Source organism: Dialister pneumosintes, from assembly GCF_001717505.1.
Classification (GTDB): Bacteria; Bacillota; Negativicutes; order Veillonellales; family Dialisteraceae; genus Allisonella; species Allisonella pneumosinta.
Genome location: NZ_CP017037.1, coordinates 115,343 through 220,000, shown reverse-complemented (window position 1 = coordinate 220,000; position 104,658 = coordinate 115,343). Strand labels below are relative to the sequence as shown.

Annotated in this window: 108 protein-coding genes, 6 tRNA genes and 3 rRNA genes (2 of these 117 only partly in view); 17 read left to right on the top strand and 100 right to left on the bottom strand. The window is 37.3% G+C overall.

What is annotated here, in order from left to right; translation table 11 throughout:
- Positions 1-614, bottom strand: partial view of an asparaginase gene (locus BCB69_RS01125; RefSeq protein WP_069176761.1) — the 5' portion only. It extends 376 nt beyond the left edge of the window; 614 of the gene's 990 nt are visible here — the first part of the coding sequence; the start codon lies at positions 612-614; its stop codon lies beyond the left edge, outside the window.
- A 145-nt stretch (positions 615-759) separates the two neighbouring features.
- Between BCB69_RS01125 and BCB69_RS01120 the strand changes: the two genes are divergently transcribed.
- Positions 760-1,815 (top strand): diacylglycerol/lipid kinase family protein, encoded by a 1,056-nt coding sequence (locus tag BCB69_RS01120; RefSeq protein ID WP_083989977.1) that lies wholly within the window; start codon positions 760-762, stop codon positions 1,813-1,815.
- A gap of 60 nt (positions 1,816-1,875) precedes the next feature.
- Here the strand turns inward: BCB69_RS01120 and BCB69_RS01115 are convergent, their stop codons facing one another.
- From BCB69_RS01115 to BCB69_RS01095, 5 genes are all read right to left on the bottom strand, one after another.
- Complete coding sequence (locus BCB69_RS01115; protein ID WP_022513947.1) at positions 1,876-3,819, bottom strand: TRAP transporter permease; 1,944 nt, start codon at positions 3,817-3,819, stop codon at positions 1,876-1,878.
- Positions 3,812-4,303 (bottom strand): DUF1850 domain-containing protein, encoded by a 492-nt coding sequence (locus BCB69_RS01110; RefSeq protein WP_022513946.1) that lies wholly within the window; start codon positions 4,301-4,303, stop codon positions 3,812-3,814. Before BCB69_RS01110 ends, BCB69_RS01115 begins: the two co-directional genes overlap by 8 nt.
- A 74-nt stretch (positions 4,304-4,377) precedes the next feature.
- A complete protein-coding gene (locus BCB69_RS01105; RefSeq protein WP_022513945.1) occupies positions 4,378-5,337 on the bottom strand; it encodes a TAXI family TRAP transporter solute-binding subunit in 960 nt (319 codons plus the stop codon).
- Positions 5,338-5,473: 136 nt separating this feature from the next.
- On the bottom strand, positions 5,474-5,995 hold the full coding sequence (dcd, locus tag BCB69_RS01100; RefSeq protein WP_022513944.1) for a dCTP deaminase: 522 nt from the start codon (positions 5,993-5,995) through the stop codon (positions 5,474-5,476).
- Entirely contained in the window at positions 5,992-6,882 is an 891-nt protein-coding gene (locus tag BCB69_RS01095) for a hypothetical protein (RefSeq protein WP_022513943.1), read from the bottom strand. Before BCB69_RS01095 ends, dcd begins: the two co-directional genes overlap by 4 nt.
- Before the next feature lie 286 nt (positions 6,883-7,168).
- Here BCB69_RS01095 and BCB69_RS01090 point away from each other — a divergent pair, with 286 nt between their 5' ends.
- On the top strand, positions 7,169-8,770 hold the full coding sequence (locus BCB69_RS01090) for a peptide chain release factor 3 (RefSeq protein ID WP_069176758.1): 1,602 nt from the start codon (positions 7,169-7,171) through the stop codon (positions 8,768-8,770).
- A gap of 34 nt (positions 8,771-8,804) precedes the next feature.
- Here the strand turns inward: BCB69_RS01090 and BCB69_RS01085 are convergent, their stop codons facing one another.
- The 14 genes from BCB69_RS01085 to BCB69_RS01020 all read right to left on the bottom strand — a co-directional run bounded on the left by BCB69_RS01085 (position 8,805) and on the right by BCB69_RS01020 (position 25,400).
- Positions 8,805-9,662 (bottom strand): YihY/virulence factor BrkB family protein, encoded by an 858-nt coding sequence (locus BCB69_RS01085; RefSeq protein WP_022513941.1) that lies wholly within the window; start codon positions 9,660-9,662, stop codon positions 8,805-8,807.
- Between the two features lie 66 nt (positions 9,663-9,728).
- A complete protein-coding gene (gene typA, locus BCB69_RS01080; RefSeq protein ID WP_022513940.1) occupies positions 9,729-11,543 on the bottom strand; it encodes a translational GTPase TypA in 1,815 nt (604 codons plus the stop codon).
- A gap of 204 nt (positions 11,544-11,747) precedes the next feature.
- The gene (locus tag BCB69_RS01075) at positions 11,748-14,801 is read right to left on the bottom strand and encodes an efflux RND transporter permease subunit (protein WP_069176757.1); all 3,054 of its coding nucleotides are present in this window, start codon (positions 14,799-14,801) and stop codon (positions 11,748-11,750) included.
- Positions 14,798-15,862 carry an efflux RND transporter periplasmic adaptor subunit gene (locus tag BCB69_RS01070; RefSeq protein ID WP_069176756.1) on the bottom strand — a complete coding sequence of 355 codons (1,065 nt, stop codon included), beginning with the start codon at positions 15,860-15,862 and terminating at the stop codon, positions 14,798-14,800. The genes BCB69_RS01075 and BCB69_RS01070 overlap by 4 nt, the downstream gene beginning before the upstream one ends.
- Positions 15,859-16,656, bottom strand: coding sequence for a TetR/AcrR family transcriptional regulator (locus tag BCB69_RS01065; protein WP_022513938.1), 798 nt, complete (start codon positions 16,654-16,656; stop codon positions 15,859-15,861). Before BCB69_RS01065 ends, BCB69_RS01070 begins: the two co-directional genes overlap by 4 nt.
- A 467-nt stretch (positions 16,657-17,123) precedes the next feature.
- A complete protein-coding gene (gene truA, locus BCB69_RS01060) occupies positions 17,124-17,921 on the bottom strand; it encodes a tRNA pseudouridine(38-40) synthase TruA (RefSeq protein WP_069176755.1) in 798 nt (265 codons plus the stop codon).
- A 12-nt stretch (positions 17,922-17,933) separates the two neighbouring features.
- Positions 17,934-18,734, bottom strand: a complete 801-nt coding sequence (locus BCB69_RS01055) for an energy-coupling factor transporter transmembrane component T family protein (protein ID WP_069176754.1) — start codon at positions 18,732-18,734, stop codon at positions 17,934-17,936.
- On the bottom strand, positions 18,724-19,593 hold the full coding sequence (locus BCB69_RS01050; RefSeq protein WP_022513935.1) for an energy-coupling factor transporter ATPase: 870 nt from the start codon (positions 19,591-19,593) through the stop codon (positions 18,724-18,726). The genes BCB69_RS01055 and BCB69_RS01050 overlap by 11 nt, the downstream gene beginning before the upstream one ends.
- Positions 19,569-20,468 (bottom strand): energy-coupling factor transporter ATPase, encoded by a 900-nt coding sequence (locus tag BCB69_RS01045; protein WP_022513934.1) that lies wholly within the window; start codon positions 20,466-20,468, stop codon positions 19,569-19,571. The genes BCB69_RS01050 and BCB69_RS01045 overlap by 25 nt, the downstream gene beginning before the upstream one ends.
- A gap of 108 nt (positions 20,469-20,576) precedes the next feature.
- A complete protein-coding gene (locus BCB69_RS01040) occupies positions 20,577-21,335 on the bottom strand; it encodes an HAD-IIB family hydrolase (RefSeq protein WP_022513933.1) in 759 nt (252 codons plus the stop codon).
- A gap of 112 nt (positions 21,336-21,447) precedes the next feature.
- Entirely contained in the window at positions 21,448-21,945 is a 498-nt protein-coding gene (locus tag BCB69_RS01035) for an acyl-CoA carboxylase biotin carboxyl carrier protein subunit (RefSeq protein WP_069176753.1), read from the bottom strand.
- Positions 21,946-21,988: 43 nt separating this feature from the next.
- Positions 21,989-22,429, bottom strand: coding sequence for a hypothetical protein (locus BCB69_RS01030; protein WP_159049958.1), 441 nt, complete (start codon positions 22,427-22,429; stop codon positions 21,989-21,991).
- Positions 22,430-22,461: 32 nt separating this feature from the next.
- Positions 22,462-23,997 (bottom strand): acyl-CoA carboxylase subunit beta, encoded by a 1,536-nt coding sequence (locus tag BCB69_RS01025; protein WP_069176751.1) that lies wholly within the window; start codon positions 23,995-23,997, stop codon positions 22,462-22,464.
- A 134-nt stretch (positions 23,998-24,131) separates the two neighbouring features.
- Complete coding sequence (locus tag BCB69_RS01020; RefSeq protein ID WP_069176750.1) at positions 24,132-25,400, bottom strand: O-antigen ligase family protein; 1,269 nt, start codon at positions 25,398-25,400, stop codon at positions 24,132-24,134.
- Between the two features lie 887 nt (positions 25,401-26,287).
- On the opposite strand from BCB69_RS01020, the gene BCB69_RS01015 reads away from it, so the two are divergent.
- Positions 26,288-27,115, top strand: a complete 828-nt coding sequence (locus tag BCB69_RS01015) for a MetQ/NlpA family ABC transporter substrate-binding protein (RefSeq protein WP_022513929.1) — start codon at positions 26,288-26,290, stop codon at positions 27,113-27,115.
- A gap of 75 nt (positions 27,116-27,190) precedes the next feature.
- Here BCB69_RS01015 and yihA read toward each other — a convergent pair whose 3' ends face one another.
- The 8 genes from yihA to BCB69_RS06390 all read right to left on the bottom strand — a co-directional run bounded on the left by yihA (position 27,191) and on the right by BCB69_RS06390 (position 35,535).
- Positions 27,191-27,832 (bottom strand): ribosome biogenesis GTP-binding protein YihA/YsxC, encoded by a 642-nt coding sequence (yihA, locus tag BCB69_RS01010; protein ID WP_069176749.1) that lies wholly within the window; start codon positions 27,830-27,832, stop codon positions 27,191-27,193.
- Positions 27,833-27,894: 62 nt separating this feature from the next.
- On the bottom strand, positions 27,895-30,222 hold the full coding sequence (gene lon / locus BCB69_RS01005) for an endopeptidase La (RefSeq protein ID WP_069176748.1): 2,328 nt from the start codon (positions 30,220-30,222) through the stop codon (positions 27,895-27,897).
- 126 nt (positions 30,223-30,348) lie between these two features.
- Positions 30,349-31,596, bottom strand: coding sequence for an ATP-dependent Clp protease ATP-binding subunit ClpX (clpX, locus tag BCB69_RS01000; protein WP_069176747.1), 1,248 nt, complete (start codon positions 31,594-31,596; stop codon positions 30,349-30,351).
- Between the two features lie 11 nt (positions 31,597-31,607).
- On the bottom strand, positions 31,608-32,210 hold the full coding sequence (gene clpP / locus BCB69_RS00995) for an ATP-dependent Clp endopeptidase proteolytic subunit ClpP (protein ID WP_022513925.1): 603 nt from the start codon (positions 32,208-32,210) through the stop codon (positions 31,608-31,610).
- Between the two features lie 122 nt (positions 32,211-32,332).
- Positions 32,333-33,661, bottom strand: coding sequence for a trigger factor (tig, locus tag BCB69_RS00990; RefSeq protein WP_069176746.1), 1,329 nt, complete (start codon positions 33,659-33,661; stop codon positions 32,333-32,335).
- Between the two features lie 152 nt (positions 33,662-33,813).
- Entirely contained in the window at positions 33,814-34,692 is an 879-nt protein-coding gene (locus tag BCB69_RS00985) for a YitT family protein (protein WP_022513923.1), read from the bottom strand.
- Positions 34,693-34,760: 68 nt separating this feature from the next.
- Positions 34,761-34,850, bottom strand: a tRNA-Ser gene (locus tag BCB69_RS00980).
- Positions 34,851-35,355: 505 nt separating this feature from the next.
- A complete protein-coding gene (locus tag BCB69_RS06390; RefSeq protein WP_147360755.1) occupies positions 35,356-35,535 on the bottom strand; it encodes a hypothetical protein in 180 nt (59 codons plus the stop codon).
- Positions 35,536-35,590: 55 nt separating this feature from the next.
- On the opposite strand from BCB69_RS06390, the gene BCB69_RS06385 reads away from it, so the two are divergent.
- The 3 genes from BCB69_RS06385 (at position 35,591) to BCB69_RS00965 (ending at position 38,536) form a co-directional block, all read left to right on the top strand.
- Positions 35,591-36,049 (top strand): hypothetical protein, encoded by a 459-nt coding sequence (locus BCB69_RS06385; RefSeq protein ID WP_147360757.1) that lies wholly within the window; start codon positions 35,591-35,593, stop codon positions 36,047-36,049.
- A gap of 25 nt (positions 36,050-36,074) precedes the next feature.
- The gene (locus BCB69_RS00970) at positions 36,075-37,049 is read left to right on the top strand and encodes an AEC family transporter (RefSeq protein ID WP_069176745.1); all 975 of its coding nucleotides are present in this window, start codon (positions 36,075-36,077) and stop codon (positions 37,047-37,049) included.
- A gap of 95 nt (positions 37,050-37,144) precedes the next feature.
- On the top strand, positions 37,145-38,536 hold the full coding sequence (locus tag BCB69_RS00965; protein WP_069176744.1) for an NCS2 family permease: 1,392 nt from the start codon (positions 37,145-37,147) through the stop codon (positions 38,534-38,536).
- A gap of 434 nt (positions 38,537-38,970) precedes the next feature.
- Here the strand turns inward: BCB69_RS00965 and rplQ are convergent, their stop codons facing one another.
- The 35 genes from rplQ to BCB69_RS00790 all read right to left on the bottom strand — a co-directional run bounded on the left by rplQ (position 38,971) and on the right by BCB69_RS00790 (position 58,445).
- Complete coding sequence (rplQ, locus tag BCB69_RS00960) at positions 38,971-39,309, bottom strand: 50S ribosomal protein L17 (protein WP_022513919.1); 339 nt, start codon at positions 39,307-39,309, stop codon at positions 38,971-38,973.
- Positions 39,310-39,329: 20 nt separating this feature from the next.
- Positions 39,330-40,325, bottom strand: coding sequence for a DNA-directed RNA polymerase subunit alpha (locus BCB69_RS00955; protein ID WP_022513918.1), 996 nt, complete (start codon positions 40,323-40,325; stop codon positions 39,330-39,332).
- Between the two features lie 52 nt (positions 40,326-40,377).
- A complete protein-coding gene (gene rpsK, locus BCB69_RS00950) occupies positions 40,378-40,755 on the bottom strand; it encodes a 30S ribosomal protein S11 (RefSeq protein WP_022513917.1) in 378 nt (125 codons plus the stop codon).
- Between the two features lie 18 nt (positions 40,756-40,773).
- Positions 40,774-41,151 carry a 30S ribosomal protein S13 gene (gene rpsM / locus BCB69_RS00945; RefSeq protein WP_069176743.1) on the bottom strand — a complete coding sequence of 126 codons (378 nt, stop codon included), beginning with the start codon at positions 41,149-41,151 and terminating at the stop codon, positions 40,774-40,776.
- Positions 41,152-41,172: 21 nt separating this feature from the next.
- A complete protein-coding gene (rpmJ, locus tag BCB69_RS00940) occupies positions 41,173-41,286 on the bottom strand; it encodes a 50S ribosomal protein L36 (RefSeq protein WP_008859825.1) in 114 nt (37 codons plus the stop codon).
- A 16-nt stretch (positions 41,287-41,302) separates the two neighbouring features.
- Positions 41,303-41,521, bottom strand: coding sequence for a translation initiation factor IF-1 (gene infA / locus BCB69_RS00935; protein WP_022513915.1), 219 nt, complete (start codon positions 41,519-41,521; stop codon positions 41,303-41,305).
- Positions 41,522-41,587: 66 nt separating this feature from the next.
- Positions 41,588-42,340: a type I methionyl aminopeptidase gene (map, locus tag BCB69_RS00930; protein ID WP_069176742.1), complete on the bottom strand. Its 753-nt coding sequence runs from the start codon at positions 42,338-42,340 to the stop codon at positions 41,588-41,590.
- Positions 42,337-42,990, bottom strand: coding sequence for an adenylate kinase (locus tag BCB69_RS00925; protein ID WP_069176741.1), 654 nt, complete (start codon positions 42,988-42,990; stop codon positions 42,337-42,339). The genes map and BCB69_RS00925 overlap by 4 nt, the downstream gene beginning before the upstream one ends.
- A 12-nt stretch (positions 42,991-43,002) precedes the next feature.
- Positions 43,003-44,265: a preprotein translocase subunit SecY gene (secY, locus tag BCB69_RS00920; RefSeq protein WP_022513912.1), complete on the bottom strand. Its 1,263-nt coding sequence runs from the start codon at positions 44,263-44,265 to the stop codon at positions 43,003-43,005.
- Between the two features lies 1 nt (position 44,266).
- Positions 44,267-44,707 (bottom strand): 50S ribosomal protein L15, encoded by a 441-nt coding sequence (gene rplO, locus BCB69_RS00915; protein ID WP_022513911.1) that lies wholly within the window; start codon positions 44,705-44,707, stop codon positions 44,267-44,269.
- A 19-nt stretch (positions 44,708-44,726) separates the two neighbouring features.
- Complete coding sequence (gene rpmD, locus BCB69_RS00910) at positions 44,727-44,906, bottom strand: 50S ribosomal protein L30 (RefSeq protein ID WP_022513910.1); 180 nt, start codon at positions 44,904-44,906, stop codon at positions 44,727-44,729.
- 13 nt (positions 44,907-44,919) lie between these two features.
- Entirely contained in the window at positions 44,920-45,420 is a 501-nt protein-coding gene (rpsE, locus tag BCB69_RS00905; RefSeq protein ID WP_022513909.1) for a 30S ribosomal protein S5, read from the bottom strand.
- An 18-nt stretch (positions 45,421-45,438) separates the two neighbouring features.
- The gene (gene rplR, locus BCB69_RS00900) at positions 45,439-45,804 is read right to left on the bottom strand and encodes a 50S ribosomal protein L18 (RefSeq protein WP_022513908.1); all 366 of its coding nucleotides are present in this window, start codon (positions 45,802-45,804) and stop codon (positions 45,439-45,441) included.
- A 19-nt stretch (positions 45,805-45,823) separates the two neighbouring features.
- Entirely contained in the window at positions 45,824-46,363 is a 540-nt protein-coding gene (rplF, locus tag BCB69_RS00895) for a 50S ribosomal protein L6 (RefSeq protein WP_022513907.1), read from the bottom strand.
- An 18-nt stretch (positions 46,364-46,381) separates the two neighbouring features.
- The gene (gene rpsH / locus BCB69_RS00890) at positions 46,382-46,780 is read right to left on the bottom strand and encodes a 30S ribosomal protein S8 (RefSeq protein ID WP_022513906.1); all 399 of its coding nucleotides are present in this window, start codon (positions 46,778-46,780) and stop codon (positions 46,382-46,384) included.
- Positions 46,781-46,804: 24 nt separating this feature from the next.
- A complete protein-coding gene (rpsN, locus tag BCB69_RS00885) occupies positions 46,805-47,074 on the bottom strand; it encodes a 30S ribosomal protein S14 (RefSeq protein WP_022513905.1) in 270 nt (89 codons plus the stop codon).
- Positions 47,075-47,085: 11 nt separating this feature from the next.
- The gene (gene rplE, locus BCB69_RS00880) at positions 47,086-47,625 is read right to left on the bottom strand and encodes a 50S ribosomal protein L5 (RefSeq protein ID WP_022513904.1); all 540 of its coding nucleotides are present in this window, start codon (positions 47,623-47,625) and stop codon (positions 47,086-47,088) included.
- 19 nt (positions 47,626-47,644) lie between these two features.
- Positions 47,645-47,977 (bottom strand): 50S ribosomal protein L24, encoded by a 333-nt coding sequence (gene rplX, locus BCB69_RS00875; RefSeq protein WP_022513903.1) that lies wholly within the window; start codon positions 47,975-47,977, stop codon positions 47,645-47,647.
- 16 nt (positions 47,978-47,993) lie between these two features.
- On the bottom strand, positions 47,994-48,362 hold the full coding sequence (gene rplN / locus BCB69_RS00870) for a 50S ribosomal protein L14 (RefSeq protein WP_022513902.1): 369 nt from the start codon (positions 48,360-48,362) through the stop codon (positions 47,994-47,996).
- Positions 48,363-48,387: 25 nt separating this feature from the next.
- Positions 48,388-48,648, bottom strand: coding sequence for a 30S ribosomal protein S17 (gene rpsQ / locus BCB69_RS00865; RefSeq protein ID WP_083989976.1), 261 nt, complete (start codon positions 48,646-48,648; stop codon positions 48,388-48,390).
- 26 nt (positions 48,649-48,674) lie between these two features.
- Positions 48,675-48,881: a 50S ribosomal protein L29 gene (gene rpmC / locus BCB69_RS00860; RefSeq protein WP_069176740.1), complete on the bottom strand. Its 207-nt coding sequence runs from the start codon at positions 48,879-48,881 to the stop codon at positions 48,675-48,677.
- A 1-nt stretch (position 48,882) separates the two neighbouring features.
- On the bottom strand, positions 48,883-49,308 hold the full coding sequence (gene rplP / locus BCB69_RS00855; protein WP_022513899.1) for a 50S ribosomal protein L16: 426 nt from the start codon (positions 49,306-49,308) through the stop codon (positions 48,883-48,885).
- Entirely contained in the window at positions 49,308-50,075 is a 768-nt protein-coding gene (rpsC, locus tag BCB69_RS00850; protein WP_022513898.1) for a 30S ribosomal protein S3, read from the bottom strand. Before rpsC ends, rplP begins: the two co-directional genes overlap by 1 nt.
- An 18-nt stretch (positions 50,076-50,093) precedes the next feature.
- On the bottom strand, positions 50,094-50,429 hold the full coding sequence (gene rplV / locus BCB69_RS00845; protein WP_022513897.1) for a 50S ribosomal protein L22: 336 nt from the start codon (positions 50,427-50,429) through the stop codon (positions 50,094-50,096).
- Between the two features lie 15 nt (positions 50,430-50,444).
- Positions 50,445-50,723, bottom strand: a complete 279-nt coding sequence (rpsS, locus tag BCB69_RS00840) for a 30S ribosomal protein S19 (protein WP_022513896.1) — start codon at positions 50,721-50,723, stop codon at positions 50,445-50,447.
- 16 nt (positions 50,724-50,739) lie between these two features.
- Positions 50,740-51,567, bottom strand: coding sequence for a 50S ribosomal protein L2 (rplB, locus tag BCB69_RS00835; protein WP_069176739.1), 828 nt, complete (start codon positions 51,565-51,567; stop codon positions 50,740-50,742).
- 12 nt (positions 51,568-51,579) lie between these two features.
- Positions 51,580-51,864 carry a 50S ribosomal protein L23 gene (gene rplW / locus BCB69_RS00830; RefSeq protein WP_022513894.1) on the bottom strand — a complete coding sequence of 95 codons (285 nt, stop codon included), beginning with the start codon at positions 51,862-51,864 and terminating at the stop codon, positions 51,580-51,582.
- Positions 51,864-52,490 (bottom strand): 50S ribosomal protein L4, encoded by a 627-nt coding sequence (gene rplD / locus BCB69_RS00825; protein WP_069176738.1) that lies wholly within the window; start codon positions 52,488-52,490, stop codon positions 51,864-51,866. The genes rplW and rplD overlap by 1 nt, the downstream gene beginning before the upstream one ends.
- Positions 52,491-52,530: 40 nt before the next feature.
- Positions 52,531-53,172: a 50S ribosomal protein L3 gene (rplC, locus tag BCB69_RS00820; protein WP_022513892.1), complete on the bottom strand. Its 642-nt coding sequence runs from the start codon at positions 53,170-53,172 to the stop codon at positions 52,531-52,533.
- A 12-nt stretch (positions 53,173-53,184) separates the two neighbouring features.
- Positions 53,185-53,496, bottom strand: a complete 312-nt coding sequence (gene rpsJ / locus BCB69_RS00815) for a 30S ribosomal protein S10 (RefSeq protein WP_022513891.1) — start codon at positions 53,494-53,496, stop codon at positions 53,185-53,187.
- A 377-nt stretch (positions 53,497-53,873) separates the two neighbouring features.
- Entirely contained in the window at positions 53,874-55,061 is a 1,188-nt protein-coding gene (tuf, locus tag BCB69_RS00810; RefSeq protein WP_022513038.1) for an elongation factor Tu, read from the bottom strand.
- Between the two features lie 31 nt (positions 55,062-55,092).
- Entirely contained in the window at positions 55,093-57,171 is a 2,079-nt protein-coding gene (gene fusA / locus BCB69_RS00805; protein ID WP_069176737.1) for an elongation factor G, read from the bottom strand.
- A gap of 20 nt (positions 57,172-57,191) precedes the next feature.
- A complete protein-coding gene (gene rpsG / locus BCB69_RS00800; RefSeq protein ID WP_022513881.1) occupies positions 57,192-57,662 on the bottom strand; it encodes a 30S ribosomal protein S7 in 471 nt (156 codons plus the stop codon).
- A gap of 48 nt (positions 57,663-57,710) precedes the next feature.
- Positions 57,711-58,085: a 30S ribosomal protein S12 gene (gene rpsL / locus BCB69_RS00795; RefSeq protein ID WP_022513880.1), complete on the bottom strand. Its 375-nt coding sequence runs from the start codon at positions 58,083-58,085 to the stop codon at positions 57,711-57,713.
- Positions 58,086-58,184: 99 nt separating this feature from the next.
- The gene (locus BCB69_RS00790; protein ID WP_236887193.1) at positions 58,185-58,445 is read right to left on the bottom strand and encodes a L7Ae/L30e/S12e/Gadd45 family ribosomal protein; all 261 of its coding nucleotides are present in this window, start codon (positions 58,443-58,445) and stop codon (positions 58,185-58,187) included.
- A 235-nt stretch (positions 58,446-58,680) separates the two neighbouring features.
- On the opposite strand from BCB69_RS00790, the gene BCB69_RS00785 reads away from it, so the two are divergent.
- Positions 58,681-59,166, top strand: coding sequence for a QueT transporter family protein (locus tag BCB69_RS00785; protein WP_069176735.1), 486 nt, complete (start codon positions 58,681-58,683; stop codon positions 59,164-59,166).
- Positions 59,167-59,294: 128 nt separating this feature from the next.
- The gene (locus tag BCB69_RS00780) at positions 59,295-59,726 is read left to right on the top strand and encodes a universal stress protein (RefSeq protein ID WP_022513878.1); all 432 of its coding nucleotides are present in this window, start codon (positions 59,295-59,297) and stop codon (positions 59,724-59,726) included.
- A gap of 36 nt (positions 59,727-59,762) precedes the next feature.
- On the opposite strand, the gene potE is transcribed toward BCB69_RS00780, so the two are convergent.
- Entirely contained in the window at positions 59,763-61,073 is a 1,311-nt protein-coding gene (gene potE / locus BCB69_RS00775) for a putrescine-ornithine antiporter (RefSeq protein WP_069176734.1), read from the bottom strand.
- A 151-nt stretch (positions 61,074-61,224) separates the two neighbouring features.
- Here potE and BCB69_RS00770 point away from each other — a divergent pair, with 151 nt between their 5' ends.
- Positions 61,225-61,530: a hypothetical protein gene (locus BCB69_RS00770; protein WP_069176733.1), complete on the top strand. Its 306-nt coding sequence runs from the start codon at positions 61,225-61,227 to the stop codon at positions 61,528-61,530.
- Positions 61,531-61,586: 56 nt separating this feature from the next.
- Here BCB69_RS00770 and gyrA read toward each other — a convergent pair whose 3' ends face one another.
- The gene (gyrA, locus tag BCB69_RS00765) at positions 61,587-64,028 is read right to left on the bottom strand and encodes a DNA gyrase subunit A (RefSeq protein ID WP_022513875.1); all 2,442 of its coding nucleotides are present in this window, start codon (positions 64,026-64,028) and stop codon (positions 61,587-61,589) included.
- 272 nt (positions 64,029-64,300) lie between these two features.
- On the opposite strand from gyrA, the gene BCB69_RS00760 reads away from it, so the two are divergent.
- Positions 64,301-64,798 carry a succinate dehydrogenase gene (locus tag BCB69_RS00760; protein ID WP_069176732.1) on the top strand — a complete coding sequence of 166 codons (498 nt, stop codon included), beginning with the start codon at positions 64,301-64,303 and terminating at the stop codon, positions 64,796-64,798.
- 70 nt (positions 64,799-64,868) lie between these two features.
- Here BCB69_RS00760 and BCB69_RS00755 read toward each other — a convergent pair whose 3' ends face one another.
- The 22 genes from BCB69_RS00755 to BCB69_RS00655 form a co-directional block, all read right to left on the bottom strand.
- Entirely contained in the window at positions 64,869-66,398 is a 1,530-nt protein-coding gene (locus BCB69_RS00755; RefSeq protein WP_069176731.1) for a bifunctional ADP-dependent NAD(P)H-hydrate dehydratase/NAD(P)H-hydrate epimerase, read from the bottom strand.
- Positions 66,385-66,771, bottom strand: coding sequence for a holo-ACP synthase (gene acpS / locus BCB69_RS00750; protein WP_069176730.1), 387 nt, complete (start codon positions 66,769-66,771; stop codon positions 66,385-66,387). The genes BCB69_RS00755 and acpS overlap by 14 nt, the downstream gene beginning before the upstream one ends.
- Before the next feature lie 124 nt (positions 66,772-66,895).
- Positions 66,896-67,162 carry a 30S ribosomal protein S20 gene (gene rpsT, locus BCB69_RS00745; protein WP_022513872.1) on the bottom strand — a complete coding sequence of 89 codons (267 nt, stop codon included), beginning with the start codon at positions 67,160-67,162 and terminating at the stop codon, positions 66,896-66,898.
- Between the two features lie 186 nt (positions 67,163-67,348).
- Entirely contained in the window at positions 67,349-67,720 is a 372-nt protein-coding gene (gene rplL, locus BCB69_RS00740; protein WP_022513871.1) for a 50S ribosomal protein L7/L12, read from the bottom strand.
- A 36-nt stretch (positions 67,721-67,756) separates the two neighbouring features.
- A complete protein-coding gene (gene rplJ / locus BCB69_RS00735) occupies positions 67,757-68,299 on the bottom strand; it encodes a 50S ribosomal protein L10 (RefSeq protein WP_022513870.1) in 543 nt (180 codons plus the stop codon).
- Between the two features lie 164 nt (positions 68,300-68,463).
- Positions 68,464-69,171 carry a 50S ribosomal protein L1 gene (gene rplA / locus BCB69_RS00730; protein WP_022513869.1) on the bottom strand — a complete coding sequence of 236 codons (708 nt, stop codon included), beginning with the start codon at positions 69,169-69,171 and terminating at the stop codon, positions 68,464-68,466.
- Positions 69,172-69,222: 51 nt separating this feature from the next.
- On the bottom strand, positions 69,223-69,648 hold the full coding sequence (rplK, locus tag BCB69_RS00725; RefSeq protein WP_069176729.1) for a 50S ribosomal protein L11: 426 nt from the start codon (positions 69,646-69,648) through the stop codon (positions 69,223-69,225).
- Between the two features lie 119 nt (positions 69,649-69,767).
- Entirely contained in the window at positions 69,768-70,298 is a 531-nt protein-coding gene (gene nusG / locus BCB69_RS00720) for a transcription termination/antitermination protein NusG (RefSeq protein ID WP_069177353.1), read from the bottom strand.
- A gap of 91 nt (positions 70,299-70,389) precedes the next feature.
- Positions 70,390-70,617 (bottom strand): preprotein translocase subunit SecE, encoded by a 228-nt coding sequence (gene secE, locus BCB69_RS00715; RefSeq protein WP_022513866.1) that lies wholly within the window; start codon positions 70,615-70,617, stop codon positions 70,390-70,392.
- A gap of 31 nt (positions 70,618-70,648) precedes the next feature.
- Positions 70,649-70,798 (bottom strand): 50S ribosomal protein L33, encoded by a 150-nt coding sequence (rpmG, locus tag BCB69_RS06265; protein ID WP_083989975.1) that lies wholly within the window; start codon positions 70,796-70,798, stop codon positions 70,649-70,651.
- A 294-nt stretch (positions 70,799-71,092) separates the two neighbouring features.
- Positions 71,093-72,280, bottom strand: coding sequence for an elongation factor Tu (gene tuf, locus BCB69_RS00710; protein WP_022513038.1), 1,188 nt, complete (start codon positions 72,278-72,280; stop codon positions 71,093-71,095).
- Positions 72,281-72,392: 112 nt separating this feature from the next.
- Positions 72,393-72,469 (bottom strand) — tRNA-Met (locus BCB69_RS00705).
- A 1-nt stretch (position 72,470) separates the two neighbouring features.
- Positions 72,471-72,546: transfer RNA gene (locus tag BCB69_RS00700), tRNA-Thr, on the bottom strand.
- 37 nt (positions 72,547-72,583) lie between these two features.
- A tRNA-Met gene (locus BCB69_RS00695) sits at positions 72,584-72,659 on the bottom strand.
- A 5-nt stretch (positions 72,660-72,664) separates the two neighbouring features.
- Positions 72,665-72,750, bottom strand: a tRNA-Tyr gene (locus BCB69_RS00690).
- A gap of 3 nt (positions 72,751-72,753) precedes the next feature.
- Positions 72,754-72,829: transfer RNA gene (locus BCB69_RS00685), tRNA-Thr, on the bottom strand.
- Between the two features lie 153 nt (positions 72,830-72,982).
- A complete protein-coding gene (locus BCB69_RS00680; protein ID WP_069176728.1) occupies positions 72,983-73,222 on the bottom strand; it encodes a DUF951 domain-containing protein in 240 nt (79 codons plus the stop codon).
- A 21-nt stretch (positions 73,223-73,243) separates the two neighbouring features.
- Positions 73,244-74,254, bottom strand: a complete 1,011-nt coding sequence (locus tag BCB69_RS00675; RefSeq protein WP_069176727.1) for a hypothetical protein — start codon at positions 74,252-74,254, stop codon at positions 73,244-73,246.
- Between the two features lie 62 nt (positions 74,255-74,316).
- Positions 74,317-75,249: a DNA-binding protein WhiA gene (gene whiA, locus BCB69_RS00670; RefSeq protein WP_069176726.1), complete on the bottom strand. Its 933-nt coding sequence runs from the start codon at positions 75,247-75,249 to the stop codon at positions 74,317-74,319.
- A gap of 2 nt (positions 75,250-75,251) precedes the next feature.
- Positions 75,252-76,586: a gluconeogenesis factor YvcK family protein gene (locus BCB69_RS00665; RefSeq protein ID WP_069176725.1), complete on the bottom strand. Its 1,335-nt coding sequence runs from the start codon at positions 76,584-76,586 to the stop codon at positions 75,252-75,254.
- 1 nt (position 76,587) lies between these two features.
- Positions 76,588-77,481: an RNase adapter RapZ gene (rapZ, locus tag BCB69_RS00660; RefSeq protein WP_022513886.1), complete on the bottom strand. Its 894-nt coding sequence runs from the start codon at positions 77,479-77,481 to the stop codon at positions 76,588-76,590.
- A gap of 21 nt (positions 77,482-77,502) precedes the next feature.
- Positions 77,503-78,315: a Cof-type HAD-IIB family hydrolase gene (locus BCB69_RS00655; RefSeq protein ID WP_236887192.1), complete on the bottom strand. Its 813-nt coding sequence runs from the start codon at positions 78,313-78,315 to the stop codon at positions 77,503-77,505.
- Between the two features lie 180 nt (positions 78,316-78,495).
- Here BCB69_RS00655 and BCB69_RS00650 point away from each other — a divergent pair, with 180 nt between their 5' ends.
- The 6 genes from BCB69_RS00650 (at position 78,496) to BCB69_RS00625 (ending at position 84,243) form a co-directional block, all read left to right on the top strand.
- Entirely contained in the window at positions 78,496-78,891 is a 396-nt protein-coding gene (locus BCB69_RS00650; protein WP_069176724.1) for a hypothetical protein, read from the top strand.
- The gene (locus BCB69_RS00645; RefSeq protein ID WP_069176723.1) at positions 78,891-80,177 is read left to right on the top strand and encodes a M18 family aminopeptidase; all 1,287 of its coding nucleotides are present in this window, start codon (positions 78,891-78,893) and stop codon (positions 80,175-80,177) included. Before BCB69_RS00650 ends, BCB69_RS00645 begins: the two co-directional genes overlap by 1 nt.
- Positions 80,178-80,377: 200 nt before the next feature.
- Positions 80,378-81,331, top strand: a complete 954-nt coding sequence (locus BCB69_RS00640) for a metal ABC transporter solute-binding protein, Zn/Mn family (protein ID WP_069176722.1) — start codon at positions 80,378-80,380, stop codon at positions 81,329-81,331.
- A 143-nt stretch (positions 81,332-81,474) separates the two neighbouring features.
- The gene (locus BCB69_RS00635) at positions 81,475-82,236 is read left to right on the top strand and encodes a metal ABC transporter ATP-binding protein (RefSeq protein ID WP_173644812.1); all 762 of its coding nucleotides are present in this window, start codon (positions 81,475-81,477) and stop codon (positions 82,234-82,236) included.
- Entirely contained in the window at positions 82,214-83,128 is a 915-nt protein-coding gene (locus BCB69_RS00630; protein ID WP_022513644.1) for a metal ABC transporter permease, read from the top strand. Before BCB69_RS00635 ends, BCB69_RS00630 begins: the two co-directional genes overlap by 23 nt.
- Positions 83,128-84,243, top strand: a complete 1,116-nt coding sequence (locus tag BCB69_RS00625; RefSeq protein ID WP_069176720.1) for a metal ABC transporter permease — start codon at positions 83,128-83,130, stop codon at positions 84,241-84,243. Before BCB69_RS00630 ends, BCB69_RS00625 begins: the two co-directional genes overlap by 1 nt.
- A 37-nt stretch (positions 84,244-84,280) precedes the next feature.
- On the opposite strand, the gene glmM is transcribed toward BCB69_RS00625, so the two are convergent.
- From glmM to BCB69_RS00605, 4 genes are all read right to left on the bottom strand, one after another.
- Positions 84,281-85,624, bottom strand: a complete 1,344-nt coding sequence (glmM, locus tag BCB69_RS00620) for a phosphoglucosamine mutase (protein WP_022513646.1) — start codon at positions 85,622-85,624, stop codon at positions 84,281-84,283.
- A 72-nt stretch (positions 85,625-85,696) separates the two neighbouring features.
- A complete protein-coding gene (locus BCB69_RS00615) occupies positions 85,697-86,623 on the bottom strand; it encodes a CdaR family protein (RefSeq protein ID WP_022513647.1) in 927 nt (308 codons plus the stop codon).
- Positions 86,620-87,444 (bottom strand): diadenylate cyclase CdaA, encoded by an 825-nt coding sequence (cdaA, locus tag BCB69_RS00610; protein WP_069176719.1) that lies wholly within the window; start codon positions 87,442-87,444, stop codon positions 86,620-86,622. Before cdaA ends, BCB69_RS00615 begins: the two co-directional genes overlap by 4 nt.
- 133 nt (positions 87,445-87,577) lie before the next feature.
- Positions 87,578-88,477: a LysR family transcriptional regulator gene (locus tag BCB69_RS00605; protein WP_022513649.1), complete on the bottom strand. Its 900-nt coding sequence runs from the start codon at positions 88,475-88,477 to the stop codon at positions 87,578-87,580.
- 288 nt (positions 88,478-88,765) lie between these two features.
- Between BCB69_RS00605 and nifJ the strand changes: the two genes are divergently transcribed.
- Entirely contained in the window at positions 88,766-92,308 is a 3,543-nt protein-coding gene (nifJ, locus tag BCB69_RS00600) for a pyruvate:ferredoxin (flavodoxin) oxidoreductase (protein ID WP_216821558.1), read from the top strand.
- A gap of 46 nt (positions 92,309-92,354) precedes the next feature.
- On the opposite strand, the gene BCB69_RS00595 is transcribed toward nifJ, so the two are convergent.
- The 9 genes from BCB69_RS00595 to BCB69_RS00555 all read right to left on the bottom strand — a co-directional run.
- Complete coding sequence (locus tag BCB69_RS00595; protein WP_022513070.1) at positions 92,355-93,878, bottom strand: alanine/glycine:cation symporter family protein; 1,524 nt, start codon at positions 93,876-93,878, stop codon at positions 92,355-92,357.
- Positions 93,879-93,958: 80 nt separating this feature from the next.
- Positions 93,959-95,209, bottom strand: coding sequence for a pyridoxal phosphate-dependent aminotransferase (locus BCB69_RS00590; RefSeq protein ID WP_022513069.1), 1,251 nt, complete (start codon positions 95,207-95,209; stop codon positions 93,959-93,961).
- A 252-nt stretch (positions 95,210-95,461) separates the two neighbouring features.
- A complete protein-coding gene (locus BCB69_RS00585; RefSeq protein ID WP_069176717.1) occupies positions 95,462-96,061 on the bottom strand; it encodes an HD domain-containing protein in 600 nt (199 codons plus the stop codon).
- Between the two features lie 137 nt (positions 96,062-96,198).
- Positions 96,199-96,315: ribosomal RNA gene (gene rrf / locus BCB69_RS00580) — 5S ribosomal RNA — on the bottom strand.
- A gap of 83 nt (positions 96,316-96,398) precedes the next feature.
- Positions 96,399-99,325, bottom strand: a 23S ribosomal RNA gene (locus BCB69_RS00575).
- 223 nt (positions 99,326-99,548) lie between these two features.
- Positions 99,549-101,119, bottom strand: a 16S ribosomal RNA gene (locus BCB69_RS00570).
- The 16S, 23S and 5S rRNA genes sit together here, the layout of an rRNA operon.
- Positions 101,120-101,432: 313 nt before the next feature.
- Positions 101,433-103,355 (bottom strand): sensor histidine kinase, encoded by a 1,923-nt coding sequence (locus tag BCB69_RS00565; protein ID WP_069176716.1) that lies wholly within the window; start codon positions 103,353-103,355, stop codon positions 101,433-101,435.
- An 11-nt stretch (positions 103,356-103,366) separates the two neighbouring features.
- Entirely contained in the window at positions 103,367-104,056 is a 690-nt protein-coding gene (locus BCB69_RS00560; protein WP_022513355.1) for a response regulator transcription factor, read from the bottom strand.
- Positions 104,057-104,225: 169 nt separating this feature from the next.
- A protein-coding gene (locus BCB69_RS00555; RefSeq protein WP_159049957.1) for a lipase family protein crosses the window boundary here: on the bottom strand, positions 104,226-104,658 show its final stretch. Its footprint extends 836 nt past the window's final position; only the last 433 of its 1,269 coding nucleotides appear in the window; its start codon lies off the right edge, out of view; it ends in the stop codon at positions 104,226-104,228.

Here is a 104,658-nt window from a genome sequence, read left to right as displayed (position 1 = left end):
GGAGATGCAACAATAAATTTGTTTTGTTTTACATTTCTTATATATACTTCTCCTTCAAAAATTTTACCAATAGAACCAAGAACATTTGAACAAAACGCATCCGATGCAGTTGTATGCGATTTAATAACTTCATCCGCTAAAAATATTTCATTATTCATCACTACTAAAACTCCCATATGTTGAGTTTTTTCACTGGCAGCAGCAACTACTGCAGCTAACAGATTAGCAGGCCCATCAGCACTTAACGCATCTGCTCCACGCATAGCCCCGGTAATACAAATGGGTTTATCAACATTTACAGCATGATTCAACAAGAAGGCAGTTTCTTCCATAGTATCTGTTCCATGTGTAATAACATACCCATGAATAGATGAATGATCTATTTCTTGTATGTATTGTGCAAGTCGCAACATCATAGAAGGCGTCATATATTCACTTGGAGTATTAGAAAATTCTTTTACCTGTATAGATGCTACATGTTCTAATTGCGGAATACCGGCTACCAGTGACTTCCCCGATATAGCCTGAGTTAATTCCCCTGTCACAGAGTCTCTTTGCATAGCAATAGTGCCCCCTGTTGTAATAATCAGAATATTCTTCTGTACGTTATTCATAAATTTCTATATCTCCTTTTGTATTTTTAATTATAGCATGAACCATTATTACTTATATTCTCATAATCACACATACCTCTTTATTTCTATTCTATTTCTCAGTTATAATATAAAGATAAATAAAAAATTGCATGAGGTGATTTACATGGAGCGTAATACGACCTGCACTATTATTGTTAACCCCACATCCGGAAAAGAACGAGCACCCAAATATATTCCTTTACTACACTCTATCCTTTCAAAAAAATATGAAGATATTATCATAAAATTAACAGAAGGTCCCGGAGAAGCGAAAAAATTTGCTAAACAAGCAGCGGAAAACAATCGGGATATTATATGCATGGGTGGTGACGGAACTATTAACGAGGTTATCAATGGCATGGTTCCTGTCAATAGCAATTCCGCTTTGGGATTTGTTCCTTTCGGAACTGTTAACGATTTAGCCAGAGCATTAGGTATTCCCCGCTCACCAAAAGGGGCTATTAAAATTTTTGAAAATGCAACAGTAACGTCTATCGATGTTGGCGGAATTAACGATCAGTATTTCATTAATATTGTAGCTGCCGGACTTTTGCCGGAAGCAATGAGTCAAGTAACCATTAAAGAAAAAACATTATTCGGCTCTATGGCTTATTTTATGAAAGCTTTTCAAGTATTTCCAAAACAAAAATCTTACCATTTTCGTATTGAAGAAAAGAATGGAACTGTTATCCAAACAACATCTCCACTCATTGCCGGTATGTTAACAGATTCTGCCGGTAGTTTTAGAAATCTCATCCCTGAAGAAGAACGTCGCTCAGGAATGATTAAGTTAGCCCTTTTTCGAAATTTTGAATGGTTTCGTGCCATTCGACAAGCACCTCTGCTTCTTACCGGTCAGCAGATGGGCGAAGATTTTTTAACAGTTATCGGAATAAAAAGTGCTAAAATTTCAATTGAAAATGCTCCTAATAAAGAGCTTTGGACGAATGTAGATGGAGAAAAGGGACCCCATTTCCCAATATATTTAGAGATTCTTCCTTCTAAACTTCCCGTATTAGTACCTGCACACAGAAAAACTTCCCCTATCCACATCCCTGATATGGTAAATAAGGTAAAAAGTCAATTAACACATTTGTGGGAAGAACTCCCTGAACCTTATCAGAATCCTATGGAAAATAGAAAATCAAAAGTATCAAAAAAAGAAATAACAAATCCCTAACTAAAGACTAATAAACTTTTCAAATAAAAAAGCAACGGTTTTCACCGTTGCTTTTTTATTTTATACCTTATACTCTCTTGTTTTAGTCATATACTGATAAACTAAAATAGAAAGCATAATACCTGCCCCAACCAAATCTGTCATAGGTGTTGGATCAATTAAACATAATCCTGCTCCAAATAATACTATCCTCAATACAAGTGGAACTCTACGATAAAAATATCCAATCATAGCTGCACTAACACCAATCATTCCAATCAATGCCGTTATAGTCGTAAATCCCATCTGCAATGCGGTCGCATTAATCCCTAAAATAGCCGGAGACAATACAAACACGTAGGGAACAATAAATGCTGCTATTCCAAGTTTTGAGGCGTTAACTGCTGTTTTCAACGGATTTCCTCCTGAAATAGCAGATCCGGCAAATGCTGCTAAAGCAACAGGGGGTGTAATATCTGCAATAATACCAAAATAAAATACAAACATATGTGCCGCCAATAAAGGAACCCCCACACCAATTAATGCCGGTGCAGCAATAGTAGAAGTAATTACGTAGTTGGCAGTAGTAGGAACTCCCATCCCTAAAATCAAAGATGTAATCATAGTGCAGAAAAGAAGGAGAATCATATGTCCCCCAGATAACCCAACCAAAAAGGAAGCTAATTTCAATCCCACACCGGTTTTAGTCACAACTCCAATAATCATACCGGCTGCTGCACAAGCAATAAGTACACCTAAAGCACCTCTAGCCCCTTTTATTAACCCGCTTACAATATCATTAAATGTCATACGAGTCGTTTCTCGAAGCATGGCGGTAAAAATAGAAATTACTATTCCTGCCAACGCTGCTTTCATCGGGGTATATCCGGAAGCAAGAAGTCCAATAATAGATATAAGAGGAATAGCTAAATGACCTTCTTCTTTCATGATATCTTTAATTGGTGGTAACTTATTTCTCGGAGTACCTTCCAAGCATTCTTTTTTCGCTTCAAAATGTACACCTAAAAATACTCCAATAAAATATAACATAGCCGGTACAATAGCCGCTTTGACAATGCTCATATAGGGAACACCAATAAATTCAGCCATTAAAAACGCTGCTGCTCCCATAATAGGCGGCATAATTTGTCCACCAGTAGATGCTGCCGCTTCTACGGCACCTGCAAAATCTTTTTTGTACCCCAATTTCTTCATCATAGGAATCGTGAAAGAACCGGATCCCACAACATTTGCTACAGAACTCCCGGATATAGTTCCTTGTAAAGCACTGGAAATAACAGAAACTTTAGCAGGACCTCCCGATGCCCACCCGGCAATTGCGTTGGAAATATCAATAAAAAATTTTCCTAACCCTGTTTTTTCTAAATATGCACCAAATAAAATAAATAAGAAAATGAAAGTGGACGATACTCCCAGCGGTATACCATAAACGCCTTCTGTTGTGAAAAACAAATGACTAACCATTTGTTGAAGTGTTAATCCTCTATGTGCCAAAGGTCCTGGTAAATAAGGTCCAAAATATCCATATCCAAGGAATAATAATACTACACATACAATAGACCAACCTACGATACGTCGAGCTGCTTCCAACACCATAAGTATTCCTAGCAGTCCTATAATAAAATCAACTTGTGTTACAGTCCCTGCACGTAGAATTAGTGATTGATAATTTAACAGTATATACAACGGAGGAATAAGAGATGTAATAGCTAAACTTAAGTCTACCGGATGTACTTTTCCTTCACGAATCCAAGAATTTTTAGTTGGACAAAGTAAAAATACTAAAGAAATTCCAAAACTCAGATGGATACAACGTTGAATCATAGCATCAAAAGTACCAAAGAATCCTGTATAAATATGGAACAAAGAGAAACAAATACATATACAAGAGATCAGCTTTCCCCAAAATCCTGTATATTCTACAGTAGCAGATTCTTTATCCAGTTTTTTTATTTTTTCTTCTATATCTTTATTTGTAGAATGGGAGTTTATTCTATCATCCATTATTACCCCTCCTAAAACTTTTAGCTTTTATAATCCCTTGATATAAAGGACAAATATATATATATAATTCCGTGCCTAAAGGCATTAATCCGGGTAAGTCATAACTTTCTTCATCAACTTGAATCACACCATTATTAGATACTCCATTTCTAAGAGAAAGAGTAGGATACTCTCGATGCATGTTATCCAAAACAAACCAAGTTCCTTCTTGATGAAAATGGCCTTCAGAAGCTAGAAAAGGTAAACCTACACCAAAAGATTGATATCTGGTCGACTTTAAAGACAAACCATCAACAGTATCATTAATATATAAATTTTCTTGAACAGGGGTTTTCATTACTGAATGTCTATAAGATAACGTAATTGGCATTCCTGCATAAGCTTTTTTTATAAAAATAAATCCGGTAGATGTTTGTCCAAAAATAAAAGGTAATTGGCATACATATATAAATATTATAACTAAAATAATACTAAGACTTATCACAACATTTCTCATATACCCAATAAATAGATTAAAATCTATTTTTCCACCCTTTCTTATCTACCGGATAGCATATTTTATGACTTAAAGTAATCTTCTGCCCCTTTATTCAAAGGAATAGACATACCTTGTGTACCGGTATCTTTAGTAATATATGCACCTACCGCATGTGCAGCTTTCATCCGATCTAAATGACCATAAATAGCCGTTACGATTTGTCCCCCTAAATCATCAGAAATTTTATCTGTACCAACGAGAATACACTTAACTGCTACCGTACTTACATCTTCATTCTGTCCTTTATAAGTACCGGCAGGAATATTTATCTTTGTATAGTAAGGATACTGCTGGATTAACTTATCCTGAATATCTGCATCAATTGCTACAACTTTTGCAGACTTATTAGCAGCTAAATCCTGAATAGCCGCCGTTGGATAACCAGCTACTACAATACCGCAATCCACATTACCGTCTTTTAATGCATCCGCTGCCTCACCAAAAGATAAATACTGTGGTTTAATATCATCATATGTTAATCCATATGCTGCTAGAATCTGACGAGCATTAGCTTCTGCACCGGATCCAGATGCCCCTACAGCCACTTTTTTGCCTTTAAGATCTGCCACTGTATTAATCCCTGAGTTTTCAGTAGTAACAAACTGAATAGTTTCCGGATAAAGAGCTGCTAATCCACGTAAATTATCAATTTTTTTCCCGTCAAACATTTCTTTACCGTTGTAAGCATAATAAGCAATATCATTTTGTATAAAAGCTAAATCAACAGAACCGTCTTTTAACATATTTACATTAGCTACAGATGCGCCGGTAGACTGTGCACTTGCATTCATATTTTCAATATTTTGATTTAATATTTCCGCCACTGCACCACCTAAGGGATAATAAGTACCGGCAGTTCCACCTGTAGCGATATTCATAAACTGTCTATTACTATCATTTCCGGCACATCCAGCAAGAATAGCCGCACCTGCTAAACAAGAAAGTCCTGCAATAATACATCTTTTCATAACTTTGTTCATTCTTGTTTCCTCCTTATAACAAAATATTCTCCTTAATACGAATCATACTTTGCAATAAACAAAAAAGCAGCATGACTATAATGTCTGCTGCTTGCGTCTTTGCAATGCATAATCTTATGAAATTAAAATTATTATACTATGCTTCGAAGTCTTTGTAAAGAAGGCTTGTTTGAATTCCTTTATTATTTTGATATTTGCCACTATCATATTTGTCTGCTGTTCCTAATACAGTATGAAAATAAATTTGACAAATTTCGACTCCCGAGTAAATTCTAATCGGTTGTACACAAAACATTTCCAATGTCCAATAGCCACTAAACCCTACATCGCCAAACCCTGCCGTTACATGAATAAAGAGCCCTAGTCGTCCTACAGAAGAACGTCCTTCCAACATAGGAACAAAGCATTCTGTTTTCGTATACTCCATAGTTCTTGCTAAATACAATTTATTAGGTTCAAGAAGATAACCCTCTTCCGGAATCTTAATAAGATGCCCGGAATTCTTTTTCTTCATATCTAATTCATGAAGGTCATAAATCATTAATTCGTCTGCTAACCGAAGATTATAGCTATTAGGGTTAAGTTGACTCTTATTGAAAGGTTTAATGATAATTTCATTTCCCATATGTCTTTCAATTTCTTTACCAGATAAAATCATTGTTCTTCTTTTCCTTCCTTATTAAATATTCGACGATGTAAAGTCATTCTTCTTCTACTGAACGTATTTTTAGCCAAATCACCCGCATGAAGCCCTAAGATTTTTATCTCCTCATCAGTCAATCGAGTTGATAGCAAGAGCCTTCCTCTATCACTATAAGAAATAAGATGGGCAGAAAATAAAGCTGCATGTGTTGGACAAAAAAGCAATCCTTTCTGTTTTTTTTCTACCTCTCCATACGGAACTGCACACAATAAAGAATGACGCGCTAATCCACAGACTGTACAACAAGAAGACTCCCCCAACGATTTTCTGGTAAATCTATATTTTTCTTCTATCAATGTACGAATAGCAGTAATTGTTTGATCCGGTGTATGCGAAAACAAACTCCCTTCCATACCATAAGAAGATATATCTTGTGAAAGAACTCTTCTAATACTACCGTCCACCGCTAAATTAGCATCTTCTAATTCTTTAAAAGCAATGGCGGCAGCCGGTTTCATAATCCATAAATAGGTACCGTCTTCATCTTCAATCCCATCAAAAACATATTCCCAGGGCGCCATTTCTTTACATGGTGTTAGTTGCCCCTCTTCTGTCAATATACAGTGACAATCTTGCCCTTCCTGTTGTAAATGCTGTCTTTCTTCCTCACATAAAGCTTTAATCTTATTTCCTGCCCAACCTACGGCAGCGTTTAGTGCACGATATTCCATTTGAAGTACTTGTGCAATATGTTTAGCATTATCTGTTAAATCCGGTGAATGGTAAAGACAGTCAAAAATACTCATCATAAGATCTGTCATGATAACTGTATTCCCAAATAAAGAAAGCCAGCCTTCACGACCTATACCTTCCCAGCATTTTTGCCCTTTTCTCCTTGCCATCCCAATTCCTCCCATTCAAAATAAAGGAAGTATCTTTAATCCTTTATTCCTTTTGATTATACCTGTTTTATATATGTTTTTCTAGATATCTATCATCTATTCTCTTTTATAATGATTTTTTATTGAAGTTTTATTATGGAATTTCTGTTATTAATTATTATCTATTATCTTGTTTTTTATTATAATTTCTATTTAACCAAAACTCTTCAAAATTAGATTTTATCAATAATTATCATTGAATTCTTATGATATAATAAAAAATATTACATGTTATATGAGGTGAATAATGTCTGTTATTGATGAAATCAAACGTCGTCGAACATTTGCCATCATCTCTCACCCAGATGCAGGCAAAACTACGCTTACTGAAAAATTATTATTATATGGTGGTGCTATTCATTTAGCAGGATCCGTAAAAGCAAGAAAAACATCTCGCTATGCGGTTTCTGATTGGATGGAAATAGAAAAACAACGTGGTATTTCCGTGACCAGCTCCGTTTTAAATTTTGATTATGAAGGGTGTCGTGTAAATATTTTGGACACCCCAGGCCATGCAGATTTCTCTGAAGATACTTACCGTACACTCATGGCGGTAGATAGTGCTGTTATGGTTATTGATGTAGCTAAAGGCGTAGAAACACAAACAAAAAAATTATTTAAAGTATGCTCTTCTCGAGGTATTCCTATTTTTACTTTTGTCAACAAGATTGACCACTTCGGTAAAAACCCATTTGACTTAATGTCAGATATTGAAGAAGTTTTAGGAATTCGATCTTGCCCAATGAATTGGCCCATTGGAATAAATGGAAATTATGTAGGCATTTATGATAGAGAAACAAACACCGCTTTTATTTTTATTAAAGATAATGCACATGGGACTAAAAAATTACAAGTTGTCTCGGGTAAACTCGACGATTCTTCAATTATGGAATTACTAGATGAAGAAGTACTGGAATCTTTAAAATCCGACTTAGAACTTCTGGATGAAGCAGGCGATCCATTCAACATGGATAAGATTTCTGCAGGAAAACTTACTCCTATGTTTTTCGGTTCTGCCATGACCAATTTCGGTGTGGAACCATTCTTAAAAAGATTCTTAAAATTAGCTCCACCTCCTACAGAAAGAAAAACGCTGGAGGGTTCAATTTCTCCGGATAATTCCGATTTTTCCGGATTTATATTTAAAATTCAAGCCAATATGGATCCTAAACACCATGATAGAATTGCTTTTATGCGAATATGTTCCGGTATATTCGAAAAAGGATTATCCGTATTGCATAGACAAAGCGGAAAAAACATCCGTCTGTCACAACCTCAACAATTTCTTGCAACAGAACGAGTATCTATAGAAGAAGCTTACCCAGGCGATATTATCGGTATTTTTGATACCGGTGAACTTGGGGTCGGAGATACAGTATGTACAAAAAAACATCCGGTAACATTTAGTGACTTTCCTGTATTTCCTCCTGAATTATTTGCAAGACTTTCTCCCATGTCCAGTATGAAGAGAAAACAGTTTTTACGAGGTGTTAATCAATTAGCTCAAGAAGGAGCTATTCAAGTATATAGCCAACCTTATGTAATGGAGTCTTTCATTATTGGTGCTGTAGGACAATTACAATTTGAAGTTCTTCGGTATAGACTGGAAAAAGAATATAATGTGGATGTTCGTATCGAATCTCTCCCATATACTACAGCACGTTGGACAGCGTCCAATGCACTTCCGGAAGATTTAGTAGGTACGGATAATGCTTTAGTAGTCTATGATGCTAAAAAGAGACCTGTATACCTACTACCTAATGAATGGCAAGCCGGATGGCTTGTAGAAAGAAATCCAAATATAGAATTTCTTGATACACCACCAATGATCCCGGTAAATCTTGAATAAAAAATAGACCGTCTATAATTTGACGGTCTATTTTTTATTCAAGAAAAGAACAATAAACTTGCACTTCATGCCAAGCCATAATGAACTCTCCACCCATAATAATAACAATAGATGTTAAATGAAACCAGATAAATAAAACAACTAGCCCAATAAGAGAACCATAAGTAATTCCCATATGTGAGAAGTGTAACATATAATAGCTATACCCGGCAGTTAATAGTAACCAAAATACCGTAACAATAAGAGATGTTCCCAAAATTAATCGCCATGATGCAATTTGTTTTTCAGGTGCAAAACGATAGAAAAAACATAATGAAATTACTAATATAGCAAAAGGAATTACGTATTTAAGTAAGGTCCATAACTTAAGTATTACCGTAGGAAAAGTAAAGTAGTAATGCAAAGCATATACTACTCCATTTCCAAAAACCATTAATCCTAAAGATAAAATAATTGCAAAAGATAATAATAAAGTACATACGATAGACTTCATCTTTATAATAAACCAAGATTGTTTATTTCGATCTGTAAAAAAAACTTTATCTACCGCTCGAATAATAATATCAATACCTTGTGAAGCCGACCATATAGATGCAAATAACCCAATAAATAACCACAAACTACTACGTTGAGCTATTACTTTATCAATATGATATTTCATATTAACTGCTATATCCGAAGGAAGATATTGAAGCCATTTAATAATGGTATGTATTTGAGGTGCTGCAAAAAATAAAATTGCATTTACAAAAAATATTAAAAAAGGTATAACCCCAAGAATAAGATAATAAGTAGTTTCTGCCGCTAAAGCACCTACATCATCTCTCATATACCTTTGTACTAATTTTCTAAATAAATACCAACCTTTTTGAGCACAATGAATACTCCCCATAAGAGCTCCTTTATCCAAATAATATATCCGGAAAAATATTTTCCGGATATATGTATCAAATAAATATTATTTTTTCTTCTGTTTTGCGGTTTTATATCTTTCTTGACGAGAAATAATTGATTTTCTCATACGTATATTAACTGGAGTTACCTCCACCAATTCATCATCATTAATCCACTCTAAGGCAGACTCCAAAGTAAATTGACGATGTGGAGGAAGCTTAATAGCTTCATCAGATCCGGATGCACGAGTATTAGTCAAATGTTTTTTCTTACATGGATTTACATCCATATCTTGATCACGACTATTTTCACCAATAATCATGCCCTCATATACTTCAACACCTGCACCAATAAATAATTCTCCTCGATCAAGTACGGAATTTAAGCCATATGCCGTCGTAGTTCCATTTTCAAAAGCAACTAAAGAACCACGTGTACGTCCGGGGATATCTCCCTTATAAGGTGCATAGCCTTCAAACACATGATACATAATTCCTGTACCACGAGTGGTTGTTAATAACTCATTCCTAAACCCGATAAGACCTCTTGCCGGAACAGAGAATTCCATTCGCATATACCCAGCCAATTCATTCATAGAAATCATGTCTGCACGTCTAGGTCCTAACCCTTCCATAACAGCTCCCATATATTCCTGAGGTACTTCTACTGTCAGATGTTCAATCGGTTCACATTTTTTTCCATCAATTTCTTTATAAATAACTTGCGGTTTCGAAATTTCCAATTCAAAACCTTCCCTACGCATCATCTCTATTAAAACAGAAAGATGAAGTTCTCCACGTCCGGATACCTTAAATGCATCTGCAGTTTCTGTGTTTTCAACACGAAGAGCTACATTCGTTTCTATTTCTTTCAAAAGACGTGCACGAATATGACGACTTGTTACATAATCACCATCTTGCCCTGCAAAAGGACTCTTATTTACACCAAAAATCATAGATAAGGTCGGTTCATCAATCTTAATACGTGGCAAAGCTTCAGGTTGATTGCTATCAGCAACCGTTTCTCCGATAGTAATATCTTTAAACCCTGCCATAGCAATAATATCACCAACTTTAGCTTCTGTAGCAGCTGTACGTTTCATTCCCTGCCATACAAAAAGAGAACCGATATGATCATTTCTGCTCTTTTCTCCATCGGTGATACAAACAGGCATTCCTTGTTTCGCCGTGCCTCTGGTAATACGACCAATGGCTACTTTTCCTAAATAATCATCGGAATCAAGAGTAGTTACTATGCATTGCAAAGGAGCATTTTCATCTCCTTCCGGAGCAGGACAATGTTTGATAATCGTATCAAATAAAGGCTTTAAGTCTTCATTATCATCATCCATGCTATACTTTGCTACACCATTTCTTGCGGAAGCATAAATCATAGGAAACTCTAGCTGCTCATCATCCGCTTCCAACTCAATGAACAAATCTAATACTTCCCCTTCTACTTCACTGATTCTTTGATCAGGTCTATCCATTTTGTTGATAACAACAATAGGTTTTAAATGATGTTCCAACGCTTTACGCAAAACGTACTTAGTTTGAGGCATCGGGCCTTCATGAGAGTCGACAACAAGAATAACGCCATCCACCATATTTAAAATACGTTCTACTTCTCCACCAAAATCAGCATGCCCCGGAGTATCTACAATATTAATTTTTACACCATCATGCATTACAGATGTATTTTTAGCAAGAATAGTAATGCCTCTTTCTCTTTCAAGTGGATTAGAATCCATTACTCTTTCTTCTACTTTTTGATTTTCTCTAAAAATATGACTTTGTTTTAACATTGCATCAACCAACGTCGTTTTACCATGGTCAACGTGTGCAATGATAGCAATATTCCTAATATCTTGTCTAATCATTCTTTCTATTTCTCCCGGAAATAACAATATCAATAAGATGTACTATTCATTATACCATGTGTTTGCAATTTTCGTATATGATACTCTACAATATTTTGTTCCCCATAATCAGCTCACAATATTTCTACCAATTATTACAAGATAAAACCGCTTATAAATATAAGCGGTTTTATCTTGATAATTTATTGGAATTTTACATTAAAGTTAAACGGAGTTCGGTTCTTGTATATTATACCACCAGCAATACATGGCAGGAAGTACCAATAATCCAATAGCTGTAGCCAACATCAAACCTCCAATAAAAGATACCGCCATAGGTGCCCAAAATGGATTTGGAATTAAGGGTATCATCCCCAACACATCGGTACCTGATGATAGCATAATCGGTCTAAACCTAAGAGCTGCCGAACTCACTACCGCCTCATAAGGAGACATCCCCTCCTCTAAATGTTGTTTAATTTGGTCTAATAAAATAATACTATTTCTTATCACCATACCGGTAATAGCAATCATCCCGATAATAGACATAAATCCTATCGGCTGTCTGGTTACTAATAAAGTAAGAATAGCTCCAATTAACCCTAAAGGTCCGGTAATCGCTGCCATAACCATTTTAGGAATACTTTGTAACTGGAATATTAAAACCATAAATATAAAGAATGCCATAATCGGTAGTGGTTGCATAAGGTATCTGACCGACTCTTCTGATTGTTCAAGAGAACCGCCCTTTTCTAATCGTGCACCGGTAGGAAGATGCTCTCTAAATTCTTTTAATGTATTGTCAAATAAGTCGGAAGTAACGGTATCTCCTTTCGCCCCTTTTACTACATCGGCACGAATAGTAATAGTAGGTTGCAGCTGTCTTCTCCAAATACTACTCGTTTCATTTTCATAGCTTATTGTTGCAAAATCACCTAAAGGAACGTATCTTCCATTCCCTACATAAATAGGCAATGACTCCAACTGATTAAGTTTTGTAGCATTATCTCCTTCCAGTCTAAATGAAATGGGAATCAATTGATCTCCTTGGTAAGACTCCGATACTTTATATCCTGATAACTGTACATACAAATCTTTAGATACAGCATAATTATCAATACCAAGTTGTCTAACTTTATCTTGATCAATATCCAATTTAATAGTCGGAGTCTGTTCAGGCCAGTCTAAGCTTACATTTCTAACTCTGGAGTCATTCTTAATTAATTCTTGCACTTGATTGGCTAATTCTACAGTTTGTTTTGTTGTATTGGCAGAAATACGAAGCATTATAGGATAATCAGCAGGAGGTCCTGTTTGAATTAAGCGGGAATGAATGCAAACATCCGGATACTTTTCCTCAATGTCTTTCATCAATTCTTCTCGTAAACTGTCTCGCTCATTTTGCCCTGTAGATACGATAATCATCTGTCCATGATTATCTTTAGGTGCTTGTGGATCAAATAATAAAATAAATCGTGGTGCAGTATCTCCAATATAAGTAGCAAAAGAAGATACTCTTTTATCCCCATACAACATATCTGCAATGCCCCCCATCACAGACTTAGTATCTTTTATAGAAGCACCGGCAGGCAAATCTACATCCAGAATAATTTCAGGACGAACCGAATCCGGGAAAAATTCTTGTTTAACAAAAGGAATTAATAATATCGTGAAAACAAAAACACCCCCGGTAAGCAACATCACCGTCTTCTTGTATCGTATACATAATCGGATGGTTTTATCAAACCATGTATACATTTTTTTACTTAAACTATTTTCCTCTTTTTTCTCAGTATCAACTTTAATAAGCTTATATCCCAATACCGGCGAAACAAATAGAGATGCTAACCAGGAAATAACTAACGTAGCTGCCATAACCCAAAATAAAGATTCTGTATACTCTACTGTTTTCCCCGGTGCAAACCCTACAGGAATAAATCCGGCTGCAGTAATTAATGTCCCTGCCAACATAGATTTAGCACTTGATTTGTACGCAGCTTGTGCAGCTTGTAATCGATTAAAACCTTGTTCAAGTTTAACTTGCATCATTTCTATAACAATAATTGCATCATCAACCAAAAGCCCTAAAGATACAATAAGTGCACCGAGAGATACTCTTTGTAAATCAATCCCTTTTATTTGCATAAATAGGAAAGAACCACATACAACAACCGGTATACAAAGTGCTAAAACAATGCCGCTTCGTAGCCCTAAAGAAATGAAACTTGCTATCATAACAATAACAATAGCTTCTATTAAAGATTTTGTAAATTCATGAATAGACTGATTTACTACTTTAGGTTGGTCCGCAACTAAGGATACTTCTATACCTGTCGGCAAATTTTCTTTTATTTCATCAATACCGATTTGTAAATTTTCTCCTAAAGTCAAATTATTTCCACCAGGTGTCATTGATATAGCAATTCCAACTGCCGGCTTTCCATTAAAATACATTAAAGAAGCTTCCGGATCGGTATATGTTTGTTTAACAGTCGCTACATCCCCTAAGTGAAATGATTTTTGCCCAATATGAATAGGTAAATTCTCCAAAGCCTCCGTAGAACCTAAAAGCCCGTCTACACGAATAGCTACATTCTTAGTACTGGTATGTATCATCCCTGAAGGCATCATCGTTCCCTGTTGCTGAATCACTCTAAATACTGCATCCGGACTTAATCCGAAAGATGCTAATTTATTTTGATCCATCTCTACATAAATCATTTGTTGCTGTACGCCTAAAAGTGTAACTCTTTGTACATCCTTAATTCGGAGTAATCGTTCTCTTATTTCATCTGCATACTTTCTCTTATCTTCATAAGAAAAATCATCCCCGGTAATTGCATAAATAGTTCCATATACATCATCAAATCGATCATTAAAAAATGGGCCTCTAACTCCCGACGGAAGACTTGACCAAAAATCCTCTACTAAATTTCGAACATCATGCCATCGAGTTTGAATTTCATCCTTAGATACACTTTCTTTTAGATATACATATATAATAGCTTTTCCATCATGTGTAAAAGATTTAATATAATCAAGCCCTTTAGTATCTTGCAACTTCTTTTCCAAAGGTGTCGTTACTTGTTTTGTTAATTCTTCCGCAGAAGCCCCTGGCCATGCAGCAGTTACTACCATCGTACGTATAGTAAAATCCGGATCTTCACTACGACCCAAATTAAAATAAGACCACATCCCACCTAAAAGAATAGCAATAACAAAAAAGGCCACTATTTGCATATGTTTAATAGACCAATCAGCAATATTTAATCCTTTCATATGCGTACCTCTTCTCCATCTGATAACTTATTCGTTCCGGCAATAACTATACGATCGCCTTGTTTAAGTCCTTCTATTATTTCAATAGAATTCTCTCCATATTTGCCAACTTTAACTGCGACTAAAGAAACTTTCCCATCTTTAACAATCCAAACAGAAGGCTGTTCTTTTTGCCCCGCCATAGCAGTTAAAGGTACTTCTATTCTATTCGTATTCATCTTATTTTCTATAGATACTTGCGCTGTCATACCTATAGTTACATTAGTCGGACAATCTTCTAATGAAACTTTTACATCATATGTTCCTATCCCTGCAGTGGGGGAAGCGGCTTTCTCTTTGATAATCCCTTTTACTTGTACATGAGGTAATGCCCAAAAAGTAACTGTACATGGCATGCCTACGGAATACTCTCCATATTGCTTTTCCGTTAATGAAATATGAACTTCTTTTTGACTATCATCTACCATAAGTGCGACAGGCATTCCTGCCGATACTACTTGCCCGACTTCATAAGAGGTAGATCCAATAACACCGTCTCTATTCGCTCTAAGAGTGGTAAAATCCAAATTATTTTGTGCACGGCTTAATGCTGCCTGTGCTTGTTGTAATTGGGCAGATGCCACTTCATACTGGCTCTGCGTCTGATCCATAGCTAAATCAGAAATAGCATGTATATCATGAAGAGAGCGATACCTGGCTAAAGTAGAATCTGCTAAATTATATGCGGCTTGTGCAGAGATAACAGCACCTTCCGCTGTATTAACTTGTTCTTCCGCATCTTTAGAATCAAGTTTAAATAAGGCTTCTCCTGCAGTTACACGCTGTCCGGACTGCACATATCGTTCTACAATACGTCCTCCGACTTGAAACGATAAGGGGGCTTCAAAATAACCGTGAACCGTTCCGGAAAAACTATGTTTATTTTCAGAAATTTCTTCACCTATAACTATAGTTTTTACTAAAGGAGCAGAATTAGCAGGAGTTGTTTGTTTTCCACAGCCGGACATAGTCACTACTACGCCTACTAGAAACATCATACCTATATTTGCTAATTTATTCATAATAATTCCTCCGCTTTTAGTTTGATTCCATTTATAAATATATCTGCCGCCGACTCAAAATATGCCTCAAGCGACAAGCTTTTATCCAAATCAATCAAATTATTTTTACCTTTAACATCCGCTGCAGTAAAAAAATTGACCATCATACTAATCCATAAAATACAAGCCCCTTCCGGATTCAGGTTTTTTCTAAAAATCCCCTCTTTAATACCTTGTTGGATTGCTTTATACACTTCCAAAAATATAGGTTGATACCAGCTTTTCCACATTTGCTTAAAAGTATCTGTCGTTTTAATTAATTCCCATTCCATAATCCGCAATGATTCCGGGTAAGTAACCACCAAAGACGCAAAAGATTCCATATAGTGACGAATAATAAATTCCGGCATATTATTGGTTAAATCTGTAGTATCTTGAGTTCTTTTTAATATATCTGCCCCCACTTGCAGTATTGCCATATATAATTCTTTTTTACCCCCAAAATAATAGGAAATCGCCGCACTATTCACATCTGCTGCTGCTGCGATATCTCGTATAGTTACACTTTCATATCCTTTAGATGCAAATAAAGATAACGCACTTTCTTCTATTTTTTCTCGTACAGAAATTTCTGTTGCTACATGTGATTCTGTTACTACATCATGATAAAGATTTTTTTTACTTCCAAAATAATAGGAAATAGAAGAGGCCGGAACTTCTGCTTTTTCTGCAATCTCCCGTATACTAACTTTTTTAAAACCTCTCTCTAAAAACAGTTTTTTAGCAACTTTTCTAATTCTATCAACAGTCTTCACAATCTACCCCTTGTAATCAAATGATTAAATCGTTCGAATTTATATAAATAATACCACATCTTAAATCTAAAGGATAGTTTTATAAAATTTATAAACTTTTTCTTTTTAATTATTAGTAATTTACTCTGATAATAATTATGCAATAAAATCAATAAAAAGCTTCTTGTCAATCCAATAATCTATATTTTTTAATAGTAAAAACAATAGGGAGAAATATTTAATATGTTGATTATCCATCTAATCCTATTCTTAGCTATCTTAAAGATATTTAAAATATTTTAAAAACTGCCAAATGGCAGTTTTTATTTACTCCTATATCAAAATTAAAGAAATGTAAAGATAATATATTACCATTATCTTCTATATATATTTACCTAGTATTCATTCTTTTACTTCTTATGAATTATACAAAAGCTATATAGTAAATATTTGTTTATCATATTTTGTAACTAAAAAGCCCTGTACCTCTACTTGGTCCAGGGCCAAAATGCCTGCTTTATAGTTTTATGAATATCTTCTTTTTGCACCGGATTAAAGTATACATGCAAAAGTGCTAATCCTTCTGCAGGAGCTGTCATTCCTAATTGTTTTCTATCCTTTACTTCTAATATATGCATAAGCTGTTCTTTCGTCATTACACCGGTACCTATATCAACAAGTGCTCCTGCAATATTTCTTACCATATGATACAAAAAACCCTCACCGGTAACATAAATTCTGACTATATGTTCATCACGTATTATTTGAATATCTATCAAATTCCGTATCGGATTGGCCGGTACAGAATTATTTCCCCTAAAAGAAGTAAAATCATGTTCCCCTATTAATACTTCTGAGGCAGCTCTCATAAGATTATCATTTAGCAATCTTCCCACTGACCAACAATATCTTCTTAAAAAAGGAGACTCTTCTTTTCTCTCAGAAAGAATATATCCATATGTTTTTCCATAATTCATGCGTCTTACAGAAAAATCTTCTTCCATTTCCCGACTTTGTAGTACACGTACATCTTTAGGTAACATAGCATTGATTGCATAACAAAATCTATCTCCCGGAATTTTTGACTCCGTATAAAATGTGCATTCTTGCCCCCAAGCATGTACACCGGCATCTGTACGTGCTACAAAATATACGATTGTTTTTTTCTGAGTAAGTTTTTCTAGCGCATCTTCTAACAACTGTTGTACTGTCATTCTTGTGGGTTGCCTCTGAAAGCCTGCATAATTGGTACCTTCATAAGATACTGTCATCCATATATTTCTCATATTACTCCATTTTTAAATACCGACTCTCATTATTAGTAAAATAAGAGTTACCAACATGACAGCTGCAAAACCAATCCTATCTTTATTTGTATAACAAAGTTGATGCATTTTACTTCGTCCTTCTCCGCCTCGATAACATCTTGCTTCCATAGCAGTGGCCAAATCATCAGCACGACGAAAAGCCGAAACAAATAAAGGAACCAGTACAGGAATCATACTTTTAGCCTTCTGCATAATACTTCCCGTAGTAAAATTTGCACCTCGAGAAACTTGTGCTTTCATAATACGATCTGTTTCTTCTAATAAAGTAGGAATAAAACGCAATGCAATAGACATCATCATTGCCAATTCATGTGCAGGAACTCCTAATTTATGAAACTTCATTAAAAGAGCTTCTATACCATCAGTTAACACAATGGGACTTGTAGTATAAGTTAATAAGGATGAAAAAGTAATAAGATAAACTAAACGCAATGTCATATAAGCACCATAAACAATTCCTTCTTTACTGGCATGAATAATTCCGAAGGTAAAGAACATTTGTCCCGGAGTTGTAAATATATGAATTAAAAATGTAAATATTAAAATAAACCACAATGGTTTAATGGATTTAACAACCAATTTGAGAGGTATATTCGAGTAAAAAATAGTGAGTGCTAAGAACCCGGTTATTACTACATAAGAAAGTGGAGAAGATGCTAAAAATATAGCGGCAATAAAAATCATCGTACATACAATTTTGGTTCGTGGATCCATTTGGTGAATAAAGGACTCTCCCGGATAATATTGCCCTAATGTAATATCAGTCAACATATGATTCTCCTTTTAGCATTCCTGCCATTTTATTTATTGCATCTTTTATTTCTGTTGCTTTTTCAGGAACAGGAATACCTCTATCTTTCAAATATAACAAGGTATCTGTGAGAGGTGGCACATCTACACCACAATGTAATAATTCTTTCCTATGGTTTAAAAATAAGTCTATAGGATGTCCATCCAATACAATCTTTCCTTGTTTCATGACTAATAAACGATTAGCAAGTCTTGCTATATCTTCCATATTATGCGTAACTAAAATAACTGAAAATTTATTTTTTTCATGCCACTTTTTTACTTGTGAAAATATACGTTCTCGTCCAATTGGATCTAATCCAGCAGAGGGTTCATCCATAATCAAAAACTGTGGGTGCATAGCAATTACACCTGCAATAGCAACACGTCGTTGTTGTCCTCCTGATAAGCGAAACGGAGACCGCTCTGCATAAGTATCATAATCCAACTGTACAAATTGCATAGCATCTTTTACTCTTTCTGTTATTTGCTCTTCTGATAATCCTAAATTTTTAGGCCCGAATGCAATATCTGCTGCTACCGTTTCTTCAAAAAGTTGTTGTTCAGGATATTGAAACACCATACCGACAGTATGCCTTTTGTCTAGAACTTCTTTGTGTTTTCCCGCCAAATCTACACCATCAATAGTTACTTTTCCTTGTGTAGGATGCAATAGTCCATTAAGATGTTGGATAAAAGTTGACTTTCCGCTTCCGGTGTGTCCAATAATACCAACAAATTCGCCTTTATTAATCGTTAAAGTAATATTATCAAGAGCCTTTTTTTCATAAGGAGTCCCTTTTCCATAAATATAACTTATTTCTTTAACCTGAATTGACATAATTCGTCTCCCAATTCCTCATTTGTCATGCAATTATTGCTAATAGAAACTCCCTTTTCTGCTAAGTAATAAGATATTTCAGTAGGAACCGGAACATCTAATCCTGTGTTTTTCAACCCTTTTACATCAGAAAATACATCTCGTGCAGAGCCTTGTTTAACAATCTGACCTCTATTCATAACTACCACACGATCCGCCATAACAGCTTCTTCCATAAAGTGTGTAATCAAAACAATGGTAATACCAAGATTCTTATTAAGATATTGAATCGTATCCATAACTTCTTTTCGACCGGAAGGATCTAACATAGCAGTCGGTTCATCTAAAACAATACATTGTGGATGCATAGCTAAAACGCCCGCAATAGCTACTCGCTGTTTTTGTCCTCCGGATAACATACCTGTTGCATGATGTTTATAAGATTCCATATCTACTCGCTGTAGTGCTTGCGTCACACGTTTGATAATTTCTTCTCTGGGAACACCTAAATTTTCCGGACCAAAAGCAACATCATCTTCTACAATAGATGCGACTAGTTGATTATCCGGATTTTGAAAAACCATTCCTACAGTTTGCCTAATCTGCCAAGTATTCTCAGAATTAGATGTAGACAATCCATTAATAATTACATCTCCTTCACTAGGAAGTAAAATCCCATCTAAATGTCTAGCTAATGTAGATTTTCCCGACCCATTTGTTCCTATAACAGCCAGAAATTCACCTTTATAAATATCTAAAGAAACTCCTTTAAGTGCATAAAAAGGTTCTTTATCTTCTGTTTCATATATATGTGTCAATTTATTGATTGTGATTAAATTTTCTTGGTCATTTCTCTGATGTATCTCTTTATTACTTGAATTATTTATAAATTCCATATAGCCCCACTCTATTATTTTATAAGTAAATGTAAACCCCTCTAATAATAAAAAAACACAATTAAAATTGTCAATGTATAAATATATTATCTGTCTTTATAATAAAAACTATATCCATTTAAAATGTTTTAATGCATTATAAATCCCATTTTCATCCACATTATCCGTTACATAAGCGGCTTTGTTTTTTAACAATGGATGTGCATTCCCCATAGCGATGCACATCCATTCTTTTCTAAACATAGAACAATCATTTAATCCATCTCCAAATATCACCACTTCATAATTTTGCACATTCTTACTTTGGAGAAACTTAAAAATACCCCGTTCTTTGGAAGTAGGCTCTATTAAAAGAATATCATTTTTAAGACGGACATGGCTTAATCCATAAAAATTAAGATTCGATTCTTCTTCCAACGGGCAAGATACAAAGATTTTAAACACCTGTTTTATCGTATGTATATCAAAATCAGGAACTACAATGGTTTCATAGTAAGAATCTCCGGTTTCTTCCAGATAAGAAGTATCTAAAGTATATTTTTGCATCTTATTTTCTACAGTAATTGCCCACGAATAAACACCTTGAATTCCTTCTAAAAATTTTTTACAACTCACTAGCGGAAGACTCTCATGACATATAATCTGATTATGGATAGTTACACCATTTCCTCCATCGGAAATAACTGAATCAATCCCTAATTCGTGTGCCAGGGAAATAGCGTCACATTGTAATCTTCCCGTTGCCAACACAAGAGTTCCCTCTTTGTTTTGCAACTCTCTTAAAGCATTAACTGTGCTCCTGGGAATACATGAATCAAGTGGAGAAGTCAGCGTTCCGTCAATATCAAAAAAGAAATACTTTCTCAAAATTTTCTCCTCAAAATTTTTATTATAATAGTCCTGTAACACATTGTACCATAGTAGCAATTTATAACCGGATAGCAAAAAAGTCATGCTTTTATGCATGACTTTTATTCACTTACTCAATCGTACAAAGAGTTTGCTTCCCTTGTACAACCTGTCCAACATTTACATTTATTGCCTTAACTACACCGGATACGGGAGCCGTAATTGTATTCCCCATCTTCATAGCTTCAAGAACCATTAACTCATCACCTTTATTTACAGGTTCTCCTACTTTTGCTGTAATAAAAGTAATTTTCCCCGGCATAGGTGCCTTAACCTGCAAGCCACCTTCAGCAACTACCGGCTGTTTATCTTCTTTATGTTCTGCTTTATTCATTAATCGCTCTAATGCAGCAGAAGAACGTGCAGGAGCAGAAGAATATGTTGTGGGTTGTGGATGTATAGGTGCGGATACAGTAGGTGCAGTTCTAGGTACTACCGGTGCTGTTGGTGCTGACGTAGTAACAGGTGCTGACACCATTCCAACCGTTCCCATAGAATTCCCATTTGTACATTCCGTAACTTCTACATCATATACATGTCCATTGACCTTTACTGAAAATTTTCTCATTATATCCTCCTCGGATTTTTATTTATTACTTTTAACCAGTTCATTAAAATCTTTGTGAATTAGAAATATTTTCTATGCGCCCCGCCATTTTCCACCGCTCAGAAACTCGTGGACGGATAGAAACTATTTTTCCTCTAATTCCCATACATTGAATAGCAGCTATAATAGCGGCAACTACAGCCGGTTCCGGAGTAACCTCAACCGTTGAAGGATATTTAGAAGTAGGAAGCGTAGAAATCGATACGACTTCTCTGACAACTTCCTTTGCTATCTTCGGTACAATCTCCTTTTGTATTTCTTTTGTTTTTTCTTGAGTGGTCTCAATTTTTTCTACCGGTAAAGCCACCTCTTTTACAACTGACACTGTTTTTTGGGTTTCTTTTGTATGTAATTTTATGGCAGTCAAAATACGGTTAAGCATATATAGTACACTCAATGTAACTATTACTGTAAATATGCTAATTCCTATCACTATCTTACTCATGTATATTACCCTTTCTACATCACATACATAAATTAAAGTGGCATACTTCCATGTTTCTTAGATGGATGTACTTGATGCTTGCTCGCCAACATTTTTAATGCATTAATGATAGACGGACGAGTGTACTTAGGATCAATAACTGCATCTACATAACCAAGTTCTGCTGCTTGATATGGTGATGCAAAATTTTGCTTATACTCTTCTGTTAATTTAGCCTGCTCTTCCGGTGTATTTTTTCTAAAAATAATTCTTGCTGCCCCTTCCGCACCCATAACTGCAATTTCTGAAGATGGCCATGCAAATACTTGATCAGCACCTAACTGGCGACAGCACATACCTATATAAGCACCGCCATACGCTTTACGTGTAATAACAGTAATTTTAGGTACCGTAGCTTCACAATATGCATATAAAATCTTCGCCCCATGTCGAATAACACCGGCATGTTCCTGCTGACTACCTGGCAGAAATCCGGGTACATCTACCAAAGTAACTAAAGGAATATTAAAACAATCACAGAAGCGTACAAAACGAGCTATCTTATCCGAAGCATTATAATCCAAACAGCCTGCCATTATTTGTGGCTGATTTGCTACAATACCTACGGTTTGCCCGTCCATACGTGCAAATGCTGTAATTGCATTCTTAGCCCAATGCTTTAATACTTCATAATACTCCCCTTTATCTACCAAAGATTCTATAATCTGATACATATTATATGAAGTATTTGCTTCGTCCGGAATAATAGAATCTAAAGCAGGATCAATTCTTGTTGGTTCATCATCTGTATCCATAATAGGAGAGTCTTCCATATTATTGCTTGGTAAGAAAGATAAAAGGTATCGAATTTGCGCAATACAGTCTTCATCATTTTCTGCTGCAAACTGAGACACCCCGGAAATACTATTATGAGCCATAGCACCACCAAGTTCCTCTGCTGTGATTTGTTCCCCGGTAACAGATTCTACTACTTTAGGTCCGGTCAAGAACATTTGTCCGGTATCTTTAACCATATATACAAAATCCATTAAGGCAGGAGAGTATACGGCGCCACCGGCACAAGGTCCCATGATAGCACAAATTTGTGGAATAACTCCGGATGCCAATGTATTTTGCATAAACATATCGCCAAATCCGGCAAGTGCAGATACGCCTTCTTGAATACGTGCCCCACCTGAATCATTCATTCCTACAATAGGAGCCCCTACTTTTATTGCCATTTTTTGAACTTCTACAATTTTTGAAGCATGAGCCTCTCCCAATGAGCCTCCACTCACTGTAAAATCTTGTGCAAAAGCAAATACAAGACGCCCATTAACAGTACCATATCCGGTAATAACTCCATCTGCCGGAAGGTCTTTAGTCTCCTGCCCAAAATAATGGCAATTATGCTTACGCAATGCACCAATTTCGACAAAAGAAGATTCATCAAATAACAAATTCAAACGTTCACGTGCTGTTAATTTTCCGCGTGAATGCTGTCTTTCTATCTGTTTTTCTCCACCCATTTTTTGGATATGTTCGAGTTTTTGATGAAGAAGCTCCATCTTTTCAGCAACAGATGCCATTATATACCTCCCAAATTGGTTTCTTTACTATGATTACATAAATTTTTCTATAAATTTTAAATATAAATTCTCTATATATCGGCATTTATTATAGCATATTTCACCACGTATTAACACCTTGTGCTAATTGGAATTTACTGACGCATAGAATCTTGTTCTTTCGGTTCTGTAGAATGACTTATATCTACGTAACAACTCATAAATAAAGCCATCATAGACCAATAACACATAGAGATAGAAACACTGAATAAGGTGTAATCTCCTATTCCATTTACACTAATAGCCGCTACCGCAGCTAAAGTACCTAATCCCATCGCTTTATAAAAAGAATTCGTTACTGTTGAATACAATCTCCACGCATACCACGCATGTCCAAATAGTATAAAAAAATAAGAAAAAGCACCTAAAAATCCAATAGTTGCAATCATCGAAAGATACATATTATGTGCATGATATATAAGTATTCCCGCGTCTTTAACTAAAGAATCATACATAGGATATGTTAAATAAAAAGTTCCCCAACCACAGCCCAATAAAGGAAAATCTTTAATTATATCCAATGTATTCGCCCACAAAGTAAACCGCATACCAACAGAAGTATCGTGAGTGGAAAACAATGATAAAAATCTTAAAACAACTTGTCCTTCATAAAAATAAAGTATAAAAGGAACCAATGTAAAAAGAGTAAAGATTTTCTTATCATATATAGATGCATAGATAAATAAAATAAATAATAGACTAATCCAAGCTCCTCTAGAATAAGTAAGTGCTAAACAAAGAGTAGCTACACTACCTATTCCCATTAAAATAACTTTATTTTTTATTTCTTTTTCAAACAAAAAGAACGCTCCTACATAACTAATCACAATTAAAAAGTAGGTTGCACAAAGATTGGGATTCTCCAGTGTCGAATACATTCTGCGATACAAGTGAGGAAATTCTTTAGTATCTACCCATTCCTGATTTATCACATGAGCAATCATATAGTCAATATGAATATATTGCCATATCCCATATCCCGCTACAGTAGCTGCCGCTCCTAAAAAACACAAAAGTAACTTTTTTTTCTTTTTTATAGTATCCAAATAAGAAACAATAAGCATATATAATATGGCATACATACAAGGTAAAAAAAACCAATTAAATATGCTAAATATTTTATCTAAAGAATTAATAACTGAGCAAAATGAGCATATTAAAAAAGCAGCACCTACTTCACAAAGCGATCCTGCTTTCCACTCCACTTGCCTTACAGCATACATACGATATATAGACATCAAAAAAGCTATCACTAACGGTATATAAAACCATGTTGTTAAAGGCAATAAAAAAACTGTCACATAAAGAAGTTTACCTATATTTTCTCTAGAGCACAGGGAAATTATTCCCTTTTGATTTTGCATATATACTCCTTCTATCAGTAAGCTATTTTCTGCTTTTTATTACTTTATTATATCACAATAAAGTATCTATGCTTATAAATACATGCAGCCGTTTGATATATTTAAAATTTAATCTTTTAAATACCATACTCTACACTACATTCTTATAGATAACAATATCTACAAGAGGAAGATATTCAGATGAATTTAATTATATCAATGCTTCTCTTCTATTCGTACCATATAATACATGCATAAACTAAAAATATATACTATTTTTTATATAGTGAGATGACATGAAATACTAAAAAATCATAACAGAATAACCTATAGAAATACCTATAGAAATACCTATTGTTGATAAATTAATTTTATACATATCAAAAGGTTATCACATATAGGTTACATAGATAAATCCCGTTATTCTATGGATTCCAACTGAATCTTTCTTTTAAAAATTTAAAACTTACGCTTAGTTTGGTTAGCTAATTCTGTTTGTGTTTTACCTTCAATTACAAGATTTTTATTTATCTTATATTTTATTAATAACATTCGTACACTTGATTATAACTGCCATATTTAAACACCTCTTCTCCTTTACAAAATAGTAAAAGGAAAAGAGGTGTTTAAAAAATGATTAAAATGTATTCGCCTTTATTTGGCAATTAGTCGGATTGATAGCATCACCTGAGATTATCATACTATAATATTAAGTAACCGTCTAGATATGATGTGTTTGTTATTTAGTTGTTTTAAAAAAGATGAGAATTTTTTAATTTTCAAGAGCAGGTATTCATTTAAGCTATATCAAGTTATATTAAACCTGTATTTTTAAAATAACTAAAAGTTTGATATTCTATTCACATACTAAATAGCATTCACTAATTATTAAGGAGGAACTATATATTATGAAAACAAGTATAAAAGCATTCGCAATTATTTGTGCAGGCATTCTTACTGCAGGAGTTCTTACCGCTTGCGGAACAGAAAAAAATGTAAGTTCTCAAACAGCATCCACTATTAAAGTAGGAGCTTCCCCTTCTCCCCATACGGAAATATTAAATGCAGTGAAAGACCAATTAGCTAAAGAAGGGGTAAATTTAGAAATTGTTGAATTTAATGATTATGTACAACCTAACCTGGCATTGAGCGATGGCAGTCTGGATGCCAACTTTTTCCAACACGAACCCTATCTAAAAGAGTTTTGCGAAACGAGAGGATTGCAACTTGTTTCATTAGGTGGCGTACATATTGAACCGATGTCCGCTTACTCGGATAAAGTAAAATCTATTCAAGAATTACAAGACGGTGCAACTATTGCAGTTCCTAACGATCCCACTAATGAAGGACGTGCCTTATTACTATTGCAATCTGCAGGTTTAATCAAACTTCGTGATGCAGCCTCCTTAACCGCTACACCACAGGATATTATTGAAAATCCACATCACTTTAAATTTACAGAACTAGAAGCTCCGCAATTGCCTCGTACTTTACAAGATACCGATTTAGCAATTATTAACATGAATTTCGCATTAGATGCTAAGTTAGATCCTAACAAAGCCATTCTAACAGAAGGAACAGATTCTCCTTATGCAAATATTATTGCAGTTCGTAGCGGAAATGAAAATAGACCTGAACTTCAAAAACTCATTAAAGCATTAACAAGTGAAGAAGCAAAAACATTTATCGAACAAAAGTACAAGGGTAGTATCATCCCTGCATTTTCAACTAAATAATAAATGTATTATAAATCAAAAAGACAGTGAACACTCACTGTCTTTTTGATTTATAACTAAAATAGATATCTCCTATTATCGACAAATTATATTTTCTAATAAACTCAATAATTCTGCCTTTCCATATCCTTTTAACGAGGAATATAGAATTGGAGAATGATTGGTAGGAAATAAATTTGCTATTTCACGTTTATTTTTATTCTTCTCTCCAGCATTTAGTTTGTCACCTTTAGTTGCTATAATTTGAAGCGGTATATGCAAACCACAAAGCCATGCATAAGCCTCTCTATCAATAGCAAGTCCGGGATGTCTTGCATCTACTAACAAGCATAAAAGTGCAAGCTGCGGAGACTTTTTTATATATTCCGCAATAAAAGTAGACCAATCTGCCGTATTTTTATTATTAGTTTTAGCAAAACCATATCCGGGTAAATCTACTAAATGCCATCGTTGTCGTTCTTCCACGCCATCTACTTGTCTACGTGATTGTACATCATAAAAATTAATCGTACGTGTTTTACCCGGCTCTCTACTGACACGAGCTAATTTTCTATTGCCACAAAGCGAGTTAATCAAAGAAGATTTCCCTACATTAGATCTCCCGATAAATGCAATTTCCAATTTATCTTGAACAGAAAAAGTATCCCAACGAACAGTTGACCCTTGATAAGTTGCTGAAAAAATATGAAATTTGCTTATTTCTTTTATCTCAGCCATGTAAACCTCCTATAGGCATCGTGAAAATACGTAAAAAAGGAAGCAGGTTTCCCTGCAATCCTTTATTTCATCAGCGCATGTTTAAGTACTTCATCTGCATGCTTAACAAATACAATATGCATTCTGTCACGCACATCTTCCGGAATTTCTTCCACATCTTTTTTGTTTTTTTCCGGTAAAAGTACTTGTTTAATCCCCAATTGATCAGCAGCTAATACTTTTTCTTTTACTCCACCAATCGGAAGCACTTCGCCCAACAAATTAATTTCACCGGTCATTGCGGTATCACTACGAACTTTTCTCCCAGTCACAGCAGAAGCAATAGCTGTTACAATAGTCACCCCTGCCGATGGTCCGTCTTTAGGAACTGCCCCCTCCGGAAAATGAATGTGAAGATCTAATTTTTCCCAAAAATCATTTTTTAATTGAAGATCTTCTGCACGACTCTTTACATATGTATAAGCCGTAGATGCAGATTCTTTCATTACATCTCCAAGTCGACCGGTTAAAGTAAGTCTTCCTTTCCCTGCAATGGCAATCGCTTCTGTATCAAGTACTTCACCACCTGCCTGTGTCCATGCCAAACCATTCACTCGACCTACTGCAGCTGGATGTTCCTCTGCCATCGGCATGAATTTCACAGGACCAAGATAAGTGTCAAGAGTTTTGGCTGATAACGAAGGCATGGTATCATCTTTCATTACAATTTTCTTGCCGACTTTACGACATAAAGTACCAATAGTACGTTCTAACTCTCTTACACCTGCTTCTCTCGTATAGAAACGAATGATTTTACGAAGTAACGCATCAGTAAAGCGAATCTGCTTAGCTGTTAATCCATTTTGTGTTCTCTGGCGCGGCACTAAATATTTTTTTGCAATTTCCATTTTTTCATTTTCGGTATAACCGGATAATGAAATGACTTCCATACGATCCAATAAAGCGGAAGGAATCGTAGATAAAGTATTAGCGGTTGCGATAAAAAACACTTTAGATAAATCATAAGGAATATCAATAAAATTATCGTGGAAAGATTTATTCTGTTCCGGATCCAATGCTTCTAAAAGTGCAGAAGCCGGATCTCCTCTAAAATCAGAACTTACTTTATCAATTTCATCCAACAGTAGCAATGGATTGACAGTTTTTGCTTGTTCCATAGCTTCTATAAAACGCCCAGGCATAGCTCCGATATATGTTCGTCGATGCCCTCGGATTTCTGCCTCATCATGAACTCCGCCTAAAGAAATACGTGCAAATTTACGTCCTAAAGAACGGGCAATAGAATGTGCCAAACTGGTTTTACCAACTCCTGGTGGTCCTACAAAACACAAAATAGGACCTTTGGCTTCCGGTGCTAAAATGCGTACAGCTAAATACTCTAGAATTCTTTCTTTTATTTTTTCTAATCCATAATGGTCTTCATCCAAAAGTAATTTTGCCCGAACCAAGTCCAGATTATCCTTACTTTCATTTTTCCAAGGAATGTCAAAAATCCAGTCTAAATAATTTCGAATAATAGCAGTTTCTGCCATCATAGACGGCATAGTTTCCAAACGTGAAATTTCCTTATTCACTTTTTTCTTATATTCTTCAGGAATACCGCTTGTTTCTAATTTTTGTCTATATTCTTGTGCTTCTTCCTCTTCGGATATACGATCACCCAACTGATCATGAATGGTTTTAATTTTTTGACGTAAGAAGTAATCTCGCTGATCTTTTTCCATATTAGCACGTACTTTACCATTAATTTGTGCTTCAATTTCTCCAATTTCAATCTCATCATTAAGATAAGCAGATACCATCTTCATACGTTCAGAAATAGAAGTAGTTTCTAATACAAATTGCTTCTTTTCTGCACGAATAGGAATTTGTGACGCAACAAAGTCCGCTAAATGCCCCGGATCGGTAATACTTCTAATTTCAGAAACAATATTATCCGGAAGTCCTTGTTTAGTTTCATGAAGCAAATCAAAAAACCTACGCATAATAGTTCTTCGGTAAGCTTCTTCTTCAATAGGTTTTTCGCTTTCTACATCTAAAGGACTGTAAGTTCCGATTAAATGGCTATTGTTTCTGGTAACTGCCATTACCTTTACTCTAGATATTCCTTTGACAAGAACTCGAATAATCCCGCCGGGAAGCTGTAGCATTTGCTCTATTTTCACTAAAGTTCCTACCGTATGTAAATCAGATTCATTAGGTTCTTCTACATTAGGATCTTTTTGCATAACCATAATAAGATATCTATCATTGGAAGAAGCACTGCGCACACTTGCTACTGAATCCGCCCTACCAATATCAAGATTTGTGGTAATTCTAGGAAAAACAACCATATCACGTAATGCAACGATAGAACGTGTTACAGTTTCTTTATTTTCTATATCAATCATATTTAATCCTCCATTGTGCTTATTGTATCATAGTCAAGTTTATTTCTGTAGAAATAATACATTATGCCAGAAGAGAATCTTCCAAAGGATTCTCTTCTGGCACACACAGTGAGTTTTTATTGCTATCTATTTTTCTATAGACATATCTTTATGAATAAGTACAGGTTGTTTTCGTTGTGTAACTACATCTTTGGTTACAATGCACTTATCTACATTCTTCATGCTAGGTATTTCATACATGACCCCTTGCATGATTTTTTCAATAATAGAGCGAAGCCCTCTAGCTCCTGTATTTCTCTCGATAGCTTGCTGTGCTATAGATTGAATGGCATCTTCCTCAAACTCTAATTCTACTTTATCTAACTTTAACAGCTTTTTATACTGCTTTATCAATGCATTTTTAGGCTCTGTTAACACTTGAATTAAAGCGGACTCATCTAATTTATCTAAAGTTACAACAACCGGTAACCTTCCTATAAATTCAGGAATTAATCCAAACTTCAGCAAATCTTCCGGTTCAATTTCCTGTAATAAATTTTTCTTATCTTTATCCGCCTTAGTTTTGATATCTGCACCAAATCCGATCGTACTTTTAGTCATACGATCTTCGATAACTCTTTCCATGCCGTCAAATGCACCGCCACAGATAAACAGAATGTTACCGGTATCAATATGAATCATTTCTTGATTGGGATGTTTTCTTCCACCTTGAGGCGGAACACTTGCTTCCGTCCCCTCTAAAATTTTAAGAAGAGCTTGTTGTACACCTTCTCCGGATACATCACGTGTAATAGACGGATTTTCGGACTTTTTTGCAATCTTATCTATTTCATCAATATAAATAATTCCACGTTCTGCTTTTTCTATATCATAATCTGCAGCTTGAATTAATCGGAGTAATATGTTTTCAACATCTTCTCCAACATATCCCGCTTCTGTCAAATTAGTGGCATCTGCTATTGCAAACGGCACATCTAAAAAACGCGCTAAAGTTTGTGCTAATAAAGTTTTTCCACTACCGGTAGGCCCTAACATAATAATATTAGATTTCTGAAGTTCAACCGCATCTTCTTCCGTATCCATAATGCGCTTGTAGTGATTATATACGGCTACAGCTAATGCAATTTTGGCATCTAACTGCCCTATAACATATTCATCTAAATATTTTTTGATTTCTTTAGGAACCGGAATATCGAACTTTTTTAAATCTCTTTTCTTGGCTTGTCTTCTTTCCTGTACTAAAATATTTTCACAAACTTCAATGCATTCATTACAAATATAAACATCAGGTCCTGCAATAATGCGATCTACTTCTTCTGCAGTTCTTCCACAAAAGCTACATACAGGAGTGGTTGTTTTTAAAGTATCGCTCACAGAAAACCTCCTTACTTATCTGAATTTATTAATTCATTCCTACTTAAAATTTTATCAACAAGACCATACTCCAAAGCTGCTTTTGCAGTCATAAAATTATCTCGTTCGGTATCTTCTTGAATTGTTCCAATAGATTGTCCACTATGAGAAGCCAATATGTGATTGAGTTCTTCACGTAATCGAAGAATTTCTTTCGCATGAATTTCAATATCAGTAGCTTGACCACGTACTCCACCAAGAGGTTGATGAATCATAACATTAGCATGCGGTAATGCATATCGTTTCCCTTTTGCACCGGCAGTAAGAAGTACTGCTGCCATACTGGCACAGGAGCCGATACATATAGTAGATACATCCGGCTTTATATATTGCATAGTATCATAAATAGCCAATCCGGCAGTAACCACTCCTCCCGGACTGTTTATATATAAATGAATATCCTTATCCGGATTTTCCGCCTCTAAAAAAAGGAGCTGTGCAACAACAATATTAGCTACTTGATCATTGATTTCTCCATCAAGAAATACAATACGATCCTTTAATAATCTAGAGTAGATATCATAAGATTTTTCTCCGCGTGCAGTCTGTTCTATAACAATCGGTACATATGACATATGTCCACCCTTTCTTTCATTAAGAATATTTCTTTTATAGATAGAGAAGGACGCACCCTATGTGCGCCACCTCTCTTTACCAAGCTTGTAGGCTTAGTATCCTTATATACATTTATTTCAAATTATTTCTTTTCTTCTACCGTTTTTTCTTCTACTTTCGGCTCTTCTTTCTTAGCTTTTTCTACTAAGAAAGAGGCTGCCTTTCTTCTGGTAACAGAATCAATGAGAAGTCCCACTCTATTTTCTTGTTGAATAATCTTTACTACTTCACGAGGATTTGCATTGAACTGCTGTGCCATAGTAAAGACTTCCATGTTAATATCCTGTTCAGTCGGATGAATTTCTTCCTTATCCGCAATAGCATTAAGAACAAGACCTTCACGAACATTCTTTTCTGCCATTTCCGCATAATCTTTACGTAAGTCATCTACAGTCTTATCTAACTGCTTAAGATATCTATCAAAAGACTGACCCTGTGCTTCAATATTATGACGAATTTCACCAATCATATCATCCAAACGCTGGTCAATCATTTCTTGAGGAATATCCACTTCTGCATTAGCAATAGCTAAATCTACGAGAGCTTGACGATATGCCTGATTTGCTTGGTAACTTGCACGTCCCTGCATTTCCGCTTTCATCGTTTCCATTAAGTCTTTTAATGTTTCTTGCTTGCTGATAGATTTTGCGAAATCATCATCAATAGCAGGAAGTACTTTCTGTTTTACATCACAAACATGTACAGCAAATTCTGCATCCTTACCAGCTAATTCTTTTGCAAAGTATTCTGTTGGGAATGTAACTTTAACAACTACGTCATCACCGGCTTTATACCCTTTAAGCTGGTCTTCAAACCCCGGAATAAAACTTCCTGAACCGATTTCCAACGGATAAGCTTTACCTTCTCCCCCTTCAAAAGCAACTCCATTTACCGTACCCTTGAAGTCAATAATAGCAAAATCACCATTCTTAAGTTCTGCATCCTTAGCTACTTCTAAACGAGCATTTGCTTGTGCGGTCTGCTTAAGCTGTACCATTACATCCTCATCAGTAATCACGGGGTTAGTACGTACAGCTTCCAAATCAGTATACGCTCCTAATTTTACTTCCGGACGTTTAATAAATGTAGCGGTAAATGTAGAGCCGTTTTGTTCATCAAAAGATTCAGCATTTACTTCCGGTTGAGTAACAGGAACTAACTTTTCATCACGAAGTGCCTGATCCAATGCACGATTGAATACGATTTCTTTTGCTTCGCCTTCAATAGCTTCTTTTCCAAGATACATTTCAATCACTTTACGTGGTGCTTTACCTTTGCGGAAACCTTTTAACTTGACTTGATTTGCAAAACGAGAAACAGCTTGTTTAAAGCCCTTCACTACGTCATCAGCCGGTACTTCGACAGTTACCTTTACTTTATGCTGATCCAAATTCTCTACCTTTACATTCATTTATTGACTCCTCCTTAAGTTGGTTATACCAACAATGATACCTTTTTCATTTTCATAAACAAATTGCATCATATATGATAGCATATATTCGATAAAAGCACAAACAAAACGCTTCTACAGTGAATAGATTTCAAGTAATGAGTTCGATTCCTTTATCCATCATCATTGGAAATAAATTGCCTCTTTTTAGTAAAACCGCCATGTACTTCACTCACATCAAAAACAGAAATGAAAGCTTGTTCATCAATAGAATGTACTACTTGCTTTAATGCAGTTACTTCTAATCGACTTACTACAAGATATAGCACTTTCTTTTCATTTTTAAGATAGCCGCCTTGTCCGTAAAGAATCGTAACAGATCTTCCCATATGATTTAATGCATCAGATACTTCATCTCCATAATTAGTAACAACAAGAACTCCTTTAGATTCATCTAATCCGACCGTAACTATATCTATTACTTTAGAACAAATAAAATAAGCAACTAAAGAATACATCGCACTATTCCAATTAAATACAAATCCTGCGCTTCCTAGAATAAAAATATTAAAAAATAATACAATTTCTCCTACAGAAAAAGAAATTTTTCTATCCAACCAAATGGCTACTATTTCGGTTCCATCTAAAGAACCTCCACTCCGTATAACTAACCCAACCCCGATTCCGATAATTACACCACCAAATATAGTTGCTAAAAAAGGATCTGTAGTTATTGGCTGCCATGTTTCAAACCAATGTGTCCAGAAAGATAAAATAACAACTGCTACCGTAGCAAAAACAGCTAAGCTTTTCCCTAAGCGTTTATACCCTAAATAAAAGAATGGAATATTTAAAATAACTACCCAAAAAGAAAAAGAAATTTTAGTTAACTCCGATAAAATAAGACTAATACCAACAACCCCACCATCAATGATATTATTAGGAACTAAAAATAAATGTAGCCCGGCAGAATAAATCATAGCCCCAAGAGTTAATCCTATAAAATTTAAAATCAACTTTTTAAAGGAAAGTTTTCTTATTATTTCGGTCATAATTCCTCCAAAGCGATACAAGTTTTAATTAAATATATAAAAAGCACTGCCGTTATGCAGTGCTTTTATGGCGGAGGGAATGGGATTCGAACCCATGAACCTCGCGAAAGGTTAACGGTTTTCAAGACCGCCTCCTTCAACCACTCGGACACCCCTCCATAAACTTTTAATATTTTATAAAATAAAACAAAAACTGTCAATGTACTTTATATTTTTATTCATGAAATATGGTTATCTACCCATCAACTTTCATGTTATAAGTAAACCTAAATGTAATCAAAATAGTCATCAGGTAATCTCTCGTTAAATAATCTTGTTAATAAATTATAAAGATTTACCTCTTTTAGAAGTTATACTATACTTATACATATATACAGGTACATAATCAAACAAGGAGATTTCCATGGACTATATATTAGTTATTTATTATGATGTATTCCCTTTATTATTATTCATAATGATAGGATATCTTCTCGATAAATATTTTTCTTTAGATATACGCACTTATAATATTATTTCTTCATATGTTGCCATCCCTTTATTTACTTTTTTATGTTTATACCGATACACTCCTATAAAGGAGATAAGAAGTACATTTCTATTCATATTCATTTTATTTATTACAAGCTTATTAGGGTATTTTATAAAAAAAGCATTTCCTTCTTATGAAATTTCAATTTCTTCATTTCTAGCTTCTGATATGGAAGCGTTAGGCATTGTATTTATATTTTTTGTATTTACACATGCCCCATACATAACAATAAACACTAGTATTCCCAATTGTTCACAAACAGCTTTATCTATTGCTATTTTAATGCTTATTGCTGTTACATTAATACGCATATCTATAAATACATTTATTCATACAAAATCCATCTTTTTAGTCATAAAAAAGATTATGGCAACGCCTGTTTTATATGCAGCATTATTTGCTTTTATACTCCATTACTTCTCTATTCCCATTACACATACATTTTTATGGCCTGTATTGCTCCATTATGATGGAGTTTTTATTGTGTTAATAGGAATTACTGCCGGAGTATGGATTCATAGATTACCCAAAAAAACTATCTCTTACTACGAGATCCTTTTTCCTATATTGCGCTTTGTTCTGATGTTAAGCATTGCCTATTTATGCATTCGAAACACTCATTTTCTTTCTGCATTGGAATCGCAAATTTTATTTATTGCTGTATCTATTCCTGCAACACAATCCATGTCTAAGTGGGATAAAAGTTTATCTTCTTCCAGTAATGAAAACTCGCAATTATTATTAGCTGAGTTAGCCGTATACCTATTTTTATGTCCATTAGCAATACACTGGGCGATGAAACTTTTCCCTTTATCCTTATCTTGATTACTCTTTTCATACTGGAGATTTTATGGCTTTTTTACAAATTATCAGTAATAACATTTTACCCCTAATTGTTTTTATTGCTATTGGATATATTCTTGATATTATATTTACTCTCGATGTAAAAACATTAAATAAATTAACTTTTTTTGTTGTCCTTCCAAGCTTTATATTTTATAGTGTATATTCTGCTTCTATTAATATAACGATGATAAATGTCTTCTTTTTTGCTTGCATAGAAATGTTTTTCTTAAGTATAATTGGTATTCTCTACGGAAAACTACGCAAATTTCCGCTCGGCAAAATAGAAGCTTTTAAAAATGCAACGATGTTTTCAAACACCGGAAACATCGGAATTGCACTAGTTGCTTTAGTGTTCTCAAATGACCCTTTTATAGTCAATGGCGAAACGCCTTATCTCATACCCACATTAAGTGCAGGTACTATGTTATTAATACAAATGAATATATTTTTAAATACACTAGGCTTATATCAAGCAGGAAAAGGAAAGTTAACCCCCTATGATGCTATTAAAGTTATTCTACATATGCCGGTTATCTACGTTCTAGTTTCTGTTTTTACAATAAAAATATTGCAAATAAATTTATCAGACTTATTTATATGGCCTCTTTTCAAATATAGTGCACAAGCACTAGTAGCCATTGTAATGATGGCGTTAGGAATCCAAATACACCATAGTCAATTCAAAGTACAAGATATAGATGCGTGGGCCGCTACTTCTCTACGCCTTTTAGGTGCACCGCTTATCGTATGGGGATTATTAACAATTTGGAATACTTTTGGCACCGGATTCTCTCCTATCGTCTGTCAAGTACTCATGATTATGTCATCCGTTCCTTCTCCAGCCAACTCAGTACTCTATGCTATTGAGTTCCGAAATTATATTGACTTTGCTACAGAAATTGTAATTATGAGTACTTTTGCATCTATTTTAACGATGACCATCGTAATTTATATGGCAAGAATACTTTTCCCTATATAAGTTATAAAAATAAAATTATATTGTCTATTGTTCCATCAAACAAAACCACTTATAATAAAAATGATTAATTTTATTTATGAACCAAGGAGGATCTAATGAACAACACTTCTTTCCTCGACCGTGTATTTCATCTAAAAGAAAATGGTACCACCATTAAAACAGAAATACTGGCGGGCGCTACCACATTTATGACAATGGCATATATTCTTGCCGTCAACCCCATGATCATGGGCGCTATCGGAATGGATAAAGGTGCGGTATTAACCGCCACATGTCTAGCGTCTTTTATAGGCACTTTATTAATGGCTTTATTAGCTAATTATCCATTTGCATTAGCTCCGGGTATGGGACTGAATGCCTTTTTTGCCTATACTGTTGTCATGTCTATGGGGTATAGTTGGGAAACTGCTTTATCTGCCGTATTTTTTGAGGGTGTAATTTTCATTTTGCTAACGCTCACTAATTTACGTGAAGCAATCTTTAATGCAATTCCTATGAATCTAAAAAAAGCAGTATCTGCCGGAATTGGCTTATTTATTTGTTTTATCGGACTGGGAAGTGCACATATTGTTGTATCTAATGAAGCAACTAAAGTCGCGTTATTCTCATTTAAAAGTGCAGCTTTATCCGGTTCTTTCTATACAACCGGAACCCCTGTACTCATTGCTATATTAGGAATTTTCATTACTGCATTCTTCATGATAAAAAAAGTAAGAGGAAATATTCTTTGGGGCATTCTGGCTTCTTGGATTTTAGGTATGATAGCAGAAGCAACCGGATTATATATTCCAGATCCATCGGTAGGTGCATTCAGCACATTCCCACAATTTAATGGATTAGCTTCTTTGCTTCCACAAAGTATAGAGCCTGTCTTTATGAAATTAGACTTTTCACAAGTTATTTCTTTTGATTTTTTTGCTGTACTCTTTGCATTCTTATTTGTTGATATCTTTGATACATTAGGAACTCTTGTGGGCGTATCTCAAAAAGCAAATATGCTTGATAAAGAGGGAAAACTTCCTCGTATCAAACCAGCTTTATTATCAGATGCTATTGCTACTATATTTGGCTCACTTTTAGGTGTAAGTACTACTACTACTTATGTAGAAAGTGCTGCGGGTGTAGGTGAAGGTGGAAGAACCGGTCTTACAGCGGTAACAGTAGCCTTTCTTTTCTTAGTTTCTATTTTCTTCTCTCCTATTTTCTTAGCAATCCCCGCCTTTGCTACAGCTCCTGCGCTTATTATTGTAGGATTCCTTATGTTTACATCAGTAGCAACTACGAACTTTGGAGAACTTACAGAAGCAATTCCTGCTTATATCACCATTATTGCAATGCCATTCTTCTATAGTATATCTGAGGGTATTTCTATGGGAATTATTTCTTATGTAGTATTAAATGCTCTATCAGGAGAAAAGAAAAAAATCAGTCCACTTCTTATCATATTAGCTATTGTATTTATCGCTAAATATTTCTTTATAGGCTAAACTTCAATAAAAAAGGACGCTTTATAAGCGTCCTTTTTTATTGAAGTTTTAATCTCTATAATTACTTAATTCTATTTAAAATGAAATCTAAATATATCATTTTCTATATTACAATACTCCTTTTTATCATATTATCATAGATAAGTTAAAGTAATAATAGAATTCTCCTCTTTGGAAAGAGAATACCTGATACAAAAACTTTTTTATAAATAAAACTATATTTTTACAGACAATCATTGTAATGTTTGTCTGTAAAATATTATAAATCTGGCATCTATAACCCCATTTATAAGCATCAAGTTTTAGCGGATATAGTTCTTAATTTATTCTTTAGAAAATTCTCTTCTAACCTCATTAAAAAAGATTTTTCATTATACACAACATTTAAAAGCAACATGAAAAAAGTACTACGCACAAACGTAGTACTTTTTATCTTATACCAATTCAATGATAGCTACTGGAGCGGAGTCTCCTTGACGAAGTCCCAACTTCATGATACGAGTATAACCGCCATTACGTTCGGTATACTTTTGTGCAATTTCATCGAACAATTTCTTAGTAACTGCCTTGTCCATAATAAAACCTTCAGCTTGACGACGAGCATGAAGATCTCCTCTTTTAGCAAGAGAAATCATCTTATCAGCTGTCTTGCGAAGTTCTTTCGCCTTAGCTTCGGTAGTCTGAATACGACCATATTGGAAAAGAGCGGTGACCAGGCTGCGGAGAACGGCTTTACGTGGTCCGCTTGTTCTTCTTAATTTGCTATGAGCCATGTCTTCCTCCTAAATAATGATCAATCTTTTGAATTTCTGAGATGAAGGTCAAGTCCTCTAAAATTAGAAAGCTTTTCTTTTATTTCATCTACAGATTTTTTTCCGAGATTGCGTACACGGGTTAATTCATCTTCCGATTTTGCTGTTAACTCTTCGAGAGTATTGATTTCAGCTCTCTTTAAGCAATTGAAAGCACGAACAGAAAGTTCAAGATCTTCAATAAGAATACTGGTAAGATCTACCTTATTTTCTTCTTCAGCTTCTTTATGTTCCACAACTTCTACAGAAGCAACATCTTCTGTGGCTTCTAAAGAAATTGGTTTTGTAACTAAAGACTGAAAATTCTTAAAGCTCTTGATTAAAATAGTAGCTGCTACAGCTACCGCATCAGGAGCTGTAATAGAACCATCTGTCAATACTTCGAGAGTTAGCTTATCATAATCCATCTCGTTTCCGACACGGGTATCGCTCACTTCATAGTTACACTTAATAACTGGAGAATAGATGGAATCAATCGGAATGACTCCAATGACGTCGTCTTCTCTCTTATTCTTTGTAAAGGGTACATAGCCACGTCCCTGATCAATAGTAATTTCCATTCCGAGATGACTATCTGTATCAAGGGTGCAAATAGCTAGATCTTTATTCAGTACATCGATTTCAGACGGCAACGGTACGTCGCCAGCACGCAAAATGCCTTCCTCAGTAACATCAATTCTACACTTAATAGGAAATTCTGCTTCATCATGTGCAATAAAACGAATTTTCTTAAGGTTAAGAATGATGTCAGTCACGTCTTCTCTAACACCATTTATGGCAGAAAATTCATGAAGTACGCCATCAATTTTAATAGATGTGATAGCCACACCGCTTAAAGATGAAAGCAACACACGTCTAAGGCTGTTGCCTAGCGTAATACCATATCCTCGTTCGAGTGGTTCGCATTCAAACTTGCCATGACGCTTATCTTCATCAAGAGCAACAGTTTTAATTGTGAAGCTTTTGTTTTCGATCATCCGAAAGTCCTCCTTCCGCACAACAATGTGCTAATGTACGCAAAAGTTAAAATTAAATTCTTCTGCGCTTTGGAGGACGACATCCATTATGTGGAATCGGGGTAACGTCCTTAATACTGCTAACTTCAATTCCTGCAGCTTGCAATGCGCGGATTGCAGCTTCACGACCTGCGCCCGGTCCTTTGACAAATACATCAGCGGAACGCATACCGTGCTCAATTGCAACCTTAGCTGCTTGTTCAGCGGTCATCTGAGCTGCAAATGGAGTACTCTTACGAGAGCCTCTAAAACCAAGCCCACCAGCGGAAGCCCAAGAAATGGTATTTCCGTTAGAATCTGTAATCGTTACAATCGTATTGTTGAATGTGGAACGAATGTGTGCGGCACCGGTTTCTACATGCTTCTTTTCTCTTCTTTTTACTGTAGCCATTTTATTCCTCCTTCAACATTATTTCTTAGTAGCAAGCTTCTTGCCTGCAATGGTCTTTCTTGGACCTTTACGTGTACGAGCATTTGTCTTTGTACGCTGTCCACGAGTTGGCAAACCTTGACGATGACGGTTTCCTCTGTAAGAACCAATTTCAACTAAACGTTTAATGTTGAGGGATACTTCTCTACGAAGATCACCTTCGACCTTATATTCAGCCAATACATTGCGGATATTAGCAACATCATCTTCTGTTAAATCTTTTACGCGAACATCTGGATTAATACCAGCTTTGCTCAAAATTTCTTTGGAAAGAGTAAGGCCTATTCCATAAATATAAGTCAAGCCGATCTCAACGCGCTTATCTCTTGGTAAGTCTACACCAGCTATACGTGCCATCTACTCAATACCTCCTTTTTATTAACCTTGTCTCTGCTTATGTTTCGGATTTTCACAAATGACCATAACGCGACCTTTGCGTTTGATGATCTTACACTTGTCACACATCTTCTTAACGGATGGTCTGACCTTCATCTTGTTTCCTCCTTACTTATTTGAAGCGGTAAGTAATTCTACCATGGTCCAAATCATAGGCGGTCAGTTCCAGGGTCACCCGGTCCCCAGGCAATATACGAATGAAATTCATACGCATCTTGCCGGAAATATGCGCCAATACGATATGACCATTTTCCAATTTGACGCGGAACATTGCATTTGGTAATTTTTCAACAACCAAACCTTCCACTTCAATGACGTCTTCCTTGCTCATGGGAGCCTCCTTTAACTATTTTTTCTATGAAATACATATTAAAGGTAATTCATAGTGCCCCGTACTTTATGACCGCATAGTCAGAATTCGTGGGCCGTCTTTAGTAATAGCAATGGTATGTTCCATATGTGCTGACGGTAATCCATCAACAGTTACTACGCTCCATCCATCACGCAAAGTATAAGTTTCTTCACTGCCCATGGTAATCATCGGCTCAATGCAAATAACCATACCTTCTTCTAAACGCGGTCCATGTCCTGGTTCTCCATAATTTGGTACTTCTGGATCTTCATGCATTTCCGTACCGATACCATGTCCTACATAGTCTCGAAGGATTCCATATCCATACGGCTTAATAGCACATTCTACAGCGTAGCCAATATCACCAACGTGATTACCCACTACTGCTTGTTTTATGCCTGCATATAAAGAGTCTTCTGTAGCCTTTAAAAGTTGAGCCATCTTTTTATTGCAATGTCCTACAGGAACAGTGATACAAGAATCTCCCATATAACCATCTAATTCTACCACAAGATCAAGGGAAATAATATCACCTTTCTTTAGGATTTTGCGAGCTGACGGAATACCATGTACAACCACTTCATTTACAGATGTACAAATAGAAGCGGGATAACCATAATAGCCTTTTTCACTTGGGATACCACCATGATTTCTAATGTACTCTTCCGCCATTTTATCTATCTCCAGAGTACTAATCCCCGGTTTTATATTTTTAGCAAGAAAAGAAAGAGTGTCAGCAGTAAGTTTTCCTGCACGAGCAATCTTTTCTATTTCTTCAGGCGTACGAATATTAATCATTTTTTCGCCTTTGCAAGAGAACCTTTAATATCAGAAAAAACTTCATCCATAGACTGGTCTCCATCAATGTCAACATAACGTCCGCTCATCTTATAATAATCAATCAACGGTTTTGTTTGCTCATCATATACAGCCAATCTGGACCGAATAGTTTTTTCATTATCATCAGCACGCTGATAAAGTTCTCCCCCACAATTATCACAAACTCCCTGCTGTTTCGGAGGACGGAAATCTCTATGGAAGGAAGCACTACACTTGCGACATACAAGTCTACCACTTACCCTCTTAATGAGATCTTCACGATTGGCATTAATTCCCAATACCGCGGTTAAAGAAATTCCCATTTCATGAAGAATAGAATCTAAAGAGGCTGCTTGCGCTGTTGTACGAGGAAATCCATCCAAAATCCAACCATCTTTACAATCTTCCTGAGCAAGTCTTTCTTTAACGATACCAACAGTAACACTGTCCGGTACCAATGCCCCCTTATCCATATAACTTTTGGCTTCTTTACCAAGAGGTGTTCCTGACTTCACTGCTGCTCTAAACATATCACCAGTAGAAATCTGAGGGATACCGTATTCACGGATCAATCGTTCCGCCTGTGTACCTTTCCCAGCACCAGGAGGTCCCATTAATAAGATATACATAATCCCAACTCCTTATTTAATAAAGCCTTGATAGTTACGTGTCACCATCAGAGACTGTGCCTGACGCATTGTATCCAATGCAACGCCTACAATGATGAGTAACGCCGTTCCCCCAAAGTATACGCCTTGGATATTTGTAATATTCCCAATAAAATTAGGAAGTATCGCTATGAATGCCAGAAAAATAGAACCTGTAAAGGTAATTCTTGTTAATACTTTATCTACATACCGCATAGTCGGTTCACCCGGTCTAATTCCCGGAATAAATCCACCATACTTTTTCATATTATCTGACAAATCTTTAACATTTACCGTAATTGCTGTATAAAAATAGGTAAACATTACAATCAATATTGCATATAGTACGGTATTTGCCCATGTTCCCCAACTAAAGAATTTAGCTACATTTTGAACCCATTCCACATGGATAAATTGTGCTAATGTAACCGGAAGCATCAAAATAGATGAGGCGAAAATAATAGGAATAACACCTGCCTGATTAACCTTTAAAGGTAAAAAGGTATTATGTCCGCCATACATTTTACGTCCAATTACTCTCTTCGCATATTGAACCGGAATACGACGCTGCCCTTCATTAACTTCAATAACAACAGCAATCATAGCCAATGCAATTAATCCAAACAACAAAGCTTGCAGTGGAGTAATTGTTCCTACTTGCAGATATTCAACAATGGTTTGCATCGCTTCAGGAAAGCGAGCAACTATACCGCAAAAAATAATCAGTGAGATTCCATTGCCAATACCATGTTCAGTGATTCTTTCACCAATCCACATTAATAAGCAAGTTCCAGCAGTAAGAACAATACAAACAACAAATAAAAACAACCAGCTATTATCTACCAGTGCATTGTTTGCACGAAGACCATATGAAATACCAAATGCTTGGACAAATCCAAGAAAAATAGTTCCATAACGAGTAATCTTTTGTATTTTCTTAAAGCCTTCCTGACCATCTTTACGCAATTCTTCAAGTGCGGGAATTACCGCCACAAGCATTTGCATAATAATTTGTGCATTAATGTATGGGGTAATACTCATCGCAAATATAGAAAATTTACTTAATGCGCCACCTGAGAATAAGTCAAGAAACCCAAATAGGTTTCCTGATGTAAATATACTTTCAATTACCGAAGCATTTACCCCCGGTACAGGGATATGAACCCCTAACCGGAAGATAATAAACATTATAAAGGTGTAAACAATGCGATCTTTGAGTTCTTTATTAGCAAAAAGATTTGCAAAAAAATTCCCCATTTTAGATCACCTCAGCTTTTCCACCTGCTGCTTCGATTTTCTGCTGTGCAGACTTGGTAAATCCTTGAGCGACAACCGTCAAAGACTTTGTCAATTCACCATTTCCAAGTACGCGAACACCTTCTAAAACATTCTTAAGAATGCCCGCTTCAATCAATGCTGCAGGATCAACTACTGCACCATTATCAAAGCAATTAAGCTGTTCAACATTAACTTCTGCATATTTCTTAGCAAAAATATTTTTGAATCCGCGTTTTGGAAGTCTGCGATACAGTGGCATCTGACCACCTTCAAACCCCGGGCGTGTGCCGCCACCGGTTCTAGACCACTGACCTTTAGTACCGCGAGTTGCTGTCTTACCCATCCCAGAACCGATACCACGGCCTACACGGCGTCTAGGTCTTCTAGAGCCTTCTGCCGGTTTAAGTTCATGCAGTTTCATAATGTAGCACCTCCTTGTATTAGTTTTCTTTAACTTCTACCAGATGGCGTACTTTATGAAGCATACCTTTAATCTGGGGTGTCAGTTCCTGTTCAACAGAAGAGTTTGTCTTCTTGAGTCCAAGAGCCTTTACAGTAGCAACCTGATCAGGTTTGGAGCCGATCACACTCTTTTTCAATGTAATTGTAACCTTACTCATGATCAGTCTCCTATTAATTATAAATTTCATCAACAGACTTGCCACGAAGTGCTGCAACGTGTTCTACATTTTCAAGTCTAGCAAGACCGTCTAAAGTAGCTCTAACCATATTGATTGGATTGCTAGAACCCAAAGACTTAGTTAAAATATCACGAATGCCTGCAAGTGCAAGTACAGAACGAATTGGACCGCCAGCAATAACACCGCAACCTTCAGCAGCTGGCTTCATGAATACACGACCTGCACCATATTCACCAGTAATGGAGTGCGGAATTGTTCCATTTTTAATAGAAACAGTAATCATATTTTTCTTAGCGTCTTCAACGCCCTTACGGATAGCATCCGGAACTTCAGCAGACTTGCCGATTCCAGCTCCAACTCTACCCTTTCCGTCGCCTACAACGACGACAGCAGCAAAGGATGCGCGACGACCGCCCTTAACAGTTTTAGCAACCCTATTGATGAAAACAACGTTTTCTTGCAAATCGGATTCCTGTTTTTCAAATCTTGCCATTTGCTTATCTCCTTTACCTTAAAATTTCAGGCCGGCTTCACGAGCACCTTCAGCAAGTGCTTTAACTCTGCCGTGATAAATATGGCCGCCGCGGTCGAATACGACGGTATCAATTCCCTTTTCAAGTGCTCTCTTAGCAACAACTTTACCTACTTCTGCAGCAGCTGCTACATTACCACCATTCGGGAATGTGCCTTTAATTTCTTTATCCAAAGTACTTGCAGATACAAGCGTAACCTTAGCTTCGTCATCAATAATCTGAGCGTAAATATTACTTAAGCTGCGGAAAACATTGAGACGCGGACGCTGTGCAGTACCGGAGATGTTCTTACGAAGACGCAGATGGCGACGAACCACTGCGCTTCTTCTTTCATTTTTACGCATTTACGATTGGCCTCCTGTCTTACTTTGCGCCGGTCTTGCCTGCCTTACGGCGGACATGTTCCCCGGAATAACGAATACCCTTGCCCTTATATGGTTCTGGTTCACGCCAGCCACGAATTTCAGCCGCAGTCTGACCAACCTTTTGTTTATCTACACCGGATACAATAATTTCAATAGTAGATGGTGTCGCAATAGTAACACCTTCCGGTGGAGTAACAACTACCGGATGAGAGAAACCAAGTGATAAGTGCAAGTTTTGTCCCTGCATCTTAGCATTATAACCAACACCATTGATTTCAAGCTTCTTTTCAAACCCGGTATGTACACCAACCACCATATTATTAAGCAGTGCACGTGTCAAACCATGAAGTGCACGAATCTTATTACTATCATTTGGACGGGTAATTACAAGTTCATTATTTTCCATAGCAATATTTATATCTTTATGGAATTCACGAGTAAGTGTACCCTTTGGACCCTTTACGGTTACCAAGTGGCCATCAATTTTCACTTCAACGCCTGCCGGTACCGCAATCGGTTTATTGCCTATTCTTGACATATTATAACCTCCAATTGCTTACCAGACATAAGCGAGAACTTCGCCACCAAGACCTGCTTTACGAGCAGCCTTGTCTGTCATAATCCCTTTAGATGTGGAAATAACAGCGATTCCAAGACCACCAAGAACCTTCGGGAGTTCTTCCTTACCTGCGTAAGCTCTTAATCCCGGTTTAGAGATTCTCTTAAGTCCTTTAATAACCTTTTCACGGTTAGCACCATACTTTAAAGTAACACGTAAAAGTTGATGATTATCTTCTTCAACCTTTTCTACGTCTTTAATAAAACCTTCACTCTTCAAGATTTCCAGCACAGCGGCTTTAATTCTAGAAGCGGGCATATCTACTTTAGCATGATATGCATCGTTCGCATTACGAATACGTGTGAGCATATCCGCAATCGGATCGGTTGTGATCATTTATATATCCTCCTAAAACCTAAATTACCAGCTGGCTTTTCTTACGCCCGGAATCTCTCCGCGGTAAGCCAGTTCACGGAACTGATTTCGGCAAACACCGAACTTGCGTAAATAACCATGTGGACGACCTGTCAACTTACAACGGTTATGAAGACGTGTCGGGGATGCATTGCGAGGAAGCTTGCTAAGAGCTTCATAATCGCCGGCTTCTTTAAGGGCCTTACGCTTAGCTGCGTATTTCTGAACCGCGAGTTCTCTCTTTTTCTCACGTTCCAACATAGACTTCTTTGCCATAGTTCCTCCTGTTATTTTTTGAACGGCATACCAAACTTAGTCAAGAGTTCTCTTGCTTCTTCGTCGGTCTTAGCCGTAGTCACTACAATGATATCCATTCCGCGTACTCTATCAATTTTTTCAAAATCAATTTCCGGGAAAAGCAGCTGTTCTTTAACACCAAAAGCATAATTACCTCTGCCATCAAAGCTTGTAGAGCTAATACCACGGAAGTCGCGGACGCGGGGAAGTGCGATATTAATCAGACGATCAAGGAATTCGTACATTCTTTCTCCTCTGAGAGTGACCTTGCAGCCTAGCGGCATACCTTCACGAATCTTCCAGGATGCCAAAGACTTCTTAGCCTTACAAATAATAGGCTTCTGCCCAGCAATAGCTTCCAAGTCAGATGCTGCTGCATCAACAGTCTTCGCATTTTCAGTTGCTTCGCCTACGCCGATGTTAATAACAATCTTTTCCAACTTCGGAATTTCCATTACATTATTATATGCAAATTTTTCCTGCAGTTCACTTCTGATCTGCTTATTATACAAATCGTGTAATCTGGACACTTTTTATCCTCCTTCCCGCTTATTTAACTTTATCTAAAACAGCGCCACTCTTAACAGCAGCTCTAACAAAAGAGCCATCGGCCTGTTTTACCATCTTAATACGAGTCGGCTTCTTGCTTTCCGGATCCAAAATCATAACTTTAGATACATGAATTGGAGCTTCCTTTTCAATAATGCCGCCTTGTGGGTTAGCCTGGCTTGGCTTAGTATGTCTTTTAACAACATTAACGCCTTCAACGACTACGCGACTCTTTTTTGGTTCGCAAGCCTTGATTACTCCCTGCTTGCCTTTATCTTTACCAGAAATAACTACCACAGTATCTCCAGTTTTTACATGTAATTTCTGACTCATCGTGTACCTCCAAAAATTAGAGCACTTCCGGTGCCAGAGAAATGATCTTCATGTAATCTCTATCACGAAGTTCTCTTGCTACTGGTCCGAAAATACGAGTGCCGATAGGACTCTTGTCATCCTTAATCAGAACAACAGCGTTTTCATCAAAACGAATATGAGAGCCATCCGGACGGTTCATTCCACTCACTGTACGAACGATGACTGCCTTGCATACCTGACCCTTCTTAACAACGCCACCAGGCGCTGCATCTTTGACGGTAACAACAACGGTATCGCCAATATTTCCGCTCTTACGGAAGGAGCCACCTAAAACCTTGATTACAAGGACATTTTTTGCTCCACTATTGTCTGCAACGTTGAGTCTGCTTTCCTGCTGAATCATCGTGCCAATCCTCCTATATTACTTATTAATTCTGACGGGCAACGATTTTTTCGACGCGCCAACGCTTATCGCGAGACAGCGGGCGTGTTTCTACGATGCGTACGGTATCGCCGATACGGCATTCGTTGTTTTCGTCATGCGCTTTAAACTTACTTGTAGTATTAATAGATTTTTTATAAAGCTTATGTGGAACCTTGCGTTCAATAGCAACAACAACAGTTTTGTCCATCTTGTCACTTACAACGATTCCCTGGCGCACTTTGCGCATTCTTCTTTCTTCTGCCACGGTTAGATCCTCCTTTGGATTTACTGTCATGCCTTGTGGACAGCCTTCAATTCTTCTTCACGCTGTACAGTCTTGATACGAGCGATTGTTTTTCTTACTTCACGAATACGCATCGGATTTTCAAGCTGACCTGTAGCGAGTTGAAAACGGAGGTTAAACAGTTCTTCCCTTAAGCTGACGATCTTTTCATTCAATTCGGCAGTGGAGAGGTTACGAATTTCATTCACCTTCATTTTATTCACCTACCACTTCTTGACCTTTAATTACAAACTTGGTCTTAATCGGCAGCTTGTGACCAGCCAAACGCATAGCTTCTTTCGCTACTTCGACAGGGACTCCTCCCATTTCGAACATTACGCGGCCCGGTTTTGTAACTGCTACCCAATATTCTACAGAACCCTTACCATTACCCTGACGAGTGCCAATCGGTTTAGATGTAACCGGCTTGTCTGGGAATATTTTTATCCAAACTTTGCCACCACGCTTAGTGGAGCGAGTCATTGCAATACGAGCTGCTTCAATCTGGCGGTTAGTAATCCATGCCGGTTCCAACGCAACCAAACCGTATTCACCGTAAGTCACAGTATTGCCCTTTTGAGCTCTACCTTTCATGCGTCCACGGAACTGTTTACGGAACTTTGTACGTTTCGGAATTAACATTAGGAGTCACTCCTTTCCTGATTTCTCGGCTTACGTTCTCTGCGCTCACCTCTACGGCCACCACGTCGATTATTGTTATCACGTTGGTTATTGCCACGAGATTTACTATCGCGAGTATTTTCATTTTCCGGAACCATTTCTCCCGGAGCAAGTTCACCCTTATAAATCCAAACTCTAACGCCGATAGCGCCAAAAGTTGTATGAGCGGTTGTTACACCATAGTCAATGTTAGCACGAAGTGTCTGTAAAGGAATGGAACCTTCACGATAGCTTTCGCTACGTGCAATTTCAGCTCCGCCAAGACGACCGCTAACTGCAACCTTAATTCCCTTTGCTCCTGCACGCATAGTTCTTCCCACCGCTTGTTTTACAGCACGGCGGAAGCTAATACGTTTTTCAAGCTGAGAAGCAATATTTTCAGCAACAAGAATTGCACTCATATCCATAGATTTAATTTCTACGATATCAACATCAACTTCGCTAGTAGTAATTGGTTTAAGAGCTTTCTTGATATCTTCAATACCTGCACCACCACGACCAATAACCATTCCTGGTTTAGCTGTAAAGATGGACAGCTTAATACGATTTCCTGCGCGTTTAATACCAATCTTGGAGATACCAGCAATGAAGAGATGTTTCTTCAAAAACTGACGAATCTTTGTGTCTTCAATTAGCTTTGCAGCAAAATCTTTTTCTGCAAACCACTTTGAATCCCAATCACAGGTTACGCCTACGCGCATTCCGTGCGGATTTACTTTCTGACCCAAAACGTGTCCCTCCTTTTATTAGTTTCTTTCAGAAACTTTTACAGTAAGTGTACTGGTACGTTTCATGATCCCGAAAGCCTGTCCACGAGAACGTGGATGTATGCGCTTCATAATTGGGCCTGCATCTACAAAAGTAGTTGAAACATACAGATTATCAATATTCATATTATTATTGTTTTCGGCATTCGCCATAGCACTTCTAAGAGTCTTTTCAATAACTTTAGAAGCAGCTTTCGGTGTATTACGAAGGATTGCCAATGCTTCTCCTACGTTTTTTCCTCTAATCAAATTAACTACAATACGTACCTTGCGAGGCGAAATGCGGATATTTCTAGTTATTGCCTGAACTTCCATTCTATTTCCTCCTCGTTACTTAGCCATAGCCTGATCGCTCTTATTATGGCCCTTAAATGTACGGGTCGGAGCGAATTCGCCGAGCTTGTGACCAACCATATCTTCAGTCACATATACTGGTACATGCTTTCTTCCGTCGTGAACTGCAATAGTATGTCCCACAAAACTCGGAAGGATAGTTGAAGCACGAGACCAGGTTTTTACAATTTTCTTTTCGTTAGCATCGTTGAGAGCATCAATCTTTTTTACAAGAGAGAACGCTACAAACGGGCCCTTCTTAATAGATCTGGACACTTTTATCCCCCTTTACTTACTTACGTCTCTTAACAATCAGCTTTGTAGACGCCTTTTTATTATCGCGAGTCTTCACGCCGTAAGCCGGTTTGCCCCACGGAGTTACTGGACGTTTACGCCCAACCGGAGACTTACCTTCACCACCACCGTGTGGATGGTCATTAGGATTCATTACTACACCACGATTTGCCGGGCGAATACCGAGCCAACGGTTTCTGCCTGCCTTACCAATGGTAATATTTTCATGATCTTCATTACCAACCGCACCAACAGTTGCACGGCAACGAATATGAACTTTTCTAAGTTCACCACTTGGCAATCGAAGCAACGCATGGTCGCCTTCTTTAGCCATGAGCTGTGCACTAGCCCCTGCAGAACGAACCATTTGTCCGCCCTTTCCTATTTTTAATTCTACATTATGTACAGTTGTACCAAGTGGAATATTCAACAAAGGAAGAGCATTTCCTGGTTTGATATCAGATTCCGGACCACTAGTAACAACAACGCCAACTTGAAGTCCTCTAGGAGCCAAGATATAACGCTTTTCCCCATCCGCATAATGCAGTAAAGCAATACGGCATGTACGGTTTGGATCATATTCAATAGAAGCTACTTTAGCCGGAATATTGTCTTTGTTTCTCTTAAAGTCAATAATTCTGTACTGACGCTTGTGTCCGCCACCCTGATGACGCACAGTCATCTTGCCGGAATCATTACGACCACCATGATTATGAAGAGGTGCAAGCAAGGATTTTTCTGGCTTGTTTGTTGTGATTTCTTCAAAAGTGGAAATAGTCATCTGACGACGTCCGGGAGTGTACGGTTTAAATGTTTTATAAGCCATTTATGTTCCTCCTTAGACTCCTTCAAAGAATTCAATTGTATCGCCCGGCTTGAGCGTAACAATTGCCTTCTTCCAATCACTGCGACGCCCTTGAGTGCGCCCCATGCGCTTCAGTTTACCTTCATATCGCATAGTATTTACAGCAGTCACCTTTACGTGGAATACCTGTTCAACCGCATTGCGAATATCAATCTTGGTTGCAGCGAGAGGTACACGGAAAGTATATTTACCTTCTTCCATAAGAACGGTTGTCTTTTCGGTAATAAGTGGACGAATGAGGATGTCACGTGATTCCATTATGCGAGTACCCCCTCAATTTTTTCTACAGCACTCTTTGTAATAAAGAGCTTTGTGTAATGAACAATATCATAAATGTTGAGGCCACTTGGAGCAATCGCTTTTACGCCAGGAATATTGCGAGCGGAAAGGATTACATTCATGCAATCGCTATCACCATCAATAATCAAAGCTTTACCTTCAACATTAAATGCTGCCAACATCTTAATCGCTTCCTTAGTCTTCGGTGCTTCAAACCCAATCTTATCAAGAACGATAATTTCGTTGGCACGAAGCTTTTCAGAAAGTGCAGATTTAACTGCAAGTTGACGAGCCTTTCTATTCATACCTTTAGCATGACTTCTTGGTGTCGGGCCAAATACTGTGCCACCGCCAACCCACAATGGGGAACGGATAGATCCTACTCTTGCACGACCTGTGCCCTTCTGTCTCCAAGGTTTCTTTCCGCCACCGCGAACAAGACCTCTCGTTAAGGTAGCATGTGTGCCAAGGCGTTCATTAGCCATCTGACGCACAACTGCCTCATGAATGACAGCTTCATTGTATTCTACGCCAAATACGCTGTCGTTCAGCTTTATTTCACCAGCCGCCTGGCCGGTTACATTATACAATGTTACATTCGGCATTGATGTTCCTCCCTTTCAGAACGGTTATTTTTGCCTACCATTATTTTACAGATTTAACTGTAGACCGTACCATGACAAGACTTCCCTTTGCACCGGGAATTCCGCCTTTAATGAGCATAAGATTACGTGTTGTATCAACCTTAACAACACTCAAATGCTGCACGGTAACTCTTGCATGGCCCATATGTCCAGGGAGCTTCTTGCCTTTAAATACCTTACCACCGCCGCCAGACATACGTGCACCTAAAGATGCAGGCTGACGATGATTCTTGGACCCATGAGATTCCGGTCCACGGCGGAAATTGTAACGTTTAATAGTTCCTGCAAAGCCTTTACCCTTGCTAGTTCCAATTACGTCAATAACTTCGCCTTCTGCGAAAATATCAGCAGCCAGAGTTTGGCCTACTGTATAAGAAGGCTGTTCTTCTAATCTGAATTCACGCAGATACTTAACCGGAGCAACGCCAGCCTTTTCAAACTGACCTTTAACCGGTTTTGTTAAATGTTTCTCTTTTACTTCGCCGTAACCGAGCTGGACTGCATTGTATCCATCAGATTCAATGTTTTTAACAGCTACGACAAGATTAGGTTTTACTTCTACTACAGTAACTGGAATCAAATCTCCATTTTCTGCAAATACCTGAGACATTCCTAACTTTGTACCCAAAATAGCTTTCGACATGTTCGCACCTCCTTACGCTTTTATTTCAATGCTGACACCTGCTGGAAGTTCCAGTCTCATCAGCGCATCCGCGGTCTTCTTAGAAGGATCGAGGATATCAATCAATCTCTTGTGAGTACGCATTTCAAACTGTTCACGACTATCTTTATTTACATGTGGTGAACGAAGAATTGTGTACACATTCCGTTCAGTTGGAAGCGGAATAGGACCAGAGACTCTGGAACCGGTTCTTACTGCGGTTTCCACAATTTTCGCTGCGCTCTGATCTACAGTCTTGTGATCATAGCCCTTTAAGCGAATTCTAATTTTTTCTTGTTTTGCCAATTCTTAAACCTCCTGACGTTCATTTCCAGAATGAACTGCTCCGTGAAAATTCCCCCGCTAAGCGGGCCACCTTTCACTTCATAGTTTTAAACACACCCAGCCACGCATTGCAATGTACAATCACACTGATACGAGCTTGTGTCCAGCCCTTAAATAATACTATTAATAGTATTATTTTGCAATAGTTTTATTTTTATTTTATAAAATTTTATTTTTATTTTATAATTACTCATTTGTTTGCCTCTTAATTATTCTATCCCTTACTTTGACCTATTCTACTCTTCTCTATCGGCTTCTCCTTCTCATACCCCCCCCACTTTAAAAAGAGAGAAGGTTTCCCTCCTCTCTTCTCTTTTCACAATTCTTATAAAGTTTTATTACTTAATAATCTTTGCTACTACGCCTGCACCTACTGTACGGCCACCTTCACGAATTGCAAATCTCTGTCCTTCTTCCATTGCAATTGGGGTAATAAGCTGTACGCTCATTTCAATGTTATCTCCCGGCATGCACATTTCGGTTCCTTCCGGCAATCCGATGTTTCCGGTTACGTCTGTCGTTCTAAAGAAGAACTGTGGACGATATCCATTGAAGAACGGTGTATGACGGCCGCCTTCTTCCTTAGTCAATACATATACCTGTGCGGTAAATTCTGTATGTGGCTGTACGGTTCCCGGCTTAGTTACTACCTGTCCACGTACAATGTCATCACGGTCAATACCACGAAGCAATGCACCTACACTGTCACCTGCCATTGCCTGATCCAATGTCTTTCTAAACATTTCCAATCCGGTAATAACGGTTTCGGTTGGCTTTTCCTGAAGTCCTACGATTTCTGCTGCGTCCCCTACCTTCATGGTACCACGTTCTACTCTACCGGTTGCTACGGTACCACGTCCGGTAATAGTAAATACGTCTTCTACCGGCATCAAGTATGGCTTATCAGTATCACGTTCCGGAGTCGGGAAGTAGTCATCTACACTCTGCATCAAATCACGGATTGCCTGTTCATACTTAGCATCTCCATTCAATGCACCAAGTGCAGAACCTACAGTAATTGGAGTGTCATCGCCCGGGTAGCCATATTCAGAAAGAAGATCTCTTACTTCCATTTCTACCAAGTCAATCAATTCCGGATCATCTACCTGATCTGCCTTGTTCAAGAATACTACGATAGATGGTACGCCTACCTGCTTAGCCAACAAAATGTGTTCACGTGTCTGTGGCATTGGACCGTCTGCTGCAGATACTACCAAAATAGCTCCGTCCATCTGTGCTGCACCGGTAATCATGTTCTTTACATAATCAGCGTGACCTGGGCAGTCTACGTGTGCATAATGACGTTTTTCGGTTTCATATTCAATGGTAGAGGTATTAATGGTAATACCACGTGCTCTTTCTTCCGGTGCTTTATCAATGGATGCATAATCCAAGAAATCTGCCTTACCTTCATCTGCCAATACCTTGGTAATTGCCGCAGTTAAGGTAGTCTTACCATGGTCTACGTGTCCGATAGTACCAATATTTACATGTGGCTTTGTTCTTTCATAATGTGCTTTTGCCATTTTTATTTCCTCCTAAATAGAGATAATTAAATTATTTACTACCAATACGTTCTTCTGTAATCTTATCAGAAATCGCCTTCGGTACATCTTCATAATGATCAAATGTCATTGTAAAAGTACCACGACCCTGTGTAGAACTACGAAGTGTTGTAGCATAACCAAACATTTCAGATAACGGAACAAATCCGCTAATTCTAGATTCGCTATTTTCGGTATTCATACCTTCAATGCGACCACGACGAGAGTTCAAGCTTCCGATAACATCTCCCATGTACTGTTCGGGAACATCCACTTCAACTTTCATATATGGTTCAAGAAGTACAGGTTTTGCTTTCTTTGCAGCCGCTTTAAACGCCATAGAGCCGGCAATCTTGAAGGCAGCTTCAGAGGAGTCTACATCATGGTAAGAACCATCATATACAACAACCTTGATATCTACCATTGGATAGCCTGCCACTACACCGTCAACCATAGCTGATTCTACACCCTGTTGAATTGGCTTAATAAATTCCTTAGGAACTACACCACCAACAACTTCACTAGCAAACTCAAAACCTTTACCCGGTTCCATCGGTTCAAGACGAAGCCAGCAATGACCATACTGACCATGTCCACCGGTCTGACGAATAAACTTACCTTCCGCTTCCACAGTACTACGAATCGTTTCGCGATAAGCAACTTGCGGTTTACCTACATTGCAATCTACTCGGAATTCACGTTTCATACGATCAACGATAATTTCCAAGTGAAGCTCGCCCATACCGGAAATAATAGTTTGGCTAGATTCCTGATCGGTATGAACACGGAAAGTGGGGTCTTCTTCAGCAAGACGCTGGAGTGCAACACCCATCTTTTCCTGGTCTGCCTTAGTTTTTGGTTCTACTGCTACAGAAATAACCGGTTCCGGGAATTCCATCTTTTCTAAAATAATCGGATGGTCTACATCACAAAGAGTATCCCCTGTTGTAACATCTTTAAACCCTACAGCTGCTGCAATATCACCAGTATAAGCTATATCAATTTCTTTACGGGTGTTTGCATGCATCTGGAGTAAACGACCAACACGTTCTTTCTTTCCCTTTGTAGAGTTAAGTACATAAGTTCCTTGTTCCATCTTACCAGAATAAACACGGAAATATGCAAGCTTACCAACAAATGGATCAGCCATAATCTTAAATGCTAATGCTGCCAACGGTTCTTCATCACTTGCTTTACGAGTATCTTCTTCACCGGAATCCAAAGTACCTTTAACTGCCGGTACATCTAACGGACTTGGTAAATAATCAAGAACTGCATCAAGCAACATCTGAATTCCCTTATTCTTATATGCGGATCCACAGAATACAGGGAACAACTTACAATCAAGAACTTGCTTACGAATGGATGCCTTAATTTCTTCTACGGAAAGCTCTTCACCTTCCAAATATTTCATCATTAATTCGTCATCGCCTTCAGCAGCCACTTCGCAAATCTTATCATGATATAAAACTACATCGTCTTTCATATCTTCCGGAATTTCCTCAATACGAATATCCTTACCGAGGTCATCCATATAAACAACAGCCTTCATTTCAAGAAGATCAATAATTCCCTTGAGCTCAGCTTCTGCACCAATTGGAAGTTGCATCGGCAATGCTTTAGCATGAAGTCTATCTTCGATAGTCTGCACTGCACGCAAGAAATTTGCACCAACAGTATCCATCTTATTAATAAAAGCAATACGTGGTACACGGTAATGATCAGCCTGTCTCCAAACAGTTTCAGACTGAGTCTGTACTCCGTCCTTAGCACTGAATACAGCTACAGAACCATCCAATACGCGCAAGGAACGTTCCACTTCTACAGTGAAATCTACGTGCCCTGGTGTATCAATAATATTTACGCGGAATCCTTTCCAATGACAGGTGGTAGCCGCAGAAGTAATAGTAATTCCACGTTCCTGTTCCTGTTCCATCCAGTCCATGGTAGCACCGCCATCATGAACTTCACCAATCTTATGATTTACACCGGTGTAGAAAAGAATACGTTCCGTGGTAGTAGTCTTGCCAGCATCAATATGTGCCATGATACCGATATTTCTAGTTTTTTCAAGTGAAAATTCTCTAGCCACGATAGTTCTCCTTCTTTCAATTACCAGCGATAATGAGCAAACGCCTTATTAGCTTCTGCCATCTTATGAGTATCTTCTTTTTTCTTAATTGCAGCACCGGTATTATTGAAAGCGTCTACTAATTCACCTGCAAGACGTTCTTCCATAGTACGTTCATTGCGCAAACGTGCATAATTTACCATCCAACGAATCCCCAAAGTCAAACGACGTTCAGGTCTTACTTCAATCGGAACCTGGTAATTTGCACCACCAACACGACGAGCGCGAACTTCCAATACTGGCATTACATTGTTAAGAGCCTGTTCGAAAATTTCGAGAGGTTCTTTGTTCAACTTACTGTGAGCAATATCAAATGCGCCATATACGATAGATTCAGCGACACCTTTCTTGCCATCCAGCATAACCTTATTAATAAAACGTGTTACTACCTTGGAACCGTATACTGGATCCGGAAGTACATCACGTCTTTGTACAGCACCTTTTCTCGGCATACAAGTATCCTCCTTTAAATTTTAGGTATTCTTTTGTTATTATATAAACTACTTCTTATCACTCTTAGCTCCGTATTTAGAACGGGACTGCATACGACCTGCTACACCTACGGTATCAAGCGCACCACGAATAATGTGATAACGAACACCTGGAAGATCCTTGACACGTCCGCCTCTGATGAGAACGACACTGTGTTCCTGAAGATTGTGTCCAATTCCCGGAATATAAGCAGAAACTTCAATTCCATTGGTCAATCTAACACGGGCAACCTTACGAAGAGCAGAATTCGGCTTCTTCGGGGTAGCTGTATAAACTCTTGTGCAAACGCCACGCTTCTGCGGTGCGCCTTTAAGAGCCGGGGTCTTCGCCTTAACAGACAGAGTTTCTCTGCCTCTGCGAACCAGCTGGTTAATTGTCGGCAAAATAGGCACCTCCTTTCCTCAAAAGTAAATTTATAATTGATTCACTACTGCAAGATTATCATAAATAAAACTTTTACTTATTACTTGCAGAAATGAATATTACCGAAAGTCAATGACAGCACATGCGGAAGCTTTAACTTTGATATGGCATGCTCTGCCAATTTCCTTTTTAGTAAATGATGAAATAATTGGAACGCCATATTGTATACATATGTTATTTAGAAATTGTATAATTTCTTCATCACAATCAGATGCAACAAACACACATTGTGCCATCTTCTTTTCAACAGCCCGTTGTGTTTCCTTCATTCCTACTACAGCCGAAGATTGTTTTAAGTCTTCCAGAGTCAAATCTATCACCTACTTATCGTGCATTTTCTACACAACAAGAGAAGTATACCACTACATAATATTCCTGTCAACTTTTAATGGTAAATTTATTTCGTATTCATCGGCACACCTTTTACAACGCACCCGTGTGTTTCTTTTTTGTTCTCGCTTTATATTTTTATAATTCCTCTTTTGTCTTTATATTTTATTCCAATATGTTATGATTAAGACTATATTTCTATAAATTACATAGGGAGATTTGATTATGAACCAGACTAAGTTAATTATTGTAAATGCAACTATAGCTACCATCTATGCAGTGCTTACATTAGCATTAGCCCCTATAAGTTATGGCCCCATCCAAATTCGGTTATCAGAATGTCTTGTACTTCTTGCTTTTTACAACAAAAAGTACATACCGGGTCTTACTATAGGCTGTCTACTTGCTAACATTAATAGTCCTTTGGGAATAACAGATATTTTTATAGGAACAACAGCTACTCTTATATCCTTACTTTTAATGCAATATTTACCTACTGTTTTTATTGCTTCACTTGCTCCTGTATTTATTAATGGAATAATGATTGGCGGAGAGCTTGCCTATTTATCAGAAATTCCTATGGATAGCACATTGCTTGCAGTAATAACTTATATTGGATTCGGAGAATTTTTATCCGTTTCTATATTAGGAATTTTACTTTTCAAATTCTTATTAAAAAACCCCATACTACGTAAATATATCATAGATTAGAATTAAAAAATTATTAGTATGATTATTTGATTTTATGTATTTTTATAGGTAGAATATAGGTAGGAAGTCTTTATAACCTGCTATAATAAACTATTATTCTAGCATTATAGGAAGAGGAGGTTCTCATTATGGAAATTAAAAAAATTTTGGTTCCTGTTGATGGGTCAGCCGAATCAAAAAAGGCATTACTTACCGGTGCAGATATGGCACTGAAGTATAACGCAGAACTTGAAATTATTACTGTTATCAACTTTAATAATCAGCAGCCTATCATTTCCTTAGGAAATTTAGAAAAGTTTACCGAAGAAGGATTACAAAAACAAGGATTTGATGTAATCAACGCAGTTATTGATGATTCTAATGCACAAGTAAGTTCAGCAAAGAAGATTGTATTATACGGTGAACCTGCAAAAGCAATTATTTCACATCAAGAAGCTTCTCATGCCGATTGCATTATACTAGGTAGTCGCGGTCTCGGAGCGGTTCGCCGTTTCTTTATGGGAAGCGTAAGTACGGAAGTCGTTCATAATGCAGATTGTCCTGTATTTGTAATTCGTTAAAAAACAACCACTCATTAATTAATGAGTGGTTGTTTTTTATTGTCCAATAGATGAATAAATCTTTTCTGCATGACCTGCATGTAATCCATATAAAATATACCCGGTTAAAGTAGCTATCATTCCATAAGTAACCGCTTCCATTCCACAAGCATAGCACGCATATATACTGTAAATACCTCCAAATACAGCTACCATTCTTGTTAAACGAGAGTTATATCCTGCTTGTTTTTGCATAATATCCAATGCTGCCATAGCTAATACAAAAGGAATTAAATTAGCTACTGTGGCTAATTGCAATAATGCATCAAACTGTTTTATTAAAGTAGGACTAGTAGTAAACACTAACATAACCAATTGAATAAATACCATAAGAATCATTCCTTTAACGGGAATCCCTTTTCCTGTTAATTGTCCAAAAACTTTAGGGAAATAGCCCTCATAAGCACCTTCACGAAGTAACTCACCTAAAGTAAACTGCCACGCAATTAAAGCTCCTGCACAACCAAATATCATAAAAGCTGTCACGATACGTCCGATTAAAACCCCAAACATATAAGTAAAAGCATCCCCAAACGGTGCATTAGACGCAGATAAAACCTCATTAGGTACAATACCTTGAATAACAGTTGTATATATGAGAGAAAAAACACCAATTCCTATAGTTGCCGCCATAACAGCAATAGGTACATTTCGCTGTGGATTTTGTACCTTATCCATATTAGAGCAAGCCGTTTCCAATCCTAAAAATGCCCACAAAGTAAAAGAATTAGAAGCACTGATTGCATGCAATGTAGAATAGTGATGTGGATTCCATGCAGCCGTAAAAATATGTGGATTAAAAAAATACAATCCACATAAACTCATCACAGCCGCCGGCACTACTTTACAAAGCATAGCAATGAATCCTAATTTCACAGTTATGCCTGTTCCCCAAAAATTAGCTATCGTAGCACCAGAAAGAACAAGTCCTGCCCATAACGCAGCTTGAAATGGCGTTAAAAATACTTCTAGAAATGCACTGGCATACGCTACTACAGAAATAGCTACCCCGACATTAGCAATCAAAAGAGCAATCGCATATGTATAATTGGCAATAAAATTCCCGGATTTCCCAAATGCATATTCTGCATAACCGCCTAAACCGCCTGTTTTTTTGCTATACATGCCACATTTAGAAAATGCATATGCCAAAACAAGTACTCCAATAATAGTTTCAACCCAAGCATAAATAGAAATAGATCCAACAGTTGCTACCATAGTAGGTAACATAATAATCCCATCAGTCATACTTACTGTTGTTAAAATAGTAAATGGAATTAATCCAATTTTATTACTAAAAGTAGACACAATTATCACCTTGAATAAATTTTAGCCTCTAAAAGTTTCATTAGAAGAGTTGATTTCGTTTTACACATGCTAATTATATCACTTATTTTTGTCTTTTGACTCTTATTTCCTTACTTTATATAATCAAACTATACGAGGAGGATTTTTATTTATGAAAAATGGAAATGCAGATGATTTTATTTATTATTTGTATGATGCAGATGCTTGTGTTAGGTATAAAAGTTATGTTTATCGATTTTCTAAACTCCGCTATAATCAAGCAAGAGAGATATATAGTATCGGAATCGAAAAATACCATTACACAGAAGAACCTTTTTCAGACTTTATGGAGTTGGTCTATAGTTATGAGTCTAATGATAAAGAAGATTGTATAAATCATTTAACTGAGGATATTCTTTGGGATGGAAAATCCTTTTATGAATTAGAAAAAGCATTAACCTGGTTTGATTGGGAATAGTAAATAATTAATTTACTACATGCAAAAAGAGCACTCTTATAAGAGTGCTCTTTTTATTATTCTTCCTCTTCATCTTTAGGAATATTATCAATCGAAGCTACACGATCCCCTTCTTCTAAATTCTGAATACTTACCCCTTGTGAACCTCTTGATTTTTTCGCTGTAATATCTGCTACACGTACTTTAATAGTAACGCCTTTTTCTGATACTCCAACTAATTCATCATCATCTGCAGCGGTAACTACAGCAACCACTTCATATCCACGTTTAAAGTTACGAGTACCTTTACCATTACGGCTCTGCGCTCTATAAGAAGAAATTGGATTACGTTTTGCTTGCCCATCCGAGGAGATAGTAATAATATCTTTACCTTCTTCTGCAATAACCGCTCCAATAACCTCGTCATTTATCTTTAAATCAATACCACGTACACCACCGGTTGCACGTCCCATAGCTCTTACATCAGATTCAGGGAAGCAAATTCCCATTCCATCTTTAGTTGCTAAGAACACTTTTTCCCCACCAGCTACATGATGTACGGTTACCAAAGAGTCCCCTTCACGTAATTTAACTGCTATCAATCCATTCTGTCTAATATTTTTATATTCGACAGTTTCTGTTTTCTTAACAAACCCCTTCTTCGTTACCATGAAAAGATATTTAGCAGTATCAAGATCTGCATTGTCTACATCAAAGAGTTCTGTGACTTTTTCTCCCGGTGTAAGTGAAGGAATAAAGTTAATTAATGCACTACCTTTAGAGTTTCTATTATTTGACTCCGGAATATCAAAAGCACTACGCATGTATACACGACCGGTGTTAGTAAAGAATAGAATTCGATGATGTGTAGAAGTATTTAATACTTTCCAAACATAATCTCCTTCTTTAGTTCTAATGCCGATAACCCCTTTACCTCCACGTGCTTGTGCACGCCAAGTATCCACAGACATACGCTTAATGTAGTTTTGTTTAGTCATAATAATAACCATAGGTTCATCTGGAATAAGATCTGTTACATCAAAATCTTCAACTGCCCTTACGATTTCACTACGACGTGCATCATTAAAGCGTTCTTTTTCAGCTAACAACTCTGCCTTTATTACTCCCATAATTTTTTCGTGACTAGATAATAAATCGATTAAATAGTTAATTCTGTCTTGCAATTCTTTATAATCCGCTTCAATTTTTTCTCGCTCCAATCCGGTTAAGCGACGTAAGCGCATATCCAAAATTGCAATAGATTGTTTTTCTGTAAGTCCAAAGCTCTTAATTAAAGCTTCTTTTGCAATATCATCGGTTCTAGACTCTCTAATAGTCTTAATTACTGCATCAATATGATCTAAGGCAATGAGAAGTCCCTCTAAAATATGTGCTTTAGCTTGTGCTTTATCAAGTTCAAATCGACTTCTACGAGTTACTACTTCTTCTTGATGCTTTAAGTAGTAGTACAACATTTGTTTTAAATTCAGTACACGAGGGTGTCCATCAACTAATGCCAACATAATGGTACCAAAAGTTGTTTGCAGTTGGGTATGCTTAAAAAGGTTATTAAGCATAATTTGAGGATTGACATCTGAACGAAGTTCAATAACAATACGCATCCCTTTTCTATCAGATTCATCACGTAGAGCCGTAATTCCATCCAAAACTTTTTGTCTGGATAAATCTGCAATGTTTTCAATAACTCGAGCTTTATTAACTTGATAAGGAATTTCCGTAACAACAATACGATTTTTTCCATGTGACATTTCTTCAATAAATGTCTTCGCTCTAAGAGTAATCCCACCTCTACCGGTATGATAAGCTTTTTCAATACCTTTACGACCTTGAATCAATCCTCCTGTTGGAAAATCCGGCCCTTTAATCGTAGTCATTAATTGATCAATGGTGATATTCGGATCATCAATCATCATACATAATCCATCTATAACTTCTCCTAAATTATGAGGAGGAATATTAGTCGCCATACCTACTGCAATGCCATATGATCCATTAACTAACAAATTTGGTATTCTGGAAGGAAGCACAAGTGGTTCTTGTAGTGATCCATCATAATTTGGCATAAAGTTAACTGTGTCTTTATCTAAATCACGAAGCATTTCTACTGCAATTTTAGTCATACGCATTTCTGTATAACGCATAGCAGCAGGTGAGTCTCCATCTATAGAACCAAAATTACCATGTCCATCTACCAGTTCATAACGTGTAGAAAAATCTTGTGCCATTCGTACAGCAGACTCATAAACAGCCGTATCCCCATGTGGATGATACTTCCCCAATACGTCCCCAACTATACGTGCAGACTTTTTATACGGTTTTCCAGGTAACATCCCCGCTTCTTGCATAGCATATAAAATACGACGATGAACCGGTTTAAGTCCATCACGTACATCAGGAAGTGCACGTGTTACAATGACAGACATTGCATAATCAATATACGATGTCTTCATTTGCTCTTCTAACGGTGCAGAAATAATTTTACCTTCTTGCCAATCCATAACTTCTCCTTTATATAAAAATATTTAAAATTTATTTATGTTTTCATCCCTACTTTTAAAAAACAAATTATTTATATTATATCATAAAATGCGTTTAAAAGCCTTTTAGATATGTTTTTAAGAGTTTTAATGATTTTTTAAACAAATATCTATGTATTGTTTAAAATCTTATACCATAAAAAGTTCTTTTGCGATACTTAATAAAGTGGGTTATAATATAATGTATTCTAAATAAAATATATTGTTAACTGTACATTATATAAGGATTTTCTATGAAAAAGATTGTGTTATTAATTACGACTCTTGCTGTCGCTATCGGATGCGGTTATTTTGCTGCTACTACATTTTTTACCAGTTCATGGGAAGGTACTTGGTGGGGTGTCCAAGATGCCGGACTCAATTGGTCAGGAGATAATATAAAGATTCTTGAAACATTCACCTTTACCGCTGAAGATGATATCATTATTGTTGAACAAAAGGTACAAAGGGGAATGCAAGAGGTACGAGGAGAATTAAGCGGTACTGCAACACGTGATGGGGGAAGATTGTTAATTACACCTTCTACGGGTGGAAATCCTATAATATTTTCCTTTAATAGAATCAATCATACAATTGAAACTTCTCTTACAAATGCAGACAGTTCAATCGTAACATTGAAAAAATTAACAGATGCAGATTTGACAGAAATGGAACAAATCCGCAATGAAATTATTACTACCTCCAAAAAACCTGCTAACAAGATTGATACTACTTTAGGAACCAAAATATAATACTCAATACAAAAGAACCATAAACATTTATGGTTCTTTTGTTATAGGTTTGTTGTAATGAATACATCCATTACTTATTTTCCGAAATAAGCATACGTGATTGAGGTATTTTTTCTGCTACTTCTGATGCAGTAAATCCAACCCCTTTTTCTTCTGCTAATAAATCAGCTGCTAAACTATGCATATACACACCGGCAACAGCCGCTTTATCAAGTTCCATGTCTTGTCCATATAAAGAACTAATAACTCCGGTAAGTACGTCTCCCATTCCACCAGTTGCCATACCGGGATTTCCGGTACTATTAACAAAAACTTCCCCTAAAGGTGTTGCTGTAACCGTAGGATAACCTTTTAACACTAATACGACTTGATTTTCTTGTGCATAAAGTCTTGCCCATTCTATACGATTTTGTTCTACTTCTACCACCTCTTTATTTATTAAACGGGCAAATTCTCCTACATGCGGAGTCAAAATAAATTGTCCCGGTAACTCTTTTAAAGATATATGAAAAGATGCAATCGCATATAATGCATCTGCATCTAAAATAACAGTTCCATTTATTTTTAATAATAACTCTTTTACAAACAATTGGGTTTGTAAATGTCTTCCGATTCCTGTTCCTAATGCCACTACATTATAACTTTTAAGCTTCTGTAGAACCGGTTCCACATCTGAAACAAAAAAACAATTTTTTTCTCCTATCGAGGAAACCATTATTTCAGGAACTTTTCCAGTTATTGACAATGCAATTTCTCCGGGCACTAACAAATGTACTTTACCACTCCCTGCATATAAAGCTCCACAAGCCGTTAAAAGACCTGCCCCCTCCAAACCTTCAGAACCTGCAATAATCCCAATAGTACCATAATTTCCTTTATGCCCTATTTTCATTCGATGGGGAAGCATTTCTTCTATGTCCTTTTTTTCTACCCATTCAGTTTTACAAAATTCATCTGCCTTGCTAGGAATACCAATTCTACTAACTAAAATAGTTCCACAATATTCACACCCCGGATATAACACATGTGCCCTTTTTATACTTCCCATAGCAATCGTATAGTCCGCTTTTATCGCAAGCCCATTACACTCTCCACTATCACAAACAAGCCCACTGGGTATATCAATAGAAACTCTAATTGCACTACTGACATTAACTCTATTTATAAGTTTTGCTTTTTCCCCTTTTATTGCGGAAGTTAACCCCGTCCCAATAAGAGCATCTACTATAATGTCGGCATCCTCTAAAAAGCGATATGCTTCTTCGGCTTTTTGAATTGCTTTAATAGGAATTTTCATTTTTTCTACAATCGCTTTATAAGCTTGCGAAATCTTAGTTAAATGCGAAATATTCCCCACAATAAATATAACTACATCCGCCCCCATTAAAGTTGCATATCTGGCAGCCACAAAGCCATCACCACCATTATTACCTGTCCCGCATAAAACAACAACTTTAGCAGCATCCCATTGTATATAATTAGACGTTAGAGAAATCACAGACGCGCCTGCACTCTCCATAAGTGTAGATTCCGATAATCCATATTCATTTATTGCTAAAGAATCCAGTTTCTGTGATTCTATTTTGTTAAGCAATTTCATGTGTAGCTCCTGTCATAATCACTACAGCTGCAGCCATACTATCTTCATGTGTAATAGAAACTGCCATATCTTGTACCCCCAATGCAATTGCTCTATTTTTAAAATTTCCCTGTAGATGAAGTAACGGTGCACCGAAATCTGTCCAACTTACATAAGCATCTCGCCATCCGGAACTTATAAAGCCAATCCCCAATGCTTTTCCTGCCGCCTCTCTTACTGCCCAAAGTGCAGCTAAAGACTCTGCCATTTTAGATCCTTTATTTCGACAATGTTTTAACTCTTCTTTTGTAAATATTTTTTCAATGCGCTTCGGATACTTTTTCATAAGAGATTCCCATCTCTCTGCTTTCGCCAAATCAATCCCAATCAGCATGTAATGCTCCTTTCTTCTATATCTATATTCTCCATTTTACAAAATATCCTTTCTCTTGTAAAAATTAAAATTTAATAACTAAAAAAGCAAAGATCTTTTGATCTTTGCTTTTATTTTTTACACTTTATTCACTTACTTTAGCAGCAGCCTGTACACGTGCACTCAAACGGGATTTCTTACGAGCTGCAGTATTCTTATGAAGAACACCCTTTGCAGCAGCGGAATCAATAGCGCTGACAGCATTGCGGAATGCAGCTTCTTGATTTTCAGTAGCAGCAGCTGCAACGGCCTTTTTAATAGCAGTGTGAATCTTAGATTTAACAGCAGCATTAGCCGCTCTCTTTACTGCATCAGTCTTAACAGTCTTAATATTTGCTTTAATCTGTGGCAATGTTTTCACCTCCCGTCGATTTAATTCATACTATGTAAGTTTATCACGTTTTGTAAGGATTAGCAAGAAATTTTACTGATTATTTCTTGTATTTCTTTACACAAAAGATGATTATTTTAATAAGTTTCTTTTTTTATATAAAAAAAGACAGGATAAAATCCTGTCTTTTTTGCAAAGCTATTGAACTTACTTCAATTCAACAGTAGCTCCAACTTCTTCAAACTTCTTCTTCATTTCTTCAGCTTCAGCCTTAGCTACGCCAGTCTTAACTTCTTTTGGCGCACCATCAACGAGAGCCTTAGCTTCTTTCAATCCAAGTCCTGTAGCTTCACGAACTACCTTAATAACCTTAATCTTAGATGCACCTGCATCCTTAAGAATTACGTCAAATTCAGACTTTTCTTCAGCGCCAGCAGCTGCTGCCGGTGCACCTGCAGCTGCTACTGCTACAGGAGCTGCTGCGGATACTCCAAATTTTTCTTCAATTGCTTTTACGAGTTCGCTCAATTCGAGCACGGACATGCTGCTAATGGCTTCAAGAATTTCCTGATGTGTCATTTTTATATTCCTCCAAATAAATAAGTTGCGTTTACATTACGCAGATTCTTTTTGTTTACGCACTGCTTCAAGAGCATATGCAAGATTTTGAATATTGCCGTTAAGGGCACGAGCCAGGCTGGTAATAGGAGCCTGCATTGCAGAAACAACCATAGCCAAGAGTTGTTCTCTGGATGGAAGATCCGCTAAAGCCTGCATTTCAGCCGGTCCAATGACTTTTCCGTCAAGTACACCTGCTTTAACCTGAAGAGACTGCGTCTTCTTATCCTTTAAGAATGCCTTTAATGCTGCTGCAGGAGCAACCGGATCGTCCTTGCTGATAGCAAGACCATTTGCACCGGTCAACAGTTCATCAAGACCTTCATACCCAAGTTCATTCGCGGCAATACGAGTTAAAGTGTTCTTAATAACTTTATATTCAACACCATGTTCCCTAAATACACGACGAAGCTGAGTAGCATCCTTAACAGTGAGCTTATTGAAGCTAAGAAGAGCTACCCCTTTAGAGGAAAGTCTTTCTTTCATTTCTTCAACTATTGCCACTTTTTCAGGACGAATTTTCAACTTATAATCACTCATAGTACACCTCCTCTGCTTAAAAAGTTTTATATTTATCACGTTAGCTAAAACAACCCCGCAAAACTGCGAGGTTGTAGTACTGTTACAGTACTCAGCCTCGGGAGGCGGGCCAATGCCCATTATAATATATACCGCCGGTCTTAAGCTAAGCGTAAATAAACAAATTATTCAGCCTTTGGAGCTGCAATTTGATTCAAATCAAGATGAACACCCGGTCCCATGGTAGAACAAAGAGTAGCACTCTTCATATAAATACCCTTAACTGTTGCCGGACGAGCTTTCATGATTTGATCGAAAATAGCACGAAGGTTTCCTTTTAATTTTTCATCATCAAAAGATGCTTTACCAATAAGAACCTGTACATTACCTGCTTTATCAGTACGATATTCAACCTTACCTGCTTTAATTTCATTAATAGCCTTAGTTACATCCATGGTAACGGTTCCAACCTTAGGATTTGGCATCAAACCCTTTGGTCCAAGTACACGACCAAGACGACCTACTACAGCCATCATATCCGGAGTAGCTACGACTACATCAAAGTCGCACCATCCCTGTAAAATTTTGTCTGCATATTCTTTGCCGCCTACATAATCGGCACCTGCAGCCTTTGCTGCCTCTTCCTGCTGATCCTTAGCAAAAACAAGAACCTTCTTATTCTTACCGGAACCGAATGGAAGTACAGTTGCACCACGAATCTGCTGTTCAGCAAATTTCGGGTTAATATTCAAATGGAAAGAAAGTTCAATAGATTCATCGAACTTGGCGGTTGCCGCCTTCTTTACCAAGCTCACAGCTTCGTCAATGTCATAGAACTTATGACTGTCAACGATGGCTGCTGCTGCTTTTTGTTTCTTTGTCAGTTTTGCCATTGTTTCCTCCTTTGTGGTCAACGGGTTTCCCCTGCCACGAATGAACCAGTCTTAGTCTACAACTTCAATACCCATACTATGGGCTGTGCCTTCTACTAAACGCATTGCCGCTTCAACGGTATTTGCATTTAAATCAGGCATTTTTGTTTCCGCGATTTCCTTAACCTGTGCCTTAGTAACCTTACCCACTTTGTTCTTGTTAGGTTCACCAGAAGCTTTTTCAATACCTGCTGCTTTCTTCAACAACACTGCTGCCGGTGGAGTTTTACAGATAAAGGTAAAAGTTCTATCTTCAAAAACGGTAATTTCTACAGGAATAATCAACCCCGCCTGCTTAGCAGTGCGATCATTGAAATCCTTAACGAATGCCATAATATTAACGCCTGCCTGCCCCAAAGCCGGACCTACTGGCGGTGCAGGAGTGGCTTTACCTGCAGCTACCTGCAATTTTACTACCTTAGAAACTTTTTTTGCCATAATTGTTACACCTCCTTCTCCTTATAGGGAATGTGGTAATTACGGACTGTAACAAGTCCTCCCACTTCGCGGACATACCAAGTACAAGATATGTCCGCGTTATTATTTTACTTTATCATTTAGGATAACCGTTCAAAAAAACCGGCTTCCAATTCAATCCTACTGGTATTACCAAAAGCACTAATATCTGCACGAATACTCTTCTTATCTGCCGCAACTTCAATAACAGTCGCTACATGATCAGAAAAAGCACCTTGCGTAATTCGAATTTTATCTCCAACCTTGACATCTGTATGTACTGATATTTTTTTCTGATTAGCGTTTAAAATTCTTTGTGCTTCTTCATCGGTAAGCGGAATCGGTTTTGTAGTAGTTCCCACAAAGCCGGTAACCCCTGGAGTATTTCTAACTACATACCAACTATGATCATTCACTTCCATCTGGATGAGTAAATATCCAGGGAAGATTTTGCGAGAAGTTACTTTCTTCTCACCATCTTTTACTTCTTCCTCATCATGCATCGGAAGTAAAATCTGTTTAATCGTATCCTCCATTCCCATAGAATGAACTTTACGTGTCAGCGTATCCAATACCTTATTTTCATACCCTGAATACGTATGGATAACATACCAACGAATATCTTTTTTCACTTCTTCACTTGATGTCTCTGCTGCCACGGGAGCAACATTCTGTTCTCCGTTTATTTCGTCCTTTTTCAATTCCGACATGCTTCCTCCTCTTTTAGCTTATGGTAGTCACCAACAGCTTAGAAAGCTGCATGAATGCGAAATCAACGATAACGATCAGGAAAGAAACAAGAACCACCGATGTAATTACAGTTGCAGTATATTGAATCAACTGTGTTTTTGTCGGCCAATTCACTTTCTTCATTTCCATTTTTGTCTCACGAAAAAAACGAGTCCATGTGCTACTCTTTTCTTCCATGGACGACACTTGACGTTTCGCCATGTTTACACCCCAATTTCCTTAAACAGAAAAATTACTTTGTTTCCCTGTGCAGGGTGTGCTTATTTAAATGTTTACAATACTTCATCAATTCAAGACGTCCTGTTGTATTCTTCTTATTCTTTGTTGTTCTATAATTACGACGCTTGCTTTCTGTGCATTCAAGAGTAATTCCGCCACGCATTCTTTCCACCTCATCAATCTTTCTAGAATTTAGCCCATTAACTAAAATACTCGTACAGTATAGCACAAGCACTTATTGTAGTCAACATTGCATGCTAAAAACACCAATATCAGAAAGATTATAACATTCTTTACTTTTCACTGCAAGAATTACTTATGCCTCTTAATTATTCTATCCCTTACTTTGACCTATTCTACTCTTCTCTATCGGCTTCTCCTTCTCATACCCCCCCACTTTAAAAAGAGAGAAGGTTTCCCTCCTCTCTTCTCTTTTCACAATTCTTATAAAGTTTTATTACTTAATAATCTTTGCTACTACGCCTGCACCTACTGTACGGCCACCTTCACGAATTGCAAATCTCTGTCCTTCTTCCATTGCAATTGGGGTAATAAGCTGTACGCTCATTTCAATGTTATCTCCCGGCATGCACATTTCGGTTCCTTCCGGCAATCCGATGTTTCCGGTTACGTCTGTCGTTCTAAAGAAGAACTGTGGACGATATCCATTGAAGAACGGTGTATGACGGCCGCCTTCTTCCTTAGTCAATACATATACCTGTGCGGTAAATTCTGTATGTGGCTGTACGGTTCCCGGCTTAGTTACTACCTGTCCACGTACAATGTCATCACGGTCAATACCACGAAGCAATGCACCTACACTGTCACCTGCCATTGCCTGATCCAATGTCTTTCTAAACATTTCCAATCCGGTAATAACGGTTTCGGTTGGCTTTTCCTGAAGTCCTACGATTTCTGCTGCGTCCCCTACCTTCATGGTACCACGTTCTACTCTACCGGTTGCTACGGTACCACGTCCGGTAATAGTAAATACGTCTTCTACCGGCATCAAGTATGGCTTATCAGTATCACGTTCCGGAGTCGGGAAGTAGTCATCTACACTCTGCATCAAATCACGGATTGCCTGTTCATACTTAGCATCTCCATTCAATGCACCAAGTGCAGAACCTACAGTAATTGGAGTGTCATCGCCCGGGTAGCCATATTCAGAAAGAAGATCTCTTACTTCCATTTCTACCAAGTCAATCAATTCCGGATCATCTACCTGATCTGCCTTGTTCAAGAATACTACGATAGATGGTACGCCTACCTGCTTAGCCAACAAAATGTGTTCACGTGTCTGTGGCATTGGACCGTCTGCTGCAGATACTACCAAAATAGCTCCGTCCATCTGTGCTGCACCGGTAATCATGTTCTTTACATAATCAGCGTGACCTGGGCAGTCTACGTGTGCATAATGACGTTTTTCGGTTTCATATTCAATGGTAGAGGTATTAATGGTAATACCACGTGCTCTTTCTTCCGGTGCTTTATCAATGGATGCATAATCCAAGAAATCTGCCTTACCTTCATCTGCCAATACCTTGGTAATTGCCGCAGTTAAGGTAGTCTTACCATGGTCTACGTGTCCGATAGTACCAATATTTACATGTGGCTTTGTTCTTTCATAATGTGCTTTTGCCATTTTTATTTCCTCCATTATAAAAAAGTTTTTTGCTTTACTTATTATACATTCTTATACTATGTTTCACAAGAAGAAAGCAATAAAAAAGACCCCTAGGGTCTTAATGTCATTTTGGTGGCGGTACAGAGACTTGAACTCCGGACACAGCGGGTATGAACCGCTTGCTCTAGCCAACTGAGCTATACCGCCATGGAGCTGATAACCAGGATTGAACTGGTGACCTTATCCTTACCAAGGATACGCTCTACCGACTGAGCTATATCAGCAAAGCTATATTAAGCAAAATAGTTTTGCGAAAAAACATGGTTGCGGGGGTAGGACTTGAACCTACGACCTTCGGGTTATGAGCCCGACGAGCTACCAACTGCTCCACCCCGCGAAAAATGGTGGATGGAATAGGATTTGAACCTATGTAGGCGTGAGCCGGCAGATTTACAGTCTGCTCCCTTTAACCACTCGGGCATCCATCCATATGGAGCTGGCAATAGGACTTGAACCTACGACCTGCTGATTACAAATCAGCTGCTCTACCAACTGAGCTATGCCAGCAGATAAGTGACGAAAGTTATTGTACAAGAAACAATTTACATTGTCAAGCATTTTTTATTTCATCATTAGGTTTGTTTCACATTCCTATCACGTTTATTGATTATACCATTCCACAATATAATTGTCTATATTTTTAGTAAAATATTTGTTCCATCAACAAATGTTTTCTTCCTCTCGTTTTTGGATATGCACCTTTTCATTCATATCTCTATTTAATATCTTTTTTGTGCCTTTTATAAATTTAGGACGTGCAATTAAAAGTACTCTCTCACAATTACAACATTTTATTCGCATATCCGTCCCTAACTGCACAACTTCCCACTCTTGAGATCCACATGGATGCTTTTTCTTCATCTGCACTATGTCTCCAATTTTATATTGTATAAATTTCATAACTCCCCCATTATTTACAAGCTATGCATCTATTGGTACTAACAAAAACTGAAAAGGTAGATATGTAGCTCCTGCAATGACAAAATGTAAATGCAAATCCTGACCCGCATGCCATACCCCCATAGACCAAGTATCTCTAATTGTTTTTTCTCCAAAATATCTTCTACGACCTTTTACTTCATAAACCAAAGGCAAAGATTTTTCCTTAATAGTAAAAACGCCTTCATAAATCCCGCCTAAAGGATTGAAATATAGTCTATACTGTCCTTTACCACAAGTATGAATTATTACATCATATGTCATTCCAAAGTTTCCTGCATTGACACGTTGTTGCCCATCCAGTTCATCATACCCTTGATAAAATAAATCTTCTACCCCGTCACCAATAATCAATTTCCCCGGGCCACTACTGATATCCCAACAAGAAATGCTTTCTTTTATAACAGATAAAGGAAAAATTCCACGTCTATCATGTGCATCTGCTTCTAAAATTTTTGCATTTTCAATTTGGTTTATTTGTTCTTTTATACTTTTATCTTTTACAGGTAAAATAGCCACACCAAAGGTAACCGGGTTTAAAGTTTCCACATCTATTATTCCACTTGCCAAGTGTGCCTCAGGAATAAATTGTGATTCACCGGTTGTTAAAATAGTAAGTGTATCTGCTTTTAAAGAAATAGTTTGTTCCACTTCTTCTTTTTTATCTCTTGCTTCCACCTTGGATAAAGTTCTTCCTGTATGAATGTAATCTAAACTTGTATCCCCTGTTATATTCCTTTTTACTTTGAGGATGGTGTCTTTATTACTGTTTACATAAGTTACAATTTGTGCAATTCCACCCGTATCATTTACATTGTAATAATAAATACGTCCCTTACCTTGCATAGTTCCTCTAGCCAAAATACCATAAGAAGATGGATATTCAGGACTGTCTGAAATAAGCATATCCCCCTCACTCAGAGTAGTTCTCATAGGAATACTTTGATATTCCAAATCTACGACCGATGAAATATTTATGGCATGACTCGCCATAGGTATTATCCATAATAATAGACTCAAAAGTTTTTTAATGTACTGCAACTTAATCTCACCTTTTATTCTAAATTATTTTCAGATTTTATTTTTTTAGCAATAGCAGAAATCTTTTGAAATCTATGTGCCAGTCCCGATTTACTAATATCTAACAACTCCGCCAATTCTCCTAAAGACAAATAAGGTTTTTTCAATCGCATCTCTGCTGCCTCTTTTATCTTAGGAGAAAGTTCGGTAAGATCCATGTATTTCATAATAAGTTGCACCTGCTGAAATTGTCGTAATGCAGCATCTACAGACTTTTGCAAATTGGCAGTTTCACAATTTACCTGTCGATTGACTCGATTTCTCATATCTTTCATTACTCGTACATTTTCAAACTCCATATAGCAATGTGCAGAACCGATAAGTTGTAAAAATCGGCCCACTTCATCCCCATCTTTTAAATAAATAATATAATCATTTTTTCGCTCTGTTAATTTGGGATGTAAAGAAAGCTCTTTCATTACCTTTGATATTTCTTCTGCAAAAATAGATGACTTAGTAACTAATTCTAAATGATAATCACTTTGTGGACGACTAACTGTCCCACCACCTAAAAAAGCTCCTGCCAAATAGGCTTTCTTCTCTTCTTGTGTTTTTAAATTATTATAGTCATTAATCTTTCCCAATGACCAAATATCCATTTTCTCTAAGAAGTGATTCCCTCCTTCAAAAGGTAATACAGTCAATGTATATACATTCTTTTTTCGAAGTCTGCGGCCTTGTCTCACCAAAATTGCCGGTTCTAAATTAAAATCTTTTTTTAATGAAATAAGAACACGACGTGCTACAGCGTTACTACTCGTTGAAAAATCCAGCCCCCATTTCCCTTCTGTACCGGTAATCACCGTTCCACTCATACGCAAAAGAGCAAGAAGCTCAGCTGTCCTACACGCCGTATTTTCTCTTGGCAAACGGGCCAACTCATTTTTAACTTCTTCTGTAAATGACATGGTCAGTTTCCTTTCAAATAAGCTTTTAAGCTATCAGTACTAATTGATGCATGTAAAAGATTTCTTATAGAAATTAATTCATTCGCAAGTACATCCGAGTCATGTATGGCTCCTGCAGTTTCTCCTAATAAATCTGCAGTAATAAGAATAGCTCCTAACTGCTCCACTTTTTCTTCATCGATTTTAACAGGTGTAGATCCTGCTGCAACATATTTGCTTAATGTATCAACATTTACTTCTTGTTTATTAGCCAAAACATAACCAATAACCCCTTTTCCAACTACCTGCATCAATGCCTCTAAATGTTGTCCTACTGTATATCCTACAGTTTCTCCCGGTTGTGTCATCACATTACAAATATAAATACAAGGTGCTTCACTCTTTTTTATAGCCTCTAACAATTCCGGTACAAGCAAATTAGGCATAATCGAGGTATATAAACTTCCAGGCCCCAATACAATTAAATCCGCATTATGAATAGCTTCAACAGCATCTATTACCGCTTTTGGTTTTTCAGGAATTGTTGATAACTTCACGATATTTGCAGGATATGCTGATATTTCAGATTCTCCTTCAATAAGTTTTCCATCATCCATTTTTCCAACCAGGCGAACTTCTTCTGTTGTAGAAGGAATTACTTTCCCTCTAACTTTCAATACTTTACTAGCCGCTTCCAATGCATTCTCAGGAGTGCCAAACTCCTTAATTAAGGCTGCCAGAAATAGATTTCCCAGACTATGCCCCGCCAATTCTCCCCTACCTTCAAATCTATATTGGAATAGTTGCTCCAATACAGACTCTTTGTCCGCCATGGCAACTAAACAATTTCTTAAATCACCAGGTGCAATAATATCCATTTCTTCACGTAATCGTCCTGAAGAACCTCCATCATCAGCCACTGTAACAATAGCTGCCAAATTAGAAGTTTTTTTCTTTAATCCACGAAGTAACATGGATAATCCATGACCTCCGCCAATAGCCGCAATATGAGGGCCTTTAGATAATTCAATACGTCCTAACACTTGCCTAGATACTTGATTTTGTTCTTCCGGTGCAATCAATATAATAAACCGTTTAATTAATTTTCGTATCCCCACCAACATAAAAACAATTCCGAAAATAGATAATATAGAGCCATACGCAGCAAGCATAGTATAACTATAAGCACCGGTCAGCTGATAGGCTAATACAAATAACTCTTCTTCTAATGCACCAAAAATTTGATAATTAAACATAATAGTGGTACCAAATACCACCAATAATAAGCCTATGGAAAATAAAATCATCCAACGCTTAATTTTTAAACCAGGATATAACCATTGTATTAAAAATTTCATACTATTTCCCATCTGCATCATGTTTTACTAAATTACGATGCAAATCTCTATGTTGTAAATTAACATGAATAATTTGTTTTACTAAATGAGCATTCAATTTTTCTGTCACAAAAACGGAACGATGCATCCCTCCGGTACAACCAATAGCAATTGTAAGTTGTTTTTTCCCCGCATGCTGAAATTCGTCAACTATAAAATCAATGAATTTATATAAATGTTGTAAAAATTGCTGTGTAACCGGTTCTTTTTCAATGTATTCAGCTACTTCCTTAACCCTCCCGGTTGAGTATTTATACTCTTCTATATAAAAAGGATTAATTAAAAACCGAACATCCAATACCATATCTGCATCAATAGGAACCCCATATTTAAACCCAAAAGAAAATATGGTCACTCCCATCTGCTCTCCATTTTTATGAATACTAAATCTACTATGCAATACTCCTTTTAAATCCTTAGGTTTCATATCTGTAGTGTCAATAATCATATCAGCCTGTGTGCGAATACCTCCTAATATTTTACGTTCCGCTTCTATTCCATCTTGAATACGATTGCCATGAGATAACGGATGAGTCTTTCTTGTTTCCATATAACGTCGAACCAATACTTCATCTGATGCCTCTAAAAATACAAGTTCATAAGGAATTTCCCTTTGCTTTAATTCTTTAAGTGTTTGAGGAAGTGCTTCAAAAAAAGCTCCTCCTCTTGTATCCGTCCCAATAGCTATATATTGAACTTTAGATGTACTTTTCCAACATAAGTCTGCAAATTTTGAAATTAAAATGGCAGGAAGATTATCAACACAATAATACCCCATATCTTCTAAATGCTGCATAAGTGTAGTTTTCCCTGCTCCACTCATACCCGTCACAATAATTAAACGAAATGTATTCATTATAATCCTCCTTTCATCTCTTTATTTTTTCAAAATATATTTTTCCAAGGCTTTTGCCACACCATCATCATTATTAGAATCTGTAATAAATTGTGCAACTTTCTTAACAGATTCTGTCGCATTTTTTACAGCAAAAGACCATGGTGTGAGTTCTAACATAGATATATCATTTCCTGCATTCCCAAATACCATCATCTGATCCGGAGAAATATCCCACTGAAGACAAAGTGCTTCTAATGCATAACCTTTAGATGCATCTTTACTATTAAGCTCAAAAAAACATTCACTAGAACGAACATAACCTGCTCGATTGCCAAATTTCTCAATCATTACATGCGATACTTGCTCCATCACTTTAGCATCTTGCTCAAAAACTAAAATCTTGATAGGAGCTTCTGTAGGATTCCAAAAATCATCTCCTATAACTTTTGCTTTAACTCTACAATTTTTTTCATAAGTAAAAGTTCTCTCATCTCGAAAAGGTACGTATAGTTCATCTCTCGCATAGAATTGCATATACCAACCATGCTTACGCCCTTCTCTTAAAATATCCTTAGCCAATGCAAGATCTAAAGGTAAATAATTAATAATTGTTCCACTTTGACACATTGCGGTCATAGATCCGGTATAAACTACCATCGGCACATCCCCAAGTCCAAGTTCTATACCCCACGGACGTGCTGCCTGAAACATTCTTCCTGTTGCAATAACAACACGAATTCCAAGCTCTTGTACTTTATTCAAAACTGATTTCGTATAGGATGAAACGGAAATATCATCTCTAAGAAGAGTTTCATCTAAATCAATAGCAATCATCTTAATATCTTGATTCAAAAAAACGCCTCCTATTCATACCATTTTATTATAAAGAAATATATTTTATTATAACATGGTCCAAATAAAAATCTGCATAATGTAACAACAAAGGATATAAGCGTTAAGACTATACCCGATCGCACAATATGTTATAATATAATAGTTATTATATATTATAAGAAAGTGAGTGAATACATTATGAAAAAACTTTTAATTATATGCGGATTAACTGCTGTCATATCGGCAGCAAGCAACTTGCCGGTATCTGCAGAAATGTTCTGGAAATATAACGATACAATAACTATTGATATGGGGCTCTCCCGTTTCAAAAAAAATTCAGAAGGGCATGAAATATTAGAATTTGTTGGAATTGAAAAACTTCCTGAAGATGGAACCTGTACATATACATACATATATGATAGAACTGCGGGCACCATTCAAGTAAAAGAATTGGAAAAAAAGACAAAAAAACTCCACTATACAAGTAACTTCACACCTGAATCCATTGACTCTTCCAACCCGGTTATACAAGCTCGTGCCGCTATGGCAGAAGCTGTTTATCAACGAAAAGTTGCTAAAAATCATAAAAAATAATGAGAAAAACTACATTTGAAGATATTTCCAAAGATCTTCTTCACTTTATTACCAAGAGTCCATCTCCTTATCATGTAGTAAAAAACATGAAATCTGCTTTGGTGTATTCCAACTATATAGAACTTAGAGAAGAAGATGAATGGAATATAGAAAAAGGTGGTCATTATGTAGTGACCCGAAATGGTTCAGCGCTAATTTCTTTTACAGTTCCTGATGAAGAAATTTACTCATTTCGTATTGTTGCAGCACATAATGACTCTCCAACCTTTCAAATTAAAGAAAATCCGGAATTACAAGATAATACCTATATCCGCTTAAACGTAGAAGGATATGGAGGTATGATTATGAATTCTTGGATAGACCGACCTTTATCTGTAGCCGGACGCATTTATATCAATAAAGAGGGGACTATTACGCCTGAAATGATTGCCATAGATGGAACAACATTAATTATTCCATCCGTAGCAATTCATATGAATAGAGAAATAAATAAAGGTTATACATGGAATATACAAAAAGATCTTCTTCCTTTATATGGCACCGCTGAAACCAAGATTTCATTCATGCAAATGATTGCTGCTGCCGCCAATGTAACAACTGATTCTATTTTAGGTCATGATTTATTTCTTTATAGTCGTGTCCCAGGTACTATCTGGGGCATAGAAAAAGAATTCATATCTTCCCCTCGCCTAGATGACCTACAATGTGCATTCGCAGCATTCCGTGGTTATGCATTAGCAAAAAAACAAAATCATATTTGTATATATGTATTGTTTAATCACGAAGAAGTAGGAAGTGGGACAAACGAAGGAGCCGGCTCGACTTTATTATTGAACACAGTCCTTCGAATAGGACAATCTTTAGGATATTCATTTGATAAAACAATGGCGATGATAGCACGTAGTTGGATGGTTTCTGCTGATAACGCACATGCAGTACATCCAAATCATCCGGAATATGCCGATTTTAATAACCGACCTACCTTAAATAAAGGGATCGTAATAAAACATAATGCTTCTCGCCATTATGCAACTGATGGATACAGTGCCGCACGTTTTCGTGCTTTATGCGACAATCATAATATTCCAACACAAACATTTACAAACCGCTCCGATATATCGGGAGGATCTACATTAGGTCATATTTCTAACACGAAACTTTCTATTCCTACAGTAGATATTGGACTGCCACAACTATCTATGCACTCCTCTTACGAAACTGCCGGTATAAAAGACACTTCATATTTAATTGATTCAATGATTGCATTCTTTGATGAACCAAAATAAAAAATAGCAGATTTTACATCTGCTATTTTTTATTTTGGTTACTTACTATAAATTACTACTCTTTTATAAATTAGCTATACCGAAACTTTATGTTTACATACCCGAATTTATGTGTTACAATATGAAAAATAATAATTAATCTCAAATTTTCTATTATTGAAAAATTTGAGATTATTTAAATGTTATAAAGGAGATACTCCATGTTTAAAAAAATATCTTTATGGTTTTATATAGCCCTTGCGGTTATCGGTGCATTTTCTTTTGCAACAGCAGGATGTGGAAATAGCCCAACTTCCAACACCAATGATTCAGGTAAACTAAAAATAGTAGCTACAACTACCATGCTTACTGATTTAGCACAACAAATCGGTGGCGATAAAGTTGAAGTATCCGGACTTATGAAAGCCGGTGTAGACCCACATCTTTACCAAGCAAGTGCCGGTGATGTAGATGCCATGAACAAGGCAGATGTTGTAGTTTATAACGGTGTACATTTAGAAGGTAAGATGAGTGCCATTTTTGATAATCTCAGTAAACAAAACAAACCAATGATTCGTGTCAGTGACGGCATTGATGAGTCTACTTTACTCGATTTCGAAGAAGATGGTGAAATGACTAAAGACCCACACATCTGGTTCTCCGTTAATAACTGGAAAGCTGCAGCTAATGAAGTAGCTAAGGGATTTGCTTCCAAAGACCCGGAAAACAAAGAGTACTATGAATCCAACTTAAAAGCTTATTTAGTAAAATTAGATGAACTTGACAAAAAAATAAAAGAAGAAGTCAACGCTGTTGCACCTCAATCTAGAGTTCTTGTTACTGCACATGATGCATTCGCTTATTTTGCAAGAGATTATGGATTTGAAGTAAAAGGAATTCAAGGTATCAGCACTGCTAGTGAAGCAGGTACTTCTGATATCAGTAACTTAGCTGCTTTCATTGCAGATAATAAAATAAAAGCAATTTTTGTAGAATCTTCTGTTCCTCATAAAACCATTGAATCCTTACAAGCTGCTGTAAAAGCACACGGATTTGATGTTTCTATCGGCGGTGAACTTTATTCTGACTCTTTAGGTGATGCCGATACTAACGAAGGTACCTACATCGGTATGTATGAACATAATATCAAGACAATTACAGGTGCTTTAAAATAAGCATAATCTTTAAGACATTGTTCGTATATACATATAAAAAGCATAGGATGCTGAGATTATGCAAAACTCAGTTTCTATGCTTTTTACAACTCTATTTTACTAAACAATAAATCCATTTATTTTATAAAGCCAAGAGGTATATCGTGGAAAATCATGTTATTGAATTAGAAGATATCACTGCCGCATATGATGAACAACCTGTATTATGGGATCTTGACCTTAATATAAAAAAAGGGTCTCTTCTGGGAATTATAGGTCCTAATGGCGCAGGAAAATCAACCCTTTTAAAAATTATTTTAAATTTATTATCCCCTATTTCAGGAAGAATTCGTTTTTCTATTGACGGAGAAACTTCCCCTAAAAAAGCAAGAAAAAAAATAGCTTATGTACCACAAAACGGTTCTGTTAATTGGGATTTCCCTGCAACGGTTTCAGATATTGTTCTGATGGGGCGTTATGGTCACATTGGATGGTGTAAGCGTCCAACAAGAGCAGATAAACTTATTGCAAAAGAAATGCTTAGTCGTGTAGGTATGGATGAATATGAGCATAGACAAATTAATGAACTTTCCGGTGGACAACAACAAAGGGTTTTTCTTGCTAGAGCACTTGCTCAACAAGCTTCTGTATATCTTTTAGATGAACCTTTTAAAGGTGTAGATGTCCAAACAGAAAAAATTATAGTTGACATTTTAAAAGACATGCAAACTCATAATCAAACAATTGTAGTTGTACACCATGCATTACAAACAGTCCCACTTTACTTTGATCAAGTAGCAATGATTAACAGACAATTAATTGCCGCCGGACCGGTAGAAAAAACTTTTACCCCGGAGAACATTGATAAAACATTTTCTCCCTTACAAAAGGAGCATATGACAGATGGAAATAATACACTTATTTAATTTAGCACTCTGGAGTGATTATACATTTCAAATTGTTTTAGCAGGAACTACTATACTAGGCATTCTTTGTGGTATTCTAGGATCATTTATTGTACTTCGCCGTGAAGCACTTTTAGGGGATGGTATAGCACATTCTGCATATCCCGGAATTATGTTGGCGTTTATGTTTATGGGTGTAAAAACATTGGATGGACTTCTTTTAGGTGCTTTTTTCTCTGCATTAATCGCACTAAGTATTATCCTTCTTGCTAAACAATATACAAAACTTCCTTTTGATGGAATACTTGCTGCCATACTATCCTCATTTTTTGGAGCGGGGTTAGTACTTGCTGCTATTATTCAACATTCCGGAAATGCTAACCAATCAGGACTTAATCAATTCATATTTGGACAAGCCTCAACTATTTTATACAGAGATGTAATTTTAACTGCGGGTCTATCATTATTAATATTAATAGTTGTTTGTGTGTTTTGGAAAGAATTAAAGCTAATGGCATTTGACCCGGATTATGCACGTTCATTAGGTTTTCCAGGTGGAAAATTAAATATTTTATTATCATTTTTAACGATGACTACTGTTCTACTCTCTATACAAGCAGTAGGTATTATCTTAATGAGTGCTATGTTAATTGCACCATCCATCGCAGCAAGACAGTGGACCAGACGATTAGAACCAATGGTTATTTTATCAGCCTTTATCGGTGCACTTTCTTCAGCACTGGGAACCATTGCAAGCTCTACTATTTCCAAAATGCCGACCGGACCGGCAATTGTAGTTATTGCTTCCATTTTTGCTATCTTTAGTATTCTTTTGGCACCTAAACGCGGTATCATCAGTCAATACTTCCATCGCAAAAAAATATCTAAAGAGATTTTAAAAGGAGGCTCCTAATGAATTCCTTTGCTGAAATTCTGATTATTGCGCTGTTTACATCTACAGCCTGTGCTCTTCCGGGAAATTTCTTAGCACTAAGAAAAATGTCTATGCTTACAGATGCAATTAGTCATACAGTTCTCTTAGGCATCATTACCGCCTTTCTTATCTGTGGTGACTTAAGTTCTCCATTTTTAATTATTGGAGCAACCATAATGGGAGTTTTTACCGTTTGGCTTATTGAATTACTTTATAACAGTAAGCTTGTAGCATCGGATTCTGCAATCGGTCTAATATTTCCTTTATTGTTTAGTATAGGTGTTATTCTAATTACACGATATGCAGGAAATGTTCATCTAGATACAGATTGTGTTCTTTTAGGTGAATTAGCGTTTGCTCCCTTTGACCGTTTAGTGATTAATGGCATAGATTATGGTGCCAAAGGAATCTATATAAGTGGGCTGATTCTTTTAATTGTTTCCTCACTCATTACTTTATTTTACAAAGAAATAAAACTTGCTACATTTGATCCTATACTTTGTGCAACATTGGGATTTTCTCCCCTATTAATTCATTATGGACTTATGAGTTTAGTTTCGTTAGTAGCAGTAACTTCTTTTCAATCCATAGGATCTATTTTAGTTATTGCATTTATGATCATTCCGGCTATGACAGCTGCCCTTTGGACTCGAACACTAACCTCACGTCTTATCCTTAGTTGTCTTCTTGGTGCGGCAGGATCTATCCTGGGAATACTGGGCGCTATTTATCTGGATACGTCTTTAGCCGGCATGATGGCAGCAATATTAGGTATACTTTTTATTATCTCGCTTATTATTGCCCCTTCTACCGGTCTACTCGCGTCCTTTCAACGCAAAAAAAATCAACAATTTGCATTTGGTAGAGAAACTTTATTACAGCATCTGTTATTTCACTATAATACCGATTTAATGACAAGAGAAAATGCTATAGATACACTTCCTATTCATATGAAATGGTCTAAGACTTTTACAAATAAAATTTGTGAATCTCTTATCAAAGACGGTTATGTGATAAAACAAGGAAATCTATTACTCCCTACCAAACAAGGAAAGTTGCACAATCAATTTTATAGAGAGAATTTACATAGCTAATAAAAAGAAACGCTGCAATATATTGCAGCGTTTCTTTTTATTCTACTCCAAGTTCTTGTTCTACAGCTGATACAATATCATTAATAACTCTTTCCAATAATTCCGGGGAACTTGCTTCTCCCATAACACGAATTAAAGGCTCTGTTCCGGATGCACGTACTAATATACGACCATTATTTCCTAATTCTGCTTTCGCGGCTTCTATGGTATTTTGAATAAGTTCATTATTCTCCCAACCAATTTTACTATATACTTTTACATTCTTCAGTAATTGTGGATAAGTAGTCATGAGATTACGTAATTCGGATAACTTTTTACCGCTCTCCTTTAACGTAACTAAAGTTTGTACTGCAGTAATCAATCCGTCACCGGTAGAATTATAATCAAGGAAAATAATATGTCCCGACTGTTCTCCACCAATAGAATACCCGTGTTTTTTCATTTCTTCAAGTACATATCTGTCTCCTACTTGAGTAAATGAAGTACGAATACCATAAGATTCTAATGCTTTACCAAATCCCAAATTACTCATGACAGTTCCAACAACCAGATTTTGAGACAATCGTCCTTCTTGTTTCATACGTAGTGCATTAATAATCATAAGATGGTCTCCATCAAGTAATTGTCCTTCTTCATCAACAAAAAGACAACGATCTGCATCACCATCATTAGCAATACCACATGTGGCACCCTCTTCAACCACATATTTTTGCAGTTCTTCTATATGAGTAGATCCACAATTATCATTAATATTGATACCGTTCGGTTCTTTGTGTATAGCAATTACTTCCGCACCAAGTTTTTTTAATAATCTTGGTAAATAATTACTAGCTGCACCATTCGCAGAATCAGTAACTACTTTAATTCCATGTAAATCGGTAGATGCCGTTTGCAATACATAATCAGTATATTGTTCTGCTAACTCATATACATAACGAATAACACCAACATCTTTCCCTGTAGGGCGAATAATTTCTTCACTATGCTTGAGTAATTCTTCAATTTTTTCCTCTGCAGCATCAGGAAGTTTAAAGCCGTTCGCATCAAAAAATTTAATTCCATTATCCGGAAACGGATTATGTGATGCCGAAATAACTACCCCGGCATCATATTTTCCGGTTCTAGTCAAATAAGCAACACCAGGCGTAGGAATGACTCCTACAATATCCACATTAATACCAGAAGCGCATAAACCTGCTGCTAAAGCTGCCTCTATCATGGTACCTGAAATGCGAGTATCCCTTCCTACTAAAAAACGATGTACACCTGCTATACCACTAAAATATGATCCCGCAGCTCTACCTAATTGATAAGCCAACTCAGGAAGCAATGTAGCATTGACTACTCCGCGTACACCATCCGTGCCAAACAAAGTGACCATTCTTTATCCTCCAACTATCATTTTGTATGATATCTAATTGACAGCTTACTTATTCTTCATAAAAATACTATCTTAATTATTATCGGCAATCTCAATAGTAACATCCACCGTAGCCGGCGTAACGATCCCATTATCCGGAGTTGGAATCTCTACTGTTTTTACAATACTGGTATCCATCCCCGAGAGATCTATTGCTGAAAGTTTTATTTCATGATTTTTTGAAAAAAAACTGATAGGAGCAGTTACAGTAACCATACTTGGCCGTGCAGATATTTTCTTTATAGCATGCCCTTCTGCAACAGTTCCGGTAGTAACTACTTTAATAGGAATATTTCCTGTCTTCTGCTCTTCGGTAATCTTTACAGAAACCTGTACTTGTGCAGGCATAATATCAAGTCCTGTAATAGTTTTACCATCAGCATCAACAATACCAATGTTGTCATATTCATAAAAATCCGCATTTCTACCGGTTATATTTATAGAAACTATAGCTTTTTCTGCTATGGATACTTTGCTTTGTGCCCCCGCAATCGTTACTGTATCAGGTGATACACTACCAATAGATGGTGAGAAACTGGAGCTAGGTGTGCCAAAGAAATCAGTTGTTACAGGAATACTCTTCACTGCATATGGCTCAACCGTAAGAGTAAAAGTCTGCGGGGTCATTGATACAACGGTTTCATCAGAAGCAGGAAGTACTACTTGAATAGGTATATTCGCATAATTTCCACTAGCTACTTCAGACAAATCAACATAGGCTTTAATATCATCACTTCGAGTCTTTATCATTTGACTTCTAGACATACGAACCACTACTTGGATCTCTGTAGGTACATTTATAGCTACTAAAGATCTGTCTAAATTCTTCACTTCAACAGGTACTATATAGGTGCTTTCCACTTGTGGATCTTGCTCATTCATAACATATGCCCAAAAAGCACATGCTGCAATAAGACATAATATCTTAGGAAGCCACCATTGTAATTTTGTTATATTCATTTAAGTGGACTCCATTTCTGAATTACATCACTCACACCTTTTCGATGTCCTTGCATAAGAAAACCACGAAGCCGATTTCGTAACGTTTCCGCATCTACATGACGATAAATATGTCCGCCATAAGTATAAGATATAATCCCGGTTTCTTCACTAACTACCACCACTACACAATCCGCTTGCTCAGAAATTCCAATAGCTGCACGATGTCTTGTCCCCAATTCGGAAGAAAGTGTTCTATCTCGAGTTAACGGCAATAAGCACCCTGCTGCCATAATTCTATTTTCACGAATAATAACAGCACCATCATGAAGCGGCGTATTGACAATAAAAATATTTCCCAATAACTCTTCTGAAACAAGCCCTTCTAAACGTATACCAGTATCTATATAATCATCTAATCCAACCATACGTTCAAATACAATCAATGCCCCTATTTTCTTCTCCCCCATAGCAAAAGCGGAGTCTACTACATTATCAATAATTCCTCCCCACTCCTGCTCCGTCATAATAGGAGAAGATATATAAAATTTACCACGCCCAATTTGTTCCAATGCTCTACGAAGTTCAGGCTGGAATACTACAGGAAGTGCAACTAAAATCATGGTCATCAACTTTTCCATAATCCAACTTACTGCATGTAAATGAATCCATCTAGCTAATAAAGTAAACAATCCTAAAAGAAGCAACCCTTTTAACAAAGCTGTCGCTCTAGTATTTTTCATCAATATATAGATATTATATAAAAAAAGTGTAACTACAAGGATATCTAATATATCCCAAGCTCTCATTGTCATAAACAAAGCAGTGATTTGACTAAACATAGAATTCCTCTACTTAATACCAGCATTATATATCATATGCAGTATTATTTTATCATATTATCAGGCGATTGTTAAAAAAGACAAAAGGATATATCCTTTTGTCTTTTTCTTTTCAAAATTTACATACAATAAGTTAAATATCATTATGTAAAAAGGCTAAATGTTCTTTTGTAAATTCAATCCATAAACGAGTTGCTCTGGATAAATATCTACCTTTTTTCCAAATTGCATATAAATGATGTGTCATTTTGGGTTCTGTAAGTGGACGAACTACTATATCACTATTTTCTTCATTAAATGGACATAAACGACTTGGTAAAATAGCAACGCCTAATCCACATCCTACCGTTTGAAGCATAAGTTCTCTTTGACTGGTCTCAAAAACAATCTTGGGTGTAAATCCAATTTTCTTGCAATTATTAAGAATATCATCATGAAGATTAAAATCATCCCTATATAACACAAGAGGATAATCGGCTAAAATTCTTAGTGGAATTTCTTTTTGCTCTTCTAAGGGATACCCTTTAGGCATAACTACACACATACGATCTTCTGATAAGAAAAAAGACTCAAAATTTTTATTAGGAATAGTACAAATAATTCCTACATCAATAACTCCTTCTTGCACCGAAGATTCAATAATTTTAGATCCATGCTCATAAAGTTTAATTGCAACTTGTGGATAGGCAGCTTTAAATTTTCCTAACAATTTTGCAAATACATGTGCATCGGTAATTGGCGGTAACCCAATTTCCACAGTATCCTGTTTCAGGTTAAATTCATTTTCAAAATCTGATTTAAGATGCTCAAACACAAAAAGAGCTCGTTTAGCATAATTTAAGAAAATCGTTCCAGGTGCAGTAAGTTCTACAGTCTTAGCATTACGAATAAAAAGAGTAACTCCCATTTCATCTTCCAAAGATTTAATCATACGACTAATTGCTGACTGCGAAATGTGAAGACTTCTTGCCGCTTTACTAAAACTTTTTTGCTGTGCTACTTCCATAAAATACTTTAGATGTCTATAGTCCATAGGTATCCTCTCATTGATATATTTTATTATCTAACCTGCACATAGTTATATACACTATAGTAATAACTCTTTATATTTCATTGTACTTACTGCACTTTTAACCTATAATGTAACAGGAGATAAAAATAGTTCTATTTATAAATAATAATAGATAACAAACTATTCTAATGTCCATGTATACAAAATAGATTGTATCTCATGCTATTTTATCATAGTTTTACATGGTACTCAATTTTAAAATATCTACAGATAAAAAGGAGTGTGTTCTCATTGAGGAAAACTAAGACTATGGATGGGAATACGGCAGCTGCCTATATTTCTTATGCCTTTACAGAAGTAGCTGCCATTTACCCCATCACACCATCATCTACTATGGCTGAATTAGTAGATGAATGGGCTGCTCATGGAAAGAAAAACATTTTTGGAGACACCGTACATGTCGTCGAAATGCAAGCAGAAAGTGGTGCAGCAGGAGCTTTTCATGGTGCGCTGGAAAGTGGTGCACTCACATCAACTTACACCGCTTCTCAAGGTATGCTTTTAATGTTACCTAATATGTATAAAGTAGCGGGTGAATTATTACCGGGTGTATTCCATATAGCCGCACGTGCATTGGCTAATCATGCACTTTCCATTTTCGGAGACCACCAAGACGTTATGGCGGCACGTGCTACCGGTTGCGCTATTCTAGCAGAATCCAATCCCCAAGAAGTCATGGATCTTGCAGGCATTGCACATTTAACAGCCATAAAAGGACGAGTTCCTTTTATTAATTTTTTTGATGGATTCAGAACCAGTCATGAAATTCAAAAAATTGAAGTTTTAGAGTATGAAGAATTAAAAAAATTAATTGATCAGAAAGCATTAACTGCCTTTAGAAATCGTTCTATGACTCCTAACAAACCGGTTATTCGTGGTACAGCCGAAAATCCGGATGTCTATTTTCAACATTGCGAAGCATCCAATCCATTCTATTTAGCAATCCCTGATATGGTCCAAGAGTATATGGATAAAATTTCTGCATTAACCGGGCGTAACTATCACCTCTTTGATTATTACGGTGCTCCTGATGCAGAGCGAGTTATTGTTTCCATCGGCTCCGTATCAGATGTTATAAAAGATGTTGCAGATATTTTGTGTGAAAATGGTGAAAAAGTAGGTATGTTGAATGTGCATCTCTATAGACCATTTTCAATCAAACATTTTATTGAACAACTTCCTAAAACAGTTAAAAAAATCGCCGTGTTGGATCGTACTCGTGAGCCGGGATCTATCGGTGAACCATTATACCTAGATGTACAAAGTGCTATTGCCGGTTCTGATATCGATGCTCGTGTAGTAGGCGGCAGATATGGATTAGGTTCTAAAGATGTAATCCCTGAAGATATTATGGCAGTATACAAGCATTTAGAATCAGATAGACCTAGACATAATTTTACCTTGGGTATAAAGGATGATGTAACTCATCTCTCCTTAGCACCTATTTCACTTCCCGAAAAAGATGATCAGTGTATTTCTTGTAAATTCTGGGGATTCGGTTCTGACGGAACCGTAGGTGCTAATAAGAGTGCCATCAAAATTATCGGTGATAATACGGATATGTATGCACAAGGATATTTCTCCTATGATTCCCGAAAATCAGGTGGTGTAACAATATCTCATTTACGTTTTGGCCCAAATCCTATTCGTAAACCGTATCTAATTACGCAAGCCAACTATATTGCATGTCATCGACCATCTTACATTTATAAATACAATCTTCTCCGTGGACTCAAACCCGGTGGAACATTTGTATTAAACAGCCGTTGGAAACCGGAAGACCTTGATCATGTATTACCGGCAACAATGAAGAGAAAATTAGCTGCATTGAATGCTCGTTTTTACATTGTAAATGCTTTTGATATTGCCAAAGAAATTGGTCTTGGCGGTCGTATTAACATGATTATGCAAGCTGCTTTTTTCCATCTAACCGGAATAATCCCTGATGAAAAAGCCTGTGAATTACTTTATGAATCCATAGAACATTCTTATGGACGTAAAGGTCAACATATTGTGGATATGAATAATCGTGCAGTAGATGCCGGTATGCAAAGTGTTTATGAGGTAACTATTCCACCGGAATGGAAGCATGCTACTACAGGTGGTTCTATATCGACTATTCCTCGCCCTAAATTTGTATCTGAAATTTGTGATGTAATGAACCGACAAGAAGGCGATGATTTACCTGTATCTGCATTTAAAGGTTGGGAAGACGGTACTTTCTTACCGGGTACAACTAAATATGAGCGTCCAACCACAGCTATTTCTGTACCGGAATGGATTCCTGAAAACTGTATCAGCTGTAATCAGTGTTCTGTAGTATGCCCACATGCAGCTATCCGACCGGTACTTGTTACAGAGGAAGAAGTGGCTAATGCACCGGAAGGATTTATTGTAAAAGATTTCCCCGGTCCTAAAAAAGGACTTAAGTTTCGCATTGTAGTAGATCCGGAAGACTGCTATGGTTGTAACCTTTGTGCGAATGTATGTCCAGCAAAAGAAAAAGCGTTAGTCATGAAACCTATTGAAACCCAAATAGATAAACAACCTCTTTGGGATTATGCAATGTCCTTACCACAAAAGGAAAATCCATTAAAACCCAATACATTACGAGGATCCCAATTCCAACCAACATATTTTGAGTTTTCCGGTGCTTGCGCCGGTTGTGGTGAAACGCCATACATTCATTTAATTACCAACCTATTTGGTGATCGCATGATGATTGCTAATGCCACAGGATGTTCTTCTATATTTGGTGCTAGTGCTCCATCTATTCCTTACACCACCGACGATAAAGGTTGTGGTCCTGCATGGGCAAACTCTTTATTTGAAGACAATGCAGAGTTCGGATTAGGTATGTATCTTGGAGAGAAAAAACTTCGTAGCCGAGTAATTAATAAAATAGAATCTTTACTTCCTGAAGCCACCGGCGAAGTAAAAGCTGCTATGGAGAATTGGCTTGAAAATAAAGATATCGGTGCCACTACCAGACTTCATGCAGATAGACTTGAAACCGCACTGGAAGAAGAAGTAGCTCTTCACCCTGAATATAAAGACTTGCTTAAGTTAAAAGATCATTTCATTAAAAAGAGCCAATGGATATTCGGTGGAGATGGTTGGGCATATGATATTGGCTTTGGAGGACTTGATCAAGTTCTCGCATCAGGCGAAGACGTCAACATCTTGGTATTAGATACCGAAGTATACTCCAATACCGGCGGACAATCTTCTAAAGCTACTCCTGCAGCTGCGATTGCAAAATTTGCCGCATCAGGCAAGAGAACTCGTAAAAAAGATTTAGGAATGATGGCAATTTCTTATGGATACATTTATGTTGCTCAAATTGCCTTAGGTGCAGATATGAACCAAGCACTAAAAGCAATTTCTGAAGCAGAATCATATCCGGGACCATCCTTAATTATCTGTTATTGCCCATGTATTAATCATGGTCTACGTAAAGGCATGGGAAATACCATCAATGAAGAAAAATCAGCTGTAGAATGTGGATATTGGTGTACATGGCGTTATAATCCAACGCTTTTAGAAAAAGGAAAAAACCCATTCCATTTAGATAGTAGGGAACCCAAAGGAAATTTCCATGACTTCTTACTAGGAGAAGTTCGCTACTCCTCTTTGCTGAAATTATTCCCGGAACAAGCGGAAGCTTTATTCCAAAAAACAGAGAATGACGCACGTGCACGCCGTCAAAGCTATGTACGTCTACAAAAATCTTTTGACTTGGAAATTGCAGAGCGCAAAGCAAAAGAAGCAGAACTTGCATCTGTTAACTAAACAGCAAAACAAAAAGATACATTTCTATGAAATGTATCTTTTTGTTTTACGTATTTAAATGTTCCTCATTCCAACAAGAGGTTTTAATTCCAATCTCTTTGGAGCAGAATCTATTTTCATTTATCATGTATGTATATGTAGTTTTTCGAACATAACAAAATCCAATATATAATAACGGAATATTACAGTAAACGATAATAATATTCCCTAAATCGGAGAAAGCCCAAAGATTGCTCAAATCATATCCGGCAATATTACAAAAAATACCAAAAGCTGCTACAAATACGCCTGTTCCCCGAATACAGTTAATAAATACGGGAGAGGATGAAATTCGATTAGCTGCTATTTCAGAAAAAGTAATCATCCCCACCATAGTCGTATATGCAAAAAGACAAAAACATAAAGAAACTAATCCCATAACAATTGAATCTATAACCCCCGGTACCATCGCATGAATTGATAAGAGAAACTTAGGATAGGTTCCCGATTGCTGCCATACAGGAGTATTCCATTGTTGCCCCATAATAACAATAAATCCTGTCATCGTACAAATAATATGTGTATCTAAAAATACCCCTAATGCCGCAATAAGTCCCTGTTCACTGGGATGTCGAGCATCCGCAGCAGCAGCGGCCATAGTAATCGTTCCTTGTCCGGCTTCATTAGACATCAGACCTCTCTTAACACCCTGTACTAAAGCTGTGCCAAATGCACCTCCAAATATAGCTTCAGGTGTAAATGCCCCCGAGAATACAGATTGGAAAAAATATGGTATTCGATGTGTATTAGTTACAATAAGAAAAGCTACTGTCAATATGTAGATAATAGCCATAATCGGAACCATAGCATTAGTAGCTTTTGTTACTCGCTTAATCCCGCCAAAAGCAATAACTGCCGCCAGTATAATAACGATAGTCGAAACAATATAATAAAAACTTGATTGTACCGAAATCGAGTTCCCTATAAAAATTTCTGCTATAGCTCCCATAGAAGATACTACATTAAATCCTTGTGCGGGAAGACAAAACATGGCGTAAAGAATATAAATACAAGACAATACCACTCCGATCCATGCTTTATTTCCTAATAATTGGCGTGCATAAAAGGGAAGTCCTCCTACGTATACATCTCCACGTTTTTCTTTAAACAACTGTGATAACACACTTTCTGTATAAGCAGTCGCCATACCAAAAAAAGCAGATATCCACATCCAAAATAGAGCACCGGGACCGCCTGTCGCAATAGCTCCCGTTACACCAATAATATTACCCGGTCCCACTCTCATTGCTGAACTAAGAAAAAATGCAGTTAACGGTGATATACCGGACTGTATTTGTTTATGTTGAATTAAAAGTTTGATACCTTTTTTAAAATATTTGATTTGTATAAAACCCAAACTTAATGTGAAATAAATACCGGAACCTACCAATACAATAATTGCCAGTGAAAAATCTCCTAAAAGAGGAATTTCTCTATACCATTCAAAATTTTTAGGAAAGTCCCAGAAAAAATCAGATATGGGTGTAATAAAAGAAAGTATTGCATTCACTGCTGCCAAAAGGCTTCCCATTCTTGCCTCCTAAATAAAACGAGAGTCAAAGTTTAATTGGATAACTCTGACTCTCCATAATAATAAACTCTAAATAATTTTTACTGTTTAGCACCTACTGCGTCCATTGCTTCTCTCAATTTAGCAGCAAGCCCTGTCATTTTCTTCTTTGAAACAGAACATACCGCTAAACGAATCCCTTTCTTTAATGGAACCATAAATATATTTTCTTCCTGTAGTTTATCACAAACTGCTTGTGCACCATCTACCGGAATAGTAATAAAGAAACCGGATATGTAAGGAACAAACTTAATATTGCATTCTTGAGCTTCTTTCATAAAAATATCTGCTCGTTGCTGAATTAATTCAAAATATTGCTTACGCTCCAAATCTAATCTTTTAACTTTTTCCGCATCTTTACAAATAGAAATCATAGCTTGTTGTGGTGCACTATTACCATTTGACCAAGTAGCACGACTCGAATACTGGTTAATATCTACAAATTCTTGTGCAACTCCTTCATCAGAAGTAACCGCAATCATGGCTCCCATACGTTGTCCATAAATAGTAAAACCTTTACTCAAAGTATATGCAACAATCGTTAAAATGTTTTTTGGTAAATTACTGAAAACTTTAAAAAATCTTCTACATTCTTCTTTTTCACCACTATAATCAAGATATGCAACATCCGGTACAAATATAATATTTTTGTCAGTACCTTCTACTGATTCTCGTATAATATTCACTGCAAGTTGCCACTCTTCAATTGTTAAACAAAATCCGGTCGGATTATTAGCAATACCATTAAATAAAATAACGGTATTCTGTTGCTTACTTACTAAATATTCAACTTGTTTCTTAAAATCTACACTATCAAAATGTCCTTCTTCATTAATTAAAGAAAAAGTACGAATTTTACGAAGATTATCTTGAATAACACTATCGTATGCCCCCCAGTGCCAATCAGAAATAAGAATTTCATCTCCGATAGCACTATAGTTATGTACTGCATGATGAAGAACTCCTGTGCCGCCGGATGTAGATACAGCACGAATATACCCTTCAGGACGTGAAGAACAAAAACATTGCTCAATACATGCCTCTAAATATCCTTGATACCCTTGAATAGGAGCATAAGCAGCATATTGACGAGGTGTTAACTTTTTATACTCTTCCTGCACCACATTTAATACAACTAAATTGCCTTCTTCATCGAGAATAGATCCTACTGTAGCATTAATAACTTTATCATTTCCTAATTTATCTGCTAAAGCAACGGCTTTATTATTTGAAGCAAAAATATTGTCTTGCGCAAATTTTCCTTTTGCATGTTCTGCAGCAATACTATACATTGTAACCTCCTAAAAACAAAGGAATCATATTGATAATGTTCTATAGAGCTTCTGATATGACCATTTTACCAACCACTACTATTTTTTTCAATATAAAATTACACTTCTTCTAAAAAAAGCATAACATTAATTACAAGTAATAACAAATAAGCACTTACAACAATTTAATATATACTACTTTTTTATTACTTTAAACTCATTTTATTCTATTAAAGACACTATATTCCTACTATCCGTAAATTCTAGTATTTCCTATAATTCAATATCATTAATAAGTCTTTCTCTTTTTATACTAGGTCTCAAAAAATATTGACAAGCGTACTTCCAAAGAATATCTGAACCTTTAGAAGTGTTTTTATTTCGTTTTAATACTTGACTAATTTTTACTCGATGTTCTGTCCATGCTTTTCCCTTCGTGGCAAAATTTAACATCATAGGTTGAATGTTATCAATAGTATGAGCAAAACGTGCTTCCGCTGTCTTACCTTCTTCAAATTCAATCCATAAATTTTTTAAATATGTTGCTTGATCTTTAGGTAATTTACTATATAATTTATCAGCTGCTTTTAATTCTTTTGCATGAACTTCATCGATATCAGCATTTGAATAGGCAAAAGTATCTCCTGCATAAATTTCTACTAAATCATGAATCAATAGCATCATAATTGTTTTCAATTTATCAATAGACTCGTTCGCATGTTCTGATAAAAGAAAACACATAAGTGCCATATGCCAAGCATGTTCTGCATCATTTTCTTTTCTACTTCCGTCTGAAATATAAGTTTGTCGTTCAATACTCTTTTCTTTATCTATCTCTAAAATAAAATCAAATTGTTTTTGTAAACGTTCCATATCTATACCTCTATACATTCGCTCATAAATTAACTTATCTATACTCAGTTTACCACAATAAAATAATCTGCTCTTAAAGGTGCAATATAAAAGTATATAGACAATAAAAAAGAACACTCTATTGAGTGTTCTTTTTTAATCAGCAGCTTCCTATCCTCCCGGGCCGCTTCCAGCCAAGTACTTTCGGCGTTTGTGAGCTTAACTTCTGTGTTCGGCATGGGTACAGGTGTATCCTCACAGCTATCGCCACTGTTTCTCTTTGAAGATATTCCTTCAAAACTATATAGAAGTACCACTGAAGTCTCTTCCAAGACTGTCTGCGCTTTGTGATTCTCTCTAAGTTAAGACCTCGATCTATTAGTACCGCATCGCTCCAAACATCACTGCTCTTCCACTTGCGGCCTATCTACCTCATAGTCTATAAGGGATCTTACTCATTTCTGATGAGAAGTCTCATCTTGGGGTGGGCTTCACGCTTAGATGCTTTCAGCGTTTATCCCTTCCGAATGTGGCTTTCCAGCCATGCCACTGGCGTGACAACTGGTACACCATTGATTCGTCCACTCCGGTCCTCTCGTACTAGGAGCAGCCCCCCTCAAACTTCTTACGCCCGCGATGGATATGAACCAAACTGTCTCACGACGTTTTGAACCCAGCTCGCGTACCACTTTAATGGGCGAACAGCCCAACCCTTGGGACCTACTCCAGCCCCAGGATGTGATGAGCCGACATCGAGGTGCCAAACCTCCCCGTCGATATGAACTCTTGGGAGAGATTAGCCTGTTATCCCCAGGGTAGCTTTTATCCGTTGAGCGATGGCCTTTCCACACAGTACCACCGGATCACTAAGCCCGACTTTCGTCTCTGCTCGACTTGTTGGTCTCGCAGTCAAGCTCCCTTCTGCCTTTGCACTCGTCGGTCGGTTTCTGTCCGACCTGAGGGAACCTTTGGGCGCCTCCGTTACTCTTTCGGAGGCGACCGCCCCAGTCAAACTGCCTACCTGAGATTGTCCGCAGGGTCGTTACTCCTGGCGTTAGAATCCCAGAACTAGAAGGGTGGTATCCCAACATCGACTCCATACATACCTAAGTACATACTTCTTTGTCTCCCACCTATCCTGTGCATCTACTTCCGAGATTCCATCTCAAGCTGCAGTAAAGCTCCATGGGGTCTTTCTGTCCAGTCGCGGGTAACCTGCATCTTCACAGGTATTTCAATTTCACCGGGCCCCTCGTTGAGACAGTGCCCAAATCATTACGCCTTTCATGCGGGTCGGAACTTACCCGACAAGGAATTTCGCTACCTTAGGACCGTTATAGTTACGGCCGCCGTTCACTGGGGCTTCAGTTCAAAGCTTCGCCTTAGCTGACCTCTCTCCTTAACCTTCCAGCACCGGGCAGGCGTCAGCACCTATACTTCAGCTTTCGCTTTCGCAGGCACCTGTGTTTTTGGTAAACAGTTGCTTGGGCCTCTTTTCTGCCACCCTTCTCGGTTCCAAGTGCTTGACTCTTCGCCTACCAAGGGCCATCCTTCTTCCGAAGTTACGGATGCAATTTGCCGAGTTCCTTAACGAGGGTTTTCCCGCGCACCTTAGGATTCTCTCCCCGCCTACCTGTGTCGGTTTACGGTACGGGCGGACGAGTCCTCGCTAGAAGCTTTTCTTGGCAGCATGGGATTCACAAGTTCATTAAAGTCTCCTTTAACTCCCCTTCATGTCTCACCCTTCTCGTATGACGGTTTTTCCTATCATACAGGCTACGCACTTAGACATGCTCTTCCACTCGCATGCTTGTGTGCCCTTCTGCGTCACTCCTTCACTCAATCAGACTCTTCCGGTACAGGAATTTCAACCTGTTGTCCATCGCCTATGCTTCTTGCCTCGGCTTAGGTCCCGACTTACCCTGAGACGACGATCGTTGCTCAGGAACCCTCGGGCTTTCGGTGGAAAGGATTCTCACCTTTCTTTTCGATACTCATACCAGCATTCTCACTTCTTATCAGTCCACGACTCCTTCCGGTATCGCTTCTCCCCAATAAGAACGCTCCCCTACCCAGACGGCTTGCGTCTGCCATAGCTTCGGTTCCGTGCTTGAGCCCCGGACATCTTCGGCGCAGCGTCTCTCGACCAGTGGGCTATTACGCACTCTTTAAATGATGGCTGCTTCTAAGCCAACATCCTGGTTGTTTATGAAACGCCACATCCTTCGCCACTTAGCACGGCATTTGGGACCTTAGCTGATGATCTGGGCTGTTTCCCTCTTGACCACGGCCCTTATAAGTCGTAGTCTGACTCCCAAGTTTGATTACAGCCATTCGGAGTTTGACTGGGTTTGGTAACCGGGTAGGTCCCGCTCCTGATCAGTGCTCTACCGCCTGTAATCACCACTTGAGGCTAGCCCTAAAGCTATTTCGGGGAGAACCAGCTATCTCCACGTTCGATTGGAATTTCACCCCTACCCACACCTCATCCTAACCTTTTTCAACAGATATAGGTTCGGTCCTCCACACATTTTTACCTGTGCTTCAACCTGGACATGGGTAGATCACTGTGGTTTCGGGTCTACGCTTTCCGACTTCTCGCCCTATTAAGACTCGCTTTCGCTTCGGCTCCACATTTCCTGCTTAACCTTGCCGGCCCTCGTAACTCGCTGGTTCATTCTTCAATAGGCACGCCATCGACCTGTTTTATATACGGTCTCTGACTGTTTGTAAACATACGGTTTCAGGTTCTATTTCATTCCCCTCCCGGGGTGCTTTTCACCTTTCCCTCATGGTACTATGCGCTATCGGTCGATATCTGTGTTTTGCCTTGGAGGGTGGTCCCCCCTGCTTCATACGGGATTTCTCGTGTCCCGCACTACTCTGGATTCCGTCCTTAGAGTTCTTGTTTTCGCCTACCAGGCTCTCACTGTCTTCGGCTCTCTTTCCCAAGAGATTTGGCTAACTTTTCCTCCAATTTTGTCGGTCCTCAACCCCGATTAAGTTTCCTTATTCGGTTTAGGCTTCTTCCCCGTTCGCTCGCCGCTACTTGGGGTATCTCGTTTGATTTCTTCTCCTCCGGTTACTTAGATGTTTCAGTTCACCGAGTTCCCTCCTCATACCGGTCGGTATGGGTGACGGTGCATTACCACCGCCGGATTTCTCCATTCGGATATCTACGGTTCAACGGCTATTTGCGCCTACCCGTAGCTTTTCGCAGCTTGTCGCGTCCTTCTTCGGCAGATATCGCCAAGGCATCCACCGTATGCCCTTAGTATCTTAACTTACATACTTCACACCTTGACCTTCTTGCTTTTGAGTTTCCTTCAGTGCGCAAGATTGATTTTCTATGAAATCTTTCTTACGTCTTTTACTTCTATATAGTTTTCAAAGAACATCTTCTTTTCCTTTTTTAAGAGAACTTTTGGTTCTCTCAAAACTGAACAGTATAACTCTCTTCCGATGTCCGACCTACAGTCTTTATATTTCTATAAAGCTGTCTCCTTAGAAAGGAGGTGATCCAGCCGCACCTTCCGATACGGCTACCTTGTTACGACTTCACTCCAATCATCAGCTCCACCTTAGACGGCTGGTCCCTTGCGGTTACCTCACCGGCTTCGGGTGTCTCTAACTCTCATAGTGTGACGGGCGGTGTGTACAAGGCCCGGGAACGTATTCACCGCGGTATGCTGACCCGCGATTACTAGCGATTCCTACTTCATGCAGGCGAGTTGCAGCCTGCAATCTGAACTGGGGGTGCGTTTATGAGGTCCGCTCCATCTCGCGATTTCGCTTCTCTTTGTTGGCACCCATTGTAGTACGTGTGTAGCCCAAGCCATAAGGGGCATGATGACTTGACGTCATCCCCGCCTTCCTCCGCGTTGTCCGCGGCGGTCTCTCCTGAGTCCCCACCTTTACGTGCTGGTAACAGGAAATAGGGGTTGCGCTCGTTGCGGGACTTAACCCAACATCTCACGACACGAGCTGACGACAGCCGTGCACCACCTGTTTTCTCGTCTTCCGAAGAAGAACTCCATATTTCTATGGATTGCGATCAATGTCAAGGCTTGGTAAGGTTCTTCGCGTTGCGTCGAATTAAACCACATACTCCACCGCTTGTGCGGGCCCCCGTCAATTCCTTTGAGTTTTAATCTTGCGATCGTACTTCCCAGGCGGGATACTTATTGCGTTAACTCCGGCACAGGAGGGGTCGATACCTCCTACACCTAGTATCCATCGTTTACGGCGTGGACTACCAGGGTATCTAATCCTGTTTGCTCCCCACGCTTTCGCGCCTCAGCGTCAGTTTTCGTCTAGAAAGTCGCCTTCGCCACCGGTGTTCTTCCTAATCTCTACGCATTTCACCGCTACACTAGGAATTCCACTTTCCTCTCCGATACTCCAGCTTCCCAGTTTCCATCCCCTCATGGGGTTGAGCCCCACGCTTTTAAGATGGACTTAAGAAACCGCCTGCGCGCGCTTTACGCCCAATAATTCCGGACAACGCTTGCCACCTACGTATTACCGCGGCTGCTGGCACGTAGTTAGCCGTGGCTTGCTTTTTCGGTACCGTCAATGTCTATGATTATTCACCACAAACCCTTTCGTCCCGAATCACAGAACTTTACAATCCGAAGACCTTCTTCGTTCACGCGGCGTTGCTCCGTCAGACTTTCGTCCATTGCGGAAGATTCCCCACTGCTGCCTCCCGTAGGAGTCTGGACCGTGTCTCAGTTCCAGTGTGGCCGTTCATCCTCTCAGACCGGCTACTGATCGTCGGCTTGGTGAGCCGTTACCTCACCAACTACCTAATCAGTCGCAAACCCCTCTTAAGGCGATAGCTTTCTTGTAGAGGCCACCCTTTCTTCTATGCATCATGCGATGCTTAGAACGTATTCGGTATTAGCAGTCGTTTCCGTCTGTTATCCCCATCCTTAAGGCAGGTTGTTTACGTGTTACTCACCCGTTTGCCACTGAAATTAATAAAAGAGCAAGCTCTTTCATCTCTTTCCGTTCGACTTGCATGTGTTAAGCACGCCGCCAGCGTTCGTCCTGAGCCAGGATCAAACTCTCCATGATAGATTGTTTGTTTGGCTCGATTATTTTCTTGCCTTTTTTTCTCAAATTATTGCGGGATTATTTCCAATCCGCACATCGGCTTTTGTTTGTCATACTGTTCAGTTTTCAAAGAACCAATCGCCCGTAAGCGACTTCATTATGTTATCACTCTCTATTTTTAATGTCAAGTGACATTTTGTTTTTTTACTAAAATTATCATAATGATGTGATTTATTATACCATAAACTTTACTATTTATTCAATTTAAACTGTTAATTTTTTTAATAAATTAAAAAAGGAGATAAAAACATATCACTTTCATCTCCTTTTTAACTTATTTTTTACCTTTTTTCTTCTTCTTTTTATCCTTAGAATCTTCTTGTTCTATGGAGTCCGTTTTTTTATTCTTTTTTTCTTTTTTTAATTTATTTTTACCTTTAACCTTTTCCGCCTCTTCTATTTCTACATCTTCTAATGCTGCTTGTTGTGCCATAGCAGCCTCTTCATGTGCTTTTAAAGTATTTCCTGCTTCTGCAAATACCTGTTCATCTGTCATAGCAGGTATAATCACGGTAACCACTGTTCCCTCTCCCTCAATACTGTTAATAGAAACTGTACCATGATGACGAGATACAATATGTTTACATATTGCAAGCCCCAATCCGGTCCCACCGGTTCCTTTGCTACGACTGGACTCTACTCTATAAAAACGTTCAAATACTCGTTCTTGCTTATCTTTAGGAATTCCGATTCCTGTATCTTTAACCCAAAACAGCATTTTTCCATTTGCATTACGCTCTAAATGAACAAGAACTTCTCCGCCTGTTTGATTATATTTAACTGCGTTATCAATTAAATTCATAACCAATTCAGATAACAAAGGTTGATTTCCATGAACGTATACCGGCCCGGATTCTACCTGTATTTTAACATCTCTCCGATGTGCTTGTGATTGAATAACATCAACTACGTAAGAAACCACATCTTGCATGTTCACAGTATTCCAAGTAATCGTTGTATCGTTTTCTTCCAACTTAGATAAATGCAATATAGTATCAACCAAAGAAGTCATTCGTTTAGACTCTTCAAAAATACGATTTCCAAACATACGAAGATCTTCGATTCCACCATACATACCGCTAGCAATCATTTCAGCAAAACCACTAATAGAAGTTAAGGGCGTTTTTAATTCATGTGACACATTAGCTGAAAACTCTCTACGCATTCGTTCTGCTGCATATTGAGCAGATAAATCACGGAATACAATTAATAACCCCACTTGCCCATCAACTAAAGCAGTACGCGTAAAAATGACCTCAAATGGACTATGGAATAGAGTCATTGTATATTGCTGACTTCCGTCTTCCTGATAGGCTCTACTAATCGCACGCAGCCAATCCTCATCATGATAAATAGTAGATACTTTTCTATATCTCCTATTACCATTAAAATCAAAAATTTTCTTTATTCGATCGTTATAGTCAATAACTTCTTTATCCTTGTTTAATAAGATAATCCCGTCAGAGATTGTATTAACGACTGTATGCATAGTACTTCTATCTTCTTCTAAATCTTTTAAATAGTCATTAATTTGCTGACGCTGCTCCTTAACTTTATCAATTAAAGGAATTAACTCATTATATCCACCCGGTACAGGCAAGTCATTTTCCCCGGTCATTAACCCCCCTACCATTTCCGCTAAAGATTCCAACGGTTTCAAAATGGTGGAAGTTTGCTGCATTGCAACTAAAACACATCCCACTGCAAATACAAATACAAAAAGTACAATTTCCGGTATAAATACGGTAAATACTTCTGAGTTTAATGTTCTGGTACTTGATATACGAAGCAAAGTACCATCTTTTGCTTTATGTGTATAAAACTCCTTAGGTAAGCCCTTCCAGCTCTTATGTATAGAAAAACTTTCTCCTTCTTTAAATCCTTGCTGCACTTCCGGCTGTTCTGCATAAGGCTCTCCATTATCCCCTTCAGAATCATATAAAACTTCTCCGGTTTTATCTAACCATACAATATGAATTCCCGCCGGATTCTCTTTATAAATACCTTCCAAATAAGATATTCCCTCTTGTTTATCTTCTCTATGTAATGCTTGCGACGCTGTATAAGTTGTCATCTGCAGTTCTCGAATATGCTGTCCTTGCATTCCTTGATAATACATTACTGCCGACATGACAAATGTAATAACAACAGCTATCAGTCCCATAAAAAATAAACTACGCTGTATTTGTGTTCTCATAATTCACCTTCCTATTTATTCTTATCTCCTAAACGGTACCCAACTCCACGTACCGTTCGAATTTCTTTTCCAATTTTTCCTAATTTTTGTCGAATACTCATAATATGCATATCAATAGTACGACTTTCCAACATAACAGGAGACTCCCATACGGCTTGCATAATCTGATCTCGGGACAATATAATTCCTTTATTTAATATTAAATAACTCAACAAGTCAAATTCTTTTAATGTTAATATTACTTCTTTTTTCCCGACGTTAACGATATGTTCTTTGGGCCGCAATGTAATAGTTTTATAAGATAATATCTCAGGAATTTCTTGTTTAGATACAGAACTACGGCGCAGTACTGCTCGAATACGAGATAAAAGTTCTAAAATACTAAATGGTTTTGTAACATAATCATCAGCCCCTGCATCAAGCCCTTTAATAATATCAAACTCTCTTGTTTTTGCAGTCATCATGATAACAGGAATATGGTAAAACTCTTTATTTTCACGAACTTGTTTTAATAAAGATAATCCATCTTGTTCCGGTAGCATAATATCTAAAAGGATTAAATCAGGAACAGTGCTTTTTAAAGCAGTCCAAAAATGAGCAGACTCACTAAAACTTCTTATTTCATATCCTTGCCCATGTAAAGCATAGCCAACCAAGTCTCTAATGCTATCATCATCTTCTACGCAATATATTAACGGCATAGGAAAACTCCTTTTATATCCTACAAAAACAGTAATTACCACTATTTAGTAACGTGAATATCTATACTTTTCATTTTATCATAGAGCATTATCCAAGAATATACGATTTATGTATTGTTATAAACCTTAATAATAAAAACCGGCATAATTATACCGGTTTTTATTATATTTAAAATATAGTATCTATATATTTATTTTCTAGAATCAAAAGATATAAAGATGCTTCTATAGGTGTCATCATTTTTGTGTTGGTCACATTTTCTTGATAAGAAATTAATTTACCATGTTTATCATATATAGATTCCCCTAAAGTAAGAATATATTCTTGTTCTTTATTCTTATTAGCAACAACTTTTAATGTATGTGTAACAATATATTTACATTTTTTATCAGCTGCTTCTTGTAACGCAGTCGGTAAATCTTTAAATTCCTTTTCACTTAAAACCAATCCGGGAAAAGCTCCGTCATAATAATCAATCATAGCTTGTTTTATATACTTCTTATCTGCTTGTATAGACCCATCTATTTCTATAGTCGGGGGAAAAGCTAAAATCATAGAGGATTCAATATCGGTCTGTACCGGTACATATCCTATCATCTTT

What these genes read in the sequence shown, in the direction of transcription:
- BCB69_RS01120 (WP_083989977.1), top strand. Translation starts at nt 760, where the DNA reads ATGGAGCGTAATACGACCTGCACTATTATTGTTAACCCCACATCCGGA.
- BCB69_RS01115 (WP_022513947.1), bottom strand. Translation starts at nt 3,819, where the DNA reads ATGGATGATAGAATAAACTCCCATTCTACAAATAAAGATATAGAAGAA.
- BCB69_RS01105 (WP_022513945.1), bottom strand. Translation starts at nt 5,337, where the DNA reads ATGAACAAAGTTATGAAAAGATGTATTATTGCAGGACTTTCTTGTTTA.
- dcd (WP_022513944.1), bottom strand. Translation starts at nt 5,995, where the DNA reads ATGATTTTATCTGGTAAAGAAATTGAAAGACATATGGGAAATGAAATT.
- BCB69_RS01095 (WP_022513943.1), bottom strand. Translation starts at nt 6,882, where the DNA reads ATGGCAAGGAGAAAAGGGCAAAAATGCTGGGAAGGTATAGGTCGTGAA.
- BCB69_RS01090 (WP_069176758.1), top strand. Translation starts at nt 7,169, where the DNA reads ATGTCTGTTATTGATGAAATCAAACGTCGTCGAACATTTGCCATCATC.
- BCB69_RS01085 (WP_022513941.1), bottom strand. Translation starts at nt 9,662, where the DNA reads ATGGGGAGTATTCATTGTGCTCAAAAAGGTTGGTATTTATTTAGAAAA.
- typA (WP_022513940.1), bottom strand. Translation starts at nt 11,543, where the DNA reads ATGATTAGACAAGATATTAGGAATATTGCTATCATTGCACACGTTGAC.
- BCB69_RS01075 (WP_069176757.1), bottom strand. Translation starts at nt 14,801, where the DNA reads ATGAAAGGATTAAATATTGCTGATTGGTCTATTAAACATATGCAAATA.
- BCB69_RS01070 (WP_069176756.1), bottom strand. Translation starts at nt 15,862, where the DNA reads ATGAATAAATTAGCAAATATAGGTATGATGTTTCTAGTAGGCGTAGTA.
- truA (WP_069176755.1), bottom strand. Translation starts at nt 17,921, where the DNA reads ATGAGAAATATATGGATGACAGTATCTTATGAAGGTACCAATTATGCA.
- BCB69_RS01055 (WP_069176754.1), bottom strand. Translation starts at nt 18,734, where the DNA reads ATGTTGACTGATATTACATTAGGGCAATATTATCCGGGAGAGTCCTTT.
- BCB69_RS01050 (WP_022513935.1), bottom strand. Translation starts at nt 19,593, where the DNA reads ATGTCAATTCAGGTTAAAGAAATAAGTTATATTTATGGAAAAGGGACT.
- BCB69_RS01045 (WP_022513934.1), bottom strand. Translation starts at nt 20,468, where the DNA reads ATGGAATTTATAAATAATTCAAGTAATAAAGAGATACATCAGAGAAAT.
- BCB69_RS01035 (WP_069176753.1), bottom strand. Translation starts at nt 21,945, where the DNA reads ATGAGAAAATTTTCAGTAAAGGTCAATGGACATGTATATGATGTAGAA.
- BCB69_RS01030 (WP_159049958.1), bottom strand. Translation starts at nt 22,429, where the DNA reads ATGAGTAAGATAGTGATAGGAATTAGCATATTTACAGTAATAGTTACA.
- BCB69_RS01025 (WP_069176751.1), bottom strand. Translation starts at nt 23,997, where the DNA reads ATGGCATCTGTTGCTGAAAAGATGGAGCTTCTTCATCAAAAACTCGAA.
- BCB69_RS01020 (WP_069176750.1), bottom strand. Translation starts at nt 25,400, where the DNA reads ATGCAAAATCAAAAGGGAATAATTTCCCTGTGCTCTAGAGAAAATATA.
- BCB69_RS01015 (WP_022513929.1), top strand. Translation starts at nt 26,288, where the DNA reads ATGAAAACAAGTATAAAAGCATTCGCAATTATTTGTGCAGGCATTCTT.
- yihA (WP_069176749.1), bottom strand. Translation starts at nt 27,832, where the DNA reads ATGGCTGAGATAAAAGAAATAAGCAAATTTCATATTTTTTCAGCAACT.
- lon (WP_069176748.1), bottom strand. Translation starts at nt 30,222, where the DNA reads ATGATTGATATAGAAAATAAAGAAACTGTAACACGTTCTATCGTTGCA.
- clpP (WP_022513925.1), bottom strand. Translation starts at nt 32,210, where the DNA reads ATGTCATATGTACCGATTGTTATAGAACAGACTGCACGCGGAGAAAAA.
- tig (WP_069176746.1), bottom strand. Translation starts at nt 33,661, where the DNA reads ATGAATGTAAAGGTAGAGAATTTGGATCAGCATAAAGTAAAGGTAACT.
- BCB69_RS00985 (WP_022513923.1), bottom strand. Translation starts at nt 34,692, where the DNA reads ATGACCGAAATAATAAGAAAACTTTCCTTTAAAAAGTTGATTTTAAAT.
- BCB69_RS06390 (WP_147360755.1), bottom strand. Translation starts at nt 35,535, where the DNA reads ATGCGTATTAATGTAACAGCAATAAGCATTAAAATAGCAATAGATAAA.
- BCB69_RS06385 (WP_147360757.1), top strand. Translation starts at nt 35,591, where the DNA reads ATGGCAACGCCTGTTTTATATGCAGCATTATTTGCTTTTATACTCCAT.
- BCB69_RS00970 (WP_069176745.1), top strand. Translation starts at nt 36,075, where the DNA reads ATGGCTTTTTTACAAATTATCAGTAATAACATTTTACCCCTAATTGTT.
- BCB69_RS00965 (WP_069176744.1), top strand. Translation starts at nt 37,145, where the DNA reads ATGAACAACACTTCTTTCCTCGACCGTGTATTTCATCTAAAAGAAAAT.
- rplQ (WP_022513919.1), bottom strand. Translation starts at nt 39,309, where the DNA reads ATGGCTCATAGCAAATTAAGAAGAACAAGCGGACCACGTAAAGCCGTT.
- BCB69_RS00955 (WP_022513918.1), bottom strand. Translation starts at nt 40,325, where the DNA reads ATGATCGAAAACAAAAGCTTCACAATTAAAACTGTTGCTCTTGATGAA.
- rpsK (WP_022513917.1), bottom strand. Translation starts at nt 40,755, where the DNA reads ATGGCTACAGTAAAAAGAAGAGAAAAGAAGCATGTAGAAACCGGTGCC.
- rpsM (WP_069176743.1), bottom strand. Translation starts at nt 41,151, where the DNA reads ATGGCACGTATAGCTGGTGTAGACTTACCAAGAGATAAGCGCGTTGAG.
- rpmJ (WP_008859825.1), bottom strand. Translation starts at nt 41,286, where the DNA reads ATGAAGGTCAGACCATCCGTTAAGAAGATGTGTGACAAGTGTAAGATC.
- infA (WP_022513915.1), bottom strand. Translation starts at nt 41,521, where the DNA reads ATGAGCAAGGAAGACGTCATTGAAGTGGAAGGTTTGGTTGTTGAAAAA.
- map (WP_069176742.1), bottom strand. Translation starts at nt 42,340, where the DNA reads ATGATTAATATTCGTACGCCTGAAGAAATAGAAAAGATTGCTCGTGCA.
- BCB69_RS00925 (WP_069176741.1), bottom strand. Translation starts at nt 42,990, where the DNA reads ATGTATATCTTATTAATGGGACCTCCTGGTGCTGGGAAAGGTACACAG.
- secY (WP_022513912.1), bottom strand. Translation starts at nt 44,265, where the DNA reads ATGGGGAATTTTTTTGCAAATCTTTTTGCTAATAAAGAACTCAAAGAT.
- rplO (WP_022513911.1), bottom strand. Translation starts at nt 44,707, where the DNA reads ATGAAACTGCATGAACTTAAACCGGCAGAAGGCTCTAGAAGACCTAGA.
- rpmD (WP_022513910.1), bottom strand. Translation starts at nt 44,906, where the DNA reads ATGAGTAAGGTTACAATTACATTGAAAAAGAGTGTGATCGGCTCCAAA.
- rpsE (WP_022513909.1), bottom strand. Translation starts at nt 45,420, where the DNA reads ATGGCAAGATTTGAAAAACAGGAATCCGATTTGCAAGAAAACGTTGTT.
- rplR (WP_022513908.1), bottom strand. Translation starts at nt 45,804, where the DNA reads ATGCGTAAAAATGAAAGAAGAAGCGCAGTGGTTCGTCGCCATCTGCGT.
- rplF (WP_022513907.1), bottom strand. Translation starts at nt 46,363, where the DNA reads ATGTCAAGAATAGGCAATAAACCGATTGCGGTACCGGCAGGCGTTGAA.
- rpsH (WP_022513906.1), bottom strand. Translation starts at nt 46,780, where the DNA reads ATGATCACAACCGATCCGATTGCGGATATGCTCACACGTATTCGTAAT.
- rpsN (WP_022513905.1), bottom strand. Translation starts at nt 47,074, where the DNA reads ATGGCAAAGAAGTCTATGTTGGAACGTGAGAAAAAGAGAGAACTCGCG.
- rplX (WP_022513903.1), bottom strand. Translation starts at nt 47,977, where the DNA reads ATGAGTCAGAAATTACATGTAAAAACTGGAGATACTGTGGTAGTTATT.
- rplN (WP_022513902.1), bottom strand. Translation starts at nt 48,362, where the DNA reads ATGATTCAGCAGGAAAGCAGACTCAACGTTGCAGACAATAGTGGAGCA.
- rpmC (WP_069176740.1), bottom strand. Translation starts at nt 48,881, where the DNA reads ATGAAGGTGAATGAAATTCGTAACCTCTCCACTGCCGAATTGAATGAA.
- rplP (WP_022513899.1), bottom strand. Translation starts at nt 49,308, where the DNA reads ATGTTAATTCCGAAACGTACAAAGTTCCGTAAACAGTTCCGTGGACGC.
- rplV (WP_022513897.1), bottom strand. Translation starts at nt 50,429, where the DNA reads ATGGAAGTTCAGGCAATAACTAGAAATATCCGCATTTCGCCTCGCAAG.
- rplB (WP_069176739.1), bottom strand. Translation starts at nt 51,567, where the DNA reads ATGGCTTATAAAACATTTAAACCGTACACTCCCGGACGTCGTCAGATG.
- rplW (WP_022513894.1), bottom strand. Translation starts at nt 51,864, where the DNA reads ATGGAATCACGTGACATCCTCATTCGTCCACTTATTACCGAAAAGACA.
- rplD (WP_069176738.1), bottom strand. Translation starts at nt 52,490, where the DNA reads ATGCCGAATGTAACATTGTATAATGTAACCGGCCAGGCGGCTGGTGAA.
- rplC (WP_022513892.1), bottom strand. Translation starts at nt 53,172, where the DNA reads ATGTCGAAAGCTATTTTGGGTACAAAGTTAGGAATGTCTCAGGTATTT.
- tuf (WP_022513038.1), bottom strand. Translation starts at nt 55,061, where the DNA reads ATGGCAAAAGCACATTATGAAAGAACAAAGCCACATGTAAATATTGGT.
- rpsG (WP_022513881.1), bottom strand. Translation starts at nt 57,662, where the DNA reads ATGCCGAGAAAAGGTGCTGTACAAAGACGTGATGTACTTCCGGATCCA.
- BCB69_RS00785 (WP_069176735.1), top strand. Translation starts at nt 58,681, where the DNA reads ATGAACCAGACTAAGTTAATTATTGTAAATGCAACTATAGCTACCATC.
- BCB69_RS00780 (WP_022513878.1), top strand. Translation starts at nt 59,295, where the DNA reads ATGGAAATTAAAAAAATTTTGGTTCCTGTTGATGGGTCAGCCGAATCA.
- BCB69_RS00770 (WP_069176733.1), top strand. Translation starts at nt 61,225, where the DNA reads ATGAAAAATGGAAATGCAGATGATTTTATTTATTATTTGTATGATGCA.
- gyrA (WP_022513875.1), bottom strand. Translation starts at nt 64,028, where the DNA reads ATGGATTGGCAAGAAGGTAAAATTATTTCTGCACCGTTAGAAGAGCAA.
- BCB69_RS00760 (WP_069176732.1), top strand. Translation starts at nt 64,301, where the DNA reads ATGAAAAAGATTGTGTTATTAATTACGACTCTTGCTGTCGCTATCGGA.
- BCB69_RS00755 (WP_069176731.1), bottom strand. Translation starts at nt 66,398, where the DNA reads ATGAAATTGCTTAACAAAATAGAATCACAGAAACTGGATTCTTTAGCA.
- acpS (WP_069176730.1), bottom strand. Translation starts at nt 66,771, where the DNA reads ATGCTGATTGGGATTGATTTGGCGAAAGCAGAGAGATGGGAATCTCTT.
- rplL (WP_022513871.1), bottom strand. Translation starts at nt 67,720, where the DNA reads ATGACACATCAGGAAATTCTTGAAGCCATTAGCAGCATGTCCGTGCTC.
- rplJ (WP_022513870.1), bottom strand. Translation starts at nt 68,299, where the DNA reads ATGAGTGATTATAAGTTGAAAATTCGTCCTGAAAAAGTGGCAATAGTT.
- rplA (WP_022513869.1), bottom strand. Translation starts at nt 69,171, where the DNA reads ATGGCAAAACTGACAAAGAAACAAAAAGCAGCAGCAGCCATCGTTGAC.
- rplK (WP_069176729.1), bottom strand. Translation starts at nt 69,648, where the DNA reads ATGGCAAAAAAAGTTTCTAAGGTAGTAAAATTGCAGGTAGCTGCAGGT.
- secE (WP_022513866.1), bottom strand. Translation starts at nt 70,617, where the DNA reads ATGGCGAAACGTCAAGTGTCGTCCATGGAAGAAAAGAGTAGCACATGG.
- rpmG (WP_083989975.1), bottom strand. Translation starts at nt 70,798, where the DNA reads ATGCGTGGCGGAATTACTCTTGAATGCACAGAAAGCAAGCGTCGTAAT.
- tuf (WP_022513038.1), bottom strand. Translation starts at nt 72,280, where the DNA reads ATGGCAAAAGCACATTATGAAAGAACAAAGCCACATGTAAATATTGGT.
- BCB69_RS00680 (WP_069176728.1), bottom strand. Translation starts at nt 73,222, where the DNA reads ATGAAATTTATACAATATAAAATTGGAGACATAGTGCAGATGAAGAAA.
- BCB69_RS00675 (WP_069176727.1), bottom strand. Translation starts at nt 74,254, where the DNA reads ATGGCGAGTCATGCCATAAATATTTCATCGGTCGTAGATTTGGAATAT.
- whiA (WP_069176726.1), bottom strand. Translation starts at nt 75,249, where the DNA reads ATGTCATTTACAGAAGAAGTTAAAAATGAGTTGGCCCGTTTGCCAAGA.
- BCB69_RS00665 (WP_069176725.1), bottom strand. Translation starts at nt 76,586, where the DNA reads ATGAAATTTTTAATACAATGGTTATATCCTGGTTTAAAAATTAAGCGT.
- rapZ (WP_022513886.1), bottom strand. Translation starts at nt 77,481, where the DNA reads ATGAATACATTTCGTTTAATTATTGTGACGGGTATGAGTGGAGCAGGG.
- BCB69_RS00650 (WP_069176724.1), top strand. Translation starts at nt 78,496, where the DNA reads ATGAAAAAACTTTTAATTATATGCGGATTAACTGCTGTCATATCGGCA.
- BCB69_RS00645 (WP_069176723.1), top strand. Translation starts at nt 78,891, where the DNA reads ATGAGAAAAACTACATTTGAAGATATTTCCAAAGATCTTCTTCACTTT.
- BCB69_RS00640 (WP_069176722.1), top strand. Translation starts at nt 80,378, where the DNA reads ATGTTTAAAAAAATATCTTTATGGTTTTATATAGCCCTTGCGGTTATC.
- BCB69_RS00630 (WP_022513644.1), top strand. Translation starts at nt 82,214, where the DNA reads ATGGAAATAATACACTTATTTAATTTAGCACTCTGGAGTGATTATACA.
- BCB69_RS00625 (WP_069176720.1), top strand. Translation starts at nt 83,128, where the DNA reads ATGAATTCCTTTGCTGAAATTCTGATTATTGCGCTGTTTACATCTACA.
- glmM (WP_022513646.1), bottom strand. Translation starts at nt 85,624, where the DNA reads ATGGTCACTTTGTTTGGCACGGATGGTGTACGCGGAGTAGTCAATGCT.
- BCB69_RS00615 (WP_022513647.1), bottom strand. Translation starts at nt 86,623, where the DNA reads ATGAATATAACAAAATTACAATGGTGGCTTCCTAAGATATTATGTCTT.
- cdaA (WP_069176719.1), bottom strand. Translation starts at nt 87,444, where the DNA reads ATGTTTAGTCAAATCACTGCTTTGTTTATGACAATGAGAGCTTGGGAT.
- BCB69_RS00605 (WP_022513649.1), bottom strand. Translation starts at nt 88,477, where the DNA reads ATGGACTATAGACATCTAAAGTATTTTATGGAAGTAGCACAGCAAAAA.
- nifJ (WP_216821558.1), top strand. Translation starts at nt 88,766, where the DNA reads ATGGATGGGAATACGGCAGCTGCCTATATTTCTTATGCCTTTACAGAA.
- BCB69_RS00595 (WP_022513070.1), bottom strand. Translation starts at nt 93,878, where the DNA reads ATGGGAAGCCTTTTGGCAGCAGTGAATGCAATACTTTCTTTTATTACA.
- BCB69_RS00590 (WP_022513069.1), bottom strand. Translation starts at nt 95,209, where the DNA reads ATGTATAGTATTGCTGCAGAACATGCAAAAGGAAAATTTGCGCAAGAC.
- BCB69_RS00585 (WP_069176717.1), bottom strand. Translation starts at nt 96,061, where the DNA reads ATGGAACGTTTACAAAAACAATTTGATTTTATTTTAGAGATAGATAAA.
- BCB69_RS00565 (WP_069176716.1), bottom strand. Translation starts at nt 103,355, where the DNA reads ATGAGAACACAAATACAGCGTAGTTTATTTTTTATGGGACTGATAGCT.
- BCB69_RS00560 (WP_022513355.1), bottom strand. Translation starts at nt 104,056, where the DNA reads ATGCCGTTAATATATTGCGTAGAAGATGATGATAGCATTAGAGACTTG.